This is a genomic window from Paenibacillus typhae, assembly GCF_900099765.1.
GTDB lineage: Bacteria > Bacillota > Bacilli > Paenibacillales > Paenibacillaceae > Paenibacillus_AQ > Paenibacillus_AQ typhae.
Window position 1 is genome coordinate 1 of sequence record NZ_FNDX01000016.1, and the last position, 110735, is coordinate 110735.

86 protein-coding genes, 3 tRNA genes, 2 pseudogenes and 1 riboswitch are annotated in these 110735 nt (G+C 51.9%); of the genes and pseudogenes, 69 read left to right on the forward strand and 22 right to left on the reverse strand.

Features of this window, described 5'->3' with window-relative positions:
• Positions 1-483: 483 nt before the first annotated feature.
• The 5 genes from BLR64_RS14740 (at position 484) to thiH (ending at position 4516) form a co-directional block, all read left to right on the forward strand.
• The gene (locus BLR64_RS14740) at positions 484-1353 is read left to right on the forward strand and encodes an SDR family oxidoreductase (RefSeq protein ID WP_090715240.1); all 870 of its coding nucleotides are present in this window, start codon (positions 484-486) and stop codon (positions 1351-1353) included.
• 65 nt (positions 1354-1418) lie between these two features.
• Positions 1419-1519, forward strand: a riboswitch (TPP riboswitch).
• A gap of 131 nt (positions 1520-1650) precedes the next feature.
• Complete coding sequence (locus tag BLR64_RS14745; protein WP_167360687.1) at positions 1651-2280, forward strand: thiamine phosphate synthase; 630 nt, start codon at positions 1651-1653, stop codon at positions 2278-2280.
• Positions 2277-2480 carry a sulfur carrier protein ThiS gene (thiS, locus tag BLR64_RS14750; RefSeq protein WP_090715244.1) on the forward strand — a complete coding sequence of 68 codons (204 nt, stop codon included), beginning with the start codon at positions 2277-2279 and terminating at the stop codon, positions 2478-2480. Before BLR64_RS14745 ends, thiS begins: the two co-directional genes overlap by 4 nt.
• A gap of 127 nt (positions 2481-2607) precedes the next feature.
• Entirely contained in the window at positions 2608-3372 is a 765-nt protein-coding gene (locus tag BLR64_RS14755; RefSeq protein WP_090715247.1) for a thiazole synthase, read from the forward strand.
• A gap of 34 nt (positions 3373-3406) precedes the next feature.
• Positions 3407-4516, forward strand: a complete 1110-nt coding sequence (thiH, locus tag BLR64_RS14760) for a 2-iminoacetate synthase ThiH (RefSeq protein ID WP_090715249.1) — start codon at positions 3407-3409, stop codon at positions 4514-4516.
• 114 nt (positions 4517-4630) lie between these two features.
• Here thiH and yfbR read toward each other — a convergent pair whose 3' ends face one another.
• Positions 4631-5236, reverse strand: a complete 606-nt coding sequence (yfbR, locus tag BLR64_RS14765) for a 5'-deoxynucleotidase (RefSeq protein ID WP_090715251.1) — start codon at positions 5234-5236, stop codon at positions 4631-4633.
• Between the two features lie 103 nt (positions 5237-5339).
• Between yfbR and BLR64_RS14770 the strand changes: the two genes are divergently transcribed.
• The gene (locus tag BLR64_RS14770; RefSeq protein WP_090715370.1) at positions 5340-6995 is read left to right on the forward strand and encodes a fumarate hydratase; all 1656 of its coding nucleotides are present in this window, start codon (positions 5340-5342) and stop codon (positions 6993-6995) included.
• Positions 6996-7219: 224 nt separating this feature from the next.
• Complete coding sequence (locus BLR64_RS14775; protein WP_090715253.1) at positions 7220-10201, forward strand: alpha-amylase family glycosyl hydrolase; 2982 nt, start codon at positions 7220-7222, stop codon at positions 10199-10201.
• A 235-nt stretch (positions 10202-10436) separates the two neighbouring features.
• Here BLR64_RS14775 and BLR64_RS14780 read toward each other — a convergent pair whose 3' ends face one another.
• Positions 10437-11453, reverse strand: a complete 1017-nt coding sequence (locus BLR64_RS14780; RefSeq protein WP_090715255.1) for a LacI family DNA-binding transcriptional regulator — start codon at positions 11451-11453, stop codon at positions 10437-10439.
• A gap of 220 nt (positions 11454-11673) precedes the next feature.
• On the opposite strand from BLR64_RS14780, the gene pnpS reads away from it, so the two are divergent.
• The 9 genes from pnpS (at position 11674) to BLR64_RS14825 (ending at position 21939) form a co-directional block, all read left to right on the forward strand.
• Positions 11674-13467 carry a two-component system histidine kinase PnpS gene (gene pnpS, locus BLR64_RS14785; RefSeq protein ID WP_090715256.1) on the forward strand — a complete coding sequence of 598 codons (1794 nt, stop codon included), beginning with the start codon at positions 11674-11676 and terminating at the stop codon, positions 13465-13467.
• A gap of 191 nt (positions 13468-13658) precedes the next feature.
• Positions 13659-14387 (forward strand): response regulator transcription factor, encoded by a 729-nt coding sequence (locus tag BLR64_RS14790; protein ID WP_090715258.1) that lies wholly within the window; start codon positions 13659-13661, stop codon positions 14385-14387.
• Positions 14388-14585: 198 nt separating this feature from the next.
• Positions 14586-15341: a phosphate ABC transporter ATP-binding protein PstB gene (gene pstB, locus BLR64_RS14795; RefSeq protein ID WP_039871790.1), complete on the forward strand. Its 756-nt coding sequence runs from the start codon at positions 14586-14588 to the stop codon at positions 15339-15341.
• A 69-nt stretch (positions 15342-15410) separates the two neighbouring features.
• Complete coding sequence (gene phoU, locus BLR64_RS14800; RefSeq protein WP_090715259.1) at positions 15411-16070, forward strand: phosphate signaling complex protein PhoU; 660 nt, start codon at positions 15411-15413, stop codon at positions 16068-16070.
• A 218-nt stretch (positions 16071-16288) separates the two neighbouring features.
• Positions 16289-18958: a DNA polymerase I gene (polA, locus tag BLR64_RS14805; protein ID WP_090715260.1), complete on the forward strand. Its 2670-nt coding sequence runs from the start codon at positions 16289-16291 to the stop codon at positions 18956-18958.
• Positions 18959-19009: 51 nt separating this feature from the next.
• On the forward strand, positions 19010-19858 hold the full coding sequence (gene mutM / locus BLR64_RS14810) for a DNA-formamidopyrimidine glycosylase (RefSeq protein ID WP_090715262.1): 849 nt from the start codon (positions 19010-19012) through the stop codon (positions 19856-19858).
• A gap of 177 nt (positions 19859-20035) precedes the next feature.
• Complete coding sequence (locus BLR64_RS14815) at positions 20036-20773, forward strand: manganese efflux pump (protein WP_090715263.1); 738 nt, start codon at positions 20036-20038, stop codon at positions 20771-20773.
• 9 nt (positions 20774-20782) lie between these two features.
• Complete coding sequence (coaE, locus tag BLR64_RS14820) at positions 20783-21379, forward strand: dephospho-CoA kinase (protein WP_090715265.1); 597 nt, start codon at positions 20783-20785, stop codon at positions 21377-21379.
• Positions 21376-21939, forward strand: a complete 564-nt coding sequence (locus tag BLR64_RS14825) for a lytic transglycosylase domain-containing protein (RefSeq protein ID WP_090715267.1) — start codon at positions 21376-21378, stop codon at positions 21937-21939. Before coaE ends, BLR64_RS14825 begins: the two co-directional genes overlap by 4 nt.
• A 77-nt stretch (positions 21940-22016) precedes the next feature.
• On the opposite strand, the gene BLR64_RS14830 is transcribed toward BLR64_RS14825, so the two are convergent.
• The gene (locus BLR64_RS14830; protein ID WP_068721254.1) at positions 22017-22235 is read right to left on the reverse strand and encodes an alpha/beta-type small acid-soluble spore protein; all 219 of its coding nucleotides are present in this window, start codon (positions 22233-22235) and stop codon (positions 22017-22019) included.
• Between the two features lie 164 nt (positions 22236-22399).
• Here BLR64_RS14830 and nrdR point away from each other — a divergent pair, with 164 nt between their 5' ends.
• The 3 genes from nrdR (at position 22400) to BLR64_RS14845 (ending at position 23282) form a co-directional block, all read left to right on the forward strand.
• Positions 22400-22876, forward strand: a complete 477-nt coding sequence (gene nrdR / locus BLR64_RS14835; protein WP_068721252.1) for a transcriptional regulator NrdR — start codon at positions 22400-22402, stop codon at positions 22874-22876.
• Between the two features lie 240 nt (positions 22877-23116).
• Positions 23117-23192, forward strand: a tRNA-Ala gene (locus tag BLR64_RS14840).
• Between the two features lie 17 nt (positions 23193-23209).
• A tRNA-Lys gene (locus BLR64_RS14845) sits at positions 23210-23282 on the forward strand.
• A gap of 1414 nt (positions 23283-24696) precedes the next feature.
• Here BLR64_RS14845 and BLR64_RS14855 read toward each other — a convergent pair.
• Entirely contained in the window at positions 24697-25347 is a 651-nt protein-coding gene (locus tag BLR64_RS14855; RefSeq protein WP_090715269.1) for a transcriptional regulator, read from the reverse strand.
• A 244-nt stretch (positions 25348-25591) separates the two neighbouring features.
• Here BLR64_RS14855 and BLR64_RS14860 point away from each other — a divergent pair, with 244 nt between their 5' ends.
• From BLR64_RS14860 to BLR64_RS14870, 3 genes are all read left to right on the forward strand, one after another.
• On the forward strand, positions 25592-26449 hold the full coding sequence (locus tag BLR64_RS14860) for a calcium-binding protein (RefSeq protein WP_090715271.1): 858 nt from the start codon (positions 25592-25594) through the stop codon (positions 26447-26449).
• 111 nt (positions 26450-26560) lie between these two features.
• A complete protein-coding gene (locus BLR64_RS14865) occupies positions 26561-27874 on the forward strand; it encodes an APC family permease (protein WP_090715371.1) in 1314 nt (437 codons plus the stop codon).
• A gap of 204 nt (positions 27875-28078) precedes the next feature.
• The gene (locus tag BLR64_RS14870; RefSeq protein ID WP_090715273.1) at positions 28079-30271 is read left to right on the forward strand and encodes a rhamnogalacturonan lyase; all 2193 of its coding nucleotides are present in this window, start codon (positions 28079-28081) and stop codon (positions 30269-30271) included.
• A gap of 119 nt (positions 30272-30390) precedes the next feature.
• Here BLR64_RS14870 and BLR64_RS14875 read toward each other — a convergent pair whose 3' ends face one another.
• The gene (locus tag BLR64_RS14875; protein ID WP_090715275.1) at positions 30391-30756 is read right to left on the reverse strand and encodes a VOC family protein; all 366 of its coding nucleotides are present in this window, start codon (positions 30754-30756) and stop codon (positions 30391-30393) included.
• Positions 30757-31029: 273 nt separating this feature from the next.
• Between BLR64_RS14875 and BLR64_RS14880 the strand changes: the two genes are divergently transcribed.
• The 6 genes from BLR64_RS14880 (at position 31030) to BLR64_RS14905 (ending at position 37709) form a co-directional block, all read left to right on the forward strand.
• Positions 31030-32073 (forward strand): ABC transporter substrate-binding protein, encoded by a 1044-nt coding sequence (locus BLR64_RS14880; RefSeq protein WP_090715276.1) that lies wholly within the window; start codon positions 31030-31032, stop codon positions 32071-32073.
• A 44-nt stretch (positions 32074-32117) separates the two neighbouring features.
• Positions 32118-33224, forward strand: coding sequence for an ABC transporter ATP-binding protein (locus tag BLR64_RS14885; protein WP_090715278.1), 1107 nt, complete (start codon positions 32118-32120; stop codon positions 33222-33224).
• On the forward strand, positions 33221-34876 hold the full coding sequence (locus BLR64_RS14890; protein WP_090715280.1) for an ABC transporter permease: 1656 nt from the start codon (positions 33221-33223) through the stop codon (positions 34874-34876). Before BLR64_RS14885 ends, BLR64_RS14890 begins: the two co-directional genes overlap by 4 nt.
• A 121-nt stretch (positions 34877-34997) precedes the next feature.
• Positions 34998-36692 (forward strand): sensor histidine kinase, encoded by a 1695-nt coding sequence (locus BLR64_RS14895; RefSeq protein WP_090715281.1) that lies wholly within the window; start codon positions 34998-35000, stop codon positions 36690-36692.
• A complete protein-coding gene (locus BLR64_RS14900; protein WP_090715284.1) occupies positions 36685-37479 on the forward strand; it encodes a response regulator transcription factor in 795 nt (264 codons plus the stop codon). Before BLR64_RS14895 ends, BLR64_RS14900 begins: the two co-directional genes overlap by 8 nt.
• A gap of 157 nt (positions 37480-37636) precedes the next feature.
• Positions 37637-37709: transfer RNA gene (locus BLR64_RS14905), tRNA-Lys, on the forward strand.
• Between the two features lie 108 nt (positions 37710-37817).
• On the opposite strand, the gene BLR64_RS14910 is transcribed toward BLR64_RS14905, so the two are convergent.
• A complete protein-coding gene (locus BLR64_RS14910) occupies positions 37818-38585 on the reverse strand; it encodes an ABC transporter ATP-binding protein (protein WP_090715286.1) in 768 nt (255 codons plus the stop codon).
• Positions 38585-39700 (reverse strand): FecCD family ABC transporter permease, encoded by a 1116-nt coding sequence (locus tag BLR64_RS14915; protein ID WP_415841115.1) that lies wholly within the window; start codon positions 39698-39700, stop codon positions 38585-38587. The genes BLR64_RS14910 and BLR64_RS14915 overlap by 1 nt, the downstream gene beginning before the upstream one ends.
• A gap of 199 nt (positions 39701-39899) precedes the next feature.
• On the opposite strand from BLR64_RS14915, the gene BLR64_RS14920 reads away from it, so the two are divergent.
• The 3 genes from BLR64_RS14920 (at position 39900) to BLR64_RS14930 (ending at position 43557) form a co-directional block, all read left to right on the forward strand.
• Complete coding sequence (locus BLR64_RS14920) at positions 39900-40976, forward strand: ABC transporter substrate-binding protein (protein ID WP_090715287.1); 1077 nt, start codon at positions 39900-39902, stop codon at positions 40974-40976.
• Positions 40977-41178: 202 nt separating this feature from the next.
• Entirely contained in the window at positions 41179-42231 is a 1053-nt protein-coding gene (locus BLR64_RS14925) for an LLM class flavin-dependent oxidoreductase (protein ID WP_090715289.1), read from the forward strand.
• A gap of 18 nt (positions 42232-42249) precedes the next feature.
• Positions 42250-43557 (forward strand): DUF1963 domain-containing protein, encoded by a 1308-nt coding sequence (locus tag BLR64_RS14930; RefSeq protein WP_090715291.1) that lies wholly within the window; start codon positions 42250-42252, stop codon positions 43555-43557.
• A 17-nt stretch (positions 43558-43574) separates the two neighbouring features.
• Here the strand turns inward: BLR64_RS14930 and BLR64_RS14935 are convergent, their stop codons facing one another.
• Positions 43575-44111: a CDP-alcohol phosphatidyltransferase family protein gene (locus tag BLR64_RS14935; RefSeq protein WP_244157712.1), complete on the reverse strand. Its 537-nt coding sequence runs from the start codon at positions 44109-44111 to the stop codon at positions 43575-43577.
• A 108-nt stretch (positions 44112-44219) separates the two neighbouring features.
• Here BLR64_RS14935 and BLR64_RS14940 point away from each other — a divergent pair, with 108 nt between their 5' ends.
• Positions 44220-45164, forward strand: a complete 945-nt coding sequence (locus BLR64_RS14940; protein ID WP_090715293.1) for a CPBP family intramembrane glutamic endopeptidase — start codon at positions 44220-44222, stop codon at positions 45162-45164.
• Positions 45165-45258: 94 nt separating this feature from the next.
• Entirely contained in the window at positions 45259-45810 is a 552-nt protein-coding gene (locus BLR64_RS14945; RefSeq protein WP_090715294.1) for a hypothetical protein, read from the forward strand.
• Between the two features lie 71 nt (positions 45811-45881).
• On the opposite strand, the gene BLR64_RS14950 is transcribed toward BLR64_RS14945, so the two are convergent.
• Positions 45882-46175, reverse strand: a complete 294-nt coding sequence (locus tag BLR64_RS14950; RefSeq protein ID WP_139171986.1) for a VOC family protein — start codon at positions 46173-46175, stop codon at positions 45882-45884.
• Positions 46176-46362: 187 nt separating this feature from the next.
• On the opposite strand from BLR64_RS14950, the gene BLR64_RS14955 reads away from it, so the two are divergent.
• Positions 46363-47016: a hypothetical protein gene (locus tag BLR64_RS14955; protein ID WP_244157713.1), complete on the forward strand. Its 654-nt coding sequence runs from the start codon at positions 46363-46365 to the stop codon at positions 47014-47016.
• A 508-nt stretch (positions 47017-47524) separates the two neighbouring features.
• Here BLR64_RS14955 and BLR64_RS14960 read toward each other — a convergent pair.
• Entirely contained in the window at positions 47525-53275 is a 5751-nt protein-coding gene (locus BLR64_RS14960; protein WP_090715298.1) for a bacterial Ig-like domain-containing protein, read from the reverse strand.
• Between the two features lie 240 nt (positions 53276-53515).
• Here BLR64_RS14960 and BLR64_RS14965 point away from each other — a divergent pair, with 240 nt between their 5' ends.
• Positions 53516-54235, forward strand: coding sequence for a glycosyltransferase family 2 protein (locus BLR64_RS14965; RefSeq protein ID WP_090715300.1), 720 nt, complete (start codon positions 53516-53518; stop codon positions 54233-54235).
• Here the strand turns inward: BLR64_RS14965 and BLR64_RS14970 are convergent.
• From BLR64_RS14970 to BLR64_RS14980, 3 genes are all read right to left on the reverse strand, one after another.
• The gene (locus BLR64_RS14970) at positions 54230-54949 is read right to left on the reverse strand and encodes a class I SAM-dependent methyltransferase (RefSeq protein WP_090715302.1); all 720 of its coding nucleotides are present in this window, start codon (positions 54947-54949) and stop codon (positions 54230-54232) included. The genes BLR64_RS14965 and BLR64_RS14970 overlap by 6 nt on opposite strands.
• Positions 54950-55082: 133 nt before the next feature.
• Positions 55083-56774, reverse strand: a complete 1692-nt coding sequence (locus tag BLR64_RS14975; RefSeq protein WP_090715303.1) for a M3 family oligoendopeptidase — start codon at positions 56772-56774, stop codon at positions 55083-55085.
• A gap of 86 nt (positions 56775-56860) precedes the next feature.
• On the reverse strand, positions 56861-57754 hold the full coding sequence (locus BLR64_RS14980) for a LysR family transcriptional regulator (protein WP_090715305.1): 894 nt from the start codon (positions 57752-57754) through the stop codon (positions 56861-56863).
• Between the two features lie 359 nt (positions 57755-58113).
• Between BLR64_RS14980 and BLR64_RS14985 the strand changes: the two genes are divergently transcribed.
• From BLR64_RS14985 to BLR64_RS15005, 5 genes are all read left to right on the forward strand, one after another.
• On the forward strand, positions 58114-58680 hold the full coding sequence (locus tag BLR64_RS14985) for a YdeI/OmpD-associated family protein (protein ID WP_090715307.1): 567 nt from the start codon (positions 58114-58116) through the stop codon (positions 58678-58680).
• Positions 58681-58726: 46 nt separating this feature from the next.
• Positions 58727-59191 (forward strand): DUF1801 domain-containing protein, encoded by a 465-nt coding sequence (locus BLR64_RS14990; RefSeq protein WP_090715308.1) that lies wholly within the window; start codon positions 58727-58729, stop codon positions 59189-59191.
• Between the two features lie 18 nt (positions 59192-59209).
• Complete coding sequence (locus tag BLR64_RS14995) at positions 59210-59593, forward strand: iron chaperone (protein WP_090715310.1); 384 nt, start codon at positions 59210-59212, stop codon at positions 59591-59593.
• Positions 59590-60420 (forward strand): metallophosphoesterase family protein, encoded by an 831-nt coding sequence (locus BLR64_RS15000; protein WP_090715311.1) that lies wholly within the window; start codon positions 59590-59592, stop codon positions 60418-60420. Before BLR64_RS14995 ends, BLR64_RS15000 begins: the two co-directional genes overlap by 4 nt.
• 123 nt (positions 60421-60543) lie before the next feature.
• Positions 60544-61443 carry a GNAT family N-acetyltransferase gene (locus BLR64_RS15005; RefSeq protein WP_090715313.1) on the forward strand — a complete coding sequence of 300 codons (900 nt, stop codon included), beginning with the start codon at positions 60544-60546 and terminating at the stop codon, positions 61441-61443.
• A gap of 101 nt (positions 61444-61544) precedes the next feature.
• On the opposite strand, the gene BLR64_RS15010 is transcribed toward BLR64_RS15005, so the two are convergent.
• Positions 61545-62435 (reverse strand): helix-turn-helix domain-containing protein, encoded by an 891-nt coding sequence (locus tag BLR64_RS15010; protein ID WP_090715314.1) that lies wholly within the window; start codon positions 62433-62435, stop codon positions 61545-61547.
• 127 nt (positions 62436-62562) lie between these two features.
• On the opposite strand from BLR64_RS15010, the gene BLR64_RS15015 reads away from it, so the two are divergent.
• The 4 genes from BLR64_RS15015 to BLR64_RS15030 all read left to right on the forward strand — a co-directional run bounded on the left by BLR64_RS15015 (position 62563) and on the right by BLR64_RS15030 (position 67525).
• A complete protein-coding gene (locus BLR64_RS15015) occupies positions 62563-63477 on the forward strand; it encodes a nucleotidyltransferase (protein ID WP_090715316.1) in 915 nt (304 codons plus the stop codon).
• Between the two features lie 17 nt (positions 63478-63494).
• Entirely contained in the window at positions 63495-66365 is a 2871-nt protein-coding gene (uvrA, locus tag BLR64_RS15020; RefSeq protein ID WP_090715318.1) for an excinuclease ABC subunit UvrA, read from the forward strand.
• A 427-nt stretch (positions 66366-66792) separates the two neighbouring features.
• A complete protein-coding gene (locus BLR64_RS15025; protein WP_341833383.1) occupies positions 66793-67284 on the forward strand; it encodes a phosphotransferase in 492 nt (163 codons plus the stop codon).
• On the forward strand, positions 67262-67525 hold the full coding sequence (locus BLR64_RS15030) for a hypothetical protein (protein WP_090715322.1): 264 nt from the start codon (positions 67262-67264) through the stop codon (positions 67523-67525). Before BLR64_RS15025 ends, BLR64_RS15030 begins: the two co-directional genes overlap by 23 nt.
• Positions 67526-67609: 84 nt before the next feature.
• Here BLR64_RS15030 and BLR64_RS15035 read toward each other — a convergent pair whose 3' ends face one another.
• Positions 67610-68212 (reverse strand): hypothetical protein, encoded by a 603-nt coding sequence (locus BLR64_RS15035; protein ID WP_090715324.1) that lies wholly within the window; start codon positions 68210-68212, stop codon positions 67610-67612.
• Positions 68213-68363: 151 nt separating this feature from the next.
• Here BLR64_RS15035 and BLR64_RS15040 point away from each other — a divergent pair, with 151 nt between their 5' ends.
• The 3 genes from BLR64_RS15040 to BLR64_RS15050 all read left to right on the forward strand — a co-directional run bounded on the left by BLR64_RS15040 (position 68364) and on the right by BLR64_RS15050 (position 70878).
• Positions 68364-68558, forward strand: a complete 195-nt coding sequence (locus tag BLR64_RS15040; RefSeq protein ID WP_090715325.1) for a hypothetical protein — start codon at positions 68364-68366, stop codon at positions 68556-68558.
• 99 nt (positions 68559-68657) lie between these two features.
• A complete protein-coding gene (locus tag BLR64_RS15045; RefSeq protein WP_090715327.1) occupies positions 68658-69965 on the forward strand; it encodes an amidase in 1308 nt (435 codons plus the stop codon).
• A 127-nt stretch (positions 69966-70092) separates the two neighbouring features.
• On the forward strand, positions 70093-70878 hold the full coding sequence (locus tag BLR64_RS15050; RefSeq protein WP_090715330.1) for a nucleotidyltransferase domain-containing protein: 786 nt from the start codon (positions 70093-70095) through the stop codon (positions 70876-70878).
• Positions 70879-70954: 76 nt separating this feature from the next.
• On the opposite strand, the gene BLR64_RS15055 is transcribed toward BLR64_RS15050, so the two are convergent.
• The gene (locus tag BLR64_RS15055; protein ID WP_244157714.1) at positions 70955-72124 is read right to left on the reverse strand and encodes a copper amine oxidase N-terminal domain-containing protein; all 1170 of its coding nucleotides are present in this window, start codon (positions 72122-72124) and stop codon (positions 70955-70957) included.
• A gap of 213 nt (positions 72125-72337) precedes the next feature.
• Between BLR64_RS15055 and BLR64_RS15060 the strand changes: the two genes are divergently transcribed.
• On the forward strand, positions 72338-75454 hold the full coding sequence (locus BLR64_RS15060) for a DEAD/DEAH box helicase (RefSeq protein WP_090715332.1): 3117 nt from the start codon (positions 72338-72340) through the stop codon (positions 75452-75454).
• Between the two features lie 72 nt (positions 75455-75526).
• On the opposite strand, the gene BLR64_RS15065 is transcribed toward BLR64_RS15060, so the two are convergent.
• The 3 genes from BLR64_RS15065 to BLR64_RS15075 all read right to left on the reverse strand — a co-directional run bounded on the left by BLR64_RS15065 (position 75527) and on the right by BLR64_RS15075 (position 78490).
• Positions 75527-76066, reverse strand: coding sequence for a PadR family transcriptional regulator (locus BLR64_RS15065; RefSeq protein ID WP_090715333.1), 540 nt, complete (start codon positions 76064-76066; stop codon positions 75527-75529).
• Positions 76063-76905: a sialate O-acetylesterase gene (locus BLR64_RS15070; RefSeq protein ID WP_090715334.1), complete on the reverse strand. Its 843-nt coding sequence runs from the start codon at positions 76903-76905 to the stop codon at positions 76063-76065. Before BLR64_RS15070 ends, BLR64_RS15065 begins: the two co-directional genes overlap by 4 nt.
• Positions 76906-77224: 319 nt before the next feature.
• The gene (locus BLR64_RS15075; protein WP_090715336.1) at positions 77225-78490 is read right to left on the reverse strand and encodes a S8 family peptidase; all 1266 of its coding nucleotides are present in this window, start codon (positions 78488-78490) and stop codon (positions 77225-77227) included.
• Between the two features lie 198 nt (positions 78491-78688).
• On the opposite strand from BLR64_RS15075, the gene BLR64_RS15080 reads away from it, so the two are divergent.
• The 10 genes and pseudogenes from BLR64_RS15080 (at position 78689) to BLR64_RS15125 (ending at position 92185) form a co-directional block, all read left to right on the forward strand.
• The gene (locus BLR64_RS15080) at positions 78689-79126 is read left to right on the forward strand and encodes a hypothetical protein (RefSeq protein ID WP_139171988.1); all 438 of its coding nucleotides are present in this window, start codon (positions 78689-78691) and stop codon (positions 79124-79126) included.
• A gap of 191 nt (positions 79127-79317) precedes the next feature.
• A complete protein-coding gene (locus BLR64_RS15085) occupies positions 79318-80313 on the forward strand; it encodes a hypothetical protein (protein WP_090715339.1) in 996 nt (331 codons plus the stop codon).
• Between the two features lie 258 nt (positions 80314-80571).
• The gene (locus tag BLR64_RS15090; RefSeq protein WP_090715380.1) at positions 80572-81999 is read left to right on the forward strand and encodes an NAD(P)-binding domain-containing protein; all 1428 of its coding nucleotides are present in this window, start codon (positions 80572-80574) and stop codon (positions 81997-81999) included.
• A 162-nt stretch (positions 82000-82161) separates the two neighbouring features.
• On the forward strand, positions 82162-83997 hold the full coding sequence (locus tag BLR64_RS15095; protein WP_090715341.1) for a UbiD family decarboxylase: 1836 nt from the start codon (positions 82162-82164) through the stop codon (positions 83995-83997).
• 430 nt (positions 83998-84427) lie between these two features.
• Positions 84428-84960 (forward strand): annotated as a pseudogene (locus BLR64_RS15100) (GNAT family N-acetyltransferase).
• Position 84961: 1 nt separating this feature from the next.
• Entirely contained in the window at positions 84962-85879 is a 918-nt protein-coding gene (locus BLR64_RS15105) for a helix-turn-helix transcriptional regulator (protein ID WP_090715343.1), read from the forward strand.
• Between the two features lie 72 nt (positions 85880-85951).
• Positions 85952-86521 carry a GNAT family N-acetyltransferase gene (locus BLR64_RS15110; protein ID WP_090715344.1) on the forward strand — a complete coding sequence of 190 codons (570 nt, stop codon included), beginning with the start codon at positions 85952-85954 and terminating at the stop codon, positions 86519-86521.
• A gap of 128 nt (positions 86522-86649) precedes the next feature.
• The gene (locus BLR64_RS15115) at positions 86650-86913 is read left to right on the forward strand and encodes a hypothetical protein (RefSeq protein ID WP_244157715.1); all 264 of its coding nucleotides are present in this window, start codon (positions 86650-86652) and stop codon (positions 86911-86913) included.
• A gap of 223 nt (positions 86914-87136) precedes the next feature.
• Positions 87137-91105: a PAS domain-containing protein gene (locus BLR64_RS15120; RefSeq protein WP_090715348.1), complete on the forward strand. Its 3969-nt coding sequence runs from the start codon at positions 87137-87139 to the stop codon at positions 91103-91105.
• 3 nt (positions 91106-91108) lie between these two features.
• Positions 91109-92185 carry a response regulator gene (locus BLR64_RS15125; RefSeq protein WP_090715350.1) on the forward strand — a complete coding sequence of 359 codons (1077 nt, stop codon included), beginning with the start codon at positions 91109-91111 and terminating at the stop codon, positions 92183-92185.
• A gap of 381 nt (positions 92186-92566) precedes the next feature.
• Here the strand turns inward: BLR64_RS15125 and BLR64_RS15130 are convergent, their stop codons facing one another.
• Positions 92567-93724 (reverse strand): glycosyltransferase family 4 protein, encoded by a 1158-nt coding sequence (locus BLR64_RS15130; protein ID WP_090715381.1) that lies wholly within the window; start codon positions 93722-93724, stop codon positions 92567-92569.
• A 196-nt stretch (positions 93725-93920) separates the two neighbouring features.
• On the opposite strand from BLR64_RS15130, the gene BLR64_RS15135 reads away from it, so the two are divergent.
• From BLR64_RS15135 to BLR64_RS15145, 3 genes are all read left to right on the forward strand, one after another.
• Positions 93921-97994, forward strand: coding sequence for a choice-of-anchor I family protein (locus tag BLR64_RS15135; protein WP_090715351.1), 4074 nt, complete (start codon positions 93921-93923; stop codon positions 97992-97994).
• Positions 97995-98152: 158 nt separating this feature from the next.
• Positions 98153-98563 (forward strand): VOC family protein, encoded by a 411-nt coding sequence (locus tag BLR64_RS15140; protein WP_090715353.1) that lies wholly within the window; start codon positions 98153-98155, stop codon positions 98561-98563.
• A gap of 219 nt (positions 98564-98782) precedes the next feature.
• Positions 98783-100603 carry a methyl-accepting chemotaxis protein gene (locus BLR64_RS15145; protein WP_167360688.1) on the forward strand — a complete coding sequence of 607 codons (1821 nt, stop codon included), beginning with the start codon at positions 98783-98785 and terminating at the stop codon, positions 100601-100603.
• Here BLR64_RS15145 and BLR64_RS15150 read toward each other — a convergent pair.
• Positions 100583-101476 carry an NAD-dependent epimerase/dehydratase family protein gene (locus tag BLR64_RS15150; protein WP_090715356.1) on the reverse strand — a complete coding sequence of 298 codons (894 nt, stop codon included), beginning with the start codon at positions 101474-101476 and terminating at the stop codon, positions 100583-100585. The two genes, BLR64_RS15145 and BLR64_RS15150, sit on opposite strands and share 21 nt — an antisense overlap.
• 75 nt (positions 101477-101551) lie before the next feature.
• A complete protein-coding gene (locus tag BLR64_RS15155) occupies positions 101552-102298 on the reverse strand; it encodes an RNA polymerase sigma factor (RefSeq protein ID WP_090715358.1) in 747 nt (248 codons plus the stop codon).
• A 199-nt stretch (positions 102299-102497) separates the two neighbouring features.
• Between BLR64_RS15155 and clpP the strand changes: the two genes are divergently transcribed.
• The 8 genes and pseudogenes from clpP to BLR64_RS15195 all read left to right on the forward strand — a co-directional run.
• The gene (clpP, locus tag BLR64_RS15160; RefSeq protein WP_090715360.1) at positions 102498-103079 is read left to right on the forward strand and encodes an ATP-dependent Clp endopeptidase proteolytic subunit ClpP; all 582 of its coding nucleotides are present in this window, start codon (positions 102498-102500) and stop codon (positions 103077-103079) included.
• An 18-nt stretch (positions 103080-103097) separates the two neighbouring features.
• Complete coding sequence (locus BLR64_RS15165; RefSeq protein WP_090715362.1) at positions 103098-103304, forward strand: hypothetical protein; 207 nt, start codon at positions 103098-103100, stop codon at positions 103302-103304.
• Between the two features lie 174 nt (positions 103305-103478).
• Positions 103479-105134, forward strand: coding sequence for a helix-turn-helix domain-containing protein (locus tag BLR64_RS15170; protein ID WP_244157716.1), 1656 nt, complete (start codon positions 103479-103481; stop codon positions 105132-105134).
• Between the two features lie 88 nt (positions 105135-105222).
• Complete coding sequence (locus BLR64_RS15175; RefSeq protein WP_090715363.1) at positions 105223-106230, forward strand: FecCD family ABC transporter permease; 1008 nt, start codon at positions 105223-105225, stop codon at positions 106228-106230.
• Positions 106227-107270 (forward strand): FecCD family ABC transporter permease, encoded by a 1044-nt coding sequence (locus BLR64_RS15180; RefSeq protein ID WP_090715365.1) that lies wholly within the window; start codon positions 106227-106229, stop codon positions 107268-107270. The genes BLR64_RS15175 and BLR64_RS15180 overlap by 4 nt, the downstream gene beginning before the upstream one ends.
• Before the next feature lie 615 nt (positions 107271-107885).
• Complete coding sequence (locus tag BLR64_RS15185) at positions 107886-109085, forward strand: saccharopine dehydrogenase family protein (RefSeq protein ID WP_090715366.1); 1200 nt, start codon at positions 107886-107888, stop codon at positions 109083-109085.
• A gap of 20 nt (positions 109086-109105) precedes the next feature.
• A complete protein-coding gene (gene nspC, locus BLR64_RS15190; RefSeq protein ID WP_376744588.1) occupies positions 109106-110242 on the forward strand; it encodes a carboxynorspermidine decarboxylase in 1137 nt (378 codons plus the stop codon).
• A gap of 59 nt (positions 110243-110301) precedes the next feature.
• Positions 110302-110735 (forward strand): annotated as a pseudogene (locus tag BLR64_RS15195) (hypothetical protein); the annotation flags it as partial.

The following is a 110735-nucleotide window of genomic DNA, read 5'->3' on the forward strand; positions in this document are numbered from 1 at the left end:
AAACCCGTAAAGAGACGTTCTATAAGTCCAGAAGACGAAGTGAATCGTCTGTGGGAAGGGAGTCCGAGGGGCTCATAGTACCAAGGAACCTAAGGACAACATAACCTTAGGGAGGGAAGGAGCCCTGCTTTGTTCATGTTTCACCAAGAGGTACGAGTCCGTGAATGCCCAAAGCGGCTAACGACACGCAAGAAAACACTCAAGAACTCGACAGGGGAAACTAGGTCATGGGCCAAGGCCAGAATGCTGCATGCCCATGAATGACGAACATCGGAAAGCCGTATGAGGGAAAACCTCACGTACGGTTTGATGAGGAGGGGCTGAATTTATTCAGCCCTTTACTCTAGCAGGCTTTTAACTGTGGTAAGTAACATAGCGTAAGCGAAAAAGCGCCTAAAGACCAGCGCATAAACCAGCTATCCTTAGCCATCCTAAGACGATGAACAACTTCGAAAAGTGTGAAAGCGAAAGGAGAAATGGATCATGCCAGACAGTCAACAATCCAAGAAAACTTTGCCTCCGCAGGTGCAGGACCAGCAGCCGGGAATCGAGAGTGAAATGAATCCGCTGCCGGAGTTTGAAACCTCTGAATACAAAGCCGCAGGCAAGCTGCTCGGGAAGGCAGCGCTTATTACAGGCGGAGACAGCGGTATCGGCCGCGCGGTGGCTGTACATTTTGCCAAAGAGGGAGCCGACGTTGTTATTTCCTATCTGAATGAACACGATGATGCTGAAGAAACGAAACGCCAGGTGGAGCAGGAAGGCCGCAAATGTATATTGGTTGCCGGAGATATCGGTGTGGAGGCCTTCTGCCAGGATCTGATTAACAAGACGGTGGAGGGGCTCGGCAAGCTGGATATTCTGATTAACAATGCTGCGGAGCAGCATCCGCAGGATAATATTGAGGACATTACTTCCGAACAGCTGGAGCGGACGTTCCGCACGAATATATTCTCGATGTTCTATCTGACCAAGGCAGCCATGCCGCATTTGAAAAAAGGGTCAACGATCATTAACACCACTTCGATCACAGCCTACCGGGGCAGCCCGCAGCTGCTGGATTACTCGTCCACTAAAGGAGCGATTCTCAGCTTCACCCGCTCGCTGTCGATGAATCTGGCGGAAAAAGGCATCCGGGTTAATGCGGTGGCGCCAGGACCGATCTGGACGCCGCTCATTCCGTCAACCTTTGATGCGAAAAAGGTCAGTGAGTTCGGCGCTACGCAGCCGATGAAACGTCCGGGGCAGCCCGAGGAGCTTGCGCCGGCCTATGTATATCTGGCTTCCAGTGACTCTTCCTATGTCAGCGGTCAGGTCATTCACGTAAACGGCGGCGAGATTATTAACGGCTGACATTTTTACACTGGATTTTTCATGCAAAATAGTGTTATTATATACGACGTTAGCAACAGCATATGAACTGTCACTAGGGGTGCCGCAAGGCTGAGACGAACTTTGGTTCGGACCCTTTGAACCTGATCTGGTTTATACCAGCGTAGGAAAGTGGATGAACGTTGTATTGCAGCGCAAATGGTCCGGAAACCCGGCTGTTTTTCTGTATACTATTTTTAACCGCCTCCTTGCTGGGGGCGGTTTTTTTGCGTGTTTTCTGTTGCAGATGAAAACGGAAGGAAGGGGAGGTGGCCGAAAGTGGCCGAAATACATCTGCTCTCGGACGGAAAACTTGATGCGGATCAGTTCGCTGTCCTTGCAGCCGCTGTTCATCCGCTGCTTGATTATATTCATTTGCGTGAAAAAAGGCTATCCGCGCGTGAGCTGCTTCATATGGCTTTACTCCTGCTGGATGCGGGTGTACCTGCCGACAAGCTGATCATTAATGACCGGCTGGATGTTGCAATGGCTGCCGGAGCTGCAGGGGTGCAGCTTGCCTGGAACAGCCTTCCGGTTTCTGCCGCCCGGCTGGCGGCGGGCGCATCCATGCGGCTTGGAGCATCGGTGCACTCCCTTGCAGAGATTAAGGAAGCAGGCTGCCAGGGTGCAGACTTTTGCCTGTTTGGGCATGTGTTTCCTTCAGTCTGCAAACCCGGCCGGAAGGAGCGCGGTTTGACTCTGCTGCAGGAGGCAGTGCTAACCGGCAGTGTTCCGATCATAGCACTCGGGGGCATCACGCCGGACAATACACCGCAGGTGCTGCAGACGGGCGCAGGGGGGATAGCGGTGATGTCCGGCATATGCAGTGCAGATGATCCGCTCTCTGCTGCGCAAGCCTACAGGAACGCAGTGAGAGGGGCTGCTGCAAAAGGAGGTGACAAAGCATGAATCTGATCGTCAACGGCAAGGCAGAAATATACCAGGAGGACTGCCGGACCGTGGCGGATTTGCTTAATCTGCCTGCATGGAACAGGAGACTGGTTATTGTGGAGCTGAACGGCGAAATAGTTGCCAGGGAGGATTATACTACGGCTCTGCTGGGCGATGGAGACCGGATTGAGGTAGTGCATTTTGTGGGTGGAGGCTGAAATAAGCGTTATAAACGCAGCCGGATTCCGGAGTCTCCGCAAAGCACCTGATTAAGCTTTATGGTAAGGCATCATTTTCCGGGGGATTTCACCAGGTTTACAACTATAAATGCAGGGGGCGTATGAGATGTCAGATCCATTAATAATCGGAGGCAGATCCTTAACGAGCAGACTGTTTATCGGAACCGGTAAATACAGCCGCAATACCCTTATTCCGGAGGTAGTGGAGGCTTCGGGTTCACAGGTCATTACAGTGGCCCTCCGCCGCGTAGACCCGGGCAGCAATGATAATATCATCAGCCATATCCCAAGCAGTATGACTCTGCTTCCCAATACCTCCGGCGCACGCACTGCAGAAGAGGCTGTCCGGATTGCCAGATTGGCTAATGCTTCGGGTATGGGCAACTGGGTCAAAATCGAAGTGATCAATGATCAGAAATACCTGCTGCCCGATAATGCGGAAACGATCCGTGCCACAGAAATTCTGGCCTCCGAAGGCTTTGTGGTGCTCCCTTATATGAGCCCTGATCTGTCCGCGGCCCTTCGCATGAAAGAAGCGGGAGCTGCAGCTGTCATGCCGCTCGGATCGCCTATAGGCACTAACCGCGGGCTAAGAACCCGGGAGCTGCTGCGTATTCTGATTGCGGAGGTTGATCTTCCGGTCATTGTAGATGCCGGAATCGGTCGGCCGTCTGAAGCGGCGGAAGCGATGGAGCTGGGCGCTGCCGCTGTGCTGCTGAATACAGCCATCGCTACGGCACACAATCCGCTGCTGATGGCCTCGGCATTCCGTGATGCCGTAGCTGCAGGCCGCAAGGCTTACCTTGCGGGACTAGGGCCCGTAGAGGAGACAGCATCGGCGTCATCGCCATTGACGGGTTTTCTCGGCTGACAGTGACAAAGGACCTGTGAAAAGGAGGAGTAACATGGGTTTTTATGAGACCGTGCAACGTCTCGGACAGCAGACGGATACCGAAAGATGGAGGCAGTATACAAAAGAGGATGTAAAGCGTACCCTCCGCAAAGAGCATCTGGATGAGCGTGATCTGCAGATTCTGCTGTCTCCTGCAGCAGCAGATTGTCTGGAAGAGATGGCCCGGTGCGCCCGAAGGCTGACCCGGTCGCATTTCGGGCATGTTATGCAGCTCTTTACACCGATGTATCTTGCCGATTTCTGCATCAATCATTGCACGTACTGCAGCTTCAGCTCCATTTACGATTTCCCGAGGAAAAAGCTCAGTCCGGAGGAGGTAAGACAGGAAGCCAAGGCGATAGCGGCTACAGGAATCCGGCACATTCTGATTCTGACGGGTGAATCCCGCAAAGAGAGCCCTGTCTCTTATGTTAAGGAATGCGTGAACATACTCAGGGAGTTTTTCTCTTCTGTGAGCATTGAAGTGAATCCGTTGTCTGAAGACGAATACAAGGAGCTTAAGGCAGCCGGTGTAGACGGGCTAACCCTGTATCAGGAAGTCTATCATGAGGAGACATACCGCAAGCTGCATATCAAGGGGCCTAAGAAAATCTACCGCAACCGGCTGGACGCACCTGAGCGCGGCTGCCAGGCAGGCTTCAGGACGGTAAATATCGGGGCCCTGCTAGGGATGAATGACTGGCGGCAGGAGGCTTTCTTTACAGCGATGCATGCGAGATACCTGCAGGACAAGTACCCGGAATGTGAAATCGGCGTGTCAGCTCCTCGTTTTCGCCCTTTTCTGGGAGAATACAATCCGGAGCATATCGTCACCGACCGGGCTCTGGTGCAGATCATTCTGGCTTACCGCCTCTTTCTGCCCCGGGCGGGTATTACATTATCGACACGCGAACCATCTGCTTTAAGAGACCGCCTTATCCATCTGGGAGTAACCAAAATGTCCGCCGGGGTATCCACAGAAGTTGGAGGACATACCCTGCAGGGCGGTACACCGCAGTTTGAAATCTCTGACGGGCGGAGTGTACAGGAAATCAGCGGGATGCTTAGAGCAAACAGCCTGCAGCCGGTATTTAAGGACTGGGATATTCTTGAGACTGTCTAAAAGGAGCAAGAAAAGTATAAAAGAGAACGTATTAAAGAGAACGTATAAAAGGCCGCTTAGCCTGAAGCAGCATAATGCTGCCGACGGATAAGCGGCTTTACGCTATTTTCAGGATCAGTTTGTCCCTGATAGCTCGTCCAGCGACATTTCAAAGCCCGGGGCCATATGCTCAAGGAAATAACCGATCTCCGGGAGGGAAAGTGCATGCAGCTTGGCAAGCGTCTGCTCTCTGGCAGCGGCGAATTCGCGGTTGCCGGCGGCGGTTTCCAGGACGCATTTCAGATAGGCGTCGAGTACATCCGCCGCCTTCACGTACTGGAGCAGGCCGGCGTCTTCGGAGCCGGCAGGGCTGTCCTGCGGCTGCAGGAGCGGGGCATATACATCGCCGAGCTCCGGCGGGATCATGGCCGCAAGGCGCTCGGCAGCGGCCCGCTCCATGTCGCGGAAGCTGGACAGGAGCCGCGGGTTGTTGTGTTTGACCGGCGTGGCGATATCGCCGGTGAACACCTCGGTGGCGTCATGGAACAGCGCCATCGCCGCTGCCCGGTCTGCATTCAGCGACCGGGTAAAGCAGGCGTTGCCGATCGAGCACAGCAGATGGGCCAGCAGGCCGACCTGGAAGGAATGCTGTGCCACGCTTTCGGAAGCGGTGCTGCGCATCAGGCTCCAGCGGCGGATATACTGCAGGCGGTATAAATAGGCAGGAAAATGGTAGTTCAATTTTAAAGTAACCCCTTTCATGCACGGCTGAGTGTGATATGATAATAACTAATTGTAGCAGAATTCATACAACCTGGGACTGATGAGAGGAGCCGGAATGAAGATGCGGAATTTTGAAGAAAGCATTTATAATCTGATCGTAGAAACCTCCACAAACTTGCCTGGTGATGTACGCAGGGCTGTAGCCAAGGGACGGGCGCTGGAAGACCGTGCCACACGTTCGGGTCTTGCCTTAACGACGATCGCACAGAATATCGGAATGGCCGAGCTTCAGGTGTCGCCGATCTGCCAGGATACGGGGATGCCGACCTTTATCATTCATACACCTGTCGGTGTTAATCAGATTGAGATGAAGAGGGACATTCACAGTGCGGTTATCCGGGCTACGAAGAACGGGAAGCTGCGGCCCAATTCAGTTGATTCGCTGACCGGTGAGAACAGCGGCGATAATCTGGGGGCAGGCACACCGGTTATACATTTTGAACAATGGGAAGAAGAAAATATAGACGTAAGGCTGATCCTCAAGGGCGGCGGCTGCGAGAACAAAAACATCCAGTACAGCCTCCCGGCCGAGCTTGAAGGGCTGGGCAAGGCGGGACGTGATCTGGACGGCATCCGCAAATGCATTCTGCATGCCGTATATCAGGCACAGGGCCAGGGCTGCAGCGCCGGCTTTATCGGCGTCGGCATCGGCGGTGACCGGACAACCGGCTATGAGCTGGCCAAAAAACAGCTGTTCCGCAAGGTCGAGGATGTGAATCCGGTGGAAGAGCTGGCCAAGCTGGAGGATTACATTATGGAGAATGCCAACAAGCTGGGCATTGGCACGATGGGCTTCGGCGGGGAAGTCACCCTGCTCGGCTGCAAGGTTGGCGTGATGAACCGGCTGCCGGCCAGCTTCTTCGTGTCGGTAGCCTATAACTGCTGGGCATTCCGCCGTCAGGGCATTCTGGTGGAGCCTGCAACGGGCAATATCAAGGACTGGCTCTATGAGAGCGGCACGGGCATTTCCGTAGAGGAAGCAGATGTGCCGGCTCCAGTGGCTGCAGCTGCCAATCATCCTGCAGCTGCTGAAGCAGGGGTTGTTCCCGGGGATTCGGTCATTCCGGCCGCTCCCGCTATTGCAGCTGCTGATGCTGCGGCTCCGGCCGGAGCTGATTCTGCGGCATCCGGGGGCTCGCGGGAGGTCCGGCTGACTACACCGATCAGCGAGGAGGATATCCGCAGCCTGCGGGTCGGCGATGTTGTGATTCTCTCCGGGGAAATGCATACCGGCCGTGATGCGCTGCATAAATACCTGATGGATCATGATACACCGGTCGATCTGAACGGTGCGGTTATCTATCACTGCGGTCCGGTTATGCTGAAGGACGACGAAGGCTGGCACGTCAAGGCCGCAGGCCCGACAACCAGTATCCGGGAGGAGCCTTATCAGGGTGACATCATCAAGAAATTCGGCATCCGCGCTGTAATCGGCAAAGGCGGAATGGGACCCAGAACGCTCAAGGCACTGCAGGAGCATGGCGGGGTATACCTGAATGCGATTGGCGGAGCGGCACAGTATTATGCGGAGTGCATCAAAAAGGTCAACGCGGTTGACTTCATGGAATTCGGAATTCCTGAGGCAATGTGGCATCTTCAGGTGGAGGGCTTTGCCGCTATTGTGACGATGGATTCACACGGCAACAGCCTGCATGCTGATGTGGAAAAGGACTCGGCAGCCAAGCTCGCCCAGTTCAAGGAACCTGTGTTCAAATAAATCGCCTGTATTGAATTCAATAAAGATGTTAAAAGAAGCCTTCTTTCAAATTCCCGAAAGAAGGCTTTTTGACATTAATTTTGCTTGACAGCGCATACATGGACATGGTAATTTTTACTTGGGAAACCGGTTTCCTTGAATGCACCTCAGATTTGCAAGTGATGTTATGCAGGTTCACAGGCAGCAGATTTCTTATGTGTCTAATAAGGAGAGGGAGATGAGGAATGAAACGCAAAGGGTGGCTAGTTCCGGTTCTGATCACGTCTATTGTTCTGTCCGTTATGATGAATTTGTTTGTGGCGGCACCAACCAAGGTTGAGGCTGCCAGTATCGGAACCATCACTGAGAATGACACGATCTATCAGATTATGGTCGACCGTTTTTATGACGGGGACAGCTCCAACAATGCCACCGGTGCCGCAATCCGCTATGGTGAGAACTCTGAGGAGGATTTCCGCTACATGAAGGGCGGAGACTGGCAGGGGGTTATCAACAAGCTCCCTTACATCGCCAATATGGGCTATACGGCAATCTGGATCTCCCCGGTAGCCGAGCCTCAGATGACGAACCGTGACAATAACGGCACAGGCAAGAACACTGCTTATCACGGCTACAATGTAAAAGACCCGAATGCGGCCAACCCGTACTTTGGAACCAAGGAGAAATTGAAGGAGCTCGTTGATTCCGCACATGCACTCGGTATTAAGGTTATTATCGACGTGGTGCCGAATCATATCGGCGACTATATGCTCGGAACCCAGGCCTATTATGATATTCCGGGTCTGCAGCCTGCTGCACCGTTCAATAATCCGGCCTGGTACCATCACAACGGGGACATTAACTGGTCACTGGCCGACGGCCGTTATGACCAATGGGCTCAGGATTATCTTGAGAATCATGATCTGGGCGGCCTGGATGATATTGATTTTGATGTACCTGCCGCCAAACAGGCCATTTTCAGCTCCATTAAGGCCTGGTTTGACTATACAGGCGCAGACGGCGCACGCGTGGATGCTGCCAAGCTGATGAAGCCGACCGACATCGGCGAGCTGCAGAACCTGCTGGGGGTTAATACCTTTGGTGAGAATTTTGACGGCAACGCCGAGTTTGTCTCCCGCTGGGTCGGAGCGAACAAAGAGTGGGGTATGCTGGACTTCCCGCTGTTCTTCTCGGTGCTGAACAGCTTTGCTTACGGGCAGTCTTTTGACGCAAATGTTAAGAGTACACTGGCTCAGGATTCCTATTACAACGGAAATGCGAATCATATGGTCACCTTTATCGACAATCATGACCGGAACCGTTTCCTGACGGAAGCCGGGGGCAGCGTTGAGAAGCTGCAGAATGCCCTGTCCTTCATCTTTACGGTCCGCGGGACTCCGGTAGTGTTCCAGGGAACTGAACAGAACAAGGGTAACGGCAACGGCCAGATCATGACCGGGGGCATCGCCGATACCTGGAACCGCTGGTCCATGGTGAAGCGGGATGCGAACGGCAATGTGCTCGAAAATTATTTTAACGAAAATACCAGCACCTACAAGCATGTAGCCAAGCTGAACGAAATCCGCAAAAACAATCCGGCCCTGCGCACAGGAACCCAGCGTGAAATGTGGTCTGCGCAAAACCTCTATGCCTTCTCCCGGCGGATTGACAGCGGCACAAATGTCGGACAGGAAGTCATTTCGGTGTTCAGCAATGCTTCCAGCGGGACGCAGACGGTAACCATTCCGCTGCGCAGCGAAAGCACACTGACTGCAGGGACTGTCCTCATCAATCAGCTCAATACTAACGATACAGTGACCGTGCAGGCAGGCGGTGTTACAGGCAAGCAAATTACGGTATCCGTTAATGCCAACTCGGCAAAAATCTACGCCAAGACACAGCCTGTTTCCGATACAGTGGCACCAACAGTTCCAGCAAACGTTACAGCAACCGTACAGAATGCTTCCAGTGCAACAATCAGCTGGACGGCGTCCACAGATAATGTGGGAGTAACCGGCTATGAAATTTACCGTAACGGAGTCAAGGTGGGCACCTCTGCAACCACTTCCTATACGGACAGCGGACTTGCAGGGCAGACCAGTTACAGCTACACGGTAAAAGCCTTTGATGCAGCGGGGAATCTGTCCGCTCTCAGTGCGGCTGCTTTAATCACCACCCCGGCCGGCAACAGTGTGACGATCTACTACAAGCAGGGATATACCACACCATATATCCATTACCGGCCGGCGGGAGGAACCTGGACTACCGCACCGGGTGTAGCCATTCCGGCATCGGAAGTATCCGGATATAACAAAATTACAATTAATATCGGCTCCGCCACCCAGCTTGAAGCCTGCTTCAATAATGGCAGCGGCACCTGGGACAGCAACGGCGGCAGCAATTACCTGTTTGGTACCGGCACCTGGACCTATACACCGACCGGAAACATTCAGGCAGGTGGACCTGCAGGTCCTACAGCCACACCAACGGTAGCACCTACTGCCACACCAACACCAACCGTGGCACCGACCGCGACTCCAACGCCAACGGTAGCACCAACCGCTACACCAACCGTGGCGCCTACTGCCACTCCGACAGCCACGCCAGTGCCAACTGCAACTCCAGGTGGCAATTCAGTAACCATATATTATAAAAATACTGCGTTTACGAACTCTTATATTCATTACAGTGTAGACGGTTCAGGGGTATGGACCACCTCACCGGGACAGCAGCTGCAGGCTTCGTCATACTCCGGATACAAGTCAGCTACGATTCAGCTTGGCACAGCCGCAGGTCTGACGGCAGCGTTCAACAATGGCAGCGGTACCTGGGATAATAACGGCGGCAGCAATTACCGCCTGACTGCCGGCACTTGGAGTCTGGTAAACGGCAGCCTGACAAGCGGCGTGCCTCAGGCTGACAGCGTAACCTTCAGAGTTACTGTGCCAAGCACCACGCCGTCATCCGGGCCAGTGTATCTCAGTGGCACGTTCAACAGCTGGAATGCGGCCGACCCTGCTTACCAGCTGACCAAAGGCAGTGACGGAGTATATTCCATCACCCTCAGCCTGCCTGCGGGAACAGCAGTACAGTATAAAGTGACGCGCGGCAGCTGGGCAACGGTAGAAACAAGCTCAAGCGGCGCCGAGATTGCCAATCGTACACTCACACCAGCCGGCGGAGCGCAGACGGTAAACCTGACCGTGCAGCGCTGGAAGGATCAATAACATTACAGAATCTCACAACAGCGCTGCTCCGGATGGGGCGGCGCTGTATGTTTTTAGCAATCCGACCGTTCGGTAGTGGCTTAGTTCATTTATTCACCAAGCATTTGGTTAAGCATAAGCCGGTGAATATCCGGCATGAATAAATTCATTCTCCGACAGACTGAGGAAAGACAGAAAGAGGGGGTATCTGGAATTCAGACCCCCTCTTTCTTGGTATTTTGCGAAATGGATGATTTTAGCGTGCAGGACCTGCTGTAGACTCGCGCACAATCAGCTCAGGCTCGAGCAGCAGACGCCGGGAGGCCGTACAGTTTTCCCGGATATGATCCATCAGCCACTGGCCGGAGGTGACACCCAGCTTGAAGGTATCAATATTCAATGAGGTAAGCGGCGGTGTGGTATAGCGGGATAAGGGGTATTCATCAAAAGCAGCGATGCCCAGCTGACCGGGGACTTCGATCCCCAGCTCGCGGGCCGCTTTTAATACACCGAACGCTGTATAATTAGTCATACATACGACGGAATCAGGACGGTCTTCACGCACCAGCAGACGGAGGGCAGAGCGGTAGCCTTCGTGCTCATCGGCCTGGCTGTTCACGATCCAATCCTGGCGGACAAGTCTGCCGGACTGCTTGAGCGCCTGCAGGTAGCCGCTCAGCCGGCGGCTGAAGATGCGCTCATTCCGCTGTCCGCCGATGAAAGCGGGGCTGCAGTAGCCCTGCTCCAGCAGATGGCGGGTCAGCATTCTTCCGCCTGCTTCATTGTCGAAATCTACCCAGCTCGCTGCAGGCTCCATCTCACCAATGGAAACATAAGGAAAGTTGAGCCGGTCCAGCTCTTTGGCCAGCTCCTCCGTCAGTACCGAATTATTGGCAATGATTCCGTCAACCCGCTGGTTCAGCACCAGCCTGTTCAGGAAATGATCCTCCGCATCATGATGCTGGATATTGCAGAGAGTCAGTTCGTATCCAAGGGGACCCATTACACTTTCGATTCCGCCGATAATATTATAGAAGAACTGGTTCAGAAATTCGCTCTCTTTGGACATGTCGACCAGCAGCCCTACAGTCTGGCTGCTCTGCCTGGCTAAACCGGTTGCGATGCTGCTTGGTATGTAATTCATCTGCTTCATAATCTCGCGGACCCGCTGCTTGGTCTCGTTTGAAATTTTGGGAGAGTCGTTCAACACCTTGGAAACGGTGGACTTTGCCACATTTGCTGCCCTTGCGACATCCGAAATGGTTACTTTCATCGGGATCCCTCACAAAAAAATAGAGTAAAAGGTATTATTTAATAGTTTATCATTTTGCGGCGTCTTATTCGACTGTCAACATTGATTCCAGCGGCCTGCGGCCTGCTGCAGATTTTACGCTGCGTTGATAATTGGCGGAGGAACTGGTATTTTCACGAAAATGGGGTTAGGATGTTCTCAAAGACCCAAAGACATATGATAAGAAAGAGGACAGTCTGCTATGAAACCGTTTCGCATCCGTCTCACCTTCATCCTGATGGCCCTGGTCGGAATTTCCATGATCGGGGCAGGCCTTACGATGGCCAAGCTGTTCAAGGATTCTCATATCTCTGCGCTGGAGGAAAACATGTCCCGGGAAATAAAGCTGCTCTCCGGAACCTTTCAGTTTATGGATATGAACAGCCCTCAGGCAATCAGCTACTATACAGAGCATGCTGAACATATTGCACGTCTGACAGACTCCCGTATCACCTTTATTACAAAGGAAGGGAAGGTAATCGGCGATTCTGAACGGAATCCGCTGGAAATGGACAATCATTCGAACCGTGAAGAAGAAGTGCTCGCGGCAAAGGAAGGGATCGGCCGGGCTATCCGCTACAGCGATACGCTGGACCGCGAGATGCTCTATGTTGCCGGTGCCGTAACCTCAGATGACGGTTTTGACGGCTATATCCGGCTGTCGATGGGCCTGGACGCAGTGAGCGAAGGGCTGAGCAGAGCGTGGATTATTATGGCTGCGGGGCTGGTGCTGCTGTTTGTGGCGGCCACCTTTGTGAGCTATAAAGTGGCATCCAGCATGACCTCGCCGCTCGAGCAGATTACAAGGGTTGCCCGCCGGATTACCGATCTGGATTATGATGCGAGGGTGCCGATTCAGCGCAAGGATGAGGTCGGCCAGCTGGCCAAAGCGATCAATGCGATGGCGGATAGCCTGCAGGCGCAGCTCAAGACCATCCGGGACAATGAGGATCTGCTGCAGAGCGTGCTGGACAATATGACCGGAGGAATTGTCATGGTTAACGCCGAAGGGGAGTTTGCGCTGATTAACCGTGCAGCAGAACGCATGCTGGATGTGAAGAACAGTGAGCTGGCCGGTCATTCCTATAAAGAGCTGAAGCATCATTATGAGCTGAGCCGGCTGATTGAAGAAGGCGTGCTCTCGAGTGAGCCGATTCATGAAGAACGCAGCATTTATACTCCGGCAGAGCGGATTGTCCGGCTGGACGGTGTGCCGATGACCCAGGACAGCTCCCACAGGGGCATGCTGTTCCTGCTGCAGGAAGTGACCGAAATCCGCCGGCTGGAGAAAATGCGCAGCGAATTTGTCGCGAACGTCTCGCATGAGCTGAAGACCCCGGTCGCAGCAGTCAAAGGCTTTGCCGAAACCCTGCTTGGCGGCGGTGTAAACGATGAGAAGACGGCACGCTCCTTCCTGCAGATCATATATGATGAGAATGAGCGGCTGAACCGGCTGATTGGAGATATCCTGGAGCTGTCCAAAATTGAATCCAAGCGGGTACAGCTGGACTGTTCGCCGGTATATCTGAGCGAATTCTTTGATTCTGTTCTGGAGACGCTCAGCAAGGTAGCCGAGAAGAAAAAAATCTCACTCAACGCCGTTGTGCCGGATGAACTCTTCATGGAAGGGGATGAGGACAAGCTCCGGCAGATCTTCATGAATCTGTTGTCCAATGCGATTAATTACACCCATGACGGCGGGAATGTCAAAATTACGGTCGCCAACGGACATAAGCCGGATGGTACGGAAACGGTTATTTTTACGGTCAGTGACACCGGCATGGGGATTCCCCGCAAAGACCTTCCGCGGATCTTCGAACGGTTCTACCGGGTGGATAAAGCCCGGTCCAGAAGCTCCGGCGGCACGGGACTGGGCCTGTCCATCGTGAAGCATCTGGTAGAGCTCCACCGGGGAACGATTACGGTAGAGAGCGATCTCGGAATCGGAAGCTCGTTCATACTGGAGCTGCCGCTGCTGCAGGAGCATGATAAATAACAGGCAGTCTTCAAGATTCCGGCTGCTGGGCAGCGCAATGGATTTGCAAGCGGCAGCAGCGGGCGATAATATTGAACTGTAAAGTCATCTGCGAAATTTGTAGTTATTTTACACCGGGTTAACATTCCGGTGATATGATGGGTTTGCTGCTTTTATGTAAATTTTAAAAACATGTGAATACGGGGGAAACTATGGCACAACGATTGCTGGTCATTGAAGACGAACCGACGCTGGCCCGGCTGCTGTCCTATAATCTGACGCAGGAAGGCTATGAGGTGACAGTGGAGGATCATGGAACGGCAGGATACGACCGTGCGACTAGAGAACCTTTTGATCTGATCGTACTGGATCTGATGCTGCCCGGTATGAACGGGATTGATATCCTCGACAAGCTTCGCGGTCAGGGCATCCGTACGCCTGTTATTGTGCTGACAGCCAAAAATGCCGAAGAGGATGTAGTCCGCGGCCTGAAATCCGGCGCTGATGACTACATTACGAAGCCGTTCGGCGTATCGGAGCTGCTCGCCAGAGTCAGCGCTGTACTCCGCCGGATTTCCGGGGTAACGGAGGAGATTCAGGCGGAAACGCCGGCCTCCGCATCGACTATCATTTTGGGACAGCTCGAAATTTATCCGGAGCGGTATGAGGTTTCACTGGGCGGACACAGCATTAACCTGCGGCCGAAGGAGTTTGAGGTGCTGCTGTATCTGGCACGTAAGCCGGGAGTCGTGCTGACCCGCGATGACCTGATGAACGCCGTCTGGGGGTTTGATTATATCGGCGGGCAGCGTACGGTGGATGTCCATGTCAGCTCATTGCGCAAGAAGCTGGAGCTCGATCCGGAATCCGTCCATATTGATTCAATCCGCGGCGTAGGCTACAAGCTGGTCGTCAACAAAAAAAGAGCACCGGTCATATAATATGACGGTGTTCTTTTCAATTTTGAAAAACCTACATAAAAATTGAAAGATAAATAAACAATATCATTACAATTTTGTGAGATGAATCATAACAGGTCTCCGTGATTTTACACTGCGTTAACATTTCTCTTCAACTCTATTTACACTAAAAGCTTATCATTGGGTACGAAGATGATGAGAAGGAGACTGCCAAAACACATGAAATCCATCATTGACATAGAGAAGCTTGATCTCTACTATGAGTCATTTCACGCATTGAAGAACGTGGATCTGCAGATTCCGGAGAAACAGGTGACCGCTTTTATCGGTCCATCCGGCTGTGGTAAATCCACCCTCCTGCGCACCCTAAACCGTATGAACGACATGATTCCCGGAACACGCATTGAAGGTAAAGTGAACATCGGCGGCAAAAATATTTACAGCGACGAAGTGGAAGTGGAAAGCCTGCGCAAGCAGGTCGGCATGGTGTTCCAGCAGCCCAATCCGTTTCCGAAGTCGATCTATGACAATGTGGCTTACGGCCCGCGTCTGCACGGCACCCGCTCCAAGCAGGAGCTTGATGAGATTGTGGAGCAGAGTCTGCGCCAGTCCGCCCTCTGGGAGGAAGTCAAAGATTTCCTGAAAAAGTCTGCACTCAGCTTGTCCGGCGGACAGCAGCAGCGTCTGTGCATTGCCAGAGCACTTGCCGTCCAGCCAGATATCCTGCTCATGGATGAGGCAACCTCAGCCCTTGACCCTGTCTCCACCCTCAAGATTGAGGAGCTGGTGCAGGAACTCCGCAGCAAATACACGATTGTAATGGTTACACACAACATGCACCAGGCTGCACGTGTTTCAGGACGGACCGTATTTTTCCTGAATGGTGTAATTGTGGAAGCTGCGGATACAGAGATGCTGTTCTCGAATCCGAAGGACTCCCGCACAGAAGACTACATCTCCGGACGTTTCGGCTAATATCCTTACGGGGACCCGTTCCTGGATTTTCAGGCTGACCATATGTTTTTGAGGAGGAACTCTTTTATTATGATTCGCAGAAAAGAATTCGATAAAGATCTGGAAGAACTGCGCAGCCTGCTGCAGCAAATGGGCGAACACGTAAATGATGCACTGGAAGGTGCGATTGTTGCCTTGCAGACGCTTGACATTGTACGCGCACAGGAAATTGTAAAGGCGGATTTGCGCCTTAATGCGATGGAAGACCGGATTATGGAAATCGGTTCCCGTCTGATTATTACCCAGCAGCCTGTAGCCAAGGACCTGCGCCGCATTATTGTTGCCTTCAAAATCTCCAGTGACCTTGAGCGTATGGGCGATCTGGCACTGGATGTGGCAAAGGTAACGATGCGCATTCAGGGGCAGACCCTGATTAAGCCGCTGGTTGACATTCCGCGCATGGCTGAGATTGTATCGGTGATGATCACCGAAGCGATTCAATCCTACCTGGATGAAAATACCGATTTGGCTTACAAAATGGCCCAGGATGATGATCAGGTTGACGGACTGTACAGCGCAACCATCAATGAGCTGTATGCTTATATGGTTGAGAAGCCGGAATCGCTGAACCAGGCGATGCTGCTGACCCTGGTCGGCCGTTACATCGAGCGGATTGCTGACCATGCGACCAACATCGGTGAGAGCGTAGTGTATCTCGTAACCGGCAAACGTCCGGATTTGAATCAGTAGAATGAAGCAATACCCAAACAGCAACCCCCTCTGGCGGGTTGCTGTTTTTTTAATAGGAATATAAGATATTATCCGTTTCAAGCAGGTGAAGATTGGCAATCCTGCATTTCATGCGGGAATATGCCTTACTGCAGCGCGAATCGTGCGCTTTGGTTCATTTTGGTGCAGGGCATATGGTAAGATGTAAGAAGTAAGCAAGAAAAAGGCGAGGTGCTACAGTGGACAAGTTGATACTTATAGACGGAAACAATATTATTTACCGCGCGTTTTTTGCGATGCCGCCGCTGACGAATACAGCCGGGCAGCAGACGAACGCCGTATACGGCTTTACAACCATGCTGCTGCGTTTAATTGAAGAACACAAACCAAGCCATCTGATCGTGGCGTTTGATGCAGGCAAAATTACGTTCCGGCACGAAGGATATGAGGATTATAAAGGCGGACGGCAAAAGACGCCCCCTGAGCTGTCCGAGCAATTTCCGCTGCTGAAGGACCTGCTGCGCGACCTTGGTGTGCCGCAGTTCGAAATCAGCGGTTATGAGGCTGATGATATTATCGGAAGTATTTCACGCGAGGCTGACGCTGCCGGACGTGAAGTGATGATCGTATCCGGGGATAAGGATATGCTGCAGCTGGCCTCGGAGCATACAACCATTGCGCTCGTCCGTAAAGGCGTGACTGAGGTTGAACTGTACGGGCCGCAGCAGATCCGCGAGAAATACGATCTGACCCCTGAACAGATTATTGACCTGAAGGGTCTGATGGGCGACGCGAGCGACAATATCCCGGGTGTACCCGGCGTGGGCGAGAAAACTGCGCTTAAGCTGCTGCACCAGTTCGGTTCAGTAGAAGGCGTGCTGGCCGGAACCGGCGAGCTTAAAGGCAAGATGAAAGAGAAGCTGGAGGAGCATGCGGACAGTGCAGTCATGAGCAAGAAGCTGGCGACGATCTACCGTGAGGTTCCGCTGGAGCATGCCTGGGAGGATATGTCCTTCGCGGGGATTAACCGGGATACGGCCGGGCCTGCACTGGCGAAGCTGGAGTTCAAATCCCTGCTGGAGCGTCTGTCGCTGAGCGCCTATTCCGGCGCAGCCGGTGAAGATACAGCGGTGGAGGCTGCAGAAGCAGCGGAGCTGGATATTACGATCGTGGGAGAAGACGGGCTTGAAGCGTTGATTGCCGCGTTACCGGGAATTTCTGCCCTGCATGTGGAGACGAACGGGGAGAATCCGCACCGCTCGGAGGTGATCGGCATCGGCCTGTCTTCGCCGGAGCAGCATTATTACGTGCCGTTTGCCCTGCTGCAGAATCCGGCAGCTTCACCGCTGCGGGACTGGCTGGGCGACAGCAATGCGCCTAAGAGCGGCTATGACCTGCACCGTGCTGACCTTGCGCTGCACTGGCAGGGGATTGCTTTTGCCGGAGCGGCCAACGATGTGCAGCTTGCCGCCTATCTGCTGGACCCGACGGAAGCGAACCAGAACCTGAATGATCTTACCTCCAAGTACGGTCTGCCCCGTCTGTCACCGGATGAGGATGTGTTTGGCAAGGGAGCCAAATACAAAATCCCCGAGCTGGAAATCCTGGGTAACCACGTAGCCCGCAAGAGCGCAACGGTGCTCGGGATTGTGGAGAAGCAGCAGCAGGAACTGCAGGAGACAGCAATGACCGGATTGTTCGTGGATCTGGAAATGCCGCTGTCACGGATTCTGGCTGATATGGAGAAGCAGGGCATTGCCGTCAACAAAGAGGAGCTTAAAGAGCTGGGCAAAGAATTCGAGGCGCAAATTGCATCGCTTGTCTCGGAAATTTATGAAATTTGCGGCACCGAATTTAACCTCAACTCGCCTAAGCAGCTGGGTGAAATTTTGTTTGTGAAGCTGGGGCTGCCTGTCGTGAAGAAGACCAAAACAGGCTACTCCACAGATGCAGAAGTACTGGAGAAGCTGGCTCCTTATCATGATGTGGTGCGCCTGATTCTGCAGTACCGCACCATTGCCAAGCTCCGATCCACCTATGTGGAAGGACTGCTCAAGGAAATTTCGGAACAGACCGGAAAGGTGCATACCTTCTACCGGCAGACGATTGCCGCTACTGGACGGCTCAGCAGCCAGTTCCCGAACCTGCAGAATATTCCGATCCGGCTGGAGGAAGGCCGCAAGCTGCGGAAGATTTTTGTCCCGTCTGAACCGGGCTGGTCGATCCTCGCGGCAGACTATTCGCAGATTGAGCTGCGGGTGCTGGCCCACATATCCGGCGATGAGCGGATGAAGGAAGCTTTTCTGGAGGATATGGATATTCACACCAAAACTGCAATGGATGTATTCGGCGTAACGGCTGGTCAGGTAGACAGCAATATGCGGCGTTCCGCCAAGGCGGTTAACTTCGGGATTGTCTACGGCATCAGCGATTACGGCCTGTCGCAGAATCTAAACATTCCGCGCAAGGAAGCGGCTCAGTTCATTGAGCAGTATTTCGAGGTCTTCCAGGGAGTGCGCAAGTATATGGATGATATTGTGCAGGATGCCCGTAAGCAGGGCTATGTGACCACACTGCTGGAGCGCCGCCGCTATCTGCCGGAGATTAATGCCAAAAACTTTAATCTGCGCTCTTTTGCCGAACGTACGGCCATGAATACACCGATCCAGGGAACGGCTGCAGATATCATCAAGCTGGCTATGGTGCATATGGACAAGGCGCTGTTTGAACGCGGACTGAAGAGCCGTATGCTGCTGCAGGTGCACGATGAACTTGTGTTCGAGGTGCCGGAGGATGAGCTGGAGCTGATGAAGCAGCTGGTGCCGGAGGTTATGGCCGGAGCGCTCAAGCTGTCTGTACCGCTCAAGGCAGAGGTAAGTTATGGAAGTAACTGGTACGAGGCGAAATAGGCTCCCCGCTGCTTGCCTAGATCCGTTATAATGGAGTAGAGGTGAGTCATTATGCCGGAATTACCGGAAGTCGAAACAGTCAGAAGAACCCTTAACGATTTAATTACAGGCAAGCAGATAGAGCACGTCACCGTCCGGCTGCCGCGGATTATCCAGCGTCCGGACGATACCCAGGCCTTTGCCAACATGCTGGCGGGCCATAGCATTGTTACAGTTGAGCGGAGAGGCAAGTTCCTGCGGTTTTTGCTGGACGGACTCGTGATGGTCTCCCATCTGCGGATGGAGGGCCGTTACGGGCTGTACCGGCAGGATGAGCCGCTGGACAAGCATACCCATGTTATTTTCCATTTCACCGACGGCACCGAGCTGCGGTACACGGACGTACGCCAGTTTGGGACCATGCATCTGTTTGATCCCGGTGAGGATCTGCTGCTGAAGCCGCTGAACAAGCTGGGTCAGGAGCCGCTGGATGTTTCTTTTACGCCGGAGCGGTTTAAGGAAATTGTCGGAGGACGGAATACCAAAATCAAGCCGCTGCTGCTTAATCAGGAATACATTGTCGGCATCGGCAATATTTATGTAGATGAGGCGCTGCACCGTGCGGGGATTCACCCGGAGGAGACGGCGAAGTTACTTTCGGACGAGCAGCTGAACCGGCTGCATAGTGCGATTGTGTCGACGCTGACGGACGCGGTGAACGCCGGAGGCTCTTCGGTCAAATCATATGTCAACGGCCAGGGTGAGAGCGGCAGCTACCAGCAGCAGCATCTTATCTACGGCCGCAAGGATCAGCCCTGCAGAACCTGCGGCACCCTGATCGAGAAAAGCGTCGTAGGCGGCCGGGGCACGCATATCTGCCCGAATTGCCAGCCTTTAACCGTTGTTATAAGCCAAAGTTAGAGATGAGATTTATCTGTTTCGTTGTTTAAATGCACCAGAGCTGTCCAGCCTGACTCAAAAGCCCAGGAACCGACTGCCGGTCCCGCCCATATACTGTGTGAAGAACGCTGAAACAAGCAAACGGAGCCGGAGGGTTCATCCTCCAAGGCTTCCGTTTCTTCACGGGAGGGATTGCGGGTGATCAGCCCATTGTTTTCACTGCTGCTTCTGGCTTTTGCGCTTAGTTTGGACGGTTTTGGTGTAGGCATTACATATGGATTACGCAAAATGAAAATACCGCTGCTCTCCATCCTGATTATCTCGCTCTGCTCGGGGATCGTCATTGGTGTCTCGATGCAGGTCGGTGTACTTTTAGCCAAGGTTGTCTCTCCGGATGCCGCCTCCATTATTGGAGCGGTTATTCTCGTCTTAATGGGCTGCTGGTCGCTGATTCAGATGCTGACTCAGAAGGAGCGGAGCCCCCAGGATGAGGAGCGGGATGCCGAATTTGAGAGATCGGAAGAGGTTGCTTCGACTGAAACGGCCGCTTTAACGGAGCTGCCGGCAGATGCCGGAGAAGACGGTTCGCAGAGGTCAGCTGTGTTCTCCCTGGAGCTGCGGCATCTGGGGGTTGTTATTCAGATTCTGCGGACGCCGTCCTCCGCCGATATGGATGCTTCCGGCAGCATCTCCTCAATGGAAGCGATGATCCTGGGGATTGCGCTGTCGCTGGACGCTTTTGGCGCAGGGCTTGGTGCTGCGCTGCTTGGCTTCAGCCCGGTCTGGACCTCACTGATGATTGCCCTGTTCAGCGGTACCTTTTTACTGCTTGGAATGAAGACCGGCCTCAAACTGTCTGGAAGCTTCTGGATGAAGCATGCTGCCGCTCTGCCTGCGTTATTATTAATTGCTATGGGAATAATGAAGCTGTTATGAGGTGAGTACATGATTATGGGCTTAACCGGAGGTATTGCATCCGGAAAAAGCACCGTCTCCGCAATGCTGGTGCAAAAAGGAGCACGACTCGTCGATGCCGATGTCATCGCAAGAGGGGTCATGCTCCCGGGACATCCCGTGCTGGCTGCTGCTGTAGAACATTTTGGCCAAGGAATCCTGCTGCCTGACGGCACCTTAAACCGGGCTGCGCTGGGGGAGATCGTCTTCAGCGACCCCGCTGCCCTGCAGGTCCTGAACAGCCTGACACACCCTGCAATCCGCCAGGAAATCAAGGACCAGATGTATGCGCTGGAAGAGGAAGACGCGCAGCGTCTGGTGATTGTAGATATTCCTTTGTTGTATGAATCCAAGCTGGACAGCCTGTTCGATAAGGTTATGGTTGTGTATGTGCCCCGGGAGGTTCAGCTTGCCCGCCTGATAGAGCGTAACGGACTTAGCCCTGAACAGGCTGCAGCAAGGCTGGACGCCCAGATGGACATTGAAGAGAAACGCGCGAGAGCTGATTATATCATTGATAACAGCGGTGACCTTGCCGAGACTGAGCAGCAGGTTGCCGTTATGTGGGACAGGCTGGGGTTATTATGAGCTGGCTGCGTAAAAAAAGAGTGCTGCTCCTGCTGTTCATCGGCTTTACCGCCATTCTGTTTCTCGGGACCAACTGGATGTCCTGGTTTTATCCGATCCATTATAAAGAAGAAATCCGTAAACACAGCAGCACGTATAAGACCGATCCGTTTCTGGTCGCGGCCATTATCCGTGTGGAGACCAACTTCAAGACGGGCCGTGAATCCAAAAAGGGCGCACTCGGACTGATGCAGCTCATGCCGGATACCGCCAAGTGGGCGCTTGAAATGGCCAAGCTGCCTGACGTATCGCTGGATGAGCTTAAAGAGGAGCCGTCGGCCAATATCGAGCTGGGTACCTGGTATCTTTCCTCGCTGTCCCGCCAATTTGACGGCAACCGGACAGCTGTGATCGCCGCATACAATGCGGGCCCAGGCAAAGTACAGAGCTGGCTTGATGGAGGAGAGTGGGATGGGACAGAGGCTGCGGTGAAGGATATCCCGTTTGGCGAGACCCGGCACTACGTGCAGCGCGTGATTTATTATTATAATCAGTATACGGATATTTACAGTGAATTCTAATGTTGTTGTATATAAAAAAGAAGCATTAAACGGCTTACGGCCGTTTAATACTTCTTCGGCAAGCTTATGGGGACAGGTTATTTGTATTGACCTGCCAGGGATTGCTCAGCGATTGTTACAAGACGTTTAGTGATGTAACCACCGATCGAACCGTTTTCGTAAGATGTTTTATTGCCTTGGTATCCGTCCGGGGAAAGAGTGATACCCAATTCTTGGGCAACTTCATATTTCAGTTGCTCCAATGCACCGCGTGAGTTGGAAACTACCAGGTTGTTGCTGCTGTTGTTTTGGCTCATTTCTGTTCACCTCCTATCGGTTGGTAACTGTATTATGTGCCGGACCCGCCAGATTCATAACAATAATAAAACGGTGTTTTCTGGAAATAAATTTTACCCGCTCAAATAGGAGTGAGGAAAGCAGCTAAGTCTAATATTACAGTAAAAAGGAGTGGCCCAAGCTTATGAAATGCCCATACTGCGATCACACTAATACCAAAGTGCTTGACTCGCGTCCGGCCAATGAGAATAAGTCGATCCGGCGCAGGCGTGAATGTGAGCGCTGCAGCAAACGCTTTACTACATTCGAGATGATTGAGGAAACACCGCTGATTGTCATTAAGAAGGACGGTAGCCGTGAGGAGTTCAGCCGTGATAAAATTCTGCGCGGCCTCATCCGCGCTTGTGAGAAGCGGCCGGTGTCCGTGGAACGCCTGGAATCCATCGTCTCCGAGGTGGAGAAGACGCTGCGCGGTATCGCCCTGGCGGAGATTGAGAGTCGGCAGATCGGCGAGCTCGTGATGGAGCAGCTATACCCGGTAGACGAGGTAGCTTACGTTCGGTTCGCTTCTGTATACCGGCAGTTTAAGGATATCAACATGTTCATGAAGGAACTGAAGGGGCTGCTGTCCAAAAACGATGGCGAGCTGGAGGGCCTTTAGAGGAGCTGCAGCACCTGTGCAAAAAACTGCTCCGTTTATTGTAGGGCTTTGTAGAGGTGCTGTACCGTTTCTCGTTTCTTGCGGGAATAAAAAAGCAAATAACATTTTTTATAAAAGTGTTGACATGAGGAATAGATTTCTGTATTATATAGAAGTCGGCTACGAAATAACACGACGAAGTGAGCTTTTCGTTCACAGATGATTTTAGAATACATATTGTAGTTCTAAATCGGGTAACATGGGGCCATAGCTCAGCTGGGAGAGCGCATCGCTGGCAGCGATGAGGTCAGGGGTTCGATCCCCCTTGGCTCCACCAAATTATTTTTCCAACATGGACTCTTAGCTCAGTTGGTAGAGCAGTAGACTCTTAATCTATTTGTCCAGGGTTCGAGCCCCTGAGAGTCCATTTATGAAGAAACGGCAGAGATGCCGTTTTTTTTGTTGTGTTTTGAAAGCAAGAGAGGGGGCCGAGGTTACGTGATTAACACCGAATGCATCAAACACTCTTTAGGCTCTATAATGACATTTTCCGAGTTACGACAACTTTACTAGCAGTGCCAATACCCTGTACACACCAAAGACACTAAGACACCAAGATACCAAGATACCAAGATACCAAGATACCAAGATACCAAGATACCAAGATACCAGGTACACTAACTACCTGACGATCCTAGAACTCTCAGACCCCGGCCGGGAACCCGAGAACCCGAGAACCCGAGACCCAGAACCCCAGAACCCCAGAACCCCAGAACCCGAGAACTCGAGAACCCGAGAACCCGAGAACCCGAGAACCGAGAACCCCAGAACCCCAGAACCCCAGAACCCCAGAACCTCAGAACCCCAGAACCCCAGAACCCCAGAACCCCAGAACCCCAGAACCCGAGAACCTCAGAACCCCAGAACCTTAGAACCCGAGAACCCGAGAACCCCAGAACCCCAGAACCCGAGAACCCGAGAACCCCAGAACCCGAGAACCCGAGAACCCGAGAACCCCAGAACCCGAGAACCCCAGAACCCCAGAACCCGAGAACCCGAGAACCCCAGAACCCCAGAACCTCAGAACCCCCAGAACCCCCAGAACCCCCATTAGCTCTTCTCACCCCATATCGTCAACGTATTGCGTATACTCCTTTACTCCAACTATACTTCGACTCCCGAATGCTAACGGACCGTAGCGCCGTTATTCCTGCCAATCGGCATGCCCGCACAGGCTAACGGACTGTAATGACCTTATTCTCTCCTTTTGCTGCCCATTTCATCAGTTGGGACGAAAATAACGTCATCTGAGTCCGTTAGCCTGGGAAAACCCTCGTTTCAGCGGAAATAAGGACTCCTGGGTCCGTTAGAGTTTGCGGGAATGTGTATCAATACATTTATGAGGCTTGGGATAGCTACACCTTTAAACAATACGTACGTTGAGACCGCCGCGGTCAGGCATCCTGCGCCGGGAGATGCAGCACACCTTACCCCAAGCCCCGGCACCTTAACCTGCCGTTCGGTCCAGCTAGTTCCCTTGGCTAATAACTACCTTAGGCATAAGTCAGCATAATCTGCTGGACTTGATTGATCTTAGGCACCTCCCGAATGCTAACGGACCGTAGCGCCGTTATTTCTGCCATTTGGCAAGCCTGCACAGGCTAACGGACTGTAATGACCTTATTCCCTCTTTTTGCTGCCCGTTTCAGCAATTGGAACGAAAATAACGTCATCTGAGTCCGTTAGCCTGGGAGAACCCTCGTTTCAGCGGAAATAAGGACTCCTGGGTCCGTTAGATTTCGGGGAAATGTGTATCAATACATTTATGAGGCTTGGGATAGCTACACCTTTAAGCTATACGTACGATAACGCTGGGGCCCGCCGCCTGAGATATCAAGCAGCTTTTGTTCAGTTAACTGATGCAGGATGCGTCTGGCGTGCCTGTCTGTTACATGCAGGTGGCTGGCGAGCTCTTGAGGAGTGAATGACCTGAGCAGACGTCTGGCAAAACGCATAGTTTCCGCTTCGAGCCAGGTTAATGTTGATGAAACATCAGTCGCTACGAATTTGCCGATAAATGAAAGGACCAGCTGCTGACACTGCTTAGGCTCCTCTACAATAGAAGGATAGGCAACCGGAAGAAAAGTCCAGCCATCGAGAGCCAGCAGACAATGGCGGCGGCATAAATCCTTGAACCTCCTGACATCAAGGTCTCTGGCATGCGGTCCGTAGCCCTGAATCTCAATTCCGCCCTTCACACCCCCAGGCATATATGCCAAATCCAGATAGCGGTACCCGTTATTGAAGTCACGCACCTCCCATTCCGGCATCAGATGATCCATATTACCGACAGCAGGGAACCATACCGCGCGAAGAAATTCCACGGTTCCATGCCCCAGTCCTTTTTCAAGTAGCTCTCTGCGTCTCTGGTTGCTTTCGTTATTAATACTGATTTGTAACCATTCCTCGTACAGCTGGTTGAATCTCGGCATCCCGATCATACTCCTCATCAATGATTTTTTTGCGCAAAAAAAGCCGCTCCCATACAATTCCTCCAGCTAACTAACTTAGCAGGCGGTTGTATGAAAACGGCGTGTGCTTCACGGCTTATATCTCCATTATATCCTCATCAAAGATGGAAGCAATGACATTCTGTTGATTGCAACCGCGATAAATGATAAGTTTCAAATATATTCAGCAGTAATTCCATAAAATAAAATTCGTAGTAGGGGCAATATGGCTGCAACTAAAATCCTGCAATTATTCAAAATAACCCTAAGCGATCGCAGCGGCGGGGTACGCGGACGCCCGTCACGCACAATTGCCATTGCTGCAGGAGCATCGTTATATAATCTTGCTGAAGCTACTATTGAAGCTTTTGACTTTGATCTCGATCATGCTTTCGGCTTTTATGACAACATTAAAAACTGGGCACGCTCTGAGGAAGGCTACGAATCGATTGCAGACATTGGCCATGAGGACCAATTCCCAGGCGTAGAAAAGGTAAAGATCAGCAAAGTGTTCCGAACGCCTAAACAAAAAATGCTGCTTTTATTTGATTATGGTGTAGAATGGCATTTTATTGTGCAGTATCTGGGGGATGCGGAAGTGAAGCAGGGTCAAGAGCTACCTTGTGTCATAACGAGCAATGGGGAGGCACCCGATCAATATGGCGATTTTGGGCATTTTGATGAAGAGGAAGACGATTGGGAAGAGGCGAATACGGAACTGGATCCAAATGAAGATCCGGAGCGGGAAAAACGCATAAATATGGAAATCATTGTAGATGCATACGATCCGGAAGAAGTTGCAATGGGCTGGTACTATTATCTTAAGGACAATATCCATTTTCCCTTTAAGGCAATCTGCAATCAGATACTGGCCAAATCGCCATTGAAGAATGGTGAAGAAGTTACAGTTCTGCAAATGGCAGCTGCAAGTGAATGTATGGATAATATGTGGGTTCAAATCAAATGGGAAGACCGGGAGTTTGCAGTTCCGCTGGTTCAGCTGCAGCCTGTTCACCCCGATGAACCAACTAAAGCCGCTATTGAAGACTGGGTATATTGGCTTGACAGGGGATATCATTTGTAATAGCCATGATGACTTTTCCCGCTTTCAAATCTCACACAACGTGGTAAGATAAGCAAGCGGTATTTTGCCGTGATTACAGGGACAGGAAGGGTCAGGCATTTCATTATGAACATGAACAAGAATCAAACAAAAACAATGGGCAAAACAGTAACATCCACTCAAGCCCTGGCGATTGTAGTCGGGATGATTATCGGGTCGGGGATCTTTTTGAAGCCGGGGATTGTGCTAAGCAATGCCGGAACGCCATGGATGAGTATTCTGGCCTGGAGTGTCGGCGGGATCATTACACTGGCGTCAGCGCTGACTGTGGCTGAGATTGCTGCTGCGATTCCTAAATCCGGCGGATTGTATACCTATCTGGGTGAGCTCTACGGCGGCGTATTCGGTTATCTGCTGGGCTGGGTGCAGGCAGTGATCTCTTATCCGGCGTCTGTTGCGGCGCTGGCTATTGCTTTTTCCACCTATTCCGGGTATTTCGTGCCGCTGAACGGCTGGCAGCAGAAGCTGCTGGCTGTAGCCATACTGGCGTTCATCCTCATCATGAATGTCATTGCGACCAGATTCGGCGGGATCATCCAGACGGTTGCGACTGTGGGTAAGCTGATTCCGGTTGCGGGTATAATCGGCGTTGGTCTGTTCTCGAATCTGGCCCCCGGCTTTGACGGCATCAGTGCACCGGCGGCGGGAGCAGGTTTTGGGGCAGCAGTACTGGGTACACTATGGGCGTATGACGGCTGGATCAGTGTAACGAATATGGCTGGTGAAATTAAAAATCCGGCCAAGACCCTGCCTAAGGTTATCTCCATCGGCGTTGTTTTTGTTATAGCAGTGTATGTGCTGTTTAATGTGGCTGTGTTCAAGGCGCTGCCTTATGAGCAGATTATCAGTTCCCCGACTCCGGGGGCTGATGCTGCAGAAGCGCTGTTTGGCAACGGGGGCGGAGCTTTTATTACGGCAGGCATTATTATATCCGTGCTCGGTGCGCTGAACGGCTATCTGATGACCGCAGCACGGGTGCCGCAGGCAATGGGGGAGAAGCGGCAGATTCCATTTTCACGGGTGCTGAGCAGTATTCATCCCAAGTTCCAGACTCCGGCTAATGCGCTTATTTTTCAGAGTGTGCTGGCGGTAATCTACATATTCTCCGGGACCTTTAATACGCTGACGGATCTGCTGGTGTTTGTATTATGGATCTTTTTTACGATGGGTGTCTTTGGAGTCTTTCTGTTGCGCAAAAAAAGACCGCCGGAAAAAGGCCGCTACCGTGTGCCTCTTTATCCGGTTACTCCGGTGATCGGTGTTGCTGGCGGACTCTACATTCTGGGCAGCACAATAGTCAGTGACCCTCTGCGCTCGCTGATCGGAATCGGGATAACTCTGGCGGGACTGCCGGTCTATTATGTTTTATCGCGTAAAAAAGCATAATCCCTATGCAAGGGGCCACCTTCTGTTAACTCAGAAAGGTGGTCTTTTTTGTACCGCCAGCCAGTGCTGCAAGATAGTCCAACCCGGGTGAAATAGTCCAAAACCGCATAACAGGCCGGGCAAAAATGTCCTATTGCCGGAATAGCCGGGGATAAGTATGCTACAGGTGTTGATTTTTTTGAAATGTAATGGAGGAGAACGCAAATGAGCATTCAAATGGAGCATTTGGACCGGGGTCTGGCGGCAGTCTGCACCTCGGAGGGGATATTTATCAGCTGGCGGCTGCTGGGACAAGAAGTATCGGCTGCTACAGAACAGGGCTTAACGGCTGCGGATTTCCGCTTATACCGTAATGGGGTGCTTATCGCGGAGATCACAGACAGTACCAATTACCTGGACAGGTCCGGCAGCCGGGAAGCAGAGTATGCGGTAGCCGCAGTTATAAACGGGGAAGAGAAGGAACAGTGCCGGTCTATCCGGCCATGGGAGACCCCTTACCTGGAAATTCCGCTGCAGAAGCCGGCGGACGGGGTTACGCCTGCCGGTCAATCTTACAGCTACAGTGCAAATGACATGAGTGTAGGCGACGTAGACGGAGACGGGGAATATGAGTATATCGTCAAATGGGACCCGTCGAATGCCAAGGATGTCTCCCATGTAGGCTATACAGGCAATGTGTATATGGATTGCTACAAGCAAAACGGAACACTTCTGTACCGGATCGACCTGGGAGTCAATATCCGGGCAGGGGCACATTACACCCAGTTCCTGGTGTATGATTTTGACGGTGACGGCAAGGCAGAGCTGATGTTCAAGACTGCACCGGGTACCAAGGTGATTCGCTACGAGGAGGGGGCTCCGGTCTCTGAAGCATTCATTACGCTGCTGCCCGAGGATGAGGCTGCCGGGTACAGCCATAATGATGATTACCGCATGAACGGTGCAGCGTATGCAGAGCATGTGGCGGATCTGTTCGAACACTGGCATGAGCATGAAGAAGTCGTGGCGGGACACTGGCCGGTTACACTGGAGGAGTGCTTCGGAATCGCCCCTGAATATTCCTATCCGTTGTCCCGGGAGGATGCAGTGCGGCTCGCGGATTATTTTCTGGATGTATATGCGCCTTCCAGAAGTGAACGCAACAAGCTGCGTGAATTTGAAGGCTTTATATTAAAAGGGCCGGAGTACCTCACAGTTTTCCGCGGCGAAACGGGAGAGGAGCTTAAGACAGTCCGCTACAAGCCTGGACGGCATGATGACGGGCTGATGTGGGGCGACTATTCCTGGAACCGCATCGAGCCGGGCAATCGGGTGGACCGCTTTCTGGCAGGCGTCGCTTATCTGGACGGAAAGAAGCCGTATGCGCTGTTTGCCCGCGGATACTATACCCGGGCCACCATGGCCGCCTACAGCTGGAACGGACAGGAACTGGCAGAAACGTGGTACATCGACAGCGGCTGGGTTACCATGAACAATCCGTTTGCCGACACACTGCATCTGCAGGACGGACGTAATCCCGGCTTCGGCGGATTGGCCAAGCAGGGAGCCCATGCGCTGTCCACTGCTGACGTGGACGGAGACGGCTGCCAGGAGATTATCTACGGGTCGGCCACGATCGACCATGACGGCAGTCTTCTATACAGCTCAGGCGGAATTCTGCCTGAGGGAAGCGCGGCTCCGGGTGAATATGCCAAGCTCGGTCACGGGGACGCCCTGCATGTAGCTGTAGTCGATCCTGACCGCGAGGGCCTGCAGATTTATATGGTTCACGAAGAGGGCATTCATGGCCCGTATGGATATACGCTGCGGGATGCAGCAACCGGAGAGGTGTTGTACGGCGGCTTTGCCAAGGAGGATGTAGGCCGTGGGATGATCGGCAAGGTAGAACCGGCCGTGCCCGGCCTGCAGACCTGGTGCAGCGAAAGCCATTTAGCTCATGAGCCGTCCCGGGGGCTGCGTTCAGCCAAAGGTGACCAGTTGGATGAACAGGCACCGGGCACTAACATGAACATCAAGTGGGCAGCTGATATGACGACCCAGTTCATCAGCGGGACATTTGAAGAACCAGTTACCATTGAAGACTGGAAGCAGGGCACGCTGCTGACAGCGGAGGGCACACGCTCCAACAACGGCACCAAGGGCAACCCCTGCCTGGTGGCAGACCTGTTCGGTGACTGGCGGGAGGAGCTGGTTGTGCGTGTGGCAGACAGCTCGGCTATACGCATCTACATGAACACGGAAGTAACGGACCGCAAGCTGTACACGCTGATGCATGATCCCCAGTACCGGACAGGGGTCGCCTGGCAGAATGTAGTCTATAACCAGCCTTGCTACACCAGCTTCTATCTGGGCACAGACATGAACTGGTCCAAGGTTCCGGTTCCGGATTTGTTATAGGTTTCTTTTTATCCGGTAAAAGCAAAACGGCCGCCTCCATGAACAGGGCGGCTGTTTTGCTTTTATTGCTGTACTTTCAATCGGAATCCGTAAAGCTGCTGATTTCCCGTTGCTACAGCCTAGCTGTGCTCCGCGATCTGCACCTCAAACCCGTCAGGGTCCAGCACATAAAAGAACCGCAGGTGCGGATTCGGGGAGACAGGCCCGCGGGCTAGCGGGATGCCGCGGCTTTTTAATTCTTCAATGGCACTGTCCAGTGACTCCGTTTCGAATCCGACAGACACCCCGCATTCCGGCAGCAATGCCGGATCACTTCCTTGAATAAGCTCGATTTTGGGCTGACCCTCCGCGCCGAGCATGACGATCTGCCTGCCTCTGCTCTCAAATTGCCGTTCAATGGGAAGACCCAGAATCCCGTGGTAGAAATGTAGAGATGCCTCCAGGTCGCGTACCCTGAGCGTAATCCAGTTAAGACTTAAGTTCATATTGAATACCTCCATGTCCTGTAATGCAACGCTCCCGCTTTATTCATTATACGTTAGTTTGCATCTGGTGAAAGCCTGTGGGCTAATAGGAATGCCTGCAGGGAAAATTAATGCTATCTTGTTTGAGGGTAGTATTCCCCGTGTACCATTCAATCGCGTCATAAAACATAACATTAAGTTGTGCATTTTAGATGATTTTGTCGAATAATAGGATTTTAATGAATTTTTAAGCTGCTAAAATAGACTTATATTCATATAAGGGGTGAGCAGGAAATGAAGAAATGGCTAAACGTGTCAATTATTATGACAATGGTGGTGCTGGTGCTATCGGCATGCGGAGGGAACAAAACAGAAGAGACAGCTTCGGGCTCCGGCGGCGGTTCGAACAAGCTGGTGGTCTATACCCCTAATAGTGAAGCGATGATCAATGCTCTGATTCCTGCATTTGAGAAGCAGACAGGCATAACGGTGGAATTAGTATCGGCAGGCAGCGGTGAGCTGATCAAGCGGATTCAGTCGGAGAAATCCAACCCTTATGCTGACGTCATGTTTGGCGGAGCCTACGCACTGTTTAACGACAATGCAGATCTGTTCGAGGAATACGTGTCACCTAATGATAAAGATTTACTTGAAGGACACACGAATACGACAGGCATCATGACCTCTTACGTTTCGGATGGAAGCGTCCTGCTGGTGAATACAAATCTGGCAGGCGATATTCAGATTAACGGCTATGCGGATCTGCTGAACCCGGAGCTGAAAGGCAAGATTGCAATGGCTGATCCTGCCAACTCCAGCTCGGCATTTGCACAGCTGACTAATATGCTCAAAGCAATGGGCGGGGATTATACCTCTGAAGCAGGCTGGGATTATGTGGCGAAGCTGCTGGAGAATCTGGATGGTAAAATTGCCGGCGGCTCCAGCAAAGCGCACAAAAGTGTAGCAGACGGTGAATATGTAGTGGCATTAACCTATGAAGATCCGGCAGTCAGCTATGTTAGAGACGGTGCTCCGGTAAAGGTTGTCTATCCTGAGGAAGGAACGGTATTCCTGGATGCGGTAGCGGGAGTTGTAAAGGGCTCGCCAAACCAGGACAATGCCAAGAAATTCATTGATTTCCTGATCTCCCAGGAAGGACAGGATGCTCTGGGTCAGGAGACGACTAACCGGCCTCTGCGGACAGATGCTGCCATTGGCGATTTCATGACACCGATAGAGCAGATCAAGGTGATTGACGAGGATGTAGCGTATGTAGCAGAGAATAAGGCAGCTATTGTAGAACGTTATACAGAGCTGTTTACCGATATTGCAGAATAGTTCAGTATCAGCACAGCAAATCAGAGCGAAAGCGGGTGTATAACATGAGCGTTGCGATATCCTTCAAGGACATTGTTAAAAAATATGGCGACACAACCGTTATCCCCGAGCTGTCCCTGGACATTCAAAAGGGTGAGTTCTTCACCCTTTTGGGTCCTTCAGGCTGCGGCAAAACAACGCTGCTGCGAATGGTGGCAGGGTTCAACAGTATTGAAGGCGGGGATCTTGGTTTCAATGATAAGGTGATGAATAACGTCCCGCCGGGCAAGCGGAATATCGGGATGGTTTTTCAGAATTATGCAATCTTCCCTCATTTAAATGTAGCCGAGAATGTTGCATTCGGGCTGCAGAACCGTAAAGTCGGCAAGGAGGAGCAGCAGCGCAGAGTAAGTGAAATTTTGGATACAGTGCAGATTGAAGTGTATAAAAACAGGATGCCCAAAAACTTATCAGGGGGACAGCAGCAGCGGGTAGCCCTGGCCCGGGCCATCGTTATTAATCCGGACGTGCTGCTGATGGACGAGCCGCTCTCTAATCTGGATGCCCAGCTGCGTGTTGACATGCGCAATGCCATTAAGCGGATTCAGCGCGAGGTTGGCATTACCACGGTCTATGTAACGCATGATCAGGAAGAAGCGATGGCAGTATCTGACCGGATTGCGGTTATGAAATCGGGTATCATCCAGCAGGTGGGAACCCCTAGAGAGGTCTACCAGCGTCCGGCTAATCTGTTCGTCGCTACGTTTATAGGGCGGACAAATGTACTAGAGGCACAGCTGGAGAACGGTGCTGAAGGCAGACCGGTTGTTCGTGTCGGCAGCAGCTATATCCTCGAGATGCCGGAGCTGCAGGCGGAAGTGAAGCCTGATGCTGCGGTAGATGTCAAAATCTCAGTCCGGCCGGAGGAATTTGTGCTCTCGGAGGACGGTCAGGGACTCACCGGAAAGGTTGTCAATAATGTCTTTCTGGGACTCAATACACATCTGGTCGTCGAGCTCGAAAACGGGCAGGAAGTAGAAGTCATTCAGCAGTCGGCTGTAAGTGCAGTAGTAGAAATCGGCAGGAAGGTTACGCTGGCCATCCTTACAGGAACAATCAATGTTTATGATGCGTCCGGCGAACGCAATCTGAACCGGGGGCCTCAACTATGAGCGGCCGCGCGAAACGCTGGGATATCTGGTCGCTGATTACCTTTATTATTTTTGCCGGATATCTTGTATTCCTGGCACTGCCTTTATTCATGCTGCTGGTCAAAAGCTTCTTTGACGGGACAACCGGCGAGTTCTCGCTCGCATACTTTCATAAATTTTTTAGCAAAGCCTATTATATGAATGCTGTATGGAACAGTATAAAGGTGACTGTAAGCGTCACGCTGCTGTCCATCCTGGTGGCCGGACCGCTGGCCTACATTATGACGATTGCCAAAATCAGGGGGAGCGCGGCGGTGCGCATTCTGATCCTGATCTCCTCGATGTCGGCCCCGTTTATCGGTGCATACGCATGGATCCTGCTGCTCGGGCGCAGCGGGGTGATTACAACTTTCTTATCTAATGTATTCGGTATTCGTATGCCTGATATTTACGGCTTTTCCGGTATCCTGCTTGTGCTGACCTTGCAGCTGTCCCCGCTGATTTTTATGTATGTGTCAGGGGCACTCAAGAATGTCGATAACTCGCTGATGGAAGCAGCCGAAAGCATGAACTGCACGGGTCTGCGGAAAATGTGGAAAATACTCGTACCGCTGATTACACCGACCTTACTTGCCGGGGGATTGCTGGTCTTTATGAGGGCGTTTGCGGATTTCGGCACACCGATGCTGATCGGTGAAGGGTACCGGACCGTACCGGTGCTGATCTTTAATGAGTTTATTAGTGAGGTTGGAGGAGACGACGGCTTTGCCGCTGCGATCAGTGTTATTGTGGTTCTGTTCGCCGTTGCTGTGTTTCTGCTGCAAAAGTTCGTGGCTAACCGGAAATCATACAGTATGAGCGCCCTGAATCCGATAGAACCTAAGAAACTCAAAGGGTTCGCCAATTTTGCAGCCCATGCCTATGTGTATCTGTTTACTTTACTGGCGTTAATGCCGCAGGGATATGTAGCTTATACCTCCTTCCTTAAGACCTCCGGTAAAATATTTGTGGACGGATACTCTCTCGACAGCTATCGTGCAGCCTTCTCCAAGGTCGGCGATTCCATCTACAACACCTTTATGATGGCCGGCATTACGATCATCATTATCACGCTCGCTGCTGTGCTGATTGCTTATGTAACAGTAAAGCGAAAAGGTGCGGTTGCGAATGTTCTGGATACCTTCACGATGCTGCCTTATATCGTACCGGGCTCCATACTCGGGATCGCCCTGCTGGTTACCTTTAACAAAGAGCCGCTGGTATTGAGCGGAACCTCCGTAATTCTGATTGCCGCCTTTGTCATCCGGCGTCTGCCCTACACGATCCGCTCCAGTGCTGCAGTGCTCCATCAGGTGAATGACAGCATTGAAGAAGCGGCAATCAGCCTTGGAGCCTCAACTATGCGGACGTTCTTCAAGATTACCGTGCCGATGATGATCTCAGGTGTTTTCGCCGGAGCCATTATCAGCTGGATAAGCATTATAACGGAGCTCAGCACCTCTATTATTCTGTACACGGGAAATACCCGCACGATGACGGTTGCTGTCTACACAGAGGTTGTACGCGGCAATTATGGGGTTGCAGCCGCACTATCCACCCTGCTGACTGCGATTACTGTAGTTTCCCTGCTGTTGTTCTTCAAGCTTTCCGGCAAAAAAGAAGTAACCATGTAACAGCGAACCGGTTCCGCGTAAGCGGGCCGGCTTTTGTTCATCTGCAGGCACCGGTCCGCTGGTTTCTTGAAACCGGACAGTCGGGTAGAATAGTAGGATGTATCAGAAAGGGAGTGGCGCAATGGTAAAAAGAAGCTTCAAGGATTCGCTGCGCCGGATGTTTCTTCTGCACACCCTTGTGCCGATTTCCATTTTGTTTGTGCTTTTTCTCGTATTCATGATGATCAATTCGCGGTTTGTGCTGGTCAGTCAGACGGCGGAAGCGGGCAGGAAGATCAAATCATCGATGGAGTCGGTTTACAGCTCTTATGTTAAAGAAATGAGCGAAGCTGCAGCACTGGAAACCGTAATTTCTTTTGCAAGATCACGTAATCATGGTCCAGAGGTATTCAAGCGGTTTTATGACTTCAATAACCGGCAGCAGGTAAAAAGCATTATGTATATTACCGGTGCGGACGGGAAGATCATAGCCTCATCTGCCAACTATAATTCTGAACCGTCTGATCTCGCGCTGCAGGCGATTGCCCGGCGGATGCACAGCCAAGGCCTGCCGCTCCTTGCCGAAACCAATCATATCCGTTTCTCGCATGACCGTTATACCGCCTATACATTCGCCCATGAAATCCGTAACGGAGGGGGCGTGCTCGGTTATCTGATCTATCAGCTGTATGAATTGGATATGCAGAAGCTGATCTTTGTGCAGAATAACGAAATTGCCGTGGTTACTGATCCTTACCGCACCATTATTGCCACTACCAATAATCTGACGCAGGGGCTGATGAATAAATACAGCCTGTCCAGCGATTCCAAGGGCTACGTTCGGATTGATAATGGAAAGTACTACAGTAAAGAAACATACATACCGTTATCGCAGTGGCGAGTTTACACGTTAAGCGCTGCTGAGGGGAATCATAGCGCCTATTGGTCACTGGCTGTGTTTTTTGTGATGGCCAGTCTGCTGCTATGGTTTGTTATTCAATATTCTGCCCGCATTATCTCTACCCGCCAGTCGCGGGCGATAGATAAGCTGATCTATGCCGTCAGAGAGCTGGAGTCAGGCAACATGGACTCCTATGTCTATATCAGCACCGGGGATGAGTTCGAGACGCTTGCGGGCCAATATAATCAGATGCTGCAGCGCCTGAATGAGCTAGTCGTCCAGAATGTGGAGCTTTCCGACTTGCGCAGGGTCATTGAGGTTAAGCATCTGCAGTCGCAATTTCACCCGCATTTTATATTTAATGTGCTGGAGACGCTTCGCTACGCTATTGTTGTAGACAATAACCTCGCTCAGGATATGGTGCTTACTCTCTCCAGACATCTGCGCTACAGTATTGGCAACGAAAGGGACCATGTTGTGCTGGGCGATGATCTGGAGTATATTGCAGGCTACATGAAGCTGCAGCAGATAAGATTCAAGGACAGGCTCTATTACCGGGAAGAAGTAAGCCGGGAGGCCAAGTCTGCACTGGTTCCCAGGCTGATGCTGCAGCCAGTCATCGAAAATACAATCAAATACGGATACCGCCAGCGCCGGACCGTAGCGGTTACAGTGAAAGGCCATGTGGAGGGGGCGGATCTGATCCTTGAGGTGAAGGATAATGCGGGAGGGATGAGCAGCGAACGGCTGGAGGAGGTCCGGACCATTATGGCGTCGCAGGATAACCGTGCCCCGCATATCGGGCTGCATAATCTACACCGGCGGCTTGTGCTGATGTATGGGGAGCATTATGGCATTCAGATTGACAGCACTCAGGGAGAGGGAACCCGGGTTACTTTTGTATTGCCATACAGGAAGGAGGACGCGGATGTTTAAGGTGCTGCTGGTTGAGGATGAAGAGATGATCCGTAAAGGCCTGCGTTTTACATTTGACTGGATGGGAGCCGGGTGTGTAATTGTGGGGGAAGCCGAGAACGGTGAGGAGGGACTCCGCCAGATTGCGCTTCTTCACCCCGATATTGTAATTGTTGATGTAAATATGCCGCTGATGGACGGGATTTCCATGATTGAGCATAGTGTAGAGGAAGCGGATTGCAGCTATATCATTTTGTCCGGCTATGATGAATTCAGGCTGGCCAAGGATGCTATCCGGCTGGGGGTTACCGAGTATTTGCTGAAGCCGCTGGAACAGGAGCAGCTATCAGCTGCACTGGAGCGTGCAAAGAGCCAGCTGGAAATGAAACGGCAGTACACTGCGATGATCACTTCCGGAGCCGGAAACGGAGAGCTGCTGCAGGCGTCTGTCGTGAAGCTGCCCGGGAAATCATCCCGTTATGTATCCAAAATGATCCAATACGTCCAGGAGCATTATGCGGAGAAAATCGGCATTAAGGATCTGGTTGACAGCCTGGGCGTTAGCGCCACTTATCTAAACCGGACCTTCAAAAGTGAAACAACCTATACCTTCAACGATTTTCTGAACCGTTACCGCATTCAGAAAGCGATGGATCTGCTGAGCAGCGGAGAGGACAAAGTTTATGCAATTGCTGCGGATGTAGGATATAAGGATTATAAATATTTCATAGCCATCTTTAAAAAATACGCGGGGTGTACTCCAAGCTATTACCAGGAGAGATTCGGCAGGGGAGAGCCGGGCCGGTGATTTACAGATTGTTGAGGCCGACTGGAGAAGGTCATGGCAGCTGCCCGGCAGAGTGAGTCCAGGCAGCTGCAAAATAAATGATTGACTTTTATATCGATGCGAGGTATATTATAAGAGTTCCTTTTGAGGGCGTTGATAAATACAAGCTAAATAATATGGACTCTTAGCTCAGTTGGTAGAGCAGTAGACTCTTAATCTATTTGTCCAGGGTTCGAGCCCCTGAGAGTCCATCATACAAAGAACGGCAGCGATGCCGTTCTTTTGCTGTTTATTTACATATCAAAAAAGCGTCTCCCTTCAGGCAAAGGGAGGCGCTCTTTGTTATACACAGATTCAGGTTATCTGGTCTCCAAATAAGCAAAACCAAGCGCACCGGTAACCGGATTGCGATAGGTTTCGCAGGCTACATCAAACACCTGCCCGATCAGCTCCTTAGTCAGAATGTCCTCAGGCTTGCCGCTGGCGGCAACCTGCCCCTGCTTCATCACATACAGATAATCGCAGTATTCTGCTGCAAGCGTAAGGTCGTGAAGTGCGGCGAGAATGCCGATGTCCAGCTTTTTGACAATGTTCAGAATCTGCAGCTGGAATTTGATATCCAGATGATTGGTCGGCTCATCGAGAATCATGAACTCCGGCTGCTGGGCGAGTACACGGGCCAGGATGACACGCTGCTTCTCGCCGCCCGACAGTGAATTGTAGCTGCGTTCTGCGTGACCCTCCAGATTAACCTTGCGCAGGGCACCGGTTACAATATCTTGATCCTGCTTATTGTCCGTTTCCAGCATGCCTTTATGCGGGGTCCTGCCCATAGCTACCATCTCGCGTACTTTGAAATCAAAGCTCAGCTCGTTGAACTGGCCGACAACGCCCAGCTTTTGCGCAACCACCTTGGGGCTTGCTTTGATTACATCAAGGTCAGACAGAAAGACATCTCCGTGCTTAGGCTTGATGACTTTATAAATGCTCTTCAGCAGCGTAGATTTGCCGCAGCCGTTCGGCCCGATCAGGCCGACGAACTGCTTGTTGCGGACCTTGAGCGATACATCCTTGACAATATTGACATTGGAAAAAGAGACAGCCAGATGTTCAACGTTTAAATTCATTAAGATTTGCCTCCAAACGCGTAGCCTTTTTTGACCAGCATGTACATGAACATTGGTGCGCCTATCAGGGCTGTGATGATCCCGATCGGCAGCTCTACATTTGGCACAATAGTCCGGGCAATAACGTCCGTCCAGATCAGGAAGATGGCACCAAACAGGATAGAAGCCGGGAGCAGCCTGCGGTGATCAGAGCCGACGAGTCCGCGTACCAGATGGGGGATAATCAGGCCGACGAAGCCGATCATTCCGCAGCTGGCGACCATGATACCGGTAATCAGGGCGGTAAGAATCATATAGGCTCTGCGGTAAGCGCCAAGTGAAATCCCCAGCGTGACCGCCGCTTCATCACCAAGCAGCATGGCATTCAGGGCACGGAACTGCATCAGGAAAAATGCAGCCGCCAGCGTCACAGACACCGCGATCAGCGGCAGCTTATCCCAGCTAGAGGCGGCCAGGCTGCCCATGGTCCAGAAGGTCACGGTCTTGATGCCTTCGGCATTGTTGGCGAAATAGACGATAAAGTTTGCAAAAGCGGTACATAACGCATTTATAACCATACCTGCCAGTACGAGCTTGACGGAGGTCATTTTGCCGCCTGCATTGGCCAGGAGCAGCACAAGCAATGAAGCGCCGACAGCACCGGCGAAAGCCCAGAAGGCTACGCCGGTCTGTCCCAGAATACCCATCGTGCCGAAGCCGATCAGAATAGCGAAGGTTGCACCAAGCGACCCGCCTGAGGAAATGCCTAGTATGTATGGATCAGCAAGCGGATTTTGAACGGCTGCCTGCATAATGGTACCGCACAGTGTAAGGCCAGCACCGATGAACAGAGCCATGAGTACTCGCGGGAAACGGATTTTCCAGATGATGTCTACAAATGATCCCGAAGTCAGATCCTGTACATTTCCAATCTGAATGCCGGTAATCTGATGGAGCAGAATCCGGTAGGACTGAGAGACGGGAATTTCAACTTGTCCAAAGGAGACGGCAGCACCAGCGGAAAGAACAGTAATGATCAGCAGAACGATAATAACTGCAGTGAATCCGTAACGGCTGCTGATAATCGAATGCTTGGATGCCGGCTTAGCGACTATATCGGTTTGCATAACGTTCATAGGGGCTCCTTCATTATAACGTTTTAATTTAAAATATATCGCATAATGAGAATCGTTGTCAATGAGAATTATTATCATTGACAGATGGTGCTGCTTTCTATATTCTACGATTGTATTCCTTGCAGAACGGAAGGTTATACCAAGCGAAACTAATCCAAGCAAGGCTGTTACCAGAAATATAGAAAAGGGGATAGGAATAATGATTAACGTATTCAAGAGATTCGCACCGGTACTGGCGGTTTTGCTGCTGGTAGGAATACTTTCAGCTTGTTCATCTAGTACACAGAATGAGAATGCTTCTGCTGCTACGGCAGCGCCAACTAATACTGCTGCGGAGGCAACTGAGGCTCCGACTGCTGCTCCGAGTACAAAAACGGTATATCCGCTGACGATTGAGAATTACACCAATAACGGTGAGGGCACCCCTTGGACAGCCAAGTCAGTGACCTTTGACAAAGCGCCAGAGAAAGTCGTGGCTAATACTCAAGGTGCCGCTGAGCTGCTGATCAAGCTGGGCTTGACTGACAAGATGGTAGGCGTTGCCGCACTGTACGGTGCGGGCGATCCTTCTGTCCAGGAGGAATTTAAAAAAATCCCGGTAATCTCCGAGAATTATGCCAGCAAAGAGCTGGTTGTCGGAGCAAGCCCGGATCTGGTCCTGGGACGTGCCGACCTGTTCGCAGACGCTGACTGGGGTGTTGGAACCGTGGAAGGCCTGAACGGGATGGGTATCAAAACCTACCTGCAGAACACCAGCGTGAAGGGTGCTACTCTGGACAGCCTGTATAAGGATATCGAGCAGCTTGGCCAAATCTTTGATGTACAGGAGAATGCTGCTGCTTATATCGAGGAACTTAAACAACGTGCACAGAAGATTAAAGATGAATCTGCATCCAGCAATGCCAAGACCTTCGCTTATGTATCCGACGGCGGAAACGGGGCAATTGCCGTATACAGCGGTAATATTGATACTTTTGCCGGTGATGTGCTTGGTTTGCTTGGTCTTAAGAACAGCTTCGGCGATGTAACAGGCGATGTAAGCAAAGAACAGCTGCTTGCCACGAACCCTGATGTACTGCTCCTCTCCGTTTACACCGGCGGTGTTGATCCGCAGACTACGCTGAAGGCCTTCTATGCTGATCCGTCGCTGCAAAGCCTGAATGCCATCAAGAATAAAGCGATCTACCTGATCGATTTCAATCAGTTTTGGGGCTACAGCTACTCTATCTTTGACGGGGCCGAGAAGCTGCTGTCCGATATTCTGGCTAACCAGTAAAAAAGATATCCTTACGAAAAGCAGGCCCGGCGGCGATACAGCTGTCCGGCCTGCTTTTTGCTGCGGCCGGAAGCCTAGTAAATATTAATTTTGAATATTCAGCAATTTAGAGATAGAATGATGGAATAGTGAAGTGATAGTAATAGTAATAGTAATAGTAATAGTGTAATAGCGATTAACATCAGCTTGGGGGAACAGAACCGTGGAACTTGGTATCAGTACATTTGTGGAAACCACACCCGATGTGGTCACAGGAAAAACAATGAGCCACGCAGAACGGCTGCGTGAAGTAGTAGAAGAAATCGTTTTGGCCGACCAGGTCGGTCTGGATGTGTATGGTGTCGGGGAGCATCACCGGCCTGATTTTGCCGCTTCCTCTCCTGCAGTGGTTATGGCTGCAGCAGCAAGCCTGACGGGCAGAATCCGCCTGACCAGTGCAGTGATGATTCTGTCATCGGCTGATCCGGTGCGGGTCTATCAGGATTTTGCCACTCTGGACGGACTAAGTAACGGCCGGGCCGAGATTATGGTCGGCCGGGGTTCTTTTGTAGAATCATTTCCGCTGTTCGGCTGCGATCTGCAGGATTATGAGAGCCTGTTTGATGAAAAGCTGGATCTGCTGATGAAGCTTCAGCAGTCTGAGCGGGTGACCTGGGAAGGCAGACACAGACCCGCTATACATAATTTAGGAATATATCCGCGTCCGGTACAGAACCCGCTGCCGGTCTGGATTGCCAGTGCGGGAAGCCCGGAATCCGCAGTGCGCTCCGGTACACTCGGCCTGCCGTTTGCGCTGGCAATGATTGGCCCAGTCCGGCCGCTGGATTTTGCCTCGCAGGTGAAGCTGTATAAAGAAGCTGCAGCAGCAGCCGGCCATGACCACGCCAAGCTGCCGGTTGCAGCGCATGCGCATGGCTTTGTTGCGGAAAGTACGCCTAAGGCAATTGAGCAGTTCTTCCCGTCCACCTTTGCCAGAACCAATGTCCGGGCAGTTGAGAAGAACCTGCCTCCGTATACCCGCGCCGATTATGATGCGGCAGTCCGTCCAGAAGGTGCGTTATTCGTCGGCGATCCGCGGACAGTTGCGGACAAAATCATTCAATTGCGCAAGGAAGTCGGCATCACCAGATTCCTGCTGCATGTCCCGCATGGTACTATGGCCCACGCCGAGGTAATGGAGTCCATCAGGCTCCTGGGAACAGAGGTTGCTCCGCTGGTGCGCGAGGAGATAGCCCGCTGGGAGGAGAAGCAGTAGGCAAAAGGAGGATTATCAATGACAGAACGCATCCCCTGCAAAAGTGAAGGCTGCAGCGCGACCATTCTTCCGGCTACTTTTCAGAAAACCGGCGGCTACTGTATGCCCTGCGTGCAGGAAAAGGAACGTCAGGAACGGCAGGCCTACATTATGCAGCACCGCAAAACAGTGGATTTATATGCAGGCATTACAGACCCTGTCGAGGTACTGAAGATTATGCATGCTTCCAGACCCCATGACCCGCTGATTGTGTACGCACCCTATAGATCGGGCAAGGAGGAGCTGTACCGCACACTTTCCGCAGAGGAAGCCTGCAGGCTTGAGGCTTATGCTGTTGAGTTACTGCAGACAGGGGATGAAGAGACCTGCACTGAAATCCTGATGTCGCTCGTCTGCTATAACAACCGGCTGCTGAGCGGAACCGGCATTCTTGCTGAGCTGATTCACCGGGAAATATACGATCCGGCATTTTTGTATAAACATGCACCGGCGCATATCCGGGATCTGCTGCTGGAGCAGGTGGAAACAGACGGGGGGAACCGTAATTCCCTGCTGCTTGTATTAAGCTGGATCGGTGACGACGTTGTCGTTCAGCGCTTCCGGGAATGGAGGGAGCATGCGCCGGAATGGGCTGAGGAGCTGTATATAGCGCCTGAACAGTATGCACATGAAGCCGGCTGGGAGCTGACTCAGGACGGAAAGCGGCGGGATTTATTTTATCCGGATAATTATGCTGTTGAAAAAACCGGTCCTGCTGCCGCCGGTGCGTATCCGGTGGAACCTGCGGCAAGCTTTCTGACGGAGAGTGGGCAGAGTTGTGAGTGGTGCGGGGGTCCGCTGACCATTCTGGCAGATATTCAAGCAGGTCACCCATCCGTTGAACGCCTACCTGTGACCGGACAACGGCTGCAGGTGCAGACCTGTGTCATTTGCAGCTGTTACGGTCCGGTTTACATGGAGCTGGATTCCTTGCAGGGAGCGCGGTGGAGTGCTTTTAACCGGAAGCCTGATTATTTGCCGGACAGGAATCCGGCCGAGGAGAGCAGGGAATATCTGTCTGCCGGAAAACAATTCCGGATCGCAGAGGAACCGAGGAACACCTACCATGCCGTTCAGTGGACTATGGAGCCTTGGGCTTCGCAGATTGGCGGGTATCCGACCTGGATTCAGGATGCAGAATATCCAGAGTGTCCCTGCTGCTCGCAGCGAATGCATTTTATCGGCCAGCTGGACTGGGAAGCGGTAGAGGAGTACGGGGAAGGGATCTATTACATGTTCTTATGCCCCGAGGGCAGGGTGTCTGCCACACTGTTTCAGCAGTCGTGATGTATGTTGCTGGCAGTCTACCTTTTCCATTGGAAATAACGGGTATCCCTATTTAGCTCCTGTGATCTGCAATTAATAGCCAGCTCCTCAAGGGCTGACAGGCTGGCTGCGAAGCACAGCAGGCTTGCGGTTACCGCAAGTCCAAGCAGAGTGTACAGAAACGGGAAGCAGAACAGCAGCAATCCAGTTGCCTTGTTAGCATAGGTATGGATGAACGCCAGAGCGCGGTATCTGACCCACCCGGTTAGGAGCGAGGCGGTGCGGATGACGGCAATGCCGGCTATCCAGCAAATGATCCATGCAGACAGCTGAAGGAGCGGGAGGAAAACCAGCAGTAACACGCCTATAAAAAATACATCGGCTACACTGTCGAGACTTGCGCCAGCTTCGCTGGCGCTGTTTGTTTTGCGGGCGATATAGCCATCCAGCACATCGGTTGCCCCGCACAGGGTATATATGGTCAAAAACATGCCGGATAGCGGCTCCGCAAACAGCAGGCTGAGCGAGCCAATGATCCGCATAACGGTGAGCGCGTTAGGTAGATGTCTGATCATTATGCCTCCTGAAATCATAATCGGGATTTGGTGATGGTGTATATAAAGGGGAGGGACTTTTATTATATCTGAGCCTCCAGCTTTCGTGATAGGGTGAATATTACAATAATGTATAAAAGTTGGTGGCTTGCTATTCAGAGACTAAATGATATTTTGAGGAGCAATGTGTTATTTGCCGGGGCTGGGGCCAGCAGACTGAAGATAAAGGTTTATATGCTGGTGCCGCTTTATTTTGTCTTGTGGATGGGGAGCCTGACTGCAGGCCGGTTGTTTTTTTTCGCGGTCTCCTCTGGTCTATCACAGGCTTTGGGGGTGGATGAAGCTACGGTGCAGGCTTTCCGGAAGATAATGGTATGCGCTATACAAGTTGTCCTATTTAGTTTATGGATCGTTCTGATCGAAAAACGTCCGCTCAAATCGGCAGGACTTCATGCAGTCAAACCGCTTAAAGCCTATTGGACTGGGGTTCTCATCGGGTTCTGTGCGATTTCAGCAGTCACTGCCATATTGCTGGGGATGGACATGGTACAGGTGGAGGCCTCTCATCTTGCATCTATAACACCGCTGGCGGCAGTTATTGCTCTTGGCTGGATTGTTCAGAGTGCAGCGGAAGAAGTGGCCGTAAGGGGCTGGCTTATTCCCGTGCTGGCAAAGGAAAGCTCACCTGCTTTTGCAATCCTGCTGTCTTCCGTTATATTCGGATTTTTTCATCTGTTCAGTGCCGGGGTTACTGTATTGTCTTTTACCAATCTGATCTTGTCCGGAGTATTCTTCGCTGGCTATGCAATTCTTACTAAGCATATTTGGGGTGTCTGCGGTATGCACTTTGCGTGGAACGTTACGCTGGGCAATGTTTACGGTTTTCCGGTTAGCGGATTTCCCGATAACGGGCAGTCGCTCGTAAAGCTGAGTCAGACGGGACCGGTGATGTTTACAGGCGGAGCCTTTGGTCCGGAGGGAGGAGCGGTTACAACCCTTGTATTACTACTTGGGATTATCATTGTCATCAAGTTATGGCATAAACAGCAGGCACTGCCGGATTCCACTAATTAACATATTTCTAGTAACATTTGTAACAGTGTTTAATGCTAGAATTTGATAAAAATAGGTTGTAAGCGTTTTTTATAACATGACTGGGGGAATGTTTGTGAAAAAAGTTACAAAATTAATGCTGGTGGCTGGACTCTCACTGGCACTTGTAGGCGTAGGCAACAGCGGTGCACTTAACAACGTATCTTCTGCAGCCAGTGCGCCTTTGAAAGTGGGCCGTGTAGAGGCAGCAGCCCATGGGACTAAATGCTTTACTGTAGCAGTTGCAGTCGTTCAGAACGGTGTAATCGTAGCTGCTTCGCTGGATGACTACCAGTTCCTGAGCACTGATGTGGCTAAGGGAGTGCCTAACTCGGATAAAGACTTTGGCCAGAATTATAAAGACCCTAACGTTGTTCTTGCTTCCAAAAAAGCCAACAGCAAATACTACAGTGAGCACATGGCAGAAGCTGCAGGCTCTACTGTAGCATATGACAAGAACCTGGCAGCGATCGAGAAATTCGCAACAGGCAGAACCATCAAATCACTGGAACAGACACTGACATACAAATCGGCTGAGCAGGTAGTTGATGCAGTAAGCGGAGCTACACTTGTAGATACCCATGGTTACCTCAAGGCAATTCTCGACGCAGCCAAGGCGGCCAAATAAACCGCTGTAACTTAAAGAGGTGCAGACACCTTCACAGTGATCGCTGTGAAGGTGTTTTTTGCGTGCCGAAATCAAACCATGAAGCACCAGCGGACGCCGAAAGGATCGGCAAACTGTACCATGCACGGACTGTAGGAAACCGGACCGAGCGTAGTAATGGTTGTGCTTCCGGTCTTTATGCTGTCGTAGGCCTGTTTCAGTGCAGCTTCGTGTTCAAATATGGCAACAAGCTCTTGAACTGACTCTGCCGGATAACCGGCTGTACCGCCATAATCACTCAGCATGACCCGCTGGCCCAGAATGTGCATCTCTGCATGAATGACAAAGGTTTCAGGTTCCTGCTCAGGATCCTTTAGTGATAGCATGATATATAAATATTTTACAGGAAATAGTTTTCACTGTATTGTAAAAATACGCCGTAAGCATGGGGAAAAGCCCGCTGCTGCAGGGATTGTTAGGCTTGAGCAGGTGTGCAGGCTGCCGGCGGGAATGAGGATTATATTTTACCCGGGGCCGGTTGATGGTATGATAGATAGCGGGGTGAAAAGACGAATGAATAATGAGAATGAAACAGTAAATGAAACAGCAACTGAAGCAGCGACTGAGGAAACCGGCAATAACCCGGCAGGTATGACCGAAGAGAAATGGAACGAGCTGATCAAAGCGGTTCATCATAATGGTATGGTAGCTTTGAAAATGTACTTTAAAGAGGTGCAGAGCCAGATTATTAATCTGGCGGCTTTTGGACCTGTCTTTGTATACCATGTGAAAAATGAATCGGGTGATGTTTATTCGACCGGATTTTTCCTGCGCGAGCTGGTGAACCGGTTCCAGTCGGACAAGAACCCGGAAGTATGGGTGTCCTCCTTCTTCCACGAATTGATGAAGACCAAGGGTGGCCAGCCGCTTCCGAAGCAGCCGGAGAGCGAAGATGAGGCCAAGGCGATCATTGATAACAAGGTGATTCCTTTGTGCATCAAGACAGTGGAAGATGAATTTGCGCCGGAGAAGGTACATGCAGGATTGGCCTGGAATGAAGACCACGGACCGGTGTTCGAGGCAGGCTTCCCGTCTATAACAGACGGCAACAATGTCTGTGCAGTTCCGCTCCAGCTGCTCTTCACACACTTCCAGCTGAACCGCGATCCATCCGAGCTGGTGCTTTCCGGGATGTACAACATCCGGAAGCAGCATGGACTGGAATAGGACGGGCTGGTTACCTGCTGAAGTGCTGAAGGTACACGGACATCACTATTTTATAACCTAACGGACCGTATTGAGGTTATTTGCCGGAATAGGCTCATTTATCGGAACTAACGGACCGCAGGGACCTTATTGCTGTCCGGGTTGTCCCATTTGCGGGAATAGCCCGCAAATAGGAGCGCTGGTGTCCGTTAGCCGGGCAAAAATGGTATTATCGCAGGAATAAGGTCTGCTCTGTCCGTTAGGTCCCGGTGGCAGACACCGTTTGGAAGATGGCTTAGGCCTATACTCCGGCCGGGTCTGCTGATTGCGCAAGAACTCAAACCCATAGTGTCGGGTGCTTCACCTGATAGTGTCTGTTACTCTTCTTGACAGACATGCACAAAGAGACGGCATAAGTGCCGTCTCTTTGTGCTTTATGGAGAGTCTATTGTGGTACCTCATAGTCAGCGTCCTCAAGCTGGTAGTGCGAATATCGCTGCTTGTTACCAATGCATCTGCTTCATTGCAGCTATTGCCGCATTAGAATCCGGTAGATCAAGACGGCTGCTTCAGCACGGGAGGACAGGGCCGCGGGATGAAGCAGGCCGCCAGCATCTCCCTTAACGAAGCCAGCCTCAGCCAGCCAGGCAATGTCAGCGGCAGCGTAGGAGGCAATACCAGCCTGGTCGGCGAAATTCGCCGACGCGCCGGCTGCTTCTGCGGAGTCCCCCTGCAGGATACCCGCGGCCTTGAGTGCTCTGGCCGTCATCACAAACATATCCTGACGGGAGACCGGCTCTTGCGGCTGAAAGCTTCCGTCCTGCTGGCCGTTGATCAGACCGTGCTGCCTGGCTGTCAACAAATCACCGTAGAAGTAATCTTCCGGCTTAACATCTGCGAAGCCTGCGCCGGTGCCGCCGGCGGTTCCGGACAGATTCAGCAGCCGCACCAGCATGGAGGCAAAGTCTGCCCGTGTGATGGACTGTCCCGGCAGGAAGCGGTCTCCAGGTACACCTTGGATAATTCCGCGCGAGGCCAGAACTTCGATAGCATTCTTGGCCCAGTGCCGGCTGGAGACATCGCCGAAGGCCGGATGGTTATGGACAGCAGCATATTGACCGGCAGGTTGTTCAGCTGTGAAGACGGCCTGTTTCCCCGCCGCATCAAATCTGCTGTTCACAACAGGCGTAATGACATCGCTGCCGCTGACCTGCCAGACAACGATAAACGGGTGTTCGGAAGCAGGCAGGGCAGTCTGGTAAGGCATGCGGATCTCGACTGCAGAGCTCAGGCTGTCAGCCCCTGCTGCCTTGCCGTCCACTAGAAGCTCATAGGCTATAAGCGGAGAGCTTCCCGGCCGTCCTTTAAGGGCACCGGAAGGTTCGGCAATGCTTATCTTCAGCATAACCGTACTGGCACCCGTGAGCGCCGCTGACCGGAATAAGGTATCCGGGAGCACAAAGCCCGCGATGGCGGTATCTACCTCCAGCTGGAGCCTCGGGTTCCCGGTTGTAAACAAGGAAGCAGGGAGTGTAATTTCATAGGCACTGAAGCCGTCTGCCTCGTTTTCCTTCACCCGGAGCTGAAGCAGCCGGGTGCCGTCCGCCTGGCTCTTAGCCTGGGCCAGCGCATTCTGGAGCGTGGTATCAGTCAGTGCCGCCCGGGCCGTGCCTTGTGCAGCCGTAACCGGGAGGGTAACGCTGACGCTTCCATCCGTCTGTACCGCCGTTACAGCCAGATCATCAGCTCCAGTGCCGCCCGGAATCGCCGTCACTGCGGTGGCCGTCGGCTGCGGTGTTGCACTTGGGCTTGGGGTTGCCCCTGGCGTTGGAGTTGCTGCAGGCTCTTCCCCCCCAGGTTCATTCCCGCTAAACGGAATGAATCTCAGGAAATCGCCCCAGATCACGTTCCCCGCGGCATCTCTTGCATAGGAGCTGACCGGGGTCAGGCTGGCGAAGTTGTCATCGCTAAGCTGTTTGCCGGACTTGTTCGCCGATACGGTTCCGTCATACATAAAGTTATTGTCTGCTGCCAGTCCCGGCGGATACTGGTCCTTGGCAATGCTCGCCGACCGGTAGGACAGGAAGCCGTCAATGGTGAAATTCGGCGTGATGTGATCATAAGTGGTGAAGCTGAGATTGCCGCGTGCATTATTGAAGCCGATGTTGTTCTCGGCAATGACGCCGGGATTGCTGTTGCTGGTATAGCCGTACGCTCCATTGCCGAAGGCGATGGAATTACGGATGATATGATGGACCGAAATGCCTTCCCCGCCGAGCTTGAAGCCGTTTTTGTCACCTGCACCCACGGTTCCGTCTGTCAGGCGGCCGTTGTTGAAGGCGGCGCTGTTCTCGATCAGCACAGCACCGATGGCTCCAGTTCCCGCCTTAGTGTACAAATCCCACCCGTCGTCAATATTGTTGTACGACAGGCAGCCTCTGAACACATTGCCGACACCGGAGGTCAGCTTGGCCGCGAAGCCGTCGGCATTATTGTCGGAAGGATCACGGTTATCGAACGAGGAACTGTTCAGAATCAGATTGTATGACGGCCAGTCGGCGATTACCGCAGCCGTACCATCCGTCCGGCTGATCTGCAGGCCGGTGTCGCCGTTGCCATAGAGACGGCTGTTTTCAACGATGTTATGATTGCCGCCTACCGTGAAGCCTTTGGTATTGCCGGCCGTACGCGTGAAATCCAGTCCCTTGATGTGCCAGTAGCTGCCGCTCAGCAGGACGCCCTCTGTTTTTTTGTCAAAATCAAAGACCGGTCTGGCACCGGGAGCAGCCTCAAGCACCTTCATGGCGTCTGCCGTCCCGTCATTGTACTTCTTGATCTCAAGCTTGCTGCTGCGCACGTACCGGCCGTCCAGAACGATAATATGCTGTCCCGGCTGTACGAAATCAATTGCGGTATCCACATCGAGCGGATGCTCCTTCGTACCGTCCCCGGTGCTGGTTCCGGCAGGAGAGACGTAAATATCGCTATTGTCAGCATAGCTTTTCATAGTAACGGTGAAGTTGCGGACGATTTTATCATAGGAGGTCAGGTACTGGGTATCGTCCGGCAAAAAGCTGATGCTGAAATTCGTTTCCTGTGCCGCAAGTGCAGCCGGAAGTGCAAGCCGTTTGCCGGCTTCGGCTCTGACATCCTGGGCAATTATAGCAGAGCCCTGCTTCAGTGTTACCGCTCCGCTTACATTCGGCCGCAGAATCAGCTGATATTCAGACTCGGAGGTTCTGCCCAGAGACAGGATGTCGAAGGCTGGCGCGACCGGATTTAGCGGCGGATTTACCTTAGGGGCATCCGTAGCCGCCGAGGTTACGGTCAGCTGAATGCTGCTGACATCGATGGTAGCCAGCCGGGCTGCGTAGAAGCCGACATACATTTTGCCGTCCTGCACGTTCAGAATGTCCGGTGTAAAGAACACCGCTTCCTTGCCGTCGTTAAGCTGGCCGGTGAAGCCGCTGTTCGTTTTGGACAACGTCAGCCGGTAAGGAGCTGCAGGGAACGTATTGCCTGGAGCAGGCTGTTCATTCTTTAGCATAAACGTCTGGATTCCCTTGCTGCCGGCCCCGTCAGAGGACTCCACTCCGGTACGTACAAACAGCTGGGTTCCGTTGCTGCTCTTGGTGCCGCCGCTGTAGCCGCCGATTGCCGCAATGTTGGAAGCAAATACGCTGGAATTACCTGCTGTCCCAATGGCATCACGGGCCATGATACCGAAGGATTCCTGCCCGTCATGCGGGGTCTTGGCATAGGCTGACACCTGAATGTCAGCAGACAGCACGAAGTTATCCTGAGCCGCATCAAGCACGGTGTAATAGAACGTTATGCCGTCATGATCCTCAGTAACCTTGCCCCCGCCTTCCAGGGCGATCAGACGGACTGAGCCATCCTCGCGGACAAGCGTCTGATTATTGGCTGCGGAGGTAGACTGGCCGAATTGGATGCTGTTCCATACCGGCTGAGAAGCTTCTCTTACCGTTACAGAATAGGTAATGGGATCGATAGAGTGATCAGCAGGAATAATCCCGATAGCATACACTCCGGCTGCCTTGCTGTTAAATTTATTTGTGTCAAGCACATAGCTGCTTAGCACTTCCCGGTCCCCGTTGTCGTACACCTTGGAAACAGTCAATCCTTCACTGTCAAAGCTGTCGTTCAGCAGGAAGGTTGTTTTTGGATAGGCGGTGACTTCAATGCCGGTCAGCTGCTTTATTTTAACCTGAACAGGGAACTTTGCTGTAACTCCCTTGTGGCTCACTACAATTTCTTTGGTGCCGGGAGCCGATGTATCAAGCGGAGAGACTGTGTATTCTTCCTTCATCAGCCGCTGTGACGTCCCGTCGCTATAATGCGCGTAGAGCACAAGGCCCTCCAGCTTAAGGGAATCCCCGATGTAGTAAACGGTCTGCTCGGGAAGATTGCGGATCTCCAGTTTGCTGAGCACAGCATCCTCAACCTTAATCTCAAAGGCAGTGGTTGCCTCCGGTGTTTCCACTGAGGTGACAGTCACCTCATAAACGCCCGGTTCGGTGAGCAGGTAAGGCGCCTGCTCCGTTACATTCTGGCCTTTGATGGAGAGCGAGTAGAGACTGGCGTCCAGCTCTGCCGCCGAGGTGCTGCCGTTATAGCCTGCCAGCACGACAAGCCCCTGCGGATCGAAGGCATCTCCCGGATAATAGACCGTTTTGGCCGGATAGTATTTGACCGTAAGCTCAGACACGGACAGCGGAAGAATCTGCAGGGTAATTGCCGCAGACGCGCCGTTATAGTGAATAGTTACCGTGTTTGCCCCGGCTTTGCTGCTGTCAAAGCCTGTAACGATATAGTCTGACGGTGACAGAATGGCCTCACTATTATCGGAGTACAGTGCTTTTACGGACAGGCCTGTCAGGTCCAGTTCCTCCCGGATGAAATAGGAGGTCTTCGGCATCGCGCTGGTATCTGCCGTCAAGGCGGTGACGGTTTTGGTCTCAAGCCTGATTTCTATATCGCTGAAGGCGATAACGGCATCCCTGGCAGCGTATACCCCAGCAAACAGCGTGTCGCTGAAGGCTCCGTCCAGCGTTACGGTTTCAGTCTGGCCGCCGGCGCTAAGCTGCAGGGTGTTGCCGGATTTTTTAATGCTGAGTCCGTATTCTTCACCGGCTGCCGGAGCAGGAATACCGCTGAACGGACTCAGCTTCACCTGTGCAGCCTGCTTGTAAAAGCCCTTGATCACCTGATCCAGCGCCCCGACTGCAGCGTAATTGGAGGTTGCTGTAGCAGAATCGCCGTTCATGCCGACGCTGTCCCGCAGCATCAGTCCGAAGGATTTCTGGTTCGGCGTGCTGATGCTGCTGTTGCTATTGAACGAAAGGACTCTGGCGGTGGCTGTAAGCTCAAAATTAGCCTGGGCAGGTATTTCTTTGAAATAGAAGGAAAGCCCTTCGTCGCTGCCGGAGATTTTTCCGCCGTAGGTTTCCAGAGTTACCGAGGTCTCAGTGGCATCCACAGGCACAGGATTCTTCACGGCACTGGTATTCCCGCCAAAAGCGCTGTAAGTCCACGGGCCGAGCTCGGCCGGCTTCTCCTGAAGCAGCTGTACATTACTGAAAGTAACGGTTGTATTCCTCGCGGTGTAAAGTCCGGCATATTGCACAGCACCGCCAAAGCCTTCGAGTGTTTTGGTGACGCCGTCAAGGGTGAATACATACAGATTTCCGGTTTTCTTGATGCTGAGATCATAGTCCTCACCAGCAGCAGGCTTGACGGCTGTATCAAACGAATAACCTGCCTTTTGCAGACTGCCGCCCTGCTTATAAAACGCTTTCATTTCTTGGTCCAGTGCACCGACTGCAGTGAAATCCCCCGTGTACGCCCCGGACTGGTTATCCCACACATTGCTGCGCAGCATGATTCCGAACGATACCTGATTATTCGCTGTCCAGGCATCGACATGGGCTGTAGCCTTAAGTTCGAAGTCCGCTTCGGGATCCATCTGCTGAAAATAATAAGCGATTCCCTCGGTGCTGCCGGAAATTTTGCCGCGGTCAGCTGAGCTGCGCAGGGTTACGGTAGAATCCGCATGCTCTGTGATGCCGAAGTTCGCCGCCGTAATTTTGTCCTGTCCGCCCACATCGCCGAACACGGTGCCCTTCCAGCTGCTGCTGATATTGATCATACCGGCAGCCGGATCGGCATCAGAGCCTTCTGCTGCAGAGACGGGCGGCGGAAGCGAGGATGACAGTAACAGGATGGATGTGAGTACAGACAGCAAGCGTTTTTTATACAAAACCGGAATCCCCTCCGTATATACCTGTATTCGACCGGCCGGATGGCCTGATCAAGCGAAATTATACCTTACACCCGAAAAGTGCAGCTACAATCAATAACTCACATCTTACGGTTCAGGGGAGAAATGGCAAAAATGTGAGCTAATGATACTTGGAGTAACAGTGCATGCCTTATGCCCGAACGGGCCCTGAACGATGTTCATATGTTGAAGGGATAACAGGGAGGGGAGAGAGAGGCAGTGGGAAAAGCGGCGGATACGCATGTCAATGCAGTCTCCATTATCGTATGCACCAATCGCCCGGAGTTTTTTGATAATCTGCTTGCCAATTATAGGACTCAGAAGGTAAAGCACAAGGAACTGATTATTATCCTTAACAAGGACAGCATGAAGCTGAAGGAGTATCAGAGGAGGGCAGGCTCCGGGCACAATATTTCCGTCTATAAAGTGCCGGAGTCCGTCTCGCTGGGCCAATGCCTGAACGGTGCCATCACCAAGGCGCGTTATCCGCTGATCGCCAAATTTGACGACGATGACTATTATTCCCCTTATTATCTGAAAGAGCAGATCAGGGCGCTGAACCGTACCGGAAGCGATATTGTCGGCAAGCATGCTTGTCTTGTCTATCTTGAGGCAAGCCGCCAGCTGATCATCCGGTCGCCGAAGGAGCAGCGTAAGCCGGTTGTTTTTTTGCAGGGAGGGACGCTGCTGTTCAGGAAACAGGTGACTAAGCAGGTGCTGTTCCCTGACCGCTCGGTTGGTGAGGATGTTAACTTTCTAAGGCGCTGTAAAAGAAAAGGGTTCCGCACCTTCGCCACCTCCACGTACAACTATGTCTACGTGCGCAGATCGGATAAAGGCAGCCACACTTGGAAGGCAAAGGACCTTTTTTACCTGAAGGGCAGTGTTCCGGTGGCGGTAACCGGGAATTTCCGGAGCTTTGCCGACCGTGAGCTATAGCTGCGGTTTACAGGCCCGGATGAACAAAAACTGCGGTTTGCGTGTAAGCCTGTCGTAAGCAAGCGGTGCCTGCCGCTGGAAGGCTTCCGTGGGCATCGGCTCAAGCAGCTCCTCGAGAACAAAGCCAGCTTGATATACTGAAGAAATAATCTGGTGCAGCGGGCGGCGGTAAAACTGGACTTTCACCTTGCCGTCAGGCGTATCCCATTCATCATCCAGCAGCTCGGTCAGGAAATAATTCTCCTTACCGAAATGGGTGAAGTCCATAAACGGATGATGCACAGAGAAGACCAGGACACCCCCGGGCTTCAGCGCTCTATGGAATTCGCTCATCACGTGGGCCCAGTCCTTGAGGTAATGAAGCGCCAGTGAAGAGAGAATAACGTCCTGCGAAGCATCCTCCAGAAATTCCAGCGGCTCATTTAAATCAGCTTGAATGAGGCGGGCTCTAGTGCCAACCCGTCTGCGGGTCATTTCAATCATCCGGGCGCTGAAATCAACAGCTGTAACCTTCGCGCCCATGCGGAGCAGCAGCTCTGTATACCAGCCTGCGGCACAGCCCGCATCGACAACGGATTTACCTTCGACCTCAGGAAGTAACGACAAAGTGGCCGGACGTTCGTAATGGGCATTGTAGGGCTTGTTGTCTATATCGCGAAAATAGTATTCTGCCATCGCTTCATATGAATCATGGGATACAGATTGCCTGTGCATGTCTGTCGCCTTCTTTCAGGGTAAAATGATAGGTCTGACTAGAGTGAAAATAAAGAGTCCCGCACTCCGGCTTATTCCGGGGGCGGGACTTTTCTGTTATGCCCGCTGGCGTATAGCAGCCAGTGAAGCTGTCTTACAATGCTTTATCGTCGATTGAATCCAGCCAGCTCTCGATTTCACCGATTACGGAGCTGACGCAGCCGTCCTTGAACGGTGAGATGAGCCCGGCAAGCTCTACAAGCTCAACAAAAGACTTGCTGCCTCCAGCCTTGCAGAGCTGCAGATAGTCACTCCAGGCCTCCTCAAAGTTCTCATTCGAACGTTTCCAGAACTGGAATGCGCACAGCTGGGCCAGGGTGTAGTCGATATAGTAGAACGGGGTGCGGAAAATATGCGACTGCTTATGCCAGAAGCCGCCCTGCTCCAGATAGCTGTTGCCGTCATAATCGCGGTGCGGCAGATATCTCTGCTCGATTTCCCGCCAGGCCTGCTTGCGTTCCTGAGGAGTCGCTTCCGGGTGGCTGTAGACGAAGTGCTGGAACTCGTCAACCGCTACGCCATACGGGACAAACTCCAGGCTGCCGGCCAGATGGTTGAACCGGTATTTATCGGCATCCTCCTTAAAGAACAGATCCATCCACGGCCAGGCAAAAAACTCCATGCTCATCGAGTGGATCTCAGCTGCCTCGTAGGTTGGGAAGGCGTATTCCGGTATGTTCAGGCCGCGGCTGGAATATGCCTGGAACGCATGACCCACTTCATGGGTCAGTACATCAATATCCTCTGAGGTTCCGTTGAAATTGGAGAAGATGAACGGCGCTTTATATTTTTCGAAATAAGTGCAGTAGCCGCCAAACTGCTTGGAGCTAGTACTTAATAGATCCATCAGCGCGTTATCCTGCATAAAACGGAAGAATTCATCCGTTTCCGGCGACAGCTCCTTGTACATCCGGGCACCGTTGGCCACGATCCACTCCGGATCGCCCTTGGGCAAAGCGTTCCCGGTGTTGAAGGTGAGACCTTCATCATAGAACTTCAGCTTGTCCAGACCCAGGCGTTCGCTCTGGCGCTGCTTCAGCTTCCCAGCCGCAGGAACGATATGCTCAAGCACCTGCTTACGGAAGTTCGCGACCATGCCGGCATCATAATCCGTCCGGTTCATCCGGTCATAGCCCAGCTCTACGAAGCTGGGGTAGCCGAGCTTGCGGGCCATAGCAGCACGTACGGCAACGAGCTCATCATAAATGCGGTCAAATTCGCTTTCATGAGCCGACATAAAATCAAAGCGGGCCTGAAAAGCACGCTTGCGCACCTCCCGGTCTGCCGACTGTTCAAACGGAATGAGCTGCGCCAGGGTGCGCGCTTCACCCTCAAACATGATTTTGGCAGAGGCCAGCAGTTGGGTGTATTCTGTAGACAGCCTGTTCTCCTGCTGCATATCTTCAATAATGTCCGGGCTGAATGTCCGCAGCGAAATCTCCGCCAGGCTGATGAGCTGCGATCCCCATTCCTGCTCGAATTCCGCTTTGTACCTGGAGTTAACGATGGCTTTATAGTATTCCGTTATGTACTCCTGGAAGATTGGGCCGATTTCATCAAAGTAATCCTGCTCGGCCTTGTAGAATTCATCAGCAGTATTAATGGAGTGACGGACATACACGATGTTCTGAAGCGTATCGAATTCGCTGCGCAGCTCATTCAGCGCGACGATTGAAGCCTTTTGCTCCTCCAGGCTTTCTGCTTCCAGTCCCTTAAGGAGTGCGGTGAATTCCTGCTTGAACTTGTCAACGTCCGGGCGTTCATAGGGATACTCTGTAAATTTCATAAAACAATCAACATCCTTTCTCTGCCAGATGAAGTATATTATACTATGTGGAAGAGAAAACCAAAACTCGCAATTCTAAAAGAAATCTACCGGCAGGCTGCCTGCATCAGCTCGATCAGAAATCCGATAGGAGGGGACAGGTGGCGGTCGCGGTTATAGGAATAATAGATTCTCCGCTGGTAATGGTATTCCGGAATAGACCGCATTATGAGCTTGCCGGAGGAGACTTCCTCTGCGACGGCAAGTCGGGAAACGAATGATACATATCTGCCTCCCATCAGAGACTGCTTGATCGCCTCCAGGGAATCAAGCAGCAAAGGGGCATGGGGCTCACAGCCGCAATCCTCGAACCATTTACTGGTGATCCGGCTGGTACTGGACTGGCTGCTATGCAGAATGAATTTTGCCGCTGAAATCTGCTGGGCGGTCAGGCCGGCTTGACCGGCGAATTCATGAGCCGGAGCAAATACGAGCACAAGCTCGTCCTCGCATAATGACTGGCAGTGAAGGCTGGGCAGATAAAAGGATTCCGTTGACAGAATCCCCAGGTCCAGCTCCTGATTCACCAGCATTTCCTTGATCACAGGCGAAGGCTTCACCGAGAGCGATACCGTTGTCTCCGGATGCAGCTCACCGAACCTGCCGAGTATTTTGGGCAGGATATAGGTTGCCGGAACGTAGCTGGCCCCGACGCTGATCGTGCTGCGGCCCGCTTGGCTGAACTCCTTCACGACACGCTCTGCCTCGGTGGCCAGAGCATTGATTTTGACCGCATAATGGAGAAAGGCTCTCCCGCTTTCGGTAAGAATCATTTTATCCATCCTTGGCTCGAACAGCTTCTCTCCAAGCTGCTGCTCCAGATTCTTCAGGTGGTAGGTTACTGTCGGCTGCTTTAGGCCGAGTACAGCAGCTACTGTTGTAATTTTCTTATGCTTATGCAAGAGTTCAACTATCTGCAGCTTGATTAAATTCAAATTCATTCCGTTCACTCCCCCGTGCTATTAGCTACAGGTTAACATAGAAAAATTCTATGAATGTTAAAACTGATGCATCAAAAAGTTAATATCGCGCTAACATTCTGCAAATACACGTACGTTGCGGACGCTGATCGCGCGGGCCCGCCCACACGCTGAACTCCGTAACGGACCGTACAGCCGTTATTTCTATTTTGTATGCGTTTTCGTGTAGTCTAACGGACCGTAATGACCTTATTGTGTGCCTGGCGGGCAATAACAGGACGAAATGCTGCAGATAAGGTCATCTGAGTCCGTTAGCTTGTGGTAACATGAGTGTGAGTCCGGATAAGGTCATCTGAGTCCGTTAGGAGTGAATGCACACTATGGAGATGGAAAATCTGTTAACAGCTGCAACGCGGGAGGAGCTGCGGAGCTGGCTGCAGGAATATGGTAGAGCAGAAAAAAGCTGCTGGGTTATCGTAAGTATGACGCCTGTCCCGGACAAGCTGCTCTATCTGGACGCAGTTGAGGAGGCATTGTGCTTCGGGTGGATTGACGGAGTCAAAAAAAGCTCTGAGCAGGGTGTCGTGCAGCGGCTGTCACCAAGATCCAAACGAAGCTCGTGGACCGAGCTGAATAAAGAACGGGTCCGCCGTCTGGAGAAGCTGGGGCTGATGAGCGAGGAGGGCAGGCGGGTGCTGCCGGATATGGCGCCGGAATCTTTTATAATAGATGAAGCAATTGAGCAGAGGTTAAAAGAAGACCCGGAGGTCTATGCAAACTTTCTGGCTTTCCCGCCGCTGTACAGCAGAATCCGGATTGATAACATCCAAGGCTACAAGAAGCAGCCGGAGCTGTTCCGGAGCAGACTGGATAAATTCATTGCGAACACACGGGAGAACCGGATGTATGGGGCATGGCATGATAACGGGCGTCTGATTGATTACTGAATATGTAAGTGATTAAAATAACCCGACTGACCGGGGAGGAGTAAGTATGGAGTACTACGCCAGCAGTCCAGAAGAATATATCCGCCAGCTGCCGGAAGAGCGCAGGATCATAATTGCAAAGCTTAGAGACGTTATAAGGGAGAATCTCCCGGAAGGTTTTGCAGAGACTATGGGTTACGGGATTGAATATATAGTTCCGCATGAGCTGTATCCGCCAGGGTATCATGTGAAGCCGGAGCAGCCGCTGCCGTTCATTAGCATAGCCTCGCAGAAAAATCATATCGCACTGTATCACATGGGTATTTACATGCAGCCTGAGCTGCTGTCCTGGTTCCGGGAGGAGTACCCGAAGCATATGAAGACCAAGCTGGATATGGGCAAATCCTGTATCCGTTTCAAGCCGGCGGGCACCATCCCTTATGAACTGATCGGCGAGTTAAGCCGGAAGCTTACAGTCACTGAATATATTCGACTCTATGAGCGGGAAACTGCACACATGAAGAAGAAATAATTTACGGAGGGTGATGAAATGGACGCGGACAAGGCTACATTTGAGAACATAGATGATTATATTGGACAGGCCGCACCGGAGGTCCGGGAGCTTTTGCAGGAGATAAGGAAAGTCATTCATGAAGCTGCACCCGAAGCCACCGAGAAAATCAGCTATCAGATGCCTACGTTTGACCTGCATGGCAATCTGGTACATTTTGCAGCGTTTAAAAAGCACATCGGGTTCTATCCGGCACCGCGGGGAATTGAGGCTTTTAAAGACGAGCTGTCCGTTTACAAAGGGGCCAAGGGTTCCGTCCAGTTCCCGCTAGGCCAGCCGATGCCCTATGACCTGATCAGCCGGATTGTGAAATTCAGGGCGGCAGAGAATATTGAGAAAGCCAAGGGAAAGCGGAAGAGATGATTCAATTCGATCTCATTTCCGATATTCATCTGGACTTCTGGCTCAGACGCAAGGGGCCGACGGCGGAGGATAATGTGCGGGAGGTTGAGCTGTTCGCAGAGCGTCTGCTGCCGCAGAGGGTGTCGGAGGTGCTGGTTATCGCCGGTGATTTGGGACACCGCAACCAGCAGAATGTGGAATTGCTGCTTGCGCTAAGACGGTATTATTCCAACATCCTGGTTGTGGCCGGGAACCATGATTATTATCTGGTGAACAGCAAGGAACGCTACAAGCTGCAGACTTCGATGAACCGCTGGTCACAGATGAAGTCGCTGGGCACCGCCATTGAAGGGGTTCACTACCTGGAAGGTGACATCTTTGAATGGAACGGTGTGCGGTATGGGGGAGCCGGCATGTGGTATGATTTTTCCTATGGCATCAATGTACTGGGAAAAAATCTCTCGGATATGCTGGATATCTGGTCCAATCAGCTGAATGACCGCAACTACACGATTGGAGCACCGCGGCGTCCGCTGGAATTCTTCCGGGAACAGAAGGAGAAGCTGGACCGGATTATTCATGACTGTGACGTAATCATTACGCATGTTCCCCCGGACTGGTCGCATATTGCGGAGGAGCATGCTGCTGATCCGGTCAGCGGCTGTTATTATTTTGACGGCTCAGAGTATATTGCTCATATGAACGGCAAGGTGTGGTGCTCCGGCCATGTTCACATCAACCATTCGTACAGGAAGGACGGCTGCCTGTTCGTTAATAATGCCCTGGGCTACCCGAATGAGTACAACCGTCCACAGGGCAGAATAATAACCATCAATGTAGACATATAAGAGAGACTCATTGAATCCAAGTCCGTTCGAATGTAAAGTTTATTTATAACAGAGTTGGGCATTTATTCAATTCGGCGTTATCCCTACAATTAGATTATAAGGAGTTGTAGGGAGGGGTTAGATTTGAATTATCATTACAGGGCTTATGAACATACAGATATGCTGAAGGTCCGTCAGTTCCTGTCCGAGGCTTACGGCAGATTCAAACGGCCGAACAGCTGGCTGATTGCCCGCTGGGAATTCGAGATTTTTTTCTTTCAGCTGAGGGCAGGCACGCTGCAGGACTGGGAGCGGAACATCGGGCTATGGGAGGATGAGACCGGCAGGCTCGCAGCCGTGGCCAGCAAAGACGGGGACTTCTACTTCCAGCTGGATTCCGAGAATCCGCCGGACAGCCTTACCGGAGAAATGTTTGACTACATTGAGGGGAAGAGCGCCAGGGAGCCTGCCGAATACTGCAAGCTGGCCATTCCTAATTTTATGGGCAACCTGGAAAGGCAAGCATTGAGCCGGGGATACGAGCTGCTGCCGGATGAAAGCGACAGTGCAGTCTCCATTATGCTCGACAGGGAATTTCCGGTATCTCTGCCGGAAGGCTTCAGGCTGTGCAGCGGCGAGGAGGTTTCAAATCACGCCAAGGCGCTGGGCCATATTATGGCCTTTAATTATCCGGGGACGAAGGAAGCCGAGCGGATGCTGCAGTTCTACGGCGGTATCCGTGAGGCTCCGGGTTATTCCCCCGAGCTTGATCTGGCGCTGCTTAACGCGCAGGGGGAGGTCGTATCGTTCTGTAATGCTTTTGTGGATGAAGCTAACCGGATTGGTATGCTTGAACCGGTAGGCACTCATCCGGATTACAGAAAATGCGGGCTTGGCAAGGCTGTAATCTATGAAGCACTAAAGCGGCTGCGCTCCAAAGGAATGGTCAAGGCCTATACCGGTCCATACCAGCCCTTCTATGAACGGATCGGCTTTACAATAGAGGTAGAACTAGGCGTGTGGCGTAAAAAAATTAACGGATAGTCTTGCCAGGCTCTGAACTTCAGGGCCTGGCTTGTTTGTGTCTGATAGCTGTCAATGCGCATGATGGCTGGCGTCAAGTTTCCGTTATCCCATGTCTTCTTTTACAGCCCCGCAATCGGAAAATACAAATCACACTCACAATAATGCCTGTTGCCCTTGGCATAATTAACGGACTCGTAGCTGAATTTCTCCTCCAGCTCAAACTGCACCGTCGGCATCCAGATTTCGAAGATATACCTCCAGATTTCACTCAGGGACTCGGCGGAGATTTCTTCCGGCCGGTGGAGGCCGATATAGGTGAACACCCCGTATTTATGGGGTTTGGTGTGCCGTACATTCATATCCGGCGGAACGATGCTGCTGTGGCTGATCTGCAGGGAAGGCTGGTAAAAGGTCAGTCCCCGGAACGGTTCAGGAACAGCCGTGAAACCGATATAGACATCCTTCTGCACCGGACTCAGAATCCGCTGGCGGTCTAATGTGAAGAAGTCAACGCCAAGTCTGGCAGCATCCACAGCGTCGGCGCTGCGCCCGTCCTTGAGGGTATATTCCGGGCCTGCAATCGAGAAGGAAGGGACCACGCTGATGGAGCGGAAGAAGACCAGTCCTTCTCCGGCACGGCTCATAAATTCGGCGTTGAACCGGTCGAGGATACTGAGCTGGGACGGGGATTTGCGCCATTTTGCCGGAGTAAGGCCGTACTCTTCCTTGAAACTGCGGTTGTAGGTCCGTTCACAGCTGAACCCGTATTTATCTGCAATGAATTCAATGCTGGCCCGCTGGTTAAGCAGATCTCCCAAAGACTGGGCGATCCGCCTTCTCCGCACATATTCCATGAGGCCGGTTGACGTTGACCCCTTCCAGATGCGCAGCAGATGAAACTTGGAGACATTAACATGCTCCGAAATATCGTCAAGACACAGCGGCTCAAGCAGATGCTCTTCAATGAAATCCGTAGTCCGGTTAATGGTTTCCAGCAGGTAATGATCCATATGTTCCTCCTGTACTTAGCAATAAGTGTCCGGTTTGGGAGATGGTTGAGGTGTATAATTCTACCATAAGCTCATAAAAGGGCAAGCGATTTCAATCATATAGCGATGATAGAAGGAGGAACGTAAGATGGAGAAAAGGCTATTGCCTGAACTGCAGGAGCGTTACCGTGCTGCGGCGGACAGCTTTGTGGACCGGGTAAAGGGCGACCCTAATATCATAGCGGTCATTGTGTGCGGCAGCCTGGCTTACGATACGGTCTGGGAGAAAAGCGACATCGACATGACCCTGATCATCCGTGACCAGACGCTGCAGCAGAATGCATACTGTCTGGATGAGGACGGCATCATCATCAATGTGCAGCTGTTTGAGCGGAGCAGCTTTAAGCGGGGGATGGACCGGCTGCTCGGCGGCTCGATGCCGCAGTCGTATTTTGCCAAAGGGCAGATGGTGTACAGCTCGGACGAGAGCCTGTATGACTATTTTGAAGACATGAGGCGGATGGGCAGCCAGGATATTGCGCGGTCGCTGCTGTGGCGGTCCTGTGAGCTGATTGATGTGTATCACAAGTGCCAGAAATGGCTGACGGTGCGGAGGGACCGCAGGTACACCCAGTTTTTCCTCCTCAAGGCGGCCGATCTGATCGCCGGTATAGAGCTGTGTGCGCAAGGTGAGCCGCCGACCCGTGAAGCGGTTTTGAGCATGCTGGAGCGTTCCCCGGCGCAGATGGCCCCCTTTTACCAGAATCCGTTGTCCGGGCAGTTAAGCGAAGCTGAGCTATGGAGCGCCATCCGGGAAATGGAGCAGGTGCTGGACCGTCATCTGGAGGCCATGAGCCGTCCGGTACTGGAATTTATGAGCGATCAGCAGCTTAAGACGATGACCATGCTGACCAGGCATTTTCATATGGAAGGGCATTATCTGATTAACATTCTGGACTATATGGCGGATAAGGGGATCATCGAGAAGGTGTCCCAGACAATCCGCATGACATCCAAAAGCAAACCGGCGGCTGAGGAGATCGGCTTTTTATACATACCATAACGGGGGAGAACGAGAAAATGTCCATAAGAACGAGTATTGAAATCTCCGGGGCGAAGCAGAACAACCTCAAGAATGTCTCGGTGGAGATTCCACGCGATAAGCTGACTGTCATTACAGGCGTCTCCGGCTCCGGCAAGTCCTCGCTGGCGTTTGATGTGATCTATGGGGAGGGGCAGCGGCGGTTTCTCGATTCCATCTCCAATTTTGCCAAAAGCCGGATCAGCCAGCTCAAAAAAGCCAAGGTCGATTACGTGCGCGGCCTGTCCCCGGTCATTGCGATTGAGCAGAAAAAAGGCAACCACAATCCGCGCTCCACAGTGGGAACGGTCACCGATACCAACGATTATCTCCGGCTCCTGTTCGCCACAGCGGGTACGGGGCATTGTCCGGAATGCAGCAAGCCGCTGCGCCAGCTGTCCGCCGCCCAGATTGCCGAGCATATTACCGGTCTGCCGCAAGGGACGATTATCGAGCTGCGGGCTCCGGTATACAAAATATACGGGGAGGACTACAGCTACACCTTCCAGCAGCTGCGGGAGAAGGGCTTCAAGCATCTGCTTATCGACGGGGAGCCGGTATCGCTGGGGGATGAGCTGGAGCTGGATGAACGCAAAACGCATGTAATTGAAATCGTGATTGACCGGATTACGCTAAGGCAGGATACGTATATCCAGCTCACCAAGTCGATTGAAGCAGCCATATTGGCACTGGATGAGGATATTATGATCAAGGTGGAGGTGATCGGCGGGGCGCCTGAGGATTTTTACGAGCATTTTGCCTGCCCTGAGCATCACTTTTTCCTGTGTGATATGCAGCCTTTTCATTTCTCCTTTAATACGCCGGCCAGTGCCTGCCATACCTGTCTCGGGGTGGGGATGTCCTATGTGGTGGAGCCGCATTTTCTGGTGGTCGCCCCGGAGAAGAGCATCAACAAAGGCGCGCTCAAGAATACGGTGTTCAATACCTCAGGCAAGGATAGCTACCGTACGGTGTTGATGTACAGCCTGTCGCAGAAATACAATTTCAGTCTGGATACCCCGTTTCATGAGCTGCCAAAAGAAATTCACGAGCTGCTCTTTTACGGAACCAGGGGCGAGCTTGTGCCGATGCTGCAGCCGCCGTTTTCCCAGAAGAAAAACTGGATGACCGGCCGGGACCGGGCGTTTGGCGGGTTTGTTCATGAAATGGAGAGCTGGTACAAGCATTATATCCGGAAGTCCTCCACAACAGAGGCGTTTGAGCCGACCTTCATCAAGGACTGTATGATTGAAAAAACCTGCCCGGAATGCGGCGGCGCCCGGCTCAAGCAGCAGCGGCTGCAGGTAACGGTCGGAGGCAAAAACATCGATCAGCTCAGCCGGATGCAGCTGCAGGAGCTGCTGGCTTTTCTGGAGGCGCTCACCTTTGAGCCGGAGGTGCGGGATGTAGCGGAGACGATTGTCCGCGAGCTGTATACGCGCATCAGCCTGCTGATCGAAATCGGACTGCATTACATCAATCTCGGCCGACGCAGTGACAGTATTTCCGGCGGCGAGATGCAGCGGATCAAGATGTCCACCCAGATCAGCAGCGAGCTGATGGGCATGCTCTACATTATGGATGAGCCGAGCATCGGGCTGCATCCCCGCGATTCCGGCAGAGTGATTGAGACGATGAAAAAGCTGCGCGATCTCGGCAATACCGTCATTGTCGTCGAGCATGATCTGGAAACCATCGGCTGTGCCGATCATATCATCGAGATTGGCCCGGGTCCGGGGATTCACGGCGGAAACATCGTTGCCAGCGGGACGCTGGAGGATATAAAAAGTGCAGCAGAGTCTGTTACGGGCAGCTATCTGTCCGGCAGAACGGCTATTCCCGTACCTAAGCAGCGGCGCAATCTGGGGGACTTCTTTCTCTCTGTACAGGGTGCGAGGGAGAACAATCTGAAGGATGTCGATCTCGATATTCCGCTGAATGTATTCATCTGCATTACCGGCGTGTCCGGTTCGGGCAAAAGCTCGCTGATCAACGAAATCCTGACCAAGCAGCTCAAAATCGACAAGACAGGCGCGCGGATCGTCGCCGGCAAGCATGATTATGTGTTCGGGGCTGATCTGGTCAATCATGTCATCAACATCGACCAGTCGCCGATCGGCCGCAACAGCAAATCGAACCCGGCGACTTACATTGGGCTGTACGATAAAATCCGCGACCTGTTCGCCTCACAGCCGGAAGCCGTGGAGCGCGGTTATCAGTCGATCGACTTCAGTCTGACCCATGCGAACGGGACGCGCTGTGAGCATTGTGCAGGGGACGGGATCATCGTCACCAGCCTGCAGTTTATGGCCGACATCGAAACGATCTGCCCGGTGTGCAAGGGCAACCGCTTTTCGGAGGAAGGGCTGGAGATCAAGATCCGGGACAAATCCATCTCGGATGTGCTGGATATGACGGTGGAGGAGGCTGTCGAATTTTTCGCAGACCACAAGTACCTCAGACATAAGCTGGGCATTATGAACGAGCTCGGACTGGGCTATCTGACACTCGGCCAGAGCTCGACGACCCTCTCCGGCGGGGAAGCACAGCGGGTCAAGCTGTCGAATGAGCTGGCGAAGATCAAGCGCGGCGCGCACAATCTGTACATTCTCGACGAGCCGACCACCGGGCTGCACCTGGCCGACATCCAGAAGCTGCTGCTGGCGCTGAACAAGCTGGTCGACGGCGGTCATTCCGTCATCGTGATCGAGCATCACCTGGACGTGATCAAGTCTGCCGATTACATCATCGACATGGGGCCGGAAGGCGGGAACGGCGGCGGTTTTGTGGTCGCGGAGGGAACCCCGGAGCAGGTTGCAAAGGTGGAGGCTTCGCATACCGGGCGGTATTTGCGGAGTGTGCTGGGGTAGAATGCTAACGGGCTAGCGAGTGCTGGGATATGGAGCTAACGGGCTAGCGAATGCTGTGGTAAAGAGCTAACAAGCTAGCGAGTGCTGGTTTTTCTGGGTAAGTGAGAGGGGCTAATCAAATTAAGTGGAAATTAGCCACCTAATTCAAGGTGATTCGGCCAGTTAAAAGGATTAGGTGGAAAAAAGTCAGTTAATTTTCCCGTTTTCAGCCCTAAGGGGGCTTTTAGGCAGAATTAGGTGCCGATTTTCCAACTAATGCTTAGAAATTTCGATAAATCGCAGAATTAGGTGGCGAAAATCCACTTAGATGGCGGATATACGCATCAGAAGCTGGTACTCAAACGATAAGCAATCAATATACAGCCGCCGGACATCGATTAGTGCCGGCGGCTACTGTATAATACGCAGAACTGATTGGGAGGGAGTCATGCAACTACTGACGCTACAACCGTATGAATTACATTACCGAGTAGAATCAACACTGGGGGCATTTGAAGTCATCTCAGATCTCAGGCCCGGCAGTGCAAGAACGGGGGTCTGGAAGCTTCGGGCAACGGAAGATCAGAAGATGTATTACCTGAAAACGTTCAGCCGCAAGGAAAGATGGCATCCGGAGGTTTATGCCTATAAACATTGGGTGAGCGGTCTGCAGCCGTATGTGCCGGAGCTGACCGCGGTTTATGAGGGGGAGGGCTGGCAGGCGATTTTGATCACAGCTATCGAAGGAACGATTATGCGGGAAGCGGGCCTGCAGCCTCCGGCCTTACATGCATCCTATTATAAAGCAGGGCAGTTGACGAGGCAGATCCATGAGTCACAGTGTGGGGAGTGGTTCGGGCGGCCGGATCAGAACGGAAAGCCAATAGAGCTGTATCATCACAGTGAACCCGTAACATATGCTGTGGGGCGTGGAGGTTGACAGCTTCGCTGCTTTGTTCGGGAAATATTTTATCAAGGACGAAGCTTCAATGGAGGCGTTCTTTGCCGGTTATGGTGCAGACATTCTGCGGGAGAAGCAAATTCAGATCAGAATCAGCTGCATTAAGCTGGCGCTCGGTGATATTTACTGGGGGACATGGCAGACTAATCCTGGAGTTACGGCAAAAGGAAGAAGGCTGCTTCAGGCTCAAATGAACTGCATAGGGTACAAAGAGGGGTGAATGTAACCATATTTATCACTTACTGGCGGGGGATCGCCTTAGTTAGAGTGGCTTGTTATTCATAGGCAATATTCTTTTAGAAGTTTATACAATAAGTCCGTCTACAATCCCCCGCAGCTTGACAAAAGGAAGTGCTCTGCTTTTATGTATCGCCGTCAGCAGCTCAAAGCGCGTATTACCAATTTTACTCACCGCATCATACTCGCCGATTAAAGAGTCCAGCAGGATAAAATAGGCGAACTGATAACAGCCGTCATTCTGATCATAGTTTCGGATATACACATTTAAATCAAGAACCTGCCCGTTACTCTCGTAGGAGAAATAAATATCCTCATAGGATAGGCTGACATCTCCCATGTCAATCTGGATACTGTCAGAATTCATGCGGGGCCTGAACGGGATGATTATCCAATTGCTATAGACGGGTGCCTTACCGCACAGCATCTCCACCGTCTCAAAAGAATCTGCGATTCCGTCGGCAGAAATGATAAACTCCCGTTGCCCATCTGCATTTACAGTACCTATTTCATAGGTTAAGTTCTCATCCAGCTCATGGAGCCTTCGGCTGATTTCGGCCATATATTCTTCTTTGTTATCTTCAAATCCCGTATAAAATTCGTACTCCCGTTTACTGAACCATTTCCAGAAAGACAGCTTAAGATCGGTTTTACTGAACAGTTTGAACATTATATCCCCCCATACTTGTATTCGAATGTATTGTAGCATGAACAGTCTAGATAGCAGAGTGGAAAATGAAAGATTCATCCGCACAAAATTTGATTAGATAATGAACAGAATTCACAACCTTCCTCAGAGCAGCTGATCTTCACTGAAATCCATGCAGGAGATTGCCCAATATCCGCCTACCTTTATTCCGGAGACCTTTTATTGGCGAAACTATCTGGAGACCTGGACGGCTGCTCCGTTTACCCGTTACACAATGAACACGCTGCTGCCGATGATTGAGCTGTTCTTCGTGTTCCAGCGGTATTTCATTGAAGGAATGAATCTGACAGCAGGGACTAAGGGCTAGGGATAAATGCCGGAGGAATGATTCAGGGAAAAAATGTAACCTTTACGGGCGGGCTGCGTATGTCAGGAGAATGTCCAAACTGATCCTGGAGATGATGATATGCAGCTCGTCCGCAATTCTCTTAACGATCTGATACATAACACGGAGGAAGCCGGGAGTTCGCTCAGGAAGTCGATTGACAGCTATCTGACAAGATTCCGGGAACTGGAGCCGCAGATTCATGCCTTTGTGCCCGAAGCCCGGCTGGAGCAGCGATTGAAGCTGGAACAGGAGCGCCTGCTGGCTTCTCTCGCCGGCACCGCCTGTAAACCGGCCCTTTGGGGAATTCCGGTCGGGATCAAGGATTTGATCCATGTTAAGGATCTGCCGACGCAAGCCGGGTCCCGGCTGCCTGCTAAGGCACTTGCCGGCGTGGAAGCGTCCATAGTCACCCGGCTGCGTGAACTCGGAGCGGTTATTGCCGGTAAGACGGTAACTGAGGAGTTTGCCTATCATGGGCCGATCGCTACCCTAAATCCCCATAACCCTGAGCATACTCCAGGAGGGTCCAGTGCTGGTTCGGCTGCTGCGGTTGCTGCAGGCTTATGTCCGCTGGCGGTGGGAACACAGACTCTGCGCTCTGTTCTCGCCCCGGCGTCTTTTTGCGGAGTGGTAGGGTTTAAGCCGAGCTATAACAGAGTTCCTCTGGACGGGGTGATTAAGCTGTCCCCCTCATTTGACACGATCGGGTTGTTCGCTCAGGATTTATCCGGCATGGAGACGGCAGCTGAACTGCTCATACCGGAATGGAATGCCCGGCACGTGAGTCGTAAGCCTGTGCTTGGCATCCCGCGCGGGGTATACATGGAGCTGATGTCTGATGAGGTGAAACATGCTTTTGCTGCACAGGTTCAGTCGCTTGAGCAACTTGGCTATCAGGTGAAGCTTGTTCAGATGCCCTGGGAGGACGAGTTGATCTACGGGAATGCCATGCTGCGGTTTATTCAGGGAGAAATGGCCCGGGAGCACGCAGAGCGTTTCGGCGTGTATGAGGAATTCTATGGTGCCAGTGTAAGGGAAGCCATCCTTAGCGGTGCGGCTGTTCCGGAGGAGGAGCTGGCTGATTGCCGGCAGCTGCAGCTTGAATTAAGAGCAAAACTGAAGAAACTCATGGATCAGGAGGGGCTTGATCTGTGGGTATCACCGGCGCAGGGCGGAACCGCCCCAAGGCTAGAGGCTAACAATACCGGATGGCCTGGTATGACTGCAATCTGGACCTTTGCCGGGTGCCCGGCTATCAGTATTCCAGCGGCTGATATTGGCGGACTTCCGCTCGGCTTTCAATGCGTCGGCAGCTACGGGGAAGATGAATGGCTGCTGGCCTGGGCACGGCAGGTGGCTCTGGATCTTTGTCCGGATAAAATCTGAATGAAACTCTCAAATTCTGGTATTCTTTTCAAACGGCATATGCTATTATTTTGATGGATAAGGTTAGTTTTGATATTTATTAATTAATAAAATTATTAATTATTAATGTAAGCTAGGAGTGATAGCGTTGTATCCTCACCATCAAAAAGCAATTGAAGCCATTACTCTCAAGATGCAGGCCAAGAATGAAGTGCTGGGCGTCATTATCGGCGGTTCGGTTGCGCACGGGTATGCAAGTGAAACCTCAGATATTGACATCATGATTGTACTCTCTGAGGAGGATTACCAGCAGGCATTGGAAAGCGGAGAGATCGGTTATTTTGAAACAGAATCCACACCTTATGAAGGCGGTTATGTGGACGGTAAATGCTTGTCTGTAGACTATATCAGAAAGGTTGCTGAAGCCGGAAGCGAACCAGCCAAATATGCGTTTAAGGATGCTTTTGTTGCCTATTCGAGAATCAACGGGCTTGACGGGCTGATCGAAGCAGCTTCCTGCTATCCTGCAGCGAAAAAAGAAGAGAATATTCAGAAGTTCTACGCCCAGCTGGAGACGTGGAAATGGTATTATTATGAAGGCCTCAAAAGAGATAACCAGCTGCTGATGGATTATTCCCGTACCAACTATGCCATGTTCGCCGGACGGCTGATATTAGCCTATAATAACAGGCTGTTTCCCTCCTACAAATGGCTGCTCAAGGAGCTGGAGCTGGCAGAGGCCAAGCCGGACAATTTCATGGAGCTGCTGGAGGCTGTTACTACGCTTAAAACCCCGGACTCCATCGAGCGTTTGTATGAGAGTGTTACTGGATTTCATAACTGGTACACCTCTAACGAGCATTGGACCGTGAGATTTATGATGGACAGCCAGCTGAACTGGGTAGACGGCATAGTGCCTGTACTTGATTTATAATTAAAAGAAAGCAGCCGCCGGACACGTCCTGTGTTCAGCGGCTTTTTTTGCTGCTTCTAAATCTAAGTGTTCTAAATTATTGCGATGTCGGCAGGGGATATACGAACTGTTTTTCCTTCCGCTCAAGGCCAAGATTGTACGCCCGGATAGTCAGCTCATTGCCGCTGCGGCCTTCATACCGCAGATCATCCCCGGGGAACATGGAGTCCCACTGGTCCAATATCCATTTGCGGTCGGCTGCAGGTAATTGCTCATATAACAGGGTCTGTGTCCCAGTAGAGCGGTCAACTGCGGTTAAGAAGGCGGTATCGCCCGGCCGGATTAGGGCAACATCCGAATAAAAGGCCTCCACATTATAATAGACGTCACGCGTCACGCTGGTCCCCATCAATTTCGGCAAGTCGACGGTTTCTTTTACGGCACCGGTACCGTCTTCGATCAGTCGCAGCGTCTGCCCGTCGTTCATCAGGAGCCTGCCCTCGGACCAGAGAGCCGGTTCATCAAAGGTAGAATGAAAATCAGTATGTGCCTGGCGCAGAAGTGCTCCGTTTTTGAGCAGATAGGTAAAGTACTCCGCATAGAGATGCGGTTCACCGTAAGAATTTCTAACCTGCAGTACAGTTAGTCCGCCGGGTGTATCCTCGAAGGTGAAGCCTACAAGATCCAGACCCCTGCCCAGATGGGCGAGCTTACGCTTGTCCGTTTTCCCGGTTGAAATATAAAGGTCGCCGGTATCAAGCGAGACGGAGTAACGTGTGCCCTTGTAAGTCTCAGTATGGCCCCGGTACATATGGAGGCCGTTGGCCAGCAGGCTGCGGGTTTTGGCATCCCAGCGGACCGTACCGCCTTCCAGTGCTTTCACCAGAAACTTGGCGGGCAGATACAATTCGTCCTGGAGAAGGAAAGGGGTACCGCCGGTGTTCACACTAACGTTATCCAGTACTCCGGTTGAGCTGCCTAGCCGTACGGCAAAGCTTTTCTCCCAGCCGCTGAATGAAGCGCGTGTACGGGTCTTGTCCCATTTCATTTCAATTCCGAGGCTGTTAACGAGGTTAGCCGGCAGATAGGATACCCCGTTCTTAATCAAGGCTGTACCTACGGAGCTTCCTGATATGCCGCTGTCACTGCTATAAGTCACATAATACTTCACTTCTTCGGTGCCTGATCTGGCTGTTGCCGGAGCTGACATTGTGCCTGATAGGAGCATAAGTCCGGCGGTGGACAGGAGCAGCAGTTTTCTGATCATGCGGGTTACCTTCCTTTCGGAAAAATAGAATTAGGCAGAAGCTTTATGCACGATATAAAAGATTAGACGAGGAATGAAGGAAAATGTTTCCTTAGAATCCTCCATAAATATTTTGGTGATAATTTGTACTGGCTGGGGAACTTTTCCTTTTGTCTTCAGATGATAGCTCCATAGCGTTATAATATGTAAATATAGATGCTAATGGGGGAGAACATGAACAAAAGGAACGATATTCTAAATGCGTGGATTACGGTTGAACAGCTATCCGAGGGTTCTATTAAAAGTAAAGACTCATCGCTAAAGCGTCTACATACATTGGAAGAAGACTGGGATAAATTTTTTCTGGACTTTTTGACCAAACAGAAAGGACAACAAAGGCTATCAGATAAGTCTTTTAAGAAATCGGGATTAGGATTATATTTTGATATTTTCAATTTTCAAGAGGTCGTTGAGCTATTGAGACAAAAATACAAAATTCCTAAAACCTACGAAGAAGTTAGTACATCGGACAAGTTTACCTTCTCAATTTATTTTGATAATGAATTAAATTTTGTAGCAGACAAATTGTTCTACACAATGAGCGGTTACATCCGCCAACATGGTGATTTACCGGAAGATATCTTAAAAGTGGAGAGTACATTTAGAAGTGATTTGAACAGCAAGTTTGATGAGGGATTTAATGCTACCATTTCCGAGCTTTTTCGTAAATATCATGTATCCGCAGAAAATTTCCGCTTTGCATTTTTGAAAAATCTGGAGAATGATGATGTGAATTTACACTCGTTCTTTATTGATGACCTGAACAAAGCAAAAGTTCTTACTAATAAGAACCTGGATCGATATTTTGATGGCTTTTCAGGGTTTAAACAAAACTTGGACAGCAATAAGATGTCCGATCATTTTAACTCCCCCATTTTTGAGACAACTATTTTACAACCTAAAAACTATCCGTTGGGGCGATTCCCAAGTAATCCGAGCTTCGCACTGTCATTTATGCAACAGGCAGCGGTAAATTTGGCTTTAAACGACGAAAATGAAATTCGCAGTGTCAATGGTCCGCCAGGAACTGGGAAAACAACACTGTTAAAAGATATTTTTGCTGATTTGGTGGTCCAACAGGCAGCGGAAATTGTGCAGCTCTCTGATAAAAGGATCAAAGGCAGCCTGGTTTATTGGCAAAATGCAAAAATCGGCGTTTTACCGCCCTCCATTTCAGATAAAAATATTGTTGTTGCAAGTTCAAACAATGGGGCAGTCCAAAACATTGTGAAGGAGCTGCCTAAGAAAGAATTGATTGCTGACGATTTTCAAAACCAATTGGACGAAGCGGATTATTTCAGGAACATCTCTAATTCTGACTTAACCGGTGAAGGCTTCGGACAGAATCGCGAGATTAAAACGGAGCTTATGAACGAGGAAAATTGGGGTACATTCTCGTTAGAGGGCGGCGCGTCAATCAATATGAACAAGCTGCTTTTAAACATTGAAGCAATTGAAAAGGATTTAGAAGATCTCGATCAAACGAATATAGATGTAAGTGTATATCAAGAATTCTCCCGCCGGTATGACGAATTAAAGCTTAGAAGAAAAGAAGTGCAAGAGTATAGCGAGAAAATGGTTCATCTTCGAAAAATAAAAGCAATTCTTAAGGAGCAAATGATTGCTTTTGAACAGGAAGAAAAAAAGAAACGAACAAGTTTAATCACTCAGAAAGCAGAAGCGGCAGATGAACTTAAAAGGCTGAGACAAGAAAGCGAAAATCTTCAAGATGATTTATCTAATGCCTCAATGCAAATAGAAAACCTAATTGATCAACACGCTCAAGCTGAGAGAGATTATGAAGTAGTTGCTACACAAAAGCCAAGCTTTTTGTGGTTTCATAAAATATTTAATGGCCCCAAAGCTGCGCAGTACTTCAAAAAACTGAATGATACGAATGATCATTTAAAAAATCTCTCTAAACAAAAATCGAGATCGTTGAATGAACGCATGAGGCTCGAAAAGAGTGTAAAAGAAAATGCTGCACAAAGGGAGCGTATAGAGAAACAAACGAAGAAATCCGAAGCAGACCTAGAACGTTGGGTGGCTACTCAACATGACGCTTTTATGAAGTTGACACAAGAAATAGATGTATTGGATAACCTGCAATCTCAAAGTGGCATTAAGGAACTAGATTTTTCACTGTCCTATGAAGAACTGCAAAAATCTAATCCGTGGTTTACAAAACACTTTCGTAAATTGCAATCAGAACTATTTATTTCAGCATTAAAAGTTAGAAAGCAGTTCCTGTATGAAAACAGAAGAAATCTGAAAGCGGCAAGGAATATTTGGAATAGACAGTCTGAACATATCGGAAAAGAAAATGGTCAGCAGCTAATTTCAGTATCATGGAATTGGTTAAATTTCACTATTCCCGTTGTCAGCACCACTTTTGCTAGTTTTGGACGGATGTTTAAAAATCTGAATGAAAATTCAATCGGAAATCTCTTCATAGACGAAGCTGGTCAAGCGCTGCCACAAGCCAGTGTTGGTGCAATTCTTAGAAGTAGGAAGGTTATGGTTGTCGGGGATCCCTCACAAATAAAACCGGTACTGACGCTCGATTCAAATGTTCTGACTTTAATTGGAAGACACTATAAAGTGGATGAAAAATTTGTTTCTATTGATGCGTCTACTCAAACCATTGTAGATGCGACAAGTCAGTATGGTTTTCAAAAGAATGCAGATGAGTGGATTGGTATCCCTCTCTGGGTACACAGACGTTCAAACTATCCGATGTTCACGATTTCTAACGAAATATCATATGATGGGTTGATGGTACAAGGTAAACCAGAGAAAGAGTCACTAGGAAAAGCTCAATGGTATGATTCAACCGGAGCAGCAAATGACAAATTTGTAAAAGAACAAGCTGACTTGCTGAAAAGTATGATTGACAAACGTTTGCAAGAGGATCCGAGTTTAGCGGATGAAATTTATGTGATTACCCCATTTAGAAATGTGGCTTATAAACTCGCACAAGTTCTAGATGGAATTAACTTTACAAAACGAGAAAATGGGAAGACGACGAATATCGGAACGGTTCATACTTTTCAAGGAAAAGAGGCCCGGATTGTCTACTTTGTTCTTGGAGCGGACACTAATAGCAGCGGGGCGGCAAAATGGGCTGTCTCTGATCCCAATATGATGAACGTTGCAGCTACACGGGCTAAAGAAGAATTTTATGTTATTGGCGATAAGAAATTGTATGCCTCACTTGGTTGTAAAGTAGCCAATAAAACGATTTCAATTATTGATGACTATAATAAAGATAAGGTTATCAATGATATTTAGGCGAGATAGAAAAGGAGGGGGCCACCGCCCCCTCCGTCCCACAGTTTTTTCCGCCGAGCTTCTTTTTATTTATTATGCAACAGGTCCCTCTATTTCTGCCTTTAATTGTTCAAACCACTCTAAGTTAACCAAGTGATGGGCACGGGAATTTTCGTTCATGCGGCGGTAGTAATCGATTGTACCAGGGGATTCTTGTGTGTTGGACAGGTACTCATCAAGGAGGGCGATTCGTGTTTTTGTCTGCTCTAGCTGCGATTGAATCAGTTCCAGCAATTTGTTTTTGTCGTATTCATCGGCAAAGAGCAGTGCCCCATAAAATTGAAGGTTCACATATTCCGATTTGGTGCCGTATTCGGCCATTAATTTTTCGAATTCAATCCTTCCCGAACCGGTGATTTTAAAATTTCGAATTTCGCGCCCGATGGTTGAAGGATTCTGCTGAATCTGTTCAATCCAACCTTTTTCTTCAAGCTGCTGCAGATTGTAATAAAAGGAGCCTTTAGTGAAGTTTACAATGTATTTGTAATGGCGTTTATCCATTAAGGCCAATAGTTCATAGCCGTGAGCACCGGGGTTTTGGATAAGTAAGCCAAGAATGAGCAAGGGGATCAAGGCTGCATAACCTTCACCATCTGCGCCTCGAATTCCGCGTAAGTGATTTTGCCCAAAGCCAGATCCATGCTATGAAGGTAAATTTGTTCTGTTTTCGAATAGTCGCGCTCCACTTTCAGCGACTGCTCCTCCCCCGGGAGGGGCTCCAGGACATGACACTTTTTCGAAAAAGCTTCGAAATAGCGGTAGCCGAATTTGCGTTGTGAAACCGCATCTATATGAATGCCATCTGGATTCGCGGTCAACTCTGCCGCTGTTACAAAATAACAATTTTGCTGTTCGTTAGCGAAGCGCTGCAATTGTTCATTGACCTGTCTATACTCTGTCGCTTGCTGTCCAAAACCAGTCTTCCCGAGGAAATCACCAAGTCCGCCAATGATCAACGGCACCTCATCAAGATTCAATTCATTTCTTAGGGTCTTGATGATAAGGGTTAATTTCTCGTAATATGTTTCATGCAGCGAATGATAGCTGTCGCTCTCACCCTGGTGCCAAAGGATTCCGCAGATTTGACTGGACCGCAAGGCGAAGCGGGCTTCGGACAAAGCATGCTGAAAGAGGAGGCCTTCCGGATGCCAGTCATTCAAAGAACTGCCACCTTCTGCACAAGGAATCAAACCAATTTCTTCATCAGGATTGGCTTTCGACCAGGCATCAGCGAAAGAAGCCGCCAGGCTTACACCGGAAACCGGACGGTCATAATTAATCGGCTCTGTCATCATCTGCCACTGTCCATTACGCAGCATTTTTATTTTTTCATGATATATAGGGTCGACTTCATGCAAAAATCCACGGCCTGCCATATTAGACTGACCCAACATTAAAAATGATTGTATCATTTAATCCTCATTCCTTTACATAACTATTATAGTCTAATTGGACTAAAATCATTATATAGTCCAATTAGACTATAGTCAAATTTGCTTCAGAAGGTGCGTCTTCGCATCCCGAATATTATTTTTTGGCAAGATGAATAGCTTCGTTACCAGAGCTTTATTCAAGATTGGGCTGAGAAGTGAGGATCCATCTTAATCCCAACTGTGCTGTAAAGGAAGTTCTTCAGGAACTAAGTCATCTAACCTGATAGAGATAATATGTAAAAAGAAAACATAAAGGCACGGGCATCCGCCCGTGCCTTGCCCTGCGCCCACAGCCTCATCATTTCCGCTTCTTCCCGCAGTCCAGAAAGCGCATATTCACTTCGCCGCTGCCGGCAGTGTTCGGTTTCAGCTTCAGCCGGAAGGCATTACGCTTCAGGGCAGCTTTAACCTGCTTCGGTGTCAGGCAAGGGCGGAGCTGCAGCAGCTGGGCGGCCGCACCTGAGACAATCGGCGTAGAGACAGAGGTGCCCGACAGCTTGATGTAGCTTTTACCTACCCTCAGCCCCGCCTGCTGGCGGGCCAGTCTGGAGCCGGGGGCCAGGAGGGAGGTGATCATTTCTCCGGGTGCCACAATATCGGGCTTCACTTTGCCTCCCGGCGCAGGTCCGCGGCTGGAGTAAGGCGTAATCCGGTCGTCGGCCTGGGTAATGGTCCGCCGATCGTTCACGGCACCGACTGTAACCGCAGAAGGACTGATTCCGGGAGAATCCACTGTCCGCGCTGCGGGACCGCTGTTGCCGGCCGAGATGACGACCGTTAATCCGGCTTTGACCGCTTTTTCCGCTGCCTGAACCAGCAGGTCTTCTTCCGGCGAAGCTGCTGCTGGCCCGCCGAATGACATGGACAGGATGCGCAGTCTGAGCCGCTTCCTGTTGGCGATGCACCATTCAATGCCTTTAATAATGGTAGAATCATAGCCTTCCCCGTATTGATCGAGCACTTTCACCCCTACTATACCTGCTTCAGGAGCAGGTCCCCTATACTTGCCTTTGCTGCTCCATCCGTTTCCTGCCGCATCACCGCTGATATGTGTGCCGTGCCCGTTATCATCATAAGGCTTTTTCCGGTGATTAATGAAATCCTTAAAAGCGACAATCCGGTTGAACGGCCGGGTCAGATCAGGATGAGGGTACACACCTGTATCAATAATGGCGATATGGACTCCTTTTCCGGTTAGGCCACGTGTCTGCTGAAGGGCCGCTGATCCGATTGAAGGAGTGGCAATGTTCAGCGAAGCTTTTTTTACTCCGTCCAGATAGACTTTACCTACTTCGCCGCAGCTGCAGATCCGCTCCAAGCATTTCACGGAAACATGCGAGGATACGGCATTCAGCAGGTGCAGCTTGTGCTTTACCTGAAAAGAATGCGTACCCAAATGCTTTTGCAGAGCCTGCATCCGGGCTGGGGTCAGCTTGTGCCGGAATTGCACAATAACGGGAACAACCGAAGATTTCCTGGCATTTTTTTTTGAATTACGGAGCTTGTGCTGTAACGGTCTGTTGATTTTGGCGGCATAATGCCGTACCCACACTGAATCACTCATTGCTTCGCTTCACCTCTCCAATATCACATCCTATGCAGAGAGCAGCCCAGGGGATACATATCTATGAAACTGAGTCATTATCACATTTTTACAAGAGTAGGTTACTATCAATTTCAGATGGCTCTTAATTTGCATTTAATACACTATCTTAAAAGAAAGTGGTGAAGCAAAGTGAGAGAAGCTGAGAAAAAAGCATTAATGGCAAAGCGTGCAGCTATGGTCAAAAAAGCAGGTGTATCCAGAGTGACTGCAAAGAAAGTAACACCGTCCAAGGTTCAGGCCCAGAAAGCGCAAATGGCCAAGAAAGCCCTTCTGGCCAGAAAGGCTCTGCTGGCGAAAAAAGTAAGGCTGGTTGCCGGAAAAAAACGCAAAGTTAAACAAACGTTCTTCTACTTCGTGGTGCTTGCAGTCAACTTTAACAACAGACCTAAGAGCACTACTGACTTCACAGCTACGCTGACCCGGGGCAGCCAGACGTACAACGCAACGTTTGACGATACAGGGGTAGCGGTATTCTATGACATCAGAACCCTGACCAACTTCTCGTATGTTCTGAGAATCAACAACGAAGATAACGAGCAAGTCTTCCAGGGCACTGTTCCTGCCAACCGCGAATTCTATATTGCCCAGTTCTAATTCCGTGTTCAGCGGTTAAAGCGGGCAGCGGGCAGCGCATCCGGTATGGGGGTGCGCTGTTTTGTGCTGCGGAGAAATATTATGTGGTAAAATACGGTTAGACTGGACGATTCAGGTGTGAAAAAGTCTGGTTATTTCCTGAGACACAACAAACCAGCCTCGATTTCGATAAAATAAAGGAGTCGTTTACCATGTTTGAATGGATACAGGACCACAGTTTATTGGAGTATAGCAGCAGACAGGAACGGCTGGATTTTGGAGAGCGCTCCCGTTTTCGAATGAACAGTATAAAGGCAGCCGAGCCGGCGGGGATGACCGCCTTGGCACAATATTTTACAGCGGGAAGTGTTCTGCTCCATATAGATTTTAATATTACCGTTCCTGTGCCGGATGAGGAGATACTGCAGCGGGTTATGCGGGAGGTTGCTCCGCATTTTGAGGTAGTGAACCAGCTCGTCCGCGGAGGCCGGGTTGAATCAGTTCATCTGAATCAGCTAAAGCCAAGAACGGCTGAACTCTTCCATCAAACGAAGACAGGCGTTATAACGGTAATGAAGGACCTGTACCGCCATGATGACAGCGAACGCTGGTACTCCGGTCACAAGCGCAGCCTGATTCACTATACAGTTAACGCAGCAGAGCTGGAGCCGTATGGGGATGAAGAGATTAAGGAGCTGCAGACCTTGCTTCATAGAGCTTATTTTGGCGGAGAAGCCATTGATTTCGGCCAGATGCCGCTTGGCTGGCAGTTTGAGGATTCCCTGAGGCATTCCGCCGCGCTGCGGTTTATAGCCGGGTTCGCTCCGAATCTGAGCATTTCAGTGGACAAGGAGAGCAATGAAGTGATTATCCTGAACATAACTGACAAAAAGCCGGTGCATAAGCTCTACCTGAAGACCGCACAGCCACAGCCGCCAAGGCGGGTGGGACCTTATCTGTACCTGGATGCAGGCCACAGGCTGGTCTATGTGGTGAATCTGCTGGTTCAGCCGCTGATTACAGAGTGGGAAGGATTTGCAGATGCCAGGCTTTATTATTTGGATGACGATACAGCCTTTGCGGACTTTGATCCGGAGAAGGCAGAGCGCCTGGAAGGAACAAGCCTGTTTTTTGATCAAGAGACTGTGCAAAGACTGATGGAGATGGTTAACCGGGAGCTTCGGCAAACGGATAATCATATGATATGATTTATTACATAAATCCTTGATGCATCCATATAAAAAATGATCCTTGTCAAGATGATTAGGCACGATAAGCTGAAAAATTGGTTGGAATGTACAATCATCCCGCCCTTTTTTAGCTATAATGACAATTAACCTCACATATATATTCAAAAGACAGCCCGCAGCGGATATAATATGGCAAATAATATTACTGAAGCGCATGGGAGCAGCCTGCATAGCCGGGAGTTCCTGATAATATGCCGTTGAAAGGTCTGAGGAATGATGAGCCTGGAAGCTTTGAACGAACGAGTGAAAACCGATCTTTCCTATCTGGCCTACGGCGGAGCGGACTGGGTACGTCCGCTGGAGCATCCCGAAGGTCATGTATATGATGTTGTCATTGTCGGCGGCGGGCAGAGCGGACTCGGAGCGGCTTTTGGGCTGCTACGGGAGCGGATCTCCAATATTCTGGTGATTGACGAGAACAAGGAGGGGCTGGAAGGGCCTTGGGAGACTTATGCCCGGATGGTTACACTGCGGACCCCCAAGCACCTGACTTCTATTGATCTGGGAATTCCATCGCTGACCTTCCGCGCCTGGTGGGAAGCTCAGAGCGGTCCCGGGGCCTGGGAAGCGGTCGATAAAATTCCGCGCGGCGACTGGATGAATTATCTGCGCTGGTACCGCAGCGTGCTCAATTTGCCGGTCATTAATGAAGTAACCCTGAAGCTGATTGAGCCGGGCGGGAACGGTATTCACCGGCTGCATATCGCCGGAGCAGGAGCGCCATCTGAGGTGCTTTTGGCCCGTAAGGTTGTGTTGGCCACAGGCATCCAGGGCGGAGGCGAGTGGCATGTGCCAGAGATGATTGCGGCTAGCCTGCCGGAGCGCCTGTATGCCCATACGTCACAAGCCATTGATTTTGCCGCTCTGGCCGGCCGGAGGATCGCTATTCTCGGCGGCGGCGCATCGGCCTTTGACAATGCCAATTATGTGCTGTCGGAGGGTGCTGCCGAAGCTCATGTGTTTGTACGCCGCGAGCAGCTGCCCAGCATCAATCCGATCCGCCAGATGGAGCAATCGGGAATGATCGAACGGTTCCATACCCTGGCGGATGAGGACAAATACGGGGTTATCTCGCATTTCTTCAAATACAATCAGCCTCCGACGAATGATACCTTTGCCCGTGCAGCGGCCTGGCCGGGCTTCCGTCTCCATCTCGGCTCGCCTTGGCTGAAGGTGGAAGCAGCAGGTGATCAGGCGCTGGTAACTACCCCCAAGGAGGAGTTTGCGTTTGACTTTCTGATCGTCAGTACTGGGCTCCTCAGCGATCCCGCGCTGCGCCCGGAGCTGCGGCTGATTGAGCGTCACATCGCGCGCTGGAGCGACCGTTATCAGGCTCCGCCGGAAACGGCCAATCCGCTGCTCGATGCACATCCTTATCTTAGTCCCGGCTTCGCGCTGCAGAGCCGCGACAAGGCTGGTGAAGAGCAGCTGCACGGGCTGTTTGTCTTCAATTATTCCGCGCTGGCCAGCAATGGCTTGTCGGCCTCCGCAATTTCCGGAATGAGGAACGCAATTCCGAAGCTGGTTGCCGGTGTAGCGGATCAGCTGTTCACGGATGACCGTGAGGCAGTGCTGCAGGCTTTTTACGAATATGATGTGGCAGAATTTACGGGGGAGTGGCAGCCCGCCGGAATGAAATCATAAGCTTTCTATAGCCAAGGAAACCAAGGAATGTCCTTAAGCTGTTCTAATGGCTGGGACATTCTTTTTTTTATATGAGCGCACAACCCGCAAACGTTGACCTCGGCTCCCGGCTCATTGATAATAAAGAGGTTCATATTTCTTCTGCAGATTGGAGTAAGACCAATGACATACCGCAATTTGGAAGAATGCATTAATGACCTCGAAAAGCACGGGCATCTGGTGCGGATTACCGAGGAAGTCGATCCTCATCTTGAGATGGCAGCTATTCATATGAAGGTGTATGAGGCCGGCGGTCCTGCGTTATTATTCGAAAAGGTAAAAGGCTCCAAATACCGTGCTGTATCGAACCTGTTCGGGACGATTGAGCGCAGCAAGTTTATATTCCGGGATACCTGGGAATCTTCCCAGGATGTTATTGCCCTCCGGGATGATCCGGTGAAGGCGCTGAAGGCACCGTTTAAATATGTCGGTACAGGGCTTGCCGCCCGGAAGGCGCTGCCGCTCAAGCTGCCCGGCGGTCTTCCGTCCGGCTTCGAGGAAATTCAGATCTCCGACCTGCCGCAGATCAAGCACTGGCAGGGAGACGGCGGCGCTTTTGTCACGCTCCCGCAGGTCTATTCGGAAGACCCGGACAAGCCGGGGATCATGAATTCCAATCTCGGGATGTACCGGATTCAGCTCAGCGGCAACGATTATGAGATTAACAAAGAGGTCGGGGTCCATTACCAGATTCACCGTGGTATCGGGATTCACCAGAGCCATGCAGTCAAGCGCGGCGAGCCGCTCAAGGTCAGCTGCTTCATCGGCGGGCCTCCGGCTCATACGCTGTCGGCTGTTATGCCGCTGCCGGAAGGCCTTAGCGAGATGACCTTTGCCGGGCTGATCGGCGGACGCCATTTCCGCTACAGCTATGTTGACGGGTTCTGCGTCAGCGCGGATGCGGATTTTGTGATTACCGGCGAGATCCATCCGGGTGACACGAAGCCGGAAGGCCCGTTCGGCGACCATCTGGGCTATTACAGCCTGACTCATCCGTTTCCTGTCATGAAGGTGCATAAGGTCTATGCCAAAAAAGGGGCCATCTTCCCCTTCACCGTCGTCGGACGGCCGCCGCAGGAGGATACCGCCTTTGGCGAGCTGATCCATGAGCTGACCGGCAGTGCGATCAAGAATGAGGTGCCCGGTGTAAAAGAAGTGCATGCCGTCGATGCGGCAGGTGTGCATCCGCTGCTGTTCGCGATCGGCAGCGAGCGTTACACGCCGTACCAGCAGCTGAAGCAGCCGGCCGAGCTGCTGACGATAGCCAACCGCGTGCTTGGCACCGGCCAGCTCAGCCTGGCCAAGTATCTGTTCATTACCGCCGAGGAAGACCGTCCGGTCAGCACGCATGATATCCCTGATTTCCTGACGTACATTCTGGAGCGGATCGACCTGCGGCGGGATATTCATTTTCAGACCAATACGACGATTGATACACTGGATTACTCGGGAACGGGGATCAACACGGGGAGTAAGGTTGTTTTTGCCGCAGTTGGCGATAAGAAAAGAACCCTGTGCACCGAGGTGCCGGAGGTTCTGGCTTCTCTGGAGGGCTTCGGTGAGGCCAAGCTGGTACTGCCGGGTATAGTGGCACTCCAGGGACCTGCGTTCACAACCTATGAGGATACAGAGCAGGAAATGAGCCGCTTGAGTGCTGCGATTGAAGCACAGGGGCCGCTAGCGGAATGCCCGATGATCATCCTGTGCGATAACAGCGGGTTCATGAGCGAAGAGCTGAACAATTTCCTGTGGGCAACCTTTACGCGCAGCAACCCGTCGCATGATATTCACGGTGTAAACAGCAGAATCGTACACAAGCACTGGGCCTGCGACAATGTCATTATTGATGCCCGTGTGAAGCCGCACCAGGCGCCGCCGCTCATTCCAGATCCGGATGTACAGCGCAATATTGAACGGGTGTTTGCCCAGGGCGGAAGCCTCAGCGGCATCCGTAAATAATTTATAAGAGATGTTCCGTCAGCCGGGTAACGGTAGGGCGGGCATCTCTTTTCTTTTCTATAGTGTAATCTCACTTCTAACGGACCCAGTTGCCGTTATTTGCGGGTTTTAAGGTGTTTTTGAATCCTAACGGACCCAGTTGCCCTTATTGCTGATGATTTCGAGCTGATGGCATGATTTTTGGCAAAATAAGGGCTGTGGAGTCCGTTAGCCTGTGCGAGTGCCCTGAATTTGCGAAATAACGTCATCTGAGTCCGTTAGCGTTATCTACAATTCGCAGACCGCACACCGCACACCGCACACCGCACACTGCATGTAGTGCTATCATCTGGTATAGTCCGTTAATGAAGGTCAGAGTTATCGCAGCTCACCGCCTTCAACTGTTCATTTGAAGAAACCTATGCGCTCCTTTATACTGGGTAGGAAAAATATGGATGATAGAGCTGGTGCGTCCCATAACGATCAGTATGAGGTGAATTCATTGAAAGTATTGGAAACAGAGCGGCTGATATTGCGGCGATTCAAGCCTGAGGATGCCACGGATTTGTATGAGTACCTTTCCAGGGAGGACGTTGTGAAATTTGAGCCATACGGTGTACATGATGAGGTACAGTGCGAGGCCGAGGCGCTGCGGCGTTCCGGTGATCCGGCGTTTTGGGCCGTCTGCCTGAAGGCTTCGGGGAAGCTGATCGGCAATCTGTATTTTCAGCAGCAGCAGCCTGCCGGGGGCTGCTGGATTACGGATTTACAGAGCTGCAGATGCGGCGTGTAACGGCCCATTGTGATCCGGATAATTCACCGTCATGGCGGCTGCTTGAGCGGCTGAAGCTGCGCAGAGAGGGCTATTTCCGCGAGACCGGTTATTGTAAGCATGATGAGCATGGTGATCCCAAATGGCATGATACCTTTGCATATGGCCTGCTGGGGAGCGAATGGTTCAGTATGGCGGAGCCGGTGAAATGAGATGAAACTGAACAGGCTGCTGGGGATCGTGGTATACCTGCTTAACAGGGAAGTAGTCAGTGCACGTGCCCTGGCTGACAAATTTGAGGTTTCACCGCGGACGATTCAGCGTGACATGGACTCCATTGGGGAGGCGGGTATCCCGGTGGGCTCCATACAGGGCAAGAGCGGCGGCTATTATATTCTGGACAGCTTCAAAATGAACAGGCAATTGCTCCAGTCTGAGGATTACATGTACATATTGGCTGCATTAAAAGGTCTGATCTCAGGCTATAACAGCAGGCGGGCAGAGGAGACGGTGGAAAAAATGATATCCCTGTCCCCGGCGGGCCTTCCGTTTGAACAGCCGTTCCGGCTGCAGCTTGATACGTTGCGCGAGGGCAGCGGAACCTTACACTCTATCGAAGTGCTCGAAGAAGCGATCCGCAGCCGGACTGCAGTACAGTTCCAATACACGGATGCACAGCAGTCTGTGACAAGCCGTTATGTGGAGCCTTTGCTTTTGTCATACAGATGGTATGCCTGGTATCTGTTTGCCTATTGCTGTGAACGGGAGGATTACCGGCTGTTCCGTCTGTCGCGGATCAGGGAGATCCGGAATACCGGTCAGGCCTTTGTCCATAGTCATGGGAATGCGGAGCAGCTGCTTGCTGCCCATCAGGATGTGCGGCCTTACATCAGCATCAAGCTTACCTGTCCTGCCGACAGGAGAGTTCAGCTGGAAGAGGCATTTCCAAATGCAAGGGTAGTTGAAGAACGCTGCGGTGAGCTGATCCTGCAATTCAGTGTGCCTGAGACGGAGACCGGCTGGTTCGGGGTCCTCCTGCTGAACGCCGGCAGCTGTACCGTGCTGGAGCCTGAGACGCTGCGCCAGCAGCTGCAGAGCCACGCCCGGATGATTTTGCAGCAATATATGTAAATGACGACAGGCTGTTGTCCGGTTTACCTGCTTATAATAAACTCATTCCCATTTATTAAGGAGGATTTTACCATGAAGCTTGGTAGTACAGACCCTTATACCAGTTGCCCCAAATATGAAACCGGAAGCTTCAGCCTGAGGTTAGTCCGGATGGACGATGCTGCGGATTTGCTAAGATGCTACAGTGATCCTGAATCGATCCCTCTGTTTAACAGCGACAACTGCCTTTACGGGTTCAGCATGAACAAGCTTGAGGAAATAGAGAGTTGTATTGAAGCCTGGCTGGCAGAATTCCGGGCACGGGGGTTTATACGATTCAGTATTGTTGAACAAACGTCTGAGCGGGCAATCGGTACAATCGAATTTTTCACCAGAAAGCTGGGGCAAGGGGAAGAACAGGCGGAGGCTGGCATCCTGAGACTTGATCTGGCCTCTGAGTATGAGCAGGCTGATGTGTTATCTGAAATGCTGGAACTGGTTGAGCAGCGGTTTCCGGAGCATTTTACATTTGACGGTCTGTTAACCAAGGCAGTTCCGCAGGCGGTGCACCGGGTTGCAGTGCTTCAGAGACTGGGCTACAACAAGCTGGAGAGAAGCAGGGAGCTGCCTTACGGGGATTATTACATAAAGAGGATGCCGTAGAGAAAAATTATCCCAGCCTCTCCATAGGGAGCTCATCAAATCTACCTAATCACTCTACTAACAGGTATTAATCATTCAGAGATGGAGACAATGGCATCTAAGAACTGTTTTTCAGGGGGATGCCATTCATGAATGACGAAGAGGTTTACAGGCTGCATTTACAACTGCTCAATGTATACGAAAAAAGCATACGGCCTTCCGGGGCAAACCAGCGGCAGATTGATCATTATAAGCAGCAGCTGTTCATGTATGCAGAGGACAGTGTCCAGCGGATTTTTGTGTTAAACCAGCTATTAAAGCTGCATGAAGATTCCCGGGAATATCTTGTCAAGGATTGTGCAGACCGCTACTTTTCAAGAGACCATTACGAGGGTACGGAATCCAGCGTGTAGCTATATCAGCAGGAGTATTCTTTTTCCCGGCCAGAAAGGTATTTTACAGCCCGTCCAAACTCCCAGGTGGAGCCTTGGCCGGGCTAATTTTTTTGCAGAAGAATGTCGAAAAAAGAAGTAGGAATAAGATAGCGTTAAGAGTAGAATGAAACAGCACTATCAAGAACCGGGGGCAAAGCTAGAGTAGAGAAATAGTATAGAAATTAAGGGTGGTTGGCGGCGGATGGACAAAGGCAGGACGTACAGGTTATGGGCGGCTCTGGCGCTGTACATATCGGCCTGTATCTGGGTGGAGATCCAATACAGCAAAATACTGTGGATGATGATTATAGCAGGCGGGCCGCTTCTGGTCTGCAGGGCTTATTGGAAAAGCGGAGGCGGCGAAAAGTCTGAGTTAAGCAGATCACGGAACTGGATTCAGCTTGCTTTTCTGCTGTGGTCAGCGGGCAACCTCTTCGTGGCTGTATTTCCCGGAGGCCTGGAAATCAGATTCGGGGAAGAGCCGTATAGCGTGCTGCTGGCGGTGATGGTTCATATTCCGGCCAGAGTTGCGATTCTGTTAGGCATTTATCAAATATACAGGGGACTGAAAAAGCGGATCAGCAGGCTGCAGGTTCTGTGGGATCAGATTACAACTGCAGAGTGTATTGTCGGCAGTGTATGGTTTATCTTTTTTCAGGATGAAACCTTTCACTGGATAACGGGCGGCCTGCAGTCGTTCGCTGTATTCTTTTTTCTGCTCGTACCGCTGCTGGTGCTGGCCGGACTTATCCTGATCTGGATTTATACGGACAGCAGCCAGCGTACACACGGCTTTATCCTGCTGATTTCGGGCATTGCCCTGATCGGGATGCTTGATCTGATCCAGGCGCTGCATGGCGGAATGATCTCAAGTCCATACATAGACAGCCTGTACAGGCTCTCCATCGCAGGTATTGCAGCCAGCGGTATTATGGGGACGCTGCAGATAGGCAGAACAGAATCAGCTGCAAAGCCGGAGAATACTCCGCGAATGCTTAAGGGCGGAGCCCTCTTTTTATTCTACCCTGTAATCATTGTGCTGCTGAAAGGCTTCTCTGTTTACGTTTTTTTGTACTTTACGATCATCATCATGGCCTATTTCATTGTAAGGCTGTATGCCAAGCAGACCAGCGCCGCCAAAAAAATGCTGGAAACGGAAAGGGAGTACAACGAGAAGCTGCGCCTTTATCTGAATGTTATTGAGCAGGCGCCGATGTCTATTCTGATTACTGATAAAGACAGGCGTATCGAATATATCAACCCTTACTTTACCGAGGTGACCGGATACTCCAAGGAAGAAATTCTCGGCAAGACACCGTCCCTCCTGAAGACAGACAGGACCAGCCGTGAAACCTATAACCAATTAAATGACATGCTGGAGACAAGGGGGAGATGGCACGGAGAGTTTGTTAACCGTAAAAAGAACGGCGAGGAATACACCGAAGCCGTGCTCGTCTCCTCCATTAAAAATGAAAACGGCGAGGTTACGCATTACGTCGGCATCAAAGAGGATATTTCCGAAAACAAGCGCATGAAAAAAGAGCTGTCAGACCAGCTGTACTTCACCTCACAGTTAATTGATACGCTGCCGCATCCGCTTTTTTATATTGATGACCGGCATTGCTTTCTCGGCTGTAATGCCGCTTATGAGCAGGCTTTTCAGGTGTCGCGCAGTAGGCTGGCCGGGATTCCGATGAGCATGCTGCCGCATTTGCCGGAGGACGGGTACCGTAATCTCAGCGAGATGATGACAGAAGTGGCGGCGACCGGCAGATCCTCGAACCGGCAGATTGTCAGAACCTTTGCTTCAGGGGAGGATCATCATATCCTCTATTCCCTGTCTGCTTTCCGTTTGTCCGATTATTCGGTCGGCGGGTATCTGGGGATTATGACGGACATCAGCGATCTGAAGCATAAGGAAAAACAGTTAATGGATAACCGCAATTTCCTCGATGCCATTATCAGCCATATGCCGGTTATGATAACGGTGAAGGATGCGCAGAACCTGAAGATTTTTAAGGCTAACCAGGCCAGTGCGGATTTCCTGGGCGTAGCTCCTGAGCAGCTGGTCGGTCTGGATTTGCGGACGGTGTTCCCTGAGGAAATTGCGCGCAAGCTGATGGATGCGGATAAAAAAGTACTCGCCACCGGCCAGACCTTCAGCGAAATTGAGATTATTCCGGACGACGGTGAGCACTGTAACCTTAGATATGTACAGACCACCAAGCTCCCGATTATGGATGCGGAGGGACAGCCGCTGTATCTGCTTAGCGTCTCCGAAGATATTACCGAAGCTAAACGGAAAGAAGCAGAGCTGAAATATGCACTGAATCTGGCTGAGGAAGCGACAGCAGCCAAGTCACAGTTTCTGGCCAACATGAGCCATGAGATCCGTACACCGATGAATGCGATTATCGGAATGGCCTATCTGGCGCTAAAGACCGGCCTAAACCCTGTGCAGCAGGATTATATCTCCAAAATCCACAATGCTGGTACTTCGCTGCTGGGCATTATCAATGAAATTCTTGATTTTTCAAAGGTGGAGTCAGGCAAGCTGGAGCTGGAGAATATGGAATTTACACTAATGGAGATTATCTCCGGGGCACTGGATATGTCCAGTCAGGCGGCTGAGGAAAAGGGGCTGCAGCTGCTGTGTGAGATTCCGCCCGATGTGCCTGCAAGGCTCAGAGGTGACCCGCTCCGTCTGGGGCAGATTATTAGCAATCTGCTTAGCAACGCGATTAAATTCACCGAGGAGGGTGAAGTTTCCATTGCAGTTGAGCTGAACAGCAGGGTTGACAGCAGGGTCAAGCTGCAAATCAGCGTGCGCGATACCGGCATCGGCATGAGCAAAGAGACAGAGAGCAAGGTGTTTCAGGCCTTTACCCAGGCCGACAGCTCGACTACGCGGAGGTTTGGCGGAACAGGGCTTGGACTGGCCATCAGCCGCAAGCTTGCCGAAATTATGGGCGGCAGCCTGTGGGTCGACAGTGTGGAAGGACAGGGCAGCACCTTTGCTTTTACCGCCTGGTTTGATCTGGCGCAGAATCCGGATACCCCGGTTCTGCTGTTCCCGGAAGCGGCTTCCCCTGCGCAGGAAAAGGATTACAGGCTGACGGGGATCCGGGTGCTGGTAGCCGAAGACAATGAGATTAACCGTCAGATTGCCGCTGAGCTGCTGAGAAGCCAGGGCATGCAGCCGGAACTCGCAGTGAACGGGGCTGAAGCGGTGCGGATGATCGAAGCAATGCCTGCAGACCGGCCCTACAGCATCGTGCTGATCGATCTGCAAATGCCGGAGATGGACGGCTTCGAAGCGGCGGCCAGAATCCGTAAGCTGCATCCGGAGCTGCCCGTTATCGCCATGACGGCCCGGACGATGCAGGAGGAGCGGGAACGCAGCTTTGCTGCAGGCATGAACGGCCATGTTGCCAAGCCCATTGACCCGGATATCCTGTTCACTACGATCAGCAGATGGGTTACAGACGGGACATCCAGGCAGGCTGCCGAGAGTGGTGTAAATGCTGCTGGACCTGATGCTGATGCAATGTCAATCCTGCGGCTCGGCGGGATTGATACGGCGGGCGGTCTGAGCCGGTTGGGGCACAACCGGGCATTGTACATCAGCCTGCTGCTGAAATATGCCGGCAGCCAGCGTGAAACGGTTCAGAATCTGCGAAAAGCGATCCTTAAAGAGGAGGCTGCAGCAGCGGAGAGGCTTGCTCATAACCTAAGGGGAGTATCGGGCAATCTCGGGGTTACCGAGGTAGAGAAGCTGGCCGGTACACTGGGTAAAATGGTCACCCGGGCAGCAGAGCCGGAGGTGCTGGAAGAGCTGCTGCGCAGGCTGGAAGCGGCGGTGCAGGACATTTCTGAGAAAATCGGCGGGGAGCTGGGCAGCAATCTGCGTACTGCAGTGCAGGCGGAGGAGACAGGACCGCCGCTGAATCCGCCTGTGGAGCTGCTTGAGCGGCTGCTGGAGCTGCTGACAGATGATGACAGTGAAGCCGTTCATTATTATGCCGATATAAGGGGAAAGGTGGCCCATCTGATCCAACCGGCAGATGTGAAGCGGCTGGAGCGCAGTCTTGACCGGTTTGAATACGAGGAGGCTGTGGAAATCACCAGGCAGGCTATCCTCGAAAGTCATTATGAACAGAGGTTGATGTAAACAATGCTGGATTTAAGACCTGTTATATTAGTCGTTGACGACACGCCGGACAATATTGCGCTGCTCAGCGGGCTGTTGAAGGAATGCTACAAGGTGAAGGTGGCTACAAACGGCGAAAGGGCGCTGCATATTGCCAAGGCTGCTCCGCCCGACCTGATTTTGCTGGATGTTATGATGCCGGGTATGGACGGTTACGAAACCTGCCGCAGGCTGATGCAGGATGAGGTGCTGAGGGAGATCCCGGTGATTTTTCTGACAGCTAAAGAAGAGGAGGAGGACGAGAACAAGGGCTTCGATTCCGGAGCAGTCGATTATATTACCAAGCCGATCAGTGCGCCGATCCTTCTGTCGCGTGTGAAGACACATCTGACACTGAAGCGCTCCAAGGATTTTCTTGCTGATAAAAACCAGTATCTCGAAGCAGAGATTTCCCGGCGGATCCAGGAAATATCGCTGATCCAGGAGGTCTCGGTTATGGCGATGGCGGCGCTGGCGGAAATGCGTGATCCGGAGACAGGCAATCATATTCAGAGAACCAAGCTGTATATCAAGGAGCTGGCAACCCGGCTGGGCCGGACGGAAAAATATGCGGACATCCTCACCCCCGAGCATATCGGCCTGATTGTTACCTCGGCTCCGCTGCATGACATCGGCAAGGTGGGTATCCCTGACCATATTCTTCTTAAGCCGGGCAAGCTGACGGACGAAGAATTTGAAGTGATGAAGACGCATACGACCCAGGGCCGGGATGCCGTTCTGCGTGCCGAGCGGCTGATGAACAGCACCGAAACCTTTTTGCGGTTCGCGAAGGAAATCGTCTATTCCCATCATGAAAAATGGGACGGAACCGGTTATCCGCAGGGGCTGGCCGGTGAAGCGATTCCCTTGTCCGCAAGGCTGATGGCGGTTGCCGATGTGTACGACGCTCTGACCAGCAAGCGTGTATACAAAGAGGCGATGAGCCATGAGCAGGCAGTCGGCATTATTGTCTCGGACGCCGGCCGGCATTTTGATCCTGATATTGTGGAGATCTTTGTGAAATGCTGCCATAAATTTCAGGAGATTTCTGAGCAGTATTAAGCGTCTAGCTGCCTAGGCCTATGGAATACTGGCCGGTGCTTATTGCAGGGACAGTTATGCTTATACGTACCACCAGCAGATCCGGCGTTAATATTATTAATGGCGAACAAGGCACACTGGCAGGCGATAGCAGGTAGAGTCATAACAAGCTGTAGCCATACTTTGCAGTGGTTCTAAATTGAGCCCGCCCAGCCTCCTGCTGCAGGAGGCTGGGCGGGCTTTGGTGTTTGCATACAGCCGGAAAGGGCAGGTGGTGTGCTGTCTGGTAGGGATAGAGGGAGAAATCCCACTAAAGAGATCAGTTACCGATTTCGGTGGAAACGGGCCAGGAGGCGAAATGAGAGGCAACAATGCCTCTCATTACCGCTGCCCTTCCCGCCGCTAAGCCGTATAAATCCCCGCGCCGTCCTTCCGGCGCCGCGCCTCGATGACCTCCTCATAGTCCCTGATGAGCCGGTCAAAAATCTCATCCCACGAGCGGCTGAGCGCCAGCCGCCGGCCTTCGCGGCCCATCGCCAGGCGCAGCTCCGGCTGCCCCGCCAGCCGGCAGATGGCTTCGGCCATCGCCCCCGGCTGCTGCGGGCTAAGCAGGATGCCGCTCCGGCCGGGGGCGACCAGCTCGCTTGGGCCGCCTGCGTCTGCGGCGATCACCGGCAGGCCGGAGGCCATAGCCTCCAGCACGACATTGCCGAAGGTTTCCGTACTGGACGGAAACACGAACAGGTCGCCGGAGGCATACAGCTCCGCCAGCTCCCCGCCATGCCGGCTGCCGGCGAAGCTGACATTGCGCGGAGCGTCAGCCCGCAGCTCCGGCAGCAGCGGACCATCGCCCACGACGAGCAGATGGACGGCGGCGGCAACGGATTCCGGGAGCAGGCGCATGGCCGCCATGAGTGTGGGCAGATCTTTTTCCGGAGCCACCCGTCCTACATAGAGCAGCAGCAGCGGAGCTTCAATCCCGTAACGCTCCCGCACCTCAGCTGAACGTTTTGCCGGATCGTACAGCACGCAGTCGACCCCTCTCGACCATTGCCGCAGACCGGACAAGCCGTGTGCCCGCAGGACACCTGCTGTCTCCCGGGAGGGGACAAGCACAGCATCGCAGGTGCGGTGAAACCATTTCATGTATTTCCAGTAGAGCGGAATCAGCCCCCGCATCCGGTAATAATGCAAATAACGGTCAAAATGGGTGTGGTAGGAGGCGATGTGCGGGAGGCTGTGCTTTTGGGCGTACCGCAGCCCGCACAGGCCGAGGTTAAAGGGAGTGGCCATATGCAGCAGGTCAGGACGGAAAGAACGCAGCTCCTGCTGAATCGAGGATATACCCGTCAGCGCCAGCCGGCACTCCGGATACAGGAAGAAGGGGATACTGGAGATTTTACGCACCGGATCATCGCATTCTTCCTCTGAGGCCGATGTCGGGGTGAACAGCAAATGTTCAATTCCGCGGCGGTGCAGATGGCTGGTCAGCCGGTGAAGCGTACGGGCGACGCCGTTGGTCTGCGGAAGATAAGTGTCTGTAAACAGGGCAAGACGCATCAATATCCCCTCCAGAGCTCTGATTGCCCTGATCATAACAGGTGAATATTTGATGGGAGTCAGCGGAATGTTAAGGCTTTTTTCGGGATTGCCGGCATGTCCAAGCACTTTACGCTCCGTTGATACAAATCAGCATAACCGCAAACACTCGTCCACTATAGTTATTTAAAAAATAAACTATAGGAGTGACAACGACTTGAAAAGATCAGGCACAACCATCCTCTCTCTGCTGCTTGCAGCTGAAATCGCACTTGTTCCCGCCTGGAGCGCGGCCCCTGCAGCGGCGGCTGCCGCACAGCTGCCGGGCACTCCGTATAATGCTGACGGTACTTATAATGTAAATATTCCTCATATTATTGTGAATCAGGTTTATGGCGGAGGGGATGCAGATACTACCGGCGGCTATTTTTCAAACGGCTATATTGAGCTGTATAATCCATTGGACACAGAGGTTGACCTGAGCGGCTGGTCGCTGCAATATTCCGATCCGGCAATGAACGGGGCATGGAGCAGGCTGGAGCTGAGCGGCACCATCAAGGCACACTCCTCTTTCCTCATTACCGACAGCAAAAATAACCCGACCTTCCAGAGCGACATCAGCGCCAAAGGAGACCAGACGTGGGGCGGACTTCTTTTCAATAATAAAGGCATGAAGGTTGTGCTGCTGAGTAATACGGACCTGCTGACTGCAGCCAATCCGTTCGCGAGCAAAACAGCGGCTTATGTGGACATGATCGGCACAGCAGGAAATGACAAAGGCTCCGCCATAGACGGCTACGAAGGAGATTATCCGACCGGCAAGGAGGAGGGAACCTCCAAGCAGAAATCGGTGCGCCGCGCGGACTTCACTGATACGGACAATAATAAAGGCGACCTGAAGCAGATCAGCTTCGACAATCTGGATGCGGCGGGCATGAATCTGATGAAGCCGCACAGCAGCGCGGACGGGGCGTGGAGCATCAAAGCACCGGCTCTCGGCGTAGCAACCACCGAACTGCCAGCGGCGGCGGCAGGCTCACCATATACAGTTGCTTTGTCGGTGTACGGCGGCGTACAGCCTTATTCCTTCAGTGCAGAAGGGCTGCCGGAAGGCCTTAAGCTTGATGCAGCTGCCGGTACGATCAGCGGGACTCCGCTTATGGCAGGCACATCAACTGTTAGCTATACCGTATATGACAGCGCCGCAACGCCTGCCAAAGTTACAGGAATCCTCAAGCTGGAAGTGGGCAAGCCTGCTGCTAAGCCCAAACAAGATCTAATCAGCATTACCAAAATCGGAGGCTATTCCGTAGGTACGACGAATAAGGACGGCGGTGTAGCCGAGATTGTCAGATACAACCGGGATAACGGTAAGTTTTATCTGGTTAACGGTTCGACGCAGCCTGCAACTGTAGATGTGGTTAACCTCAAAGATGGCGCTCATCCGGAAAAAGAGACCAGCATCAATGTAGAGGCACTGTCCGAGACAGGCGGCTTCGTGTACGGTGATTTGACCAGTGTGGACATTAATACGGAAACCAAGCGGATTTCTGTAGCGGTGCAGGAAGCCGATGCCATGAAGAACGGCAAGGTGCTTGTGCTTGATTATGACGGCAAGCTGCTGGAAACCTTTGAGGCCGGGGTTCAGCCGGATATGGTTAAATATACGGCAGACGGCCGGTATATCCTGACTGCTGATGAGGCAGAGCCGCGTACGCTGGCAGGCGATCCTGAAGGCAGTGTGACCATTATCGACACAGTGACCAAAGCGGTAAACCGGGTAAGGTTCGATAACCCTGAGGTGATTGATGATCTTGTGCATATCCGCAGCGCGGTTGACCCGGAGACGAAGCTGATTACCGGTGAAGGCGCCAAAGAAGACGCTGTGCGTGACCTGGAGCCGGAATTTATCGAGCTGTCCGAAGACCAGAAAACGGCCTATGTCAGCCTTCAGGAGAACAACGCTATAGCCGCTGTAGATATTGTATCCGGGAAGCTGCTCTCGGTTAAGGGTCTGGGAGTAAAGAACCTGAATGATCCGGGCAACGCGCTCGACCTGCTCAATGACGGTAAGATTCAACTTGAAAATGTACCGTTCTTCGGTGTATACATGCCGGATGGAATCAGCCAGTACACGGTAAACGGCAAAACCTATTTATTCACGGCCAACGAAGGCGATGCAACAGAATGGGACAGCAAGGAGAATACCAGCACCATCGGCAAAATGAAAGGCTCGCTCAATCCGGATTCGGATGCCGCGGGGTTCCTGGCCGGAACAACAAAGTATGATGGTGTTGAAGTGATGTCGGATATGGGGCATGACGGCATTTATCTGTACGGAGGCCGTTCCTTCTCCATCTGGGATGCTTCTGACATGAAGCGGGTGTATGACAGCGGCAGCGATTTTGAGCAGATAACGGCTGAACGTCTGCCGGCTTACTTCAATGCCAGCAACAGCAACACTACCCTGGACAGCCGCAGCAGCAAAAAGGGGCCTGAGCCGGAATATGTAAAAATCGGCAAGGTAGGCAAGAAGGCGCTGGCCTTTATCGGGCTGGAGCGGATCGGCGGTCTGATGACCTACGATGTGACTAGTCCGGAGCAGCCGGAGTTTGTGAACTATATGAATACACGCGAGTTTACTCCGAAGAACAATCTGGCGACAGACACCGGGCCGGAAGGAATCGAGTTCATTGCGGCAGCAGACAGCCCGACCGGCCTGCCATTAGTACTGGTCGCCAATGAGGTCGGCGGCACGGTTGCCATCTACCAGCTGAATGTGACTAAGGTAACCCTGGACAAGACCGAGTTGTCCCTGCAGGCCGGCAGTTCAGCAGCAGTGCTTACAGCAGCAGTGCAGCCTGCGGGTGAGGGTGCGGAAGGGCTGGCTTGGAGTTCTTCCAATACAGCTGTAGCTGCTGTAGATCAGACAGGCAAGGTCACGCCGTTGACAGCGGGAACAGCCGTAATCTCTGTATACAGTGCAGACGGCTATGGACTGGCTGAAGCTAAGGTGACTGTGCAGGCAGCCGATACCGTAATCAGCCAGCCTGGCTCAAGCCCTTCGGGCGGATCAACTGCAGTGGTGTCCACACCGGCTGCAGGAGTGAGTACTTCTGACGGTAAGGCAATCCTGGGAATCAAAGCAGCAGCGGATGCGGCGGGCAATCCATCGTATCCGGTCAGTACAGCAGAGGTGACAGCAGCCCTTGAGGCATTGAAGAGCTCAGCCGCGGACGAACTGGTATTCCGCACGGCTGCAGGGAATACTGCAGGGTCGGCGACGCTCAATATTCCTGCGGCAGCCTGGACCGAGATTACCGGTAGCACAGCGCAGACAGTTACCTTTGCAAGCGGCACCGGCACGATTTCCCTGGACCGGGCTGCGGTCACTGCTATTCAAACTGCCGCCGCAGGTGAGGCGGTCAGCCTGATGATTGCTGCTGCTAATCTCACAACCGGCTCAAGCCTGATCGGAAGCCGTCCGGTAGTGAGCCTTGAGGTCAAGACCGGCAGCCGTAACATTTCCAGCTTCGGCACAGGCGGAGCGGTGGTAAGTGTTCCTTATACTCTTGCTGCGGGAGAAGATGCCGCTGCTATAGTTGCTTATTATGTATCACCAGCGGGCGGGCTGACGGTGCTGCCGGCCAGCAGCTATAATGCGGCAACCGGCCAGCTGACCTTCCAGACCTCGCATTTCTCGATGTATGCTGTCGGTTATAACAAACCGGCCTTTACTGATACAGCATCCAGCTATGCGCAGGATTCCATCACCTATCTGGCAGCACGCGGGATTATTTCAGGAATCTCTGCAGAGCAGTTTGGCCTAAAAAGCAAGCTGAGCCGTGGGGACGCAGCGCTGCTGCTGGCCCGACTGGCCGGAGCGGAGCTGGGTAATGCAGCAACCGGCAGCTTTACTGATGTGCAGGCAGACGATTATTTCGCTGCTGCGGTCAGCTGGGCCAGCGTGAACGGAATCGTGAACGGTACAGGCGACGGCAAATTTGCACCAGAAGCCAATGTTTCACGGGAGCAGCTGGCGGTGATGATTGTCCGTCTGGCTGAAGCGATGAACTGGAGCCTGCCGGTGAACAGCGGTGCAGCGGCCAGCTTCGCTGATCAGGCATCGATCAGCAGTTACGCACAGGAAGCTGCAACAGCAGTCCAGCAGGCAGGCATCCTGTCCGGCCAGGCAGCAGCGGACGGCAAGGTTAACTTTGCCCCGCAGGCGCCGGCAACCCGTGAAGAAACAGCACAGCTGCTGGCTAAACTGCTGAAGGCTGTACAGTAACACTGCCATATAGCAGGTGGTATTCCGCGCCGCAAATAACCGTAGAAAGCGGCTGGATATTTTAAGCGGCGCGGATACTTTAAATTTTATTATTCTATAAAATTACATGCTATAATAGAGGGTAGCGTCCCCAAATCCATGTATGAGGTGATCAGTGAATGGGATTTCAGGCAGGCCAGCTGTTTATTAATTTGCCCGTTGCCAATCTGCAGAGGTCGGTTGATTTTTTTACGGCAATAGGATTTGAGTTTAATCCGCAATTTACGGATGAGAACGCAACCTGTATGATCATTAACGGAAATACGTATGCGATGCTGCTGACACGGGAGTATTTCGGCACGTTTACGGACAAGACGATCATTGACTCTGCTGCCCATACAGAGGTCATTACCTGCTTCTCGGCAGCCAGCAGAGAACAGGTGGACGAGCTGGTGCAGAAGGCGCTGGATGCCGGCGGCAAGCCGTTCAATGCTCCGGTTGATCACGGCTTCATGTATAATTGGAGCTTCCAGGACCTGGACGGGCATCTGTGGGAAGTCGTGTATATGGATGAGAGTGCTGCTCAGTAAAAAGGTTGAATAATAGAGGAGTGTTCAGGCAGGTGCCCTAGCGGTGCTTGCCTTTTTGTGTTGCTGCATACCCCGGTGTTTACAGTATTGCAACAGATTCTTTACACTCCACATACATAACCCCGCAGACCCGTTAATATCCAGCTTCTACAATGAGTGCGTGGGACAAATTACATACATAATGAAATGACCAAAGCTTTAACAGAAGGGATGATTGGTTTGAAAACAAGTGTGCTGCACTTATCCATGAAATGGAAGCTGATTCTAAGTTTTACTGCGATTTCGCTGATCTTTTTAGGGGTTGCGCTGCTTCAGGGACAGAAGATTAACCAGGTGGAGCTATCGATGGAACGCCAGAAGACGGAAATGGAAAAAAGAATCACCGTTTCGGCCATCACCCAGCTGCTGCAGGAGCTGAACAGCCTGGAGACCTCACTTGCCGAATCCAGTGACCTGGAGCTGGCAGAGCCGTTTATGGACAAGCAGCAGCAGCTTGACGAAGCTGTGGCCAAGGTTGATTTTGATAAAGAAACCGCCGCGTGGAAGGATCTGCAGCTGCTGAAGTCCGCAATCCATATGTATACCGGACATGTCGGTAAGCTGATAGAAACGCTGGGGGACACAAGCCTTGACCCGCTTACGGTGCTCGAGGAGATTGACAGTCTGCATACAAATGCGCTGGCTGTTCATCAGCAGCTGCTCAATATTAACACCACGCTCTACAAGGCGGCAGCGGATAATGCCGACCAGGCACAAGCGGATTCCTTCAAGCTGCTGGAGCACACCGTGTCAATTGTTTATTATGCCGCTGGTGCAGTAATCCTGTTCATGCTTGTACTTGCTGTACTGCTGACCCGCTCGTTCCTTGCTCCGGTAGGCCGGCTGCAGCATGCGCTGCGCAATATCGCTGAAGGGGATCTCCGCCAGCAGATCAATTCCCCGTATAATGATGAGCTGGGACGGCTGAGCTTCCATTTTGACCACATGGTGAGCAGAGTGCGGGATATGCTGCGCCAGACGGTTCAGGTTGCTTCCACACTGGCGGATTATTCACGGTCCTTTCAGCAATCCTCCACAGTTACCGCACATACGAATCAGGAAATTGTCAGAACGATTCAGGAGATTTCAGTGGGGGCTGACCAGCAGGCGGTTCAGTCTGAACAGAGTGCACTCCTGCTGCGGGAGCTCGAACGGGAAGTGGCGGAGATCACAGACTATACCGACAAAATGCTGGCTACCAGCGGCAGTGCTGATCATAACGCGCGCAAAGGCTCCGAGACGGTCGTAGAGCTGCAGCGGATTTCACAGCGCTCCCGCTCTTCCATCGGCAGAGTGTATGAAGCTCTGGAGAAGCTGGTAGAGCAGTCGGGGGATATTTCTCGGATTACTAACTCCATTACAGAAATCTCCAAGCAGACGAACATTCTCTCGCTGAATGCGGCGATTGAGGCGGCGCGGGCCGGGGCTGCAGGCAAAGGGTTCGCTGTCATTGCTGACGAAGTCCGCCACCTGTCGGTGCAGACCAGCGATTCCTCGATTCTGATCAGCCGGATTATCGGAGAGCTGCAGGAGAGCATGGCCGGATTTCAGGAGTATATGCTGGAGACGAAAAAAAGCCTGGAGGAGCAGGATTCCCAGGTAGCGGAAACGCTGGCTTCTTTCCAGGCCATAGACGGCTCGATTGCCGGAATCAGCAAGCAGATTACACTGATTCACGGAAAAGTGGAGGAGACGCGGCGGATCAATTCCCGGCTGGGCGAATCTATCCATTCCGTAGCCTCCGTTGCCGAGCAGACAGCGGCAGGGGTTCAGGAAGTGAACGCATCGAGCACCCAGCAGGATCAGGCCATTCACGATATTGCCCGGCAGGCGCTGGAAATCAGCGAGCTTTCCCAGCGCCTGTTCCGGGAGATCAATGTGTTCAAGATCGGTCAGGAGGAGGATACCAAGCCTAACGTCGGGCAGCTGCTGATTATTGAGGAAGCCCGCAGCAGCAAAGACAACGCAGACGAAGCGCCGTTACTGGCGATCGCGGAGTGACGCGTGCAGCGAAGCCGCCAGCTCAGGCAGCCAGCCGGCAAGCGGAAGGAAGACGAAGCCCGCAGTGCGGGCTTTTGCTGTATCCATATGCCAGGACTCCGTAATGCCAAACGGGGACATATCCCTTTCATCGGTGCGGCCCGGTGTTATTGCCTGTACGCCTGTAACGGCTTCGAGCAGCGAGATGATCTCCTGAATTGTCATTGCCCCGTCCGAGCAGGCGTTTACAGGCCCGGTCAGCGGGGAGAAGCCGAGCCAATACAGGAAGTCTGCAGCCTCATCGGACCGGATAAAAGAAATCAAAGCTTCAGGATTTGGTATGCCGACAGGCTTGCCGTTCATGATGTGTTCAATATGGAAATGCAGTCTGCGCGTGTAATCATCCGTTCCGAGCACAATCGGAAAACGGACCGCCGCCGCAGGAAAGGCCGTCTGGTTCAGCAGAATGGCTTCGGCCAGCCGTTTGCCCTCCTGGTAGCTGAAGTTTTCCCTGGGACCAAGGGTGACAGGATAATGTGCCGGGTCAAAATCGGCTTCACGCAGCATTTGCTTGTTTGGATCATATACGGACAGGCTGGAGGTCAGAATATACCGGCCTGCAGAATCTGCGAAAATCCGGGCCGCAGCCGCCGCATCGTCCGGCGAGTAACAGATGTTGTCATAGACGACATCGTAGTGCCGGCCGCGAACGGCCGCAGCCAGCGCCTGTGCGTCAGAGCGGTCGGCGGTCAGCCGGATCACCCGCTCACCAAAGTGATCCTCTGTCTGTCCTCTGGTTAAAATCGTCACCTGTGTATCTTCGTCCTCCAGCAGCCGCTGTACCAGCCGTTTGCCGAAAAATCTTGTTCCTCCGAGTACAAGTATGCTCCTCATCATTTCCCTCCCTGGTTGAATCATTCCCATACAGATTCCTTGTTTTCGTTGAAAGGCTTATATGACCCGGGCCAGTTAAGCCGCCATCATCAGCACGCTGCCGTACCTTCCTGTACGATCAGCAGCAGTGCGGACGGTATTGTGCCGGGCCCGGACCGTGCTGATGCCGGCTGCCATTGTAATCCCGGCAGCATTCTCGCGGCGCAGCAGCTCCAGCATGACGGGAAGCTGGCCCTGTTCGTATGCTTCGGCGAGTGCGCTCAGCAGCTGCCGGAAATCGCTGTCTTCAGGCCGGGCCGGGCCATCCGCTGCCAGTTCCATGCGCACTGCTGCGAGAGCCTGGCGGGCCCGGTACAGTGCGGCTTTGACCGCTCCTTCCGTGGTGTCCAGCTGATCAGCTGTTTCCTGTGCCGGGTAGCCAAACACATCCCGCATCAGAAATACCGACAGCTGGAGCGGCGGCAAATATTTCATCAAGGCGTGGAAGGCCGTTTCCAGTTCCGACAGGCTAAGGGGCTCCTGCTCCGTTGCAGCATCTGCCGGCTGAATTACGCGCTCTGTTGCACGGTTAAGCGCAGCTTTGCGCCGCAGGCTGTCAATCCATGTATGTTTGGCAATCCGCAGCAATAGTGCCTGCGGATTGGGGCTGGCGGACCACCCGCTGTAGCCCAGCGCCCTGGTCCAGGTGTCCTGAGCCAGATCCTCTGCCTCATGTACGGAGCGGGTGAGACTCAGGCAGTAGCGGTTCAAGGCTGCATCAAGCGGCTGCAGGCATTCTTCAGCTGCGGTATCCGTTAGATCATGTTCATCAAGGATTAACATGCTCGTTCATCTCCTTTTCGGCAATCCTTACCCTTGTGTTTAGTTCCCTCTATTATATAAGCGAATATCTGCAGATAAAAGGTACGCTGCCGGCATGGTTTTTTTTCGGGAGAATAGTCTGCCTGTTTCCCGTATCCTTTTCCGGCCGTCATCCGTTTACCAGTTATCACTTAAAGATCATTTCAAGGAGGTAAGAAGGATGAGTATTATTCCTTATGTAGTTGAGCAGACGGGCAGAGGTGAGCGTTCCTATGATATTTATTCGCGGCTATTGAAGGACCGGATTGTATTTGTGGGGGCGGCGATAGATGATCAGCTGGCCAACAGCATCATTGCCCAGCTGCTGTATCTGGCGGCCGAGGACCCGGAGAAGGATATCCAGATGTTTATTAACAGTCCAGGCGGTTCGACTACCGCCGGGTTCGGTATTTATGATACGATGCAGGTAATCAAACCGCAGGTCAGTACGATCTGCACGGGGTTTGCGGCTTCCTTCGGCTCCTTGCTGCTCCTGGCCGGAGCTCCCGGCAAAAGATTTGCGCTGCCAAACAGCGAGATCATGATCCATCAGCCGCATGGCGGTGCGCAGGGCCAGGCCAGCGACATTGCCATCAGCGCCAGACGGATTCTGCAGATCAGGGAGAAAATCGTCAAGATTACTGCAGAGCGGACCGGCCAGCCGGCAGAGCGGGTCGAGCGGGATATGGACCGTGATTTTTTCATGACAGCGGAGGAAGCGCTCCATTACGGAATTATCGACAAAGTGATTTCAAGTTTATAACCAAAGGAGCTGACGTACATGCTGAAGGAATTGCTGGGACAGAAGGTGGCGGTACATTTTCTGGACGGAACAAGTGTGAGGGAGGGTGTACTGGAGGAGCTTGACGAACGTTTTGTAAAATACCGGACGGAGTATCAGCTGCTCTATATTCCTGTCACTTCCATCCGTGCAGTTGCGCTTGAAACCAAGGAACGGGAACGGCCGCGGGTCGGATTCGGGCAATAGACATTCGTTACACTGGTAACAAAGGGTTCTGGAAAAGGGCTTAATAACCCAAAGACTATTCTTCTGCCGTAAGGGCGCAAGGATAGTCTTTTTTTGTGCTGACAGGATTCCATTGATAATCGTTATCAATTATACTGAGAGGAATGAAATGCTATTGATGGTGGTGAGCAGCCGATGTTACAAGAGAAGATGATGATTGGGCAGGCGGGTCAGCCGATGGACTGGGACGGGCTGGCCTTCCGGCTGTTATCGGTTCAAGTACTGAAGGGGAGCGACGAGGTACATCTGCCCCAGCAGCTTGTCTTATCCTATGCACTGATTGTTGTAACCGGCGGTACGGTGCAGCTTCTGGCGGACACCGGGCTGCTGGAGCTGACAGCAGGCTCGGTCAGTCTTTGTCTGCCAGGGCAGACCTTCGGAGCTGTGGAGCAGTCAGGGAGCCTGGAGATGTATGTGTTCTATTTTAACGTTTATCAGTATGGTGCAGCGGACGAGGGAAGCCGTCTTCTCAAGGATGCACAGCTGCTTCCGCAGACCGGCCTGCTGGCACAGATTCCGATGCCGTTTATATTGACAGTATGTAATGAGCTGGCGCAGAAGGAGGAAATGGAGCAGCGCAAGGTAAGCTTCCGGGCGCAGATCGCTTTTCAGGAGCTGCTCTACAGTGTCCGGGTAAGCGGCTGGCAGCGTCCGCGGGATACGAATTATGCGCTGGAGCAAGCAAAGCAATACATAGAAGAGCATTTCACCCGGGATTTGACCTCACAGTCACTGGCCCAGGCTGCCGAATTCAGCCCCAAATATTTCAACGATCTGTTCAAAAGGAAATACGGCAAAAGCGCCATGGATTATGCCACCGAGCTGAGGCTCCAGCAGGCCAAACGCCTGATGGCGGAGAGCGGTGCCAAGCTGCGGGAAATCGCCCATCAGGTGGGGTACGCTGACGAATTCTATTTCAGCCGCAAATTTAAAAAGATGATCGGAGTGCCTCCGGCAGTCTATATGAAGAGCCGCCGCCGCAAGCTGATAGCCTACTCCTCCTCGCTGCTGGGGCAGCTGCTTCCATTGAATCTGATGCCGTATGCGGCGGCACTTCATCCCAAGTGGACAGAGTACTATTACCGGAACTACCGCAATGAAATTCCCGTCCATATCAGCGCTTACCGCAGCAACCAGGACTGGCAGGCCAATCTGGAGGTGCTGCGGCAGGTTTCTGCAGATCTCATTCTGGCTGAGGATTCGCTGCAGGCGGAGGAGAAGGAGGCCCTTGAGCAGCTTGCACCGGTCCATTATCTGTCCTCCGAGCCGGCTGACTGGCGCAGCCCCTTTCTGGAGCTGGCAGAGCTGCTGGGGGAATCCTGGCAGGCTGAGCAATGGCTGGCCGCTTTCGACTGGGAGGCAGGGCAGGCCAGGGAACAGCTGCATGTGCAGATCGGCAGTGAATCGGTGGTGGTTATCCGGATGCTGCATAATAAGCTGTACCTGCATTGCAGCCGCAGCATGGCCAGCATGATCTACCGGGAGCTGCAGCTGAAGCCTGCATATGACGCAGCAGACGGAATCTACAATATTCCGGTGACTCCGCAGGAGATTGCAGCGATCGGTGCCGACCATCTGCTGATGCTGATCCGCAGGGAGAGCGACACGCTGAATGAATGGAGCCGGCTGCAAAATGATCCGCAGTGGCTGAAGATCGCGGCTGTGCAGCGGCACCGGGTGCATTTTCTGGCCTCAGATCCCTGGCGAGAACAGTCTGCTTATGCCCAGCTGCGGATGATCAGGGAAACCAGGCAGCTGTTCCTCGGCCAATCGTCCATACATGTTCCGTAATTTGTCCATGGAGCACCGGCTGGCGTCCCGTTATAATCGGTAATGATAATCATTATCATATTATAGAATGATAAAAGAGTGGGATGAGATGAAACGAGCGGCTGGATTGAAAGCAGCCTCCCTGCTGGTGCTGGGGGTTGTCCTGATTGTTATTGTCAGTGTGTTATCAGTGCTTTACGGTTCCAAAGACATTAGCTACATAACGGTATGGAATGCACTGGTGCATTTCGACCCGGATAATATTGACCACCAGATTATCCTTACTTCACGAATCCCCAGAGTTGCCGGAGCATTACTGATCGGTGCCTTCCTGGCTGTATCAGGAGCGCTCATGCAGGGGATGACCCGGAATTATCTGGCCTCACCTTCTATTATGGGTGTCAGCGACGGCTCCGTCTTCGCGATTACCCTGTGTATGGTATTTCTGCCGGGTACATCGTCCATGACGATGATTCTCTATTCCCTGGCCGGCTCTGCACTGGGCGCAGCGCTTGTGTTCGGAATTTCCAGGCTGGTACCCGGGGGTGCTTCCCCGCTGACTATGGCCGTACTCGGCACAATCATAGGTACCTTCCTTGGCGGAGTGTCCCAGGCGTTGTCGGTCTATTTTCAGGTGTCGCAGGATATCAGCTTCTGGTATAACGCCAGGCTGCATATGATGGACCCGGCGGTAATCAAGCTCGCCATTCCGTTTGCGGTAATCGGGCTGTCGCTGGGCATACTCATGTCCCGGCCGGTTACCTTGCTGTCGCTTGGTGAAGAAACGGCTGCCGGGCTCGGTCTCAAGGTGACTGCCGTTAAGGGGCTTACGATGCTGAGCGTTGTGCTTCTGACAGGCATCTCGGTAGCCATCGCCGGCAAAATCGCCTTCGTCGGCCTGATTATCCCGCACATTACGCGGCTGTTAATCGGGCAGGATTACCGCAAAATTGTTCCGTTTGCCGCGTTTTTCGGGGCACTGTTCCTGGCGGCATGCGACCTGTTCAGCCGGTTTATCAATTATCCGTTCGAAACGCCGGTCGGCGTGGTCACAGCCCTGTTCGGAGTGCCGTTCTTCCTGTATCTTGTGAAGACGAGAGGGGGCAGCCAGGCATGAACAAGCCTTCTCTTGCACCGAAGTCCAAGCAGCGGAGATTCTGGTCGCTGTTCCTTCTGCTCAGCCTGCTGACGCTGGCTGTAATATATGTCAGCCTGACCAACGGGACGTTTGATCTTACCGTTAAAGAGGTGTTCCGCACACTGCTGCGGATTCATCCTGTAGAGGATTATGATCTTGTAATCTTTGAATTCCGGCTGCCGCGCATCGTGCTCGGTGCGCTTATCGGCTTCGGGCTCGGCATCGCCGGCGCCGTCCTTCAGGGAATCTCCCGCAATACGCTCGCTGATCCGGGTATTCTGGGTATCCATGCCGCTGCCGGAGCATTCGTGGTATTGTTTATGTTCTTCACTGCAGGTACTATGCAGGCTCCTGCCTGGCTGTCGGTCATGTCCATGCCGATGTTCGGCTTCATCGGCGGGCTGGTCGCGGTTGTGCTGCTGTTCCTGTTCGCGAGGCAGCACGGCGAGTTCCATCCGCAGCAGCTGATTCTGGTCGGGATCGCACTTGCTTCGGGCTTCGGGGCGGTTACCCTGTATATCTCGCTCAAGATGGACCCGCAAAACTTCGAGATGGCCACCGTCTGGCTGGCCGGAAGCATCAATAATGCGAACTGGCGGCAGATTTTATCCACGCTGCCATGGCTGATCATCCTTACGCCGATTATCTGGCGGAGGGGGACGGTGCTTGACCTGATGCAGCTTCACGAAGTCAGCGTTAAGGGATTGGGCGTTGCGACCGGCCGGGAGAGACAGATCCTGCTGCTCTGCTGCGTCGGGCTGGTCAGCGCCTGTGTCTCTGTATCGGGCAGCATCGGGTTTGTCGGGCTGATTGCCCCGCATATCGCAAGGCGCCTGATCGGCAATACTTACCGGTACATTGTTCCCTTATGCGGCATGATCGGGATGCTGATGGTGGTGCTGGCCGATTTTATCGGCAAAACCGTATTTGCACCGGCGCAGCTGCCGGTAGGCATCGTTATCTCTATTATAGGCGTGCCTTATTTCATCCTGCTGCTGTTCAAAGCACGTGTGAAATAAGATTACAAGCAGAGTCCGGGACGCTGAGCTCCAGCGTATCTGGGCTCTTTTTTTTCAAATATAGCAGTAGGAGGTATGAAGGTATTGGATTCCCGCTATTACACATACTACTAATGAAGAATAACGCAGATAACGGCGAAATCGCGCGAAGGGCGGCAATGCAAGCAGTTAGCAGACAAGCCAAAACGGGTAAGGTTAATTTATACGCCCGATCCGGAGGTGAGCCTGTTGTTTGGTTGTAAAATAAATTCGTATGAAGAAAGGCGCTGCTGTGATACAATAGCCTAGTTGTCCTTCTTGCCGGATATGATGTTCGGATGAGCTGCTTCTTCTGACAGTATATGTTTATAAATCTTAGGAAAATGAAGCATAAGCGTGTATTTACATGCGTTCAGGAGTATTAACAGGATAATCGCAAGATTTTACAGACTATGCATCAATTTTTGTCGTTTTTTATTGATTTATTGCTGTGCTTTATGTATAATCAGCCTTGTTGATTTTTCATAGGATGTAGCCTGCCCAAGCTTGATGAAACGAAACGACTGACAACGAAACGAATCCAGAGCAGCAAGGCTAATAACTAATAACTTAAGCAAATTTAGGGGGTTATTAATTGTGGGAAAAGCGTTAATTATTGGCGCTGGCGGTGTAGCAAGCGTTGTTGTTCATAAATGCTGCCAGAACCCGGATGTATTCGAAGAAATCTGTATTGCCAGCCGTACGGTCGCGAAATGCGATGCTCTTAAGGAGAAACTGGATGGCGGCCAGACGAAGATTTCTACGGCTCAGCTTGATGCGGACAACACGGAAGAGGTTATTGAACTGATCAAGAGCTTCCAGCCGGATGTCGTGATTAATGTGGCTCTCCCATACCAGGATCTGACGATCATGGATGCTTGCCTGGCTACCGGAGTGCATTATGTAGATACAGCTAACTACGAACCGCAGGATACCGCGAAATTTGAGTATTCCTGGCAGTGGGCGTACAAGGAAAGATTTGAGAAGGCCGGAATTACGGCGCTGCTCGGCAGCGGCTTTGACCCGGGCGTTACCGGTGTGTTCACCGCGTATGCGCAAAAGCATTATTTTGATGAAATTCACACGATTGATATCGTTGATGCGAACGCAGGCGACCACGGTTACCCGTTTGCTACCAACTTCAATCCTGAAATCAATATCCGCGAAATTACTGCGAACGGACGCTACTTTGAGAACGGCGAGTGGATTGAAACGGCTCCGCTGTCCGAGAAGAAAGTCTACGATCTCCCGGAGATCGGTCCTAAGGATATTTACCTGCTGTATCATGAAGAGCTGGAATCCCTGGCCAAAAATATCAAAGGCGTGAAGAAAATCCGCTTCTGGATGACCTTCTCCCAGAACTACCTGACTCACCTGAAGGTGCTGGAGAATGTCGGCATGACTTCGATTGAGCCAATTATGTATGAAGGCAAAGAGATTATTCCTTTGCAGTTCCTGAAGGCAATCCTGCCAGACCCGGCATCCCTCGGACCAAGAACCAAGGGTAAAACCAACATTGGCTGTATCATTCAGGGTACTAAAGACGGCCAGCCGAAAACCTATTATGTCTACAATGTCTGCGATCATGAAGAATGCTACAGAGAAGTGGGCTCCCAGGCCATTTCCTACACAACCGGCGTTCCTGCCATGATCGGGGCTATGATGATTATCAAGGGCATCTGGAACAAACCGGGCGTACACAACATCGAAGAGTTCGATCCGGATCCGTTCATGGATGCACTTAACAAACACGGGCTGCCTTGGCAAGAAGACTTCTCGCCAACGCTGCTGGACTAGGGCGTAAGGCAATGAAAGAAATCGATATCGACATCAGCGCGCTGCCGTCACCTGCCTATCTTGTCGATGAGCGGCTGCTCAAGAAGAACCTGGAGACCCTGAACTACGTGCAGGAGCGCACCGGTGCCAAGATTCTTTTGGCGCAAAAAGGGTTCTCCATGCACGCTCTGTACCCGCTAGTCGGCAAGTACCTGCATGGCGTCACCTCCAGCTCCCTGTTTGAAGCCCGTCTGGGCTTCGAGGAGATGGGCAAGGAAGTGCATGTCTATGCACCGGCCTACATGGAACGTGAATTCGATGAGCTGCTTGGCTATACCGACCACATTGTGTTCAACTCGTTTGACCAGTGGAACCGGTTCAAGGACCGCGTGCAGAATGCTGGCAAGCCAATCAGCTGCGGAATCCGTGTAAATCCGGAATATTCCGAGATTGAAGTGCCGCTCTATGATCCTTGCTACAACTACTCCCGTATGGGCGTAACCCTGCCGAACTTCCGTCCGGAAGAGCTTGAAGGCATTGAAGGGCTGCATTTCCATACCATGTGTGAGCAGAACTCCGATACACTGGAGCGCACGCTCAAGGTTGTGGAGGAGAAGTTCGGGCAGTATCTGCACGGTATGAAATGGCTCAACTTCGGCGGCGGCCACCATATTACCCGTGACGATTATGACCTGGAGACGCTGATTAAGTGTATCCTTCATATGAAAGAGACTTACAATGTACAGATCTACCTGGAGCCGGGCGAAGCGGTGGCGCTGAACACCGGATATCTGGTAGCAACTGTGCTTGATACAATGCACAACGGCATGGATATTGCCATTCTCGACACTTCGGCTGAATGCCATATGCCGGACGTGCTCGCAATGCCTTACCGTCCGAACATTATCGGTTCAGGACAGCCTGGAGAGTTTCCGTATACGTACAGACTCGGCGGCATGACCTGCCTGGCAGGTGATATCATCGGGGATTATTCCTTCCCGGAACCGCTGAAATACGGCGACAAGCTGGTCTTCCTCGACATGGCGATCTATTCCATGGTCAAGAACCACATGTTTAACGGCGTGAACCTGCCGGCCATTGCATCCTACAACGATGAAGAAGGCTTGAAGATTATCCGCGAGTTTGAATACAGCGACTTCAGCGGCCGTTTGTCTTAATTCTTTTTTATAATAGAGTGCCCCGCAAGCCGGCTGGAGTTGGCTTGCGGGGCGCTTTTTTGATTTCTCGTGAATACTGGATAGCTGCACTTTGTACACTTATTATGCTCATTTTTGCTGTCGCCACGGCTTTAGCTGCACTTCAGAGACAATTTCATAATCCAAAACCCTTGCTGCGCTTGGATTTTTTGAGCATAGAAAAAGGAGTACCTCCCCAAATTCTCGAAGTTATAGGCGACCAAACCGACACCCGAGAAAGAAAAGAGGTAATCCCTATCTATTCAATTCGACAAGAAGAGCTATTTTCCTTTGAGGAATTGCTCCTGATGCGCCCAGAAAATAAATACTGCCAAATCTTTGAACACTTAGATCTGGCTCCGGTCCTGCACGTCCTTCGGAAAAAGAACCACCGTGGTCGGCCGCAGGAGCTAAACATTCCTGCCATGATCTACTCGCTGCTTATCTCCAAAATGGAGGGCATTGAGTTTGTTTC

Excerpts from the sequence above, each read along its gene's own strand:
- BLR64_RS14740 (WP_090715240.1), top strand. The coding sequence starts at position 484 with ATGCCAGACAGTCAACAATCCAAGAAAACTTTGCCTCCGCAGGTGCAG.
- thiS (WP_090715244.1), top strand. The coding sequence starts at position 2,277 with ATGAATCTGATCGTCAACGGCAAGGCAGAAATATACCAGGAGGACTGC.
- BLR64_RS14755 (WP_090715247.1), top strand. The coding sequence starts at position 2,608 with ATGTCAGATCCATTAATAATCGGAGGCAGATCCTTAACGAGCAGACTG.
- thiH (WP_090715249.1), top strand. The coding sequence starts at position 3,407 with ATGGGTTTTTATGAGACCGTGCAACGTCTCGGACAGCAGACGGATACC.
- BLR64_RS14770 (WP_090715370.1), top strand. The coding sequence starts at position 5,340 with ATGCGGAATTTTGAAGAAAGCATTTATAATCTGATCGTAGAAACCTCC.
- BLR64_RS14775 (WP_090715253.1), top strand. The coding sequence starts at position 7,220 with ATGAAACGCAAAGGGTGGCTAGTTCCGGTTCTGATCACGTCTATTGTT.
- BLR64_RS14780 (WP_090715255.1), bottom strand. The coding sequence starts at position 11,453 with ATGAAAGTAACCATTTCGGATGTCGCAAGGGCAGCAAATGTGGCAAAG.
- pnpS (WP_090715256.1), top strand. The coding sequence starts at position 11,674 with ATGAAACCGTTTCGCATCCGTCTCACCTTCATCCTGATGGCCCTGGTC.
- BLR64_RS14790 (WP_090715258.1), top strand. The coding sequence starts at position 13,659 with ATGGCACAACGATTGCTGGTCATTGAAGACGAACCGACGCTGGCCCGG.
- pstB (WP_039871790.1), top strand. The coding sequence starts at position 14,586 with ATGAAATCCATCATTGACATAGAGAAGCTTGATCTCTACTATGAGTCA.
- phoU (WP_090715259.1), top strand. The coding sequence starts at position 15,411 with ATGATTCGCAGAAAAGAATTCGATAAAGATCTGGAAGAACTGCGCAGC.
- mutM (WP_090715262.1), top strand. The coding sequence starts at position 19,010 with ATGCCGGAATTACCGGAAGTCGAAACAGTCAGAAGAACCCTTAACGAT.
- coaE (WP_090715265.1), top strand. The coding sequence starts at position 20,783 with ATGATTATGGGCTTAACCGGAGGTATTGCATCCGGAAAAAGCACCGTC.
- BLR64_RS14825 (WP_090715267.1), top strand. The coding sequence starts at position 21,376 with ATGAGCTGGCTGCGTAAAAAAAGAGTGCTGCTCCTGCTGTTCATCGGC.
- BLR64_RS14830 (WP_068721254.1), bottom strand. The coding sequence starts at position 22,235 with ATGAGCCAAAACAACAGCAGCAACAACCTGGTAGTTTCCAACTCACGC.
- nrdR (WP_068721252.1), top strand. The coding sequence starts at position 22,400 with ATGAAATGCCCATACTGCGATCACACTAATACCAAAGTGCTTGACTCG.
- BLR64_RS14855 (WP_090715269.1), bottom strand. The coding sequence starts at position 25,347 with ATGCCGAGATTCAACCAGCTGTACGAGGAATGGTTACAAATCAGTATT.
- BLR64_RS14860 (WP_090715271.1), top strand. The coding sequence starts at position 25,592 with ATGGCTGCAACTAAAATCCTGCAATTATTCAAAATAACCCTAAGCGAT.
- BLR64_RS14865 (WP_090715371.1), top strand. The coding sequence starts at position 26,561 with ATGAACAAGAATCAAACAAAAACAATGGGCAAAACAGTAACATCCACT.
- BLR64_RS14870 (WP_090715273.1), top strand. The coding sequence starts at position 28,079 with ATGAGCATTCAAATGGAGCATTTGGACCGGGGTCTGGCGGCAGTCTGC.
- BLR64_RS14875 (WP_090715275.1), bottom strand. The coding sequence starts at position 30,756 with ATGAACTTAAGTCTTAACTGGATTACGCTCAGGGTACGCGACCTGGAG.
- BLR64_RS14880 (WP_090715276.1), top strand. The coding sequence starts at position 31,030 with ATGAAGAAATGGCTAAACGTGTCAATTATTATGACAATGGTGGTGCTG.
- BLR64_RS14885 (WP_090715278.1), top strand. The coding sequence starts at position 32,118 with ATGAGCGTTGCGATATCCTTCAAGGACATTGTTAAAAAATATGGCGAC.
- BLR64_RS14890 (WP_090715280.1), top strand. The coding sequence starts at position 33,221 with ATGAGCGGCCGCGCGAAACGCTGGGATATCTGGTCGCTGATTACCTTT.
- BLR64_RS14895 (WP_090715281.1), top strand. The coding sequence starts at position 34,998 with ATGGTAAAAAGAAGCTTCAAGGATTCGCTGCGCCGGATGTTTCTTCTG.
- BLR64_RS14900 (WP_090715284.1), top strand. The coding sequence starts at position 36,685 with ATGTTTAAGGTGCTGCTGGTTGAGGATGAAGAGATGATCCGTAAAGGC.
- BLR64_RS14910 (WP_090715286.1), bottom strand. The coding sequence starts at position 38,585 with ATGAATTTAAACGTTGAACATCTGGCTGTCTCTTTTTCCAATGTCAAT.
- BLR64_RS14915 (WP_415841115.1), bottom strand. The coding sequence starts at position 39,700 with ATGAACGTTATGCAAACCGATATAGTCGCTAAGCCGGCATCCAAGCAT.
- BLR64_RS14920 (WP_090715287.1), top strand. The coding sequence starts at position 39,900 with ATGATTAACGTATTCAAGAGATTCGCACCGGTACTGGCGGTTTTGCTG.
- BLR64_RS14930 (WP_090715291.1), top strand. The coding sequence starts at position 42,250 with ATGACAGAACGCATCCCCTGCAAAAGTGAAGGCTGCAGCGCGACCATT.
- BLR64_RS14935 (WP_244157712.1), bottom strand. The coding sequence starts at position 44,111 with ATGATCAGACATCTACCTAACGCGCTCACCGTTATGCGGATCATTGGC.
- BLR64_RS14940 (WP_090715293.1), top strand. The coding sequence starts at position 44,220 with ATGTATAAAAGTTGGTGGCTTGCTATTCAGAGACTAAATGATATTTTG.
- BLR64_RS14950 (WP_139171986.1), bottom strand. The coding sequence starts at position 46,175 with ATGCTATCACTAAAGGATCCTGAGCAGGAACCTGAAACCTTTGTCATT.
- BLR64_RS14955 (WP_244157713.1), top strand. The coding sequence starts at position 46,363 with ATGAATAATGAGAATGAAACAGTAAATGAAACAGCAACTGAAGCAGCG.
- BLR64_RS14970 (WP_090715302.1), bottom strand. The coding sequence starts at position 54,949 with ATGCACAGGCAATCTGTATCCCATGATTCATATGAAGCGATGGCAGAA.
- BLR64_RS14975 (WP_090715303.1), bottom strand. The coding sequence starts at position 56,774 with ATGAAATTTACAGAGTATCCCTATGAACGCCCGGACGTTGACAAGTTC.
- BLR64_RS14980 (WP_090715305.1), bottom strand. The coding sequence starts at position 57,754 with ATGAATTTGAATTTAATCAAGCTGCAGATAGTTGAACTCTTGCATAAG.
- BLR64_RS14985 (WP_090715307.1), top strand. The coding sequence starts at position 58,114 with ATGGAGATGGAAAATCTGTTAACAGCTGCAACGCGGGAGGAGCTGCGG.
- BLR64_RS14990 (WP_090715308.1), top strand. The coding sequence starts at position 58,727 with ATGGAGTACTACGCCAGCAGTCCAGAAGAATATATCCGCCAGCTGCCG.
- BLR64_RS14995 (WP_090715310.1), top strand. The coding sequence starts at position 59,210 with ATGGACGCGGACAAGGCTACATTTGAGAACATAGATGATTATATTGGA.
- BLR64_RS15000 (WP_090715311.1), top strand. The coding sequence starts at position 59,590 with ATGATTCAATTCGATCTCATTTCCGATATTCATCTGGACTTCTGGCTC.
- BLR64_RS15010 (WP_090715314.1), bottom strand. The coding sequence starts at position 62,435 with ATGGATCATTACCTGCTGGAAACCATTAACCGGACTACGGATTTCATT.
- BLR64_RS15015 (WP_090715316.1), top strand. The coding sequence starts at position 62,563 with ATGGAGAAAAGGCTATTGCCTGAACTGCAGGAGCGTTACCGTGCTGCG.
- uvrA (WP_090715318.1), top strand. The coding sequence starts at position 63,495 with ATGTCCATAAGAACGAGTATTGAAATCTCCGGGGCGAAGCAGAACAAC.
- BLR64_RS15025 (WP_341833383.1), top strand. The coding sequence starts at position 66,793 with ATGCAACTACTGACGCTACAACCGTATGAATTACATTACCGAGTAGAA.
- BLR64_RS15030 (WP_090715322.1), top strand. The coding sequence starts at position 67,262 with ATGCTGTGGGGCGTGGAGGTTGACAGCTTCGCTGCTTTGTTCGGGAAA.
- BLR64_RS15035 (WP_090715324.1), bottom strand. The coding sequence starts at position 68,212 with ATGTTCAAACTGTTCAGTAAAACCGATCTTAAGCTGTCTTTCTGGAAA.
- BLR64_RS15040 (WP_090715325.1), top strand. The coding sequence starts at position 68,364 with ATGCAGGAGATTGCCCAATATCCGCCTACCTTTATTCCGGAGACCTTT.
- BLR64_RS15045 (WP_090715327.1), top strand. The coding sequence starts at position 68,658 with ATGCAGCTCGTCCGCAATTCTCTTAACGATCTGATACATAACACGGAG.
- BLR64_RS15055 (WP_244157714.1), bottom strand. The coding sequence starts at position 72,124 with ATGATCAGAAAACTGCTGCTCCTGTCCACCGCCGGACTTATGCTCCTA.
- BLR64_RS15060 (WP_090715332.1), top strand. The coding sequence starts at position 72,338 with ATGAACAAAAGGAACGATATTCTAAATGCGTGGATTACGGTTGAACAG.
- BLR64_RS15070 (WP_090715334.1), bottom strand. The coding sequence starts at position 76,905 with ATGATACAATCATTTTTAATGTTGGGTCAGTCTAATATGGCAGGCCGT.
- BLR64_RS15075 (WP_090715336.1), bottom strand. The coding sequence starts at position 78,490 with ATGAGTGATTCAGTGTGGGTACGGCATTATGCCGCCAAAATCAACAGA.
- BLR64_RS15080 (WP_139171988.1), top strand. The coding sequence starts at position 78,689 with ATGGCAAAGCGTGCAGCTATGGTCAAAAAAGCAGGTGTATCCAGAGTG.
- BLR64_RS15085 (WP_090715339.1), top strand. The coding sequence starts at position 79,318 with ATGTTTGAATGGATACAGGACCACAGTTTATTGGAGTATAGCAGCAGA.
- BLR64_RS15090 (WP_090715380.1), top strand. The coding sequence starts at position 80,572 with ATGAGCCTGGAAGCTTTGAACGAACGAGTGAAAACCGATCTTTCCTAT.
- BLR64_RS15095 (WP_090715341.1), top strand. The coding sequence starts at position 82,162 with ATGACATACCGCAATTTGGAAGAATGCATTAATGACCTCGAAAAGCAC.
- BLR64_RS15105 (WP_090715343.1), top strand. The coding sequence starts at position 84,962 with ATGAAACTGAACAGGCTGCTGGGGATCGTGGTATACCTGCTTAACAGG.
- BLR64_RS15110 (WP_090715344.1), top strand. The coding sequence starts at position 85,952 with ATGAAGCTTGGTAGTACAGACCCTTATACCAGTTGCCCCAAATATGAA.
- BLR64_RS15115 (WP_244157715.1), top strand. The coding sequence starts at position 86,650 with ATGAATGACGAAGAGGTTTACAGGCTGCATTTACAACTGCTCAATGTA.
- BLR64_RS15120 (WP_090715348.1), top strand. The coding sequence starts at position 87,137 with ATGGACAAAGGCAGGACGTACAGGTTATGGGCGGCTCTGGCGCTGTAC.
- BLR64_RS15125 (WP_090715350.1), top strand. The coding sequence starts at position 91,109 with ATGCTGGATTTAAGACCTGTTATATTAGTCGTTGACGACACGCCGGAC.
- BLR64_RS15130 (WP_090715381.1), bottom strand. The coding sequence starts at position 93,724 with ATGCGTCTTGCCCTGTTTACAGACACTTATCTTCCGCAGACCAACGGC.
- BLR64_RS15140 (WP_090715353.1), top strand. The coding sequence starts at position 98,153 with ATGGGATTTCAGGCAGGCCAGCTGTTTATTAATTTGCCCGTTGCCAAT.
- BLR64_RS15150 (WP_090715356.1), bottom strand. The coding sequence starts at position 101,476 with ATGAGGAGCATACTTGTACTCGGAGGAACAAGATTTTTCGGCAAACGG.
- BLR64_RS15155 (WP_090715358.1), bottom strand. The coding sequence starts at position 102,298 with ATGTTAATCCTTGATGAACATGATCTAACGGATACCGCAGCTGAAGAA.
- clpP (WP_090715360.1), top strand. The coding sequence starts at position 102,498 with ATGAGTATTATTCCTTATGTAGTTGAGCAGACGGGCAGAGGTGAGCGT.
- BLR64_RS15165 (WP_090715362.1), top strand. The coding sequence starts at position 103,098 with ATGCTGAAGGAATTGCTGGGACAGAAGGTGGCGGTACATTTTCTGGAC.
- BLR64_RS15170 (WP_244157716.1), top strand. The coding sequence starts at position 103,479 with ATGTTACAAGAGAAGATGATGATTGGGCAGGCGGGTCAGCCGATGGAC.
- BLR64_RS15175 (WP_090715363.1), top strand. The coding sequence starts at position 105,223 with ATGAAACGAGCGGCTGGATTGAAAGCAGCCTCCCTGCTGGTGCTGGGG.
- BLR64_RS15180 (WP_090715365.1), top strand. The coding sequence starts at position 106,227 with ATGAACAAGCCTTCTCTTGCACCGAAGTCCAAGCAGCGGAGATTCTGG.